The organism is Enterobacter quasiroggenkampii (genome assembly GCF_043972695.1).
GTDB classification, from domain to species: domain Bacteria; phylum Pseudomonadota; class Gammaproteobacteria; order Enterobacterales; family Enterobacteriaceae; genus Enterobacter; species Enterobacter quasiroggenkampii.
On the sequence record NZ_CP143745.1, the window covers coordinates 3,268,269 to 3,383,611 of the forward strand.

The 115,343-nt window shown below is 56.5% G+C and carries 97 protein-coding genes, 2 tRNA genes and 2 pseudogenes (2 of these 101 cut by a window edge); 26 read left to right on the forward strand and 75 right to left on the reverse strand.

Translation table 11 applies throughout. The features are described from left to right. A protein-coding gene (locus V1572_RS15720) for a DUF2971 domain-containing protein (protein WP_104440010.1) crosses the window boundary here: on the reverse strand, positions 1 to 249 show its start. The gene continues 570 nt to the left of window position 1, outside the view; 249 of the gene's 819 nt are visible here — the first part of the coding sequence; its start codon is at positions 247 to 249; its stop codon lies off the left edge, out of view. Between the two features lie 68 nt (positions 250 to 317). On the opposite strand from V1572_RS15720, the pseudogene V1572_RS15725 reads away from it, so the two are divergent. Then, positions 318 to 1,090 (forward strand): annotated as a pseudogene (locus V1572_RS15725) (tyrosine-type recombinase/integrase); the annotation flags it as partial. Between the two features lie 109 nt (positions 1,091 to 1,199). On the opposite strand, the gene leuE reads toward V1572_RS15725, so the two are convergent. Together leuE and V1572_RS15735 are read right to left on the reverse strand one after the other, a co-directional pair. Next, positions 1,200 to 1,835: a leucine efflux protein LeuE gene (gene leuE / locus V1572_RS15730; protein WP_069719050.1), complete on the reverse strand. Its 636-nt coding sequence runs from the start codon at positions 1,833 to 1,835 to the stop codon at positions 1,200 to 1,202. A gap of 111 nt (positions 1,836 to 1,946) precedes the next feature. Further along, on the reverse strand, positions 1,947 to 2,120 hold the full coding sequence (locus V1572_RS15735; protein WP_021240326.1) for a YciY family protein: 174 nt from the start codon (positions 2,118 to 2,120) through the stop codon (positions 1,947 to 1,949). Between the two features lie 144 nt (positions 2,121 to 2,264). Here V1572_RS15735 and cls point away from each other — a divergent pair, with 144 nt between their 5' ends. Together cls and V1572_RS15745 are read left to right on the forward strand one after the other, a co-directional pair. Beyond that, on the forward strand, positions 2,265 to 3,725 hold the full coding sequence (gene cls / locus V1572_RS15740; protein ID WP_395299362.1) for a cardiolipin synthase: 1,461 nt from the start codon (positions 2,265 to 2,267) through the stop codon (positions 3,723 to 3,725). A gap of 33 nt (positions 3,726 to 3,758) precedes the next feature. Next, positions 3,759 to 4,088 carry an HI1450 family dsDNA-mimic protein gene (locus tag V1572_RS15745; RefSeq protein WP_006810881.1) on the forward strand — a complete coding sequence of 110 codons (330 nt, stop codon included), beginning with the start codon at positions 3,759 to 3,761 and terminating at the stop codon, positions 4,086 to 4,088. A 31-nt stretch (positions 4,089 to 4,119) separates the two neighbouring features. Here the strand turns inward: V1572_RS15745 and V1572_RS15750 are convergent, their stop codons facing one another. The 7 genes from V1572_RS15750 to V1572_RS15780 all read right to left on the reverse strand — a co-directional run bounded on the left by V1572_RS15750 (position 4,120) and on the right by V1572_RS15780 (position 12,005). Further along, complete coding sequence (locus V1572_RS15750) at positions 4,120 to 4,989, reverse strand: ion transporter (protein WP_048223634.1); 870 nt, start codon at positions 4,987 to 4,989, stop codon at positions 4,120 to 4,122. Positions 4,990 to 5,003: 14 nt separating this feature from the next. Beyond that, positions 5,004 to 6,008: a murein tripeptide/oligopeptide ABC transporter ATP-binding protein OppF gene (oppF, locus tag V1572_RS15755; protein ID WP_008502789.1), complete on the reverse strand. Its 1,005-nt coding sequence runs from the start codon at positions 6,006 to 6,008 to the stop codon at positions 5,004 to 5,006. Then, positions 6,005 to 7,018 (reverse strand): ABC transporter ATP-binding protein, encoded by a 1,014-nt coding sequence (locus V1572_RS15760; protein WP_024907097.1) that lies wholly within the window; start codon positions 7,016 to 7,018, stop codon positions 6,005 to 6,007. Before V1572_RS15760 ends, oppF begins: the two co-directional genes overlap by 4 nt. A gap of 11 nt (positions 7,019 to 7,029) precedes the next feature. Continuing rightward, positions 7,030 to 7,938, reverse strand: coding sequence for an oligopeptide ABC transporter permease OppC (gene oppC / locus V1572_RS15765; RefSeq protein WP_008502787.1), 909 nt, complete (start codon positions 7,936 to 7,938; stop codon positions 7,030 to 7,032). A 12-nt stretch (positions 7,939 to 7,950) separates the two neighbouring features. Next, positions 7,951 to 8,871 carry an oligopeptide ABC transporter permease OppB gene (gene oppB / locus V1572_RS15770; protein WP_008502786.1) on the reverse strand — a complete coding sequence of 307 codons (921 nt, stop codon included), beginning with the start codon at positions 8,869 to 8,871 and terminating at the stop codon, positions 7,951 to 7,953. An 84-nt stretch (positions 8,872 to 8,955) separates the two neighbouring features. Continuing rightward, positions 8,956 to 10,587: an oligopeptide ABC transporter substrate-binding protein OppA gene (gene oppA / locus V1572_RS15775; protein WP_008502785.1), complete on the reverse strand. Its 1,632-nt coding sequence runs from the start codon at positions 10,585 to 10,587 to the stop codon at positions 8,956 to 8,958. 770 nt (positions 10,588 to 11,357) lie between these two features. Then, positions 11,358 to 12,005, reverse strand: coding sequence for a YchE family NAAT transporter (locus tag V1572_RS15780; protein WP_008502784.1), 648 nt, complete (start codon positions 12,003 to 12,005; stop codon positions 11,358 to 11,360). A gap of 478 nt (positions 12,006 to 12,483) precedes the next feature. Here V1572_RS15780 and adhE point away from each other — a divergent pair, with 478 nt between their 5' ends. After that, a complete protein-coding gene (gene adhE, locus V1572_RS15785; RefSeq protein WP_028013432.1) occupies positions 12,484 to 15,162 on the forward strand; it encodes a bifunctional acetaldehyde-CoA/alcohol dehydrogenase in 2,679 nt (892 codons plus the stop codon). 68 nt (positions 15,163 to 15,230) lie between these two features. Here adhE and tdk read toward each other — a convergent pair whose 3' ends face one another. Beyond that, on the reverse strand, positions 15,231 to 15,845 hold the full coding sequence (tdk, locus tag V1572_RS15790; RefSeq protein WP_021240332.1) for a thymidine kinase: 615 nt from the start codon (positions 15,843 to 15,845) through the stop codon (positions 15,231 to 15,233). A 550-nt stretch (positions 15,846 to 16,395) separates the two neighbouring features. Between tdk and hns the strand changes: the two genes are divergently transcribed. Then, on the forward strand, positions 16,396 to 16,809 hold the full coding sequence (hns, locus tag V1572_RS15795) for a histone-like nucleoid-structuring protein H-NS (RefSeq protein WP_008502781.1): 414 nt from the start codon (positions 16,396 to 16,398) through the stop codon (positions 16,807 to 16,809). Positions 16,810 to 17,011: 202 nt separating this feature from the next. Here hns and galU read toward each other — a convergent pair whose 3' ends face one another. From galU to rssA, 3 genes are all read right to left on the reverse strand, one after another. Continuing rightward, complete coding sequence (gene galU / locus V1572_RS15800; protein WP_395299363.1) at positions 17,012 to 17,920, reverse strand: UTP--glucose-1-phosphate uridylyltransferase GalU; 909 nt, start codon at positions 17,918 to 17,920, stop codon at positions 17,012 to 17,014. A gap of 200 nt (positions 17,921 to 18,120) precedes the next feature. After that, positions 18,121 to 19,134, reverse strand: coding sequence for a two-component system response regulator RssB (gene rssB / locus V1572_RS15805; protein ID WP_032647605.1), 1,014 nt, complete (start codon positions 19,132 to 19,134; stop codon positions 18,121 to 18,123). A gap of 91 nt (positions 19,135 to 19,225) precedes the next feature. Continuing rightward, on the reverse strand, positions 19,226 to 20,128 hold the full coding sequence (gene rssA / locus V1572_RS15810) for a patatin-like phospholipase RssA (RefSeq protein ID WP_348957364.1): 903 nt from the start codon (positions 20,126 to 20,128) through the stop codon (positions 19,226 to 19,228). 114 nt (positions 20,129 to 20,242) lie between these two features. Between rssA and V1572_RS15815 the strand changes: the two genes are divergently transcribed. The 4 genes from V1572_RS15815 (at position 20,243) to V1572_RS15830 (ending at position 21,952) form a co-directional block, all read left to right on the forward strand. Continuing rightward, positions 20,243 to 20,701, forward strand: coding sequence for a YchJ family protein (locus tag V1572_RS15815; RefSeq protein WP_045908969.1), 459 nt, complete (start codon positions 20,243 to 20,245; stop codon positions 20,699 to 20,701). Positions 20,702 to 20,747: 46 nt separating this feature from the next. Continuing rightward, entirely contained in the window at positions 20,748 to 21,590 is an 843-nt protein-coding gene (purU, locus tag V1572_RS15820; protein WP_023312104.1) for a formyltetrahydrofolate deformylase, read from the forward strand. A 157-nt stretch (positions 21,591 to 21,747) separates the two neighbouring features. After that, a tRNA-Tyr gene (locus V1572_RS15825) sits at positions 21,748 to 21,832 on the forward strand. A gap of 35 nt (positions 21,833 to 21,867) precedes the next feature. Next, positions 21,868 to 21,952 (forward strand) — tRNA-Tyr (locus tag V1572_RS15830). 77 nt (positions 21,953 to 22,029) lie between these two features. Here the strand turns inward: V1572_RS15830 and V1572_RS15835 are convergent. Further along, positions 22,030 to 22,473 carry an Lrp/AsnC family transcriptional regulator gene (locus V1572_RS15835; RefSeq protein ID WP_021240337.1) on the reverse strand — a complete coding sequence of 148 codons (444 nt, stop codon included), beginning with the start codon at positions 22,471 to 22,473 and terminating at the stop codon, positions 22,030 to 22,032. Positions 22,474 to 22,580: 107 nt separating this feature from the next. On the opposite strand from V1572_RS15835, the gene V1572_RS15840 reads away from it, so the two are divergent. Next, entirely contained in the window at positions 22,581 to 23,477 is an 897-nt protein-coding gene (locus tag V1572_RS15840) for a DMT family transporter (protein WP_395299996.1), read from the forward strand. On the opposite strand, the gene narI is transcribed toward V1572_RS15840, so the two are convergent. The 5 genes from narI to V1572_RS15865 form a co-directional block, all read right to left on the reverse strand. Further along, positions 23,474 to 24,151, reverse strand: coding sequence for a respiratory nitrate reductase subunit gamma (gene narI / locus V1572_RS15845; RefSeq protein WP_023312107.1), 678 nt, complete (start codon positions 24,149 to 24,151; stop codon positions 23,474 to 23,476). The genes V1572_RS15840 and narI overlap by 4 nt on opposite strands. Next, positions 24,151 to 24,861, reverse strand: coding sequence for a nitrate reductase molybdenum cofactor assembly chaperone (gene narJ, locus V1572_RS15850; protein ID WP_045908972.1), 711 nt, complete (start codon positions 24,859 to 24,861; stop codon positions 24,151 to 24,153). The genes narI and narJ overlap by 1 nt, the downstream gene beginning before the upstream one ends. Continuing rightward, entirely contained in the window at positions 24,858 to 26,393 is a 1,536-nt protein-coding gene (gene narH, locus V1572_RS15855) for a nitrate reductase subunit beta (protein WP_063621892.1), read from the reverse strand. The genes narJ and narH overlap by 4 nt, the downstream gene beginning before the upstream one ends. After that, complete coding sequence (locus tag V1572_RS15860; RefSeq protein WP_069719045.1) at positions 26,390 to 30,133, reverse strand: nitrate reductase subunit alpha; 3,744 nt, start codon at positions 30,131 to 30,133, stop codon at positions 26,390 to 26,392. The genes narH and V1572_RS15860 overlap by 4 nt, the downstream gene beginning before the upstream one ends. 380 nt (positions 30,134 to 30,513) lie before the next feature. Then, complete coding sequence (locus tag V1572_RS15865) at positions 30,514 to 31,911, reverse strand: NarK family nitrate/nitrite MFS transporter (RefSeq protein WP_014884177.1); 1,398 nt, start codon at positions 31,909 to 31,911, stop codon at positions 30,514 to 30,516. 309 nt (positions 31,912 to 32,220) lie between these two features. On the opposite strand from V1572_RS15865, the gene narX reads away from it, so the two are divergent. Both narX and narL read left to right on the forward strand, forming a co-directional pair. Further along, positions 32,221 to 34,017 (forward strand): nitrate/nitrite two-component system sensor histidine kinase NarX, encoded by a 1,797-nt coding sequence (narX, locus tag V1572_RS15870; RefSeq protein WP_048029745.1) that lies wholly within the window; start codon positions 32,221 to 32,223, stop codon positions 34,015 to 34,017. Then, complete coding sequence (gene narL, locus V1572_RS15875) at positions 34,010 to 34,660, forward strand: two-component system response regulator NarL (RefSeq protein WP_008499531.1); 651 nt, start codon at positions 34,010 to 34,012, stop codon at positions 34,658 to 34,660. The genes narX and narL overlap by 8 nt, the downstream gene beginning before the upstream one ends. Before the next feature lie 3 nt (positions 34,661 to 34,663). Here narL and V1572_RS15880 read toward each other — a convergent pair whose 3' ends face one another. From V1572_RS15880 to nasR, 7 genes are all read right to left on the reverse strand, one after another. Next, positions 34,664 to 36,070: a YchO/YchP family invasin gene (locus V1572_RS15880; protein WP_395299364.1), complete on the reverse strand. Its 1,407-nt coding sequence runs from the start codon at positions 36,068 to 36,070 to the stop codon at positions 34,664 to 34,666. Between the two features lie 47 nt (positions 36,071 to 36,117). After that, complete coding sequence (locus V1572_RS15885; protein ID WP_395299365.1) at positions 36,118 to 38,643, reverse strand: molybdopterin-dependent oxidoreductase; 2,526 nt, start codon at positions 38,641 to 38,643, stop codon at positions 36,118 to 36,120. Then, positions 38,640 to 42,626 carry a nitrite reductase large subunit NirB gene (gene nirB / locus V1572_RS15890; protein ID WP_248221602.1) on the reverse strand — a complete coding sequence of 1,329 codons (3,987 nt, stop codon included), beginning with the start codon at positions 42,624 to 42,626 and terminating at the stop codon, positions 38,640 to 38,642. Before nirB ends, V1572_RS15885 begins: the two co-directional genes overlap by 4 nt. A 13-nt stretch (positions 42,627 to 42,639) precedes the next feature. Then, entirely contained in the window at positions 42,640 to 43,428 is a 789-nt protein-coding gene (locus V1572_RS15895) for an ABC transporter ATP-binding protein (RefSeq protein WP_021240347.1), read from the reverse strand. 9 nt (positions 43,429 to 43,437) lie between these two features. Further along, complete coding sequence (gene ntrB / locus V1572_RS15900) at positions 43,438 to 44,316, reverse strand: nitrate ABC transporter permease (RefSeq protein WP_045908981.1); 879 nt, start codon at positions 44,314 to 44,316, stop codon at positions 43,438 to 43,440. A gap of 2 nt (positions 44,317 to 44,318) precedes the next feature. Beyond that, on the reverse strand, positions 44,319 to 45,566 hold the full coding sequence (locus V1572_RS15905; RefSeq protein WP_045908982.1) for a CmpA/NrtA family ABC transporter substrate-binding protein: 1,248 nt from the start codon (positions 45,564 to 45,566) through the stop codon (positions 44,319 to 44,321). A 228-nt stretch (positions 45,567 to 45,794) separates the two neighbouring features. After that, positions 45,795 to 46,979, reverse strand: a complete 1,185-nt coding sequence (nasR, locus tag V1572_RS15910; protein WP_045908983.1) for a nitrate regulatory protein NasR — start codon at positions 46,977 to 46,979, stop codon at positions 45,795 to 45,797. A gap of 72 nt (positions 46,980 to 47,051) precedes the next feature. On the opposite strand from nasR, the gene V1572_RS15915 reads away from it, so the two are divergent. The 3 genes from V1572_RS15915 to V1572_RS15925 all read left to right on the forward strand — a co-directional run bounded on the left by V1572_RS15915 (position 47,052) and on the right by V1572_RS15925 (position 49,747). Continuing rightward, entirely contained in the window at positions 47,052 to 47,405 is a 354-nt protein-coding gene (locus V1572_RS15915) for a DsrE/DsrF/TusD sulfur relay family protein (protein WP_008499522.1), read from the forward strand. Between the two features lie 106 nt (positions 47,406 to 47,511). After that, complete coding sequence (locus V1572_RS15920; RefSeq protein ID WP_008499521.1) at positions 47,512 to 49,296, forward strand: methyl-accepting chemotaxis protein; 1,785 nt, start codon at positions 47,512 to 47,514, stop codon at positions 49,294 to 49,296. A gap of 211 nt (positions 49,297 to 49,507) precedes the next feature. Further along, entirely contained in the window at positions 49,508 to 49,747 is a 240-nt protein-coding gene (locus V1572_RS15925) for a DUF1883 domain-containing protein (RefSeq protein WP_013096243.1), read from the forward strand. A 30-nt stretch (positions 49,748 to 49,777) separates the two neighbouring features. On the opposite strand, the gene V1572_RS15930 is transcribed toward V1572_RS15925, so the two are convergent. Further along, positions 49,778 to 50,473: a gamma-glutamylcyclotransferase gene (locus V1572_RS15930; RefSeq protein ID WP_048223647.1), complete on the reverse strand. Its 696-nt coding sequence runs from the start codon at positions 50,471 to 50,473 to the stop codon at positions 49,778 to 49,780. A gap of 177 nt (positions 50,474 to 50,650) precedes the next feature. Further along, positions 50,651 to 50,881 carry a putative cation transport regulator ChaB gene (gene chaB, locus V1572_RS15935; RefSeq protein WP_045908986.1) on the reverse strand — a complete coding sequence of 77 codons (231 nt, stop codon included), beginning with the start codon at positions 50,879 to 50,881 and terminating at the stop codon, positions 50,651 to 50,653. Positions 50,882 to 51,151: 270 nt separating this feature from the next. Between chaB and chaA the strand changes: the two genes are divergently transcribed. Continuing rightward, positions 51,152 to 52,252: a sodium-potassium/proton antiporter ChaA gene (gene chaA / locus V1572_RS15940; RefSeq protein WP_045908987.1), complete on the forward strand. Its 1,101-nt coding sequence runs from the start codon at positions 51,152 to 51,154 to the stop codon at positions 52,250 to 52,252. A 114-nt stretch (positions 52,253 to 52,366) separates the two neighbouring features. Here chaA and kdsA read toward each other — a convergent pair whose 3' ends face one another. The 6 genes and pseudogenes from kdsA to hemA all read right to left on the reverse strand — a co-directional run bounded on the left by kdsA (position 52,367) and on the right by hemA (position 57,411). Further along, positions 52,367 to 53,221, reverse strand: a complete 855-nt coding sequence (kdsA, locus tag V1572_RS15945) for a 3-deoxy-8-phosphooctulonate synthase (RefSeq protein ID WP_395299366.1) — start codon at positions 53,219 to 53,221, stop codon at positions 52,367 to 52,369. A 36-nt stretch (positions 53,222 to 53,257) separates the two neighbouring features. Beyond that, the gene (gene sirB1 / locus V1572_RS15950) at positions 53,258 to 54,067 is read right to left on the reverse strand and encodes an invasion regulator SirB1 (protein ID WP_024907069.1); all 810 of its coding nucleotides are present in this window, start codon (positions 54,065 to 54,067) and stop codon (positions 53,258 to 53,260) included. A 29-nt stretch (positions 54,068 to 54,096) separates the two neighbouring features. Next, positions 54,097 to 54,219: pseudogene (locus V1572_RS15955) on the reverse strand (siroheme synthase); the annotation flags it as partial. Then, complete coding sequence (gene prmC / locus V1572_RS15960; RefSeq protein ID WP_395299367.1) at positions 54,201 to 55,031, reverse strand: peptide chain release factor N(5)-glutamine methyltransferase; 831 nt, start codon at positions 55,029 to 55,031, stop codon at positions 54,201 to 54,203. The pseudogene V1572_RS15955 and the gene prmC, both read right to left, overlap by 19 nt. Continuing rightward, positions 55,031 to 56,113: a peptide chain release factor 1 gene (gene prfA, locus V1572_RS15965; protein ID WP_021240360.1), complete on the reverse strand. Its 1,083-nt coding sequence runs from the start codon at positions 56,111 to 56,113 to the stop codon at positions 55,031 to 55,033. The genes prmC and prfA overlap by 1 nt, the downstream gene beginning before the upstream one ends. 41 nt (positions 56,114 to 56,154) lie before the next feature. Then, the gene (gene hemA / locus V1572_RS15970; RefSeq protein WP_024907067.1) at positions 56,155 to 57,411 is read right to left on the reverse strand and encodes a glutamyl-tRNA reductase; all 1,257 of its coding nucleotides are present in this window, start codon (positions 57,409 to 57,411) and stop codon (positions 56,155 to 56,157) included. A 201-nt stretch (positions 57,412 to 57,612) separates the two neighbouring features. Between hemA and lolB the strand changes: the two genes are divergently transcribed. From lolB to dauA, 4 genes are all read left to right on the forward strand, one after another. Beyond that, entirely contained in the window at positions 57,613 to 58,224 is a 612-nt protein-coding gene (gene lolB / locus V1572_RS15975; protein ID WP_063621904.1) for a lipoprotein insertase outer membrane protein LolB, read from the forward strand. Beyond that, the gene (gene ispE / locus V1572_RS15980; protein ID WP_167211156.1) at positions 58,221 to 59,090 is read left to right on the forward strand and encodes a 4-(cytidine 5'-diphospho)-2-C-methyl-D-erythritol kinase; all 870 of its coding nucleotides are present in this window, start codon (positions 58,221 to 58,223) and stop codon (positions 59,088 to 59,090) included. Before lolB ends, ispE begins: the two co-directional genes overlap by 4 nt. 125 nt (positions 59,091 to 59,215) lie before the next feature. Further along, on the forward strand, positions 59,216 to 60,163 hold the full coding sequence (gene prs, locus V1572_RS15985) for a ribose-phosphate diphosphokinase (RefSeq protein ID WP_003856663.1): 948 nt from the start codon (positions 59,216 to 59,218) through the stop codon (positions 60,161 to 60,163). A 124-nt stretch (positions 60,164 to 60,287) separates the two neighbouring features. Further along, complete coding sequence (gene dauA / locus V1572_RS15990) at positions 60,288 to 61,967, forward strand: C4-dicarboxylic acid transporter DauA (RefSeq protein WP_063621908.1); 1,680 nt, start codon at positions 60,288 to 60,290, stop codon at positions 61,965 to 61,967. On the opposite strand, the gene V1572_RS15995 is transcribed toward dauA, so the two are convergent. Both V1572_RS15995 and ychH read right to left on the reverse strand, forming a co-directional pair. After that, on the reverse strand, positions 61,953 to 63,011 hold the full coding sequence (locus tag V1572_RS15995) for a MerR family transcriptional regulator (protein WP_395299368.1): 1,059 nt from the start codon (positions 63,009 to 63,011) through the stop codon (positions 61,953 to 61,955). The two genes, dauA and V1572_RS15995, sit on opposite strands and share 15 nt — an antisense overlap. 120 nt (positions 63,012 to 63,131) lie before the next feature. Continuing rightward, the gene (gene ychH, locus V1572_RS16000) at positions 63,132 to 63,407 is read right to left on the reverse strand and encodes a stress-induced protein YchH (RefSeq protein WP_024907062.1); all 276 of its coding nucleotides are present in this window, start codon (positions 63,405 to 63,407) and stop codon (positions 63,132 to 63,134) included. Positions 63,408 to 63,681: 274 nt separating this feature from the next. Here ychH and pth point away from each other — a divergent pair, with 274 nt between their 5' ends. Together pth and ychF are read left to right on the forward strand one after the other, a co-directional pair. Next, on the forward strand, positions 63,682 to 64,266 hold the full coding sequence (gene pth, locus V1572_RS16005) for an aminoacyl-tRNA hydrolase (RefSeq protein ID WP_023336005.1): 585 nt from the start codon (positions 63,682 to 63,684) through the stop codon (positions 64,264 to 64,266). A 126-nt stretch (positions 64,267 to 64,392) separates the two neighbouring features. Next, on the forward strand, positions 64,393 to 65,487 hold the full coding sequence (gene ychF, locus V1572_RS16010) for a redox-regulated ATPase YchF (RefSeq protein ID WP_003856650.1): 1,095 nt from the start codon (positions 64,393 to 64,395) through the stop codon (positions 65,485 to 65,487). A gap of 58 nt (positions 65,488 to 65,545) precedes the next feature. On the opposite strand, the gene V1572_RS16015 is transcribed toward ychF, so the two are convergent. The 36 genes from V1572_RS16015 to V1572_RS16190 all read right to left on the reverse strand — a co-directional run bounded on the left by V1572_RS16015 (position 65,546) and on the right by V1572_RS16190 (position 107,961). Continuing rightward, a complete protein-coding gene (locus V1572_RS16015) occupies positions 65,546 to 65,971 on the reverse strand; it encodes a hypothetical protein (RefSeq protein WP_395299369.1) in 426 nt (141 codons plus the stop codon). Positions 65,972 to 66,367: 396 nt separating this feature from the next. Further along, positions 66,368 to 66,811 carry a DUF6386 family protein gene (locus V1572_RS16020; RefSeq protein ID WP_048029736.1) on the reverse strand — a complete coding sequence of 148 codons (444 nt, stop codon included), beginning with the start codon at positions 66,809 to 66,811 and terminating at the stop codon, positions 66,368 to 66,370. Positions 66,812 to 66,853: 42 nt separating this feature from the next. Next, entirely contained in the window at positions 66,854 to 67,324 is a 471-nt protein-coding gene (locus V1572_RS16025) for an Imm26 family immunity protein (protein WP_048029735.1), read from the reverse strand. Next, positions 67,303 to 71,682, reverse strand: a complete 4,380-nt coding sequence (locus tag V1572_RS16030; RefSeq protein ID WP_395299370.1) for an RHS repeat-associated core domain-containing protein — start codon at positions 71,680 to 71,682, stop codon at positions 67,303 to 67,305. The genes V1572_RS16025 and V1572_RS16030 overlap by 22 nt, the downstream gene beginning before the upstream one ends. Positions 71,683 to 71,685: 3 nt before the next feature. Then, on the reverse strand, positions 71,686 to 72,126 hold the full coding sequence (locus V1572_RS16035; protein WP_021240367.1) for a DcrB-related protein: 441 nt from the start codon (positions 72,124 to 72,126) through the stop codon (positions 71,686 to 71,688). Between the two features lie 75 nt (positions 72,127 to 72,201). Beyond that, complete coding sequence (locus V1572_RS16040; protein WP_395299371.1) at positions 72,202 to 73,278, reverse strand: hypothetical protein; 1,077 nt, start codon at positions 73,276 to 73,278, stop codon at positions 72,202 to 72,204. A gap of 3 nt (positions 73,279 to 73,281) precedes the next feature. Beyond that, positions 73,282 to 73,836, reverse strand: a complete 555-nt coding sequence (locus tag V1572_RS16045; protein WP_262796388.1) for a hypothetical protein — start codon at positions 73,834 to 73,836, stop codon at positions 73,282 to 73,284. Positions 73,837 to 73,911: 75 nt separating this feature from the next. Continuing rightward, the gene (locus V1572_RS16050; protein ID WP_229046434.1) at positions 73,912 to 74,409 is read right to left on the reverse strand and encodes a hypothetical protein; all 498 of its coding nucleotides are present in this window, start codon (positions 74,407 to 74,409) and stop codon (positions 73,912 to 73,914) included. Continuing rightward, complete coding sequence (locus V1572_RS16055; protein ID WP_395299372.1) at positions 74,402 to 76,324, reverse strand: type VI secretion system Vgr family protein; 1,923 nt, start codon at positions 76,322 to 76,324, stop codon at positions 74,402 to 74,404. The genes V1572_RS16050 and V1572_RS16055 overlap by 8 nt, the downstream gene beginning before the upstream one ends. A 59-nt stretch (positions 76,325 to 76,383) precedes the next feature. After that, the gene (locus V1572_RS16060; RefSeq protein ID WP_232830958.1) at positions 76,384 to 76,821 is read right to left on the reverse strand and encodes a hypothetical protein; all 438 of its coding nucleotides are present in this window, start codon (positions 76,819 to 76,821) and stop codon (positions 76,384 to 76,386) included. A gap of 364 nt (positions 76,822 to 77,185) precedes the next feature. Next, positions 77,186 to 78,256, reverse strand: a complete 1,071-nt coding sequence (gene tri1, locus V1572_RS16065; protein WP_045909539.1) for an ADP-ribosylarginine hydrolase Tri1 — start codon at positions 78,254 to 78,256, stop codon at positions 77,186 to 77,188. Beyond that, complete coding sequence (locus V1572_RS16070; protein ID WP_023344378.1) at positions 78,253 to 79,587, reverse strand: PAAR domain-containing protein; 1,335 nt, start codon at positions 79,585 to 79,587, stop codon at positions 78,253 to 78,255. Before V1572_RS16070 ends, tri1 begins: the two co-directional genes overlap by 4 nt. A gap of 2 nt (positions 79,588 to 79,589) precedes the next feature. Next, a complete protein-coding gene (locus V1572_RS16075; protein WP_395299373.1) occupies positions 79,590 to 80,384 on the reverse strand; it encodes a DcrB-related protein in 795 nt (264 codons plus the stop codon). A gap of 11 nt (positions 80,385 to 80,395) precedes the next feature. Next, complete coding sequence (locus V1572_RS16080) at positions 80,396 to 82,324, reverse strand: type VI secretion system Vgr family protein (protein ID WP_395299374.1); 1,929 nt, start codon at positions 82,322 to 82,324, stop codon at positions 80,396 to 80,398. A 64-nt stretch (positions 82,325 to 82,388) separates the two neighbouring features. Continuing rightward, on the reverse strand, positions 82,389 to 82,799 hold the full coding sequence (locus V1572_RS16085; RefSeq protein ID WP_231597158.1) for a hypothetical protein: 411 nt from the start codon (positions 82,797 to 82,799) through the stop codon (positions 82,389 to 82,391). A 233-nt stretch (positions 82,800 to 83,032) separates the two neighbouring features. Then, positions 83,033 to 84,451, reverse strand: coding sequence for a serine/threonine protein kinase (locus V1572_RS16090; RefSeq protein WP_090392343.1), 1,419 nt, complete (start codon positions 84,449 to 84,451; stop codon positions 83,033 to 83,035). A gap of 24 nt (positions 84,452 to 84,475) precedes the next feature. After that, positions 84,476 to 87,091, reverse strand: coding sequence for a type VI secretion system ATPase TssH (tssH, locus tag V1572_RS16095; RefSeq protein ID WP_395299375.1), 2,616 nt, complete (start codon positions 87,089 to 87,091; stop codon positions 84,476 to 84,478). 38 nt (positions 87,092 to 87,129) lie between these two features. Then, entirely contained in the window at positions 87,130 to 88,173 is a 1,044-nt protein-coding gene (gene tssG / locus V1572_RS16100) for a type VI secretion system baseplate subunit TssG (RefSeq protein ID WP_069719027.1), read from the reverse strand. Beyond that, a complete protein-coding gene (gene tssF, locus V1572_RS16105) occupies positions 88,170 to 90,041 on the reverse strand; it encodes a type VI secretion system baseplate subunit TssF (RefSeq protein ID WP_395299376.1) in 1,872 nt (623 codons plus the stop codon). The genes tssG and tssF overlap by 4 nt, the downstream gene beginning before the upstream one ends. A 2-nt stretch (positions 90,042 to 90,043) precedes the next feature. After that, entirely contained in the window at positions 90,044 to 90,607 is a 564-nt protein-coding gene (gene tssE / locus V1572_RS16110) for a type VI secretion system baseplate subunit TssE (protein ID WP_024909842.1), read from the reverse strand. Next, entirely contained in the window at positions 90,600 to 91,412 is an 813-nt protein-coding gene (locus tag V1572_RS16115; protein ID WP_126533704.1) for a type VI secretion system accessory protein TagJ, read from the reverse strand. The genes tssE and V1572_RS16115 overlap by 8 nt, the downstream gene beginning before the upstream one ends. Before the next feature lie 9 nt (positions 91,413 to 91,421). Further along, on the reverse strand, positions 91,422 to 92,420 hold the full coding sequence (locus V1572_RS16120) for a hypothetical protein (RefSeq protein ID WP_048029471.1): 999 nt from the start codon (positions 92,418 to 92,420) through the stop codon (positions 91,422 to 91,424). A 16-nt stretch (positions 92,421 to 92,436) separates the two neighbouring features. Next, positions 92,437 to 93,234, reverse strand: coding sequence for a PP2C family protein-serine/threonine phosphatase (locus V1572_RS16125; protein WP_008502637.1), 798 nt, complete (start codon positions 93,232 to 93,234; stop codon positions 92,437 to 92,439). Then, a complete protein-coding gene (tagH, locus tag V1572_RS16130) occupies positions 93,231 to 94,994 on the reverse strand; it encodes a type VI secretion system-associated FHA domain protein TagH (RefSeq protein WP_395299377.1) in 1,764 nt (587 codons plus the stop codon). Before tagH ends, V1572_RS16125 begins: the two co-directional genes overlap by 4 nt. An 86-nt stretch (positions 94,995 to 95,080) precedes the next feature. Continuing rightward, positions 95,081 to 95,434 carry a T6SS amidase immunity protein Tai4 family protein gene (locus V1572_RS16135; protein WP_045908268.1) on the reverse strand — a complete coding sequence of 118 codons (354 nt, stop codon included), beginning with the start codon at positions 95,432 to 95,434 and terminating at the stop codon, positions 95,081 to 95,083. Continuing rightward, complete coding sequence (locus tag V1572_RS16140) at positions 95,431 to 95,922, reverse strand: type VI secretion system amidase effector protein Tae4 (protein WP_032645536.1); 492 nt, start codon at positions 95,920 to 95,922, stop codon at positions 95,431 to 95,433. The genes V1572_RS16135 and V1572_RS16140 overlap by 4 nt, the downstream gene beginning before the upstream one ends. Positions 95,923 to 95,980: 58 nt before the next feature. Beyond that, the gene (locus tag V1572_RS16145) at positions 95,981 to 96,463 is read right to left on the reverse strand and encodes an Hcp family type VI secretion system effector (protein WP_008502640.1); all 483 of its coding nucleotides are present in this window, start codon (positions 96,461 to 96,463) and stop codon (positions 95,981 to 95,983) included. 360 nt (positions 96,464 to 96,823) lie between these two features. After that, positions 96,824 to 98,323, reverse strand: a complete 1,500-nt coding sequence (gene tssC, locus V1572_RS16150; protein WP_021240385.1) for a type VI secretion system contractile sheath large subunit — start codon at positions 98,321 to 98,323, stop codon at positions 96,824 to 96,826. A 3-nt stretch (positions 98,324 to 98,326) separates the two neighbouring features. After that, positions 98,327 to 98,851: a type VI secretion system contractile sheath small subunit gene (tssB, locus tag V1572_RS16155; RefSeq protein ID WP_008502644.1), complete on the reverse strand. Its 525-nt coding sequence runs from the start codon at positions 98,849 to 98,851 to the stop codon at positions 98,327 to 98,329. Between the two features lie 75 nt (positions 98,852 to 98,926). After that, a complete protein-coding gene (gene tssA / locus V1572_RS16160; protein ID WP_395299378.1) occupies positions 98,927 to 99,943 on the reverse strand; it encodes a type VI secretion system protein TssA in 1,017 nt (338 codons plus the stop codon). 11 nt (positions 99,944 to 99,954) lie between these two features. Beyond that, on the reverse strand, positions 99,955 to 100,671 hold the full coding sequence (gene tagF / locus V1572_RS16165; protein WP_045908265.1) for a type VI secretion system-associated protein TagF: 717 nt from the start codon (positions 100,669 to 100,671) through the stop codon (positions 99,955 to 99,957). A gap of 16 nt (positions 100,672 to 100,687) precedes the next feature. Beyond that, positions 100,688 to 104,308: a type VI secretion system membrane subunit TssM gene (gene tssM / locus V1572_RS16170; RefSeq protein WP_063621960.1), complete on the reverse strand. Its 3,621-nt coding sequence runs from the start codon at positions 104,306 to 104,308 to the stop codon at positions 100,688 to 100,690. Positions 104,309 to 104,311: 3 nt separating this feature from the next. Beyond that, entirely contained in the window at positions 104,312 to 105,550 is a 1,239-nt protein-coding gene (locus V1572_RS16175; protein WP_045908263.1) for a DotU family type VI secretion system protein, read from the reverse strand. Positions 105,551 to 105,567: 17 nt separating this feature from the next. Next, positions 105,568 to 106,911 (reverse strand): type VI secretion system baseplate subunit TssK, encoded by a 1,344-nt coding sequence (gene tssK / locus V1572_RS16180; protein WP_029740099.1) that lies wholly within the window; start codon positions 106,909 to 106,911, stop codon positions 105,568 to 105,570. 28 nt (positions 106,912 to 106,939) lie between these two features. Then, on the reverse strand, positions 106,940 to 107,443 hold the full coding sequence (tssJ, locus tag V1572_RS16185) for a type VI secretion system lipoprotein TssJ (protein ID WP_023618341.1): 504 nt from the start codon (positions 107,441 to 107,443) through the stop codon (positions 106,940 to 106,942). Positions 107,444 to 107,466: 23 nt separating this feature from the next. Beyond that, positions 107,467 to 107,961 (reverse strand): hypothetical protein, encoded by a 495-nt coding sequence (locus V1572_RS16190; RefSeq protein ID WP_045908262.1) that lies wholly within the window; start codon positions 107,959 to 107,961, stop codon positions 107,467 to 107,469. A 1,004-nt stretch (positions 107,962 to 108,965) separates the two neighbouring features. On the opposite strand from V1572_RS16190, the gene V1572_RS16195 reads away from it, so the two are divergent. After that, positions 108,966 to 111,254 carry an FdhF/YdeP family oxidoreductase gene (locus V1572_RS16195; protein WP_223539145.1) on the forward strand — a complete coding sequence of 763 codons (2,289 nt, stop codon included), beginning with the start codon at positions 108,966 to 108,968 and terminating at the stop codon, positions 111,252 to 111,254. Between the two features lie 22 nt (positions 111,255 to 111,276). Then, the gene (locus V1572_RS16200; protein WP_111966433.1) at positions 111,277 to 112,173 is read left to right on the forward strand and encodes a LysR family transcriptional regulator; all 897 of its coding nucleotides are present in this window, start codon (positions 111,277 to 111,279) and stop codon (positions 112,171 to 112,173) included. On the opposite strand, the gene V1572_RS16205 is transcribed toward V1572_RS16200, so the two are convergent. Beyond that, positions 112,152 to 112,910, reverse strand: coding sequence for a phosphate/phosphite/phosphonate ABC transporter substrate-binding protein (locus V1572_RS16205; protein WP_395299379.1), 759 nt, complete (start codon positions 112,908 to 112,910; stop codon positions 112,152 to 112,154). The genes V1572_RS16200 and V1572_RS16205 overlap by 22 nt on opposite strands. Then, positions 112,903 to 113,874, reverse strand: a complete 972-nt coding sequence (locus tag V1572_RS16210) for a fatty acid desaturase (protein WP_048223689.1) — start codon at positions 113,872 to 113,874, stop codon at positions 112,903 to 112,905. Before V1572_RS16210 ends, V1572_RS16205 begins: the two co-directional genes overlap by 8 nt. A 149-nt stretch (positions 113,875 to 114,023) precedes the next feature. Between V1572_RS16210 and V1572_RS16215 the strand changes: the two genes are divergently transcribed. Together V1572_RS16215 and gap are read left to right on the forward strand one after the other, a co-directional pair. Continuing rightward, entirely contained in the window at positions 114,024 to 115,004 is a 981-nt protein-coding gene (locus V1572_RS16215; RefSeq protein WP_395299380.1) for a GlxA family transcriptional regulator, read from the forward strand. Positions 115,005 to 115,083: 79 nt separating this feature from the next. Then, a protein-coding gene (gene gap / locus V1572_RS16220) for a type I glyceraldehyde-3-phosphate dehydrogenase (protein WP_048223692.1) crosses the window boundary here: on the forward strand, positions 115,084 to 115,343 show its beginning. The gene runs 751 nt beyond the window's last position; the window shows 260 of its 1,011 coding nt (coding positions 1-260); the start codon lies at positions 115,084 to 115,086; its stop codon lies beyond the right edge, outside the window.

Consider the following 115,343-nt stretch of genomic DNA (forward strand, 5'->3'; position numbering starts at 1 on the left):
ATTTCTATCTAGTAGTTCTCGAAGCCATTCCCCCTCACCTGTAATTGTATCCAACCGATCTACCAGAGTTGAAAGGTCCGATTTATCAAACTGTCTAAGAGACTCTTTATCAAAATGATAAAACATATCAAATGGGTCATTAAGAATACTATTTTTGGAATGCCAAATAGCATTATTAACAAGCTCATTTATTGTATTGATATTATCCCCTCTAAACCTGAAGATATGCGTTTCACTTGAAAGAATCATTCTGGCCCCTTTGAGTCAATAAAAAAAGAAAGACTCTAACGCCTCACCCTCTTGTTGTTCAACCCCGACAATCGGATCTCAGGAAAATTGAGCGTTTCGAAACGATGACCGGAAACCCGTGCGCTTTCCAGATCACCAAGAGCCTGATAACGCAATATTGTGCTCAACGTCGGGGGGAAGGTATTAAGCCAACTACCATCAACCGCGACCTGATCACGCTAGGTGGGATGTTCACAACCCTGATTGAGTCAGAACTGTATAACGGTGAGCATCCATTCAGGGGATTCAAAAAACTGAAAGAGCAGACAGCCGAAACGGGCTATCTCACTCTTGAGGAAATTGACGCCTTACTTGCTGCGCTCTCAGGTGATAATCGTAAAATTGCGGTTTTGTGTTTGAGTACCGGAGCAAGATGGGGAGAAGCTGCGCGATTGAAGGCGGAGAATGTGATTCATAACCGGGTGTCTTTCGTTAAGACGAAAACCAACACACCGCGCACGGTCCCGATCTCTGATGACGTTGCGGCTTACGTAGTCGGCAAAACACGAGTCTTTCTGTTTCCTGAGGCCAGTTATGCTGAATTCAGGCGAACCCTCAAAGTGTTAAGCCCGATTTACCGGCCGGACAAGCAACACATGCGCTACGACACTCTTTCGCCACGCACTTTATGATTAACGGAGGCAACATCATCACACTGCAGAGGATCTTAGGTCATACAAAAATTGCTCAGACAATGGTCTATGCGCACTTCGCTCCTCAGTACCTGCAGGACGCGATTTCGCTTAACCCGTTGAAGGGTGCTAATGGTGGTCAGAGTGTCCACAATGTGTCCACACCCTAGCCGCTTTTTATGGCTTTTGGCTGCTAGTAGTAAAACGTGAAGCCTTGTCTGGCACGGCTTTCCAGTTACGCCAGACATTAAAAAGGCTCCCGCAGGAGCCTTTCATCAATCAATGCAGCGACGCCAACCTCGCCGCAAACCCGACAAACAGCAGCCCTATCAGCCCGTTCCCCAGCTTTGCCAGTTTCTTTTTCGTTTTGAGATAACGCGTGACAAACGCACCGGAGAAGATCAGGAAACTCATGTACATGAAGCTGATTAACTCAAGCGTCGTCGCGAGGATCAGGAAAGAGGTGCCAGTGCTCTGTGCGTTCACGTCAATGAACTGAACGAAGAACGATACGTAGAACAGAATCGCTTTTGGATTCGTCAGGCTCAATACCAGCGAACGTTTCATGATCATACTGGCAGGTTCGGGGCCGCTCTCATGCGCGTTTTTCTGACGGTTCACCACCGACCAGAGCATTTTGCCGCCCAGCCACAGCAGATAGAAGGCGCCGAGATAGCGCACGATATTAAACAGTACCGGCGTGGTCTGGATTAATGCCGCGACGCCCGCCCAGGCCAGAAACATCAGTACCGCATCGCCGATAAATACGCCCGACGCGGCAAGATACCCTTTTTTAACGCCGTGTCCAATTCCGGTTTTAAGCACAAACAGGGTATTCGGCCCCGGTACGAGCACGATAAAAAACGCGCCAACAACATACGTCCAGAAATTCAGTACGCCAAACTCCGCAAACACTTCTTCTCCCTCCTTTTGCTCAATACAGCAGGAATAGCGCTGCAAATACGCTACTCCTAAAAATCAGACTCTATAAAATCAGCGGGCACCATTACGGTGCCCTCATGGTACTCAGATATCCTGGACGGCGAACAGCAACGCGTTGCGATGCCGGGTCATTCCACATTTTCTGATGGCGTGAATACGCATATTGCGGCGGGATTGTGCTTCCAGCCAACGAGCCTTGCGACGACTCACCTGTCGCAACATGCGCCAGCGCCCTACTTCTGTTCTACTGCGCTTCATGTCTACAACTCTTTCTCTAACAGAGGCGACATTATAAACCCATGCTGGCAGCAAACCAGCGCTTTTACCTGGCGTTTTTATTTGCCAGATGAATCCTGATGCGTACACTCATAACAATACGCTTTCAAAAGGATTTTTTTACCTATGACAACCTTCTACACCGTGGTGAGTTGGCTGGTCATTTTAGGATACTGGCTGTTAATCGCGGGTGTGACGTTACGCATCCTGATGAAGCGCAGAGCCGTACCCTCTGCCATGGCCTGGCTTCTGATCATCTACATCCTGCCGCTGGTGGGAATTATTGCCTATCTCTCTTTCGGTGAGCTTCATCTCGGCAAACGCCGCGCCGAGCGTGCCCGCGCCATGTGGCCCTCAACCGCAAAGTGGCTAAACGATCTGAAGGCCTGTAAGCATATCTTTGCCGAGGAGGACAGCAGCGTCGCCTCGTCACTGTTTAAGCTGTGCGAGCGCCGTCAGGGGATTGGTGGTGTTAAAGGCAATCAACTGCAGCTGCTGACCTCGTCCGACGACGTCATGCAGGCATTAATCCGCGATATCCAGCTGGCGCGTCATAATATCGAGATGGTTTTTTATATCTGGCAGCCTGGCGGGATGGCTGACCAGGTCGCTGAATCGCTGATGGCCGCGGCGCGACGCGGCATTCACTGCCGTCTGATGCTTGACTCCGCAGGCAGCGTGGCATTTTTCCGCAGTCCCTGGGCGGGCATGATGCGTAATGCCGGTATCGAGGTGGTTGAGGCGCTGAAGGTCAATCTCCTGCGCGTGTTTCTGCGCCGGATGGATCTCCGTCAGCATCGCAAAATGATCATGATCGATAACTATATTGCCTACACCGGCAGCATGAACATGGTTGATCCGCGCTTCTTCAAGCAGGACTCGGGCGTGGGCCAGTGGGTGGATTTGATGGCGCGAATGGAGGGGCCGATTGCCACCTCGATGGGCATCGTTTACTCCTGCGACTGGGAGATAGAAACCGGCAAACGCATTCTGCCGCCACCGCCGGACGGCAATATTATGCCGTTTGAAGAGGCCAGCGGTCACACCATTCATACCATTGCTTCCGGGCCGGGCTTCCCGGAGGATTTGATCCATCAGGCGCTGCTGACGGCGACGTACTCGGCGCGTGAATACCTGATCATGACGACGCCCTACTTTGTCCCCAGCGATGACCTCCTCCACGCGATCTGTACCGCGGCGCAGCGCGGTGTCGATGTGAGCATTATTTTGCCGCGCAAAAATGACTCCCTTCTGGTGGGCTGGGCCAGCCGGGCATTCTTTAGCGAACTGCTGGCTGCAGGGGTGAAGATCTATCAGTTCGAAGGCGGATTGCTCCACACCAAAAGCGTGCTTGTCGACGGCGAGTTAAGCCTGGTGGGGACAGTGAACCTGGATATGCGCAGCCTGTGGCTCAACTTTGAAATCACGCTGGTTATTGATGATGCCGGCTTTGGCGGCGATCTCGCGGCGGTGCAGGATGATTATATCTCCCGCTCGCGGCTGCTGGATGCCAGACTGTGGGTAAAACGTCCGCTGTGGCAGAGAATTGCCGAACGACTGTTTTACTTCTTTAGTCCGTTGCTGTAAAACGTGCCCAACGATGTTAAACAGGTAGTCATCATGGAAATGGATCTGAACAATCGCCTGACCGAAGACGAAACGCTCGAGCAGGCCTATGACATTTTTCTCGAACTGGCGGTTGATAACCTCGATCCCGCAGACGTGATCCTCTTTAATCTGCAGTTCGAAGAGCGCGGCGGTGCCGAACTGTTCGACCCTTCAGAAGACTGGGCTGAGCATGTGGATTTCGATCTGAATCCTGACTTCTTTGCCGAAGTGGTCATCGGGCTGGCCGATGAAGACGGTGGCGAGATTAACGATATTTTCGCCCGCGTCCTGCTCTGTCGAGAGAAAGACCACAAGCTGTGCCATATTCTCTGGCGCGAATAATAAAAAAGGCTGCGATTGCAGCCTTTTTTATTTACTCCGGCAACGCACTTCCGCAGCGGTTACAAAACCGCGCGTTAAGGTCATGTTCACCCTGGTGACATGCCGGACATTTGCGCTGCTGCTTGCGGCTCTGAAATGCGCTGCTCATGTGCGTGGTAATAAGCCCGGTCGGAATAGCAATGACCGAATAGCCAATCAAAATCAGCACTGAGGCCACAATGCGGCCCAGCGGCGTATGGGGCGTTATATCACCGTACCCGACGGTCGTCACGGTCACTATCGCCCAATAAACGGACGCATTGAGCGTCGTGAAACCATATTTCGGCCCCTCTATCAGATACATCAGCGCGCCAAAAACGATCATGACGATGGCAATAAACGAGTAGAAGAGAATAAGCTGATGCCGCGCGCTGACGATAGCGCTCCAGAACACGCGCAGTGAGGGCATAAAGCGCAGTAATTTCAGAATACGTAATACGCGAATAACGCGCATCGCTCGCCAGGCAAAGACATAGCTCAGGCTGATTTCCGGCCACAGCCACATGACGTAGAGCGGCAGAATGGTGGCTAAATCAATAAATCCCCAGAAGCTGAAAACATATCGGGCCGGGTTGGGCCAGGCAATTACTCTGAGCAGATATTCAGCGGTAAAAACAAGTGTTATCGCCAGCTCAAGCCAGACAAAGACATGCCATTCGTCAAACGTCAGGTGGTATTGCGTCCCGGCGCCTGACTCAATAAAGATGACCACCACGCTGAGGAGCGCAAATAAACCGCAAAGACCTTCGAAGCGTCGCCCGGATACCGTTTCAGGATCGAATAAAACATGATAAAGCCGCCGACGGGCTGACGTGAATAAACGCGACACAGTGACCTCGCAAAATATAAGGGCTGACATCATGTCAGCCCTTGCGATTATAACGGGTCTACTTTCAGGCAGGAAACCGCATGTCGGAAACTGCCTTCCAGAACCGGTCGCGTTTTCGCACATTCCGGCCCGGCCATTGGGCAGCGCGTGCGGAAGACACAGCCCGACGGCGGGTTAATCGGTGAAGGCAATTCCCCTTCCAGAAGCTGGATGGTCTTATTCTTTTCCAGATCGGGATCGGGGATCGGCACTGCCGACATCAGCGCTTTGGTGTAAGGGTGCAGCGGATTGTGGTACACCTCGTCATAGGTGCCCAGCTCCACGGCGTGACCCAGATACATCACCAGCACGCGGTCAGAGATGTGTTTCACCACGGCCAGGTCATGCGCGATGAAGATCAGCGACAGCCCCATTTCGCGCTGCAGCTTCTGCAGCAGGTTAACCACCTGCGCCTGAATGGAGACGTCGAGCGCGGAAACCGGCTCATCACAGATAATCAGCTTCGGTTCGAGGATCAGGGCGCGCGCAATACCAATACGCTGACACTGACCGCCGGAGAACTCGTGCGGATAGCGGTTGATGAGGTTAGGCAACAGCCCGACTTTTAGCATCATCGCCTTAACGCGATCGCGTACTTCCTGACGCGACATCTTCGGATGATAGGTCCGCAGCGGCTCGGCAATAATCTCACCGATGGTCATACGCGGGTTTAACGACGCCAGCGGATCCTGGAAAATCATCTGGATATCGCTGCGCACGTCGCGCCACTCGTCGGGTTTCATGCCCAGCAGATCTTTACCCAGCCAGGCCACTTTGCCGTCGGTGGCTTTCACCAGACCGATAATGGCGCGCGCAAAGGTCGATTTACCGCAGCCGGACTCGCCCACCACGCCCAGGGTCTCCCCTTCATACAGGCGCAGCGTGACGCCGTCCACCGCTTTCAGGGTCTTCGACGGCTGCCAGAACCACTGTTTGCCGTCTTTGATGTCGAAATGCACCTTAAGGTCAGCAATCTCGAGCAACACATTGCGTTTTTCATCTAATGCGTTCATACCAGCTCCTCCTGCGGCTTAAAGCAGGCGCGCAGGCGGCCTGGTGCAAACTCTTCCAGCGGCGGTGCGCTGTTGCAGATTTCCATCGCGTGCGGGCAGCGCGGCTGGAACGGACAGCCTTTCGGCAGGCGCAGCAGGTTTGGCGGGTTGCCCGGAATGGTGAGCAGGGATTCCCCTTCCGCATCGAGACGCGGTACCGCGTTCAGCAGGCCAATCGAGTAAGGATGAGCAGGCTGATAGAATACGTCACGCGCTTTGCCGTATTCCATGGTACGGCCGGCATACATCACCAGCACTTTGTCACAGATGCCCGCCACCACGCCCAGATCGTGGGTGATCATGATAATCGCCGTGTTGAACTCACGCTTCAGCTCGTTCAGCAGGGTCATGATTTGTGCCTGAACGGTAACGTCCAGCGCGGTGGTCGGTTCGTCGGCAATCAGCAATTTTGGCCGGCACAGCAGCGCCATCGCAATCATCACGCGCTGACGCATACCGCCAGAGAACTCGTGCGGGAACATTCGCATGCGCTTGCGCGCTTCCGGCATTTTCACCGCATCGAGCATTTTGACCGACTCTTCAAAGGCTTCGGCTTTGCCCAGACCTTTGTGCAGCATCAAGACTTCCATCAGCTGCTCACCGACGCGCATGTACGGGTTCAGCGAGGTCATCGGATCCTGGAAAATCATCGAGATCTGCTCGGCACGCAGCTTGTTCAGCTCGTGCTCCGGCAGATTGAGGATTTCGCGACCGTTGAATTTAGCGGAACCGCCAATCACACCGTTAGCGGCAAGCAGGCCCATTAGCGCAAAGGCGGTCTGGGATTTCCCGGATCCGGATTCACCCACGATGCCGAGCGTTTCGCCCGCGCGCAGGTTGAAGTTGAGATCGTTCACGGCGGTCACATCCCCGTCCGGGGTCTTAAAGGTGACGCGAAGATCTTTTACGTCCAGCAGAAGGTCGCTCCGCTGCTGCGCCTGTGGCGCGGTTGCCGTTTCAATCATTGTCATGACGGCGCTCCTTAACGGTCTTTCGGGTCGAGGGCATCACGCAGGCCATCGCCGATAAAGTTAAAACAAAACAGGGTAACGACCAGGAAACCCGCCGGGTATAACAGCAGCCACGGTGACACTTCCATTGAGTTTGCACCGTCACTCAGCAGCGCGCCCCAGCTGCTCAGCGGCTCTTGCGTACCCAGACCGAGGAAGCTCAGGAAGGATTCAAACAGGATCATGCTTGGCACCAGCAGTGAGGCATAGACCACCACCACGCCCAGCACGTTAGGAACGATATGGCGAACCACGATATTCCCGGTAGAGACACCGCCGACCTGCGCGGCTTCGATAAACTCTTTGCGTTTGAGGCTCAGCGTCTGGCCGCGAACAATACGCGCCATATCCAGCCAGGAAACCATCCCGATGGCCACGAAGATCAACAGGATATTCTGACCGAAGAAGGTCACCAGCAGGATGACGAAGAACATAAACGGGAAGGAGTTCAGGATTTCCAGCAGACGCATCATCACCGAGTCCACTTTACCGCCAAGGTAGCCGGACAGTGAGCCGTAGAGCGTCCCCACGATCACCGCCACCAGCGCGGCAGCAATCCCGACCATCAGCGAGATACGTCCCCCGATAGCAACACGCACCAGCAGATCGCGTCCGGAAGAGTCCGTGCCGAAATAGTGGCCAGACTCCATATCCGGCGCGCTGGACATCATGCCCCAGTCGGTGTCGAAATAGGTAAATTGCGACAGCATCGGCGCCAGGGTCACAAACAGCGCGATGATCACCAGAACCACCAGACTCGCCACCGCCGCGCGGTTGTGCATAAAGCGACGGCGCGCGTCCTGCCAGAGGCTACGACCTTCTACTTCCAGTTTTTCACTGAAGTTTTCCAGCGCCTCGCTGTTTTTCTTACTCAACATCATGGCGTGCTCCAGTTAGTAACGGATTTTCGGGTCGATGACGGCGTACAGAACATCGACGATTGCGTTAAAGAGAATGGTCAGCGCACCGACGAGAATGGTCAGGCTCAGCACCAGCGAATAGTCGCGGTTGAGCGCGCCGTTAACAAACAGCTGACCAATGCCCGGCAGGCCGTAGATTGTTTCGATAACCATCGAGCCAGTGATGATCCCGACGAATGCCGGTCCCATGTAGGAGAGCACGGGCAACAGCGCCGGTTTAAGCGCGTGGCGGAAGATAATCCGACGCATCGGCAGCCCTTTCGCGCGCGCGGTACGAATGAAGTTCGAGTGCAGCACTTCGATCATTGAACCACGGGTGATACGCGCGATACTGGCGATGTACGCCAGAGATAATGCCACCATCGGCAAAATCATGAACTTGAGTGCCCCGCCGTTCCAGCCGCCGCCAGGCAGCCACTTCAGCGTAATGGCAAATATCATCACCAGTAATGGCGCGACAACGAAGCTGGGTATGACTACCCCGGTCATCGCCACCCCCATTACGGCATAATCCCATTTGGTATTTTGTCTGAGCGCGGCGATGACGCCAGCGGTGACCCCGAAAACGATCGCCAGAATGAATGCCGCAGCACCCAATTTCGCCGACACCGGGAAGCTGGACGCCACCAGGTCGTTAACGGAATAGTCTTTATATTTAAATGACGGTCCAAAATCACCGTGCGCCAGCTGCTTCAGGTAGTTGAAGTACTGGGTAGAGATAGGATCGTTTAAGTGGTATTTCGCTTCGATATTCGCCATGACTTCTGGCGGCAGCGTACGCTCACCGGTAAATGGACTTCCCGGCGCAAGGCGCATCATGAAGAAGGAAATCGTGATGAGAATAAATAGCGTTGGAATCGCTTCCAGACAGCGACGTAGGATAAATTTCAACATTGCCCGTACCTTCTGGCGTGTGCCTATATAATGTGACGTTGGTTAGACACCGTGGGGCGAGCATGCCCGCCCCACTCATTGCCATTAATGCTTGATAATATACAAGTTTTTAACGTAGATATTATCCATCGGGTCTTTACCGGTATATCCACCTACCCACGGTTTCACCAGACGGGCGTTAACGTAGTAGTAAACCGGAACGATCGCGGAATCTTTATCCAGCTGCTGCTCAGCTTTAGAGTACAGTTCAGTACGCTGTGCTTCGTCAGTGGTTTTCAGCGTGTCGGCGATCAGCTTGTCAAACGCCGGGCTCTTATAGTGCGCGGTGTTGTTTGAGCTGTCACTCAGCATGGTGTTCAGGAAGGAGGTCGGTTCGTTATAGTCCGCACACCAGCCAGCACGCGCCACGTCAAAGGTGCCCTGATGACGGCTGTCGAGGAAGGTCTTCCACTCCTGATTCTCCAGCTTCACGTTCGCGCCCAGGTTCTTTTTCCAGATCGAGGCAACGGCGATAGCCAGTTTTTTGTGCAGATCGGAGGTGTTGTACAGCAGGCTAAAGGTCAGCGGCTTATCCGCGGTATAGCCCGCTTCGGCCAGCAGTTTCTTCGCTTCTGCGTTACGCTGTTCCTGGGTCTGTTTGAACCAGTCTGGCTCGGTCAGTTTTGCGCCATCGGTGTATGGAGGGGTATAGCTGTATGCCGGCAGATCGCCCTGGTTTTTCACTTTGTTCACGATGATATCGCGATCCAGTGCCAGCTTCAGCGCCGTACGAACGCGTACGTCGGTGAACGGTGCTTTCTGGTTGTTGATTTCATAGTAGTAGGTGCACAGGTACGGGTCGACGTGAACTTCTTTAGGGATCTCTTTCTTCAGTTTCTGGAACAGTTCAATCGGCATGTTGTTATAGGTCATGTCGATTTCGCCGCTGCGGTAGCGGTTAACGTCAGTCACTTCGGACGAAATTGGCAGGTAGGTAACCTGATTAATCACGGTTTTCGCGTTATCCCAGTATTGCGGGTTACGCTCAAGCACCATACGCTCGTTGACCACCCAGTCTTTCAGCTTGTAGGCACCGTTGGTCACGATATTGGCAGGCTGGGTCCATTTTTCACCAAATTTTTCCACCGCGGATTTTGGTACCGGGGAGACGGACGGGTGAACCAGCAGCTTATAGAAGTACGGAACAGGTTCGCTCAACGTGACTTCGAAGGTATTGGCATCGATCGCCTTAACGCCCAGATCGGTGATCGGTTTTTTGCCCGCGATGATGTCATCAATATTGGCAATATGGCCATATTGCAGGTAGCTCGCATACGGAGAGGCGGTCGTTGGATTCGCCAGACGCTGCCAGCTATAAACGAAATCTTCAGCCGTGACCGGCGTACCGTCGGACCATTTCGCATCTTTACGCAGATGGAAGGTCCAGACTTTGAAATCTTTGTTTTCCCATTTTTCTGCCACACCCGGTGCCGGGTGGCCGTCTACGTCCGTTACCAGCAGACCTTCGAACAGGTCGCGGTTGACGTTAGACTCAGGAACACCTTCAATTTTGTGCGGGTCGAGAGACTGAACTTCCGCACCGTTGTTACGCACCAGCGTTTGCTTCTCCGCCAGCTGAACACCTGCAGGAACGTCCGCAGCCATTGCAGCGTTTCCCGCGATTAGCGCAGTTAAAATCCCCGCCGCTACCAGATTTTTTTTTGTGATGATGGACATTGTGTTGGTACTCCACTCATTATAATGACTGGCCTTCGCCAGCTGTGTAATCCCCTGTTGGGGCCTGTACAGCGCAGGAGTTTTTTTTGCTGCTGTCAGGTTCTTCTTTTACTGCTTGCTATCACCGACTTTTTTATTACTGACCGCTCGTATGGCCGTCTTGCGTCGATTCTTTACAGGCCTCCCCTGTTTGAGGCCTGCGCTGGATATCTGAGAAGAGAACTATATGAAAATAATTCTCATCTGATTGTTTTATGCTGCAAAATATTAGGCCGGAAAGTATCAAATGGCGTAAACGTGCGCCAATACATTTTGCAAATTTGTTAAGCAATTCTCTTTTACGGTGAGTACCGTATCGTTGAGGGCAGCCCTGCCAGACATCGAATATCAGTAAAAGAACATGACATTCAACAGGATAGAGAAAATTTTCTCTACAAGCGCGTCGCTGCGCTATCATCGAGTGACTTTGTACAAAAATTTAACAACTGGTTATTATTTAGCACATTCGTCTAGGGGAATGTTGAAATTACTAATATCATTTCGGTTATCTCTCAGCAAGCCCAAGAGTATCATGTGAGTAAAATAACAGAGCGATCGAAGATTTTCTGTGCAGGCGGGTTGAGGCGGAATTAATAACCTATTGAAATACAAGCAATGAACATTATTAGTAGAATTTATTATGATATGTGAGCATTTCAACTTTAGTTATATGATTTGCTGATAATCACGTAAAAAAACGGAGCCGTCGCTCCGTCCTTTCATATGAAGTATTAATGCAATAAACCGGGGAAAATGCTTTTAATACCCGTGACGATGAATTCGATCCCTAACGCCATCAGCAACAGACCCATGATACGCGTAATGACGTTGATGCCCGTTTGACCCAGCAAGCGCACCAGCCAGGGTGCCATGCGGAACACACCCCAACAGCAGAGCGCAAAAATGGCAATAGCCACTGAAAAGCCAATCAGGTGCATCAGGCTATGGTAACGCGTCCCCCAAACGATGGTTGAACTGATGGCACCCGGACCGGCCATCAGCGGTAAGGCCAGCGGCACTACGCCAATGCTTTCGCGGATAGCGGTTTCTGACTTCTCTTGTTTATTCTGCTTATCCTCGCCCAGCTTACCGCTGATCATGGACATGGCGATGGTTACCACCAGGATCCCGCCGGCAATACGGAATGAATCAATGGAAATCCCGAACAGCTGAAGAATCGTGTCGCCGAGAAAAAGAGAGGTCAACAATATGATCGCTACCGACAGGTTAGCGGTGAGGTTGGTTTTGTTCCTGGCCGCCGCTGTCTGGTAACTCGTCATACTAATGAAGACAGGAATGATCCCCACCGGGTTGACCAGGGCAAACAGACCAATAAAAAATTTAAAATACGTTGGAAAATCAAAGAGCGTTTGGATCACGTTTTGCTCCGCTTATACACATGCCCTGGACTGACAATTTGTCGTGAGAAATCGCGCTGAAGATACCCTTTTTATCAGCATACTTCACTTGAAATCTGTACCAAAACGTTATCATTTCAGGATGTTAAACATATGTATAATCAATGATAGCGCCGCTTCCAATACTTACGTAATTATTTAACACTGGAAAAATCAGCACGAAATAACCCTGCTGAAAGGTATCAGCTTGGGGGAAAATTGACACAGATCATGATTTTCGTACTCAGAAGTGAGTAATCTTGGTTACACCCCCAGGGAGGTCACCTGACAAAAAGGGATGATGCTAAGGTAAGGCTCTTTTAGTAAATTAGTGTGCTGACGCAGAAAGTAACTCTTTGTTTTACTTTGTGTTACGCAAGTCGTATCGGCTCTGTCTATACTGTGTGACGTATCGAGCGCTGGTTTACTAAAAGAGTTTAAACATTATCAGGAGAGCATTATGGCTGTTACTAATATCGCTGAACTGAACGCCCTCGTCGAGCGCGTTAAAAAAGCCCAGCGTGAATATGCCAATTTCACCCAAGAACAGGTTGATAAAATCTTCCGCGCGGCCGCACTGGCTGCTGCAGATGCTCGAATCCCTCTCGCTAAAATGGCCGTTGCCGAATCCGGCATGGGTATCGTGGAAGATAAAGTGATTAAAAACCACTTCGCTTCCGAGTATATCTACAACGCCTATAAAGATGAGAAAACCTGTGGCGTGCTGTCCGAAGACGACACCTTCGGTACCATCACCATCGCTGAACCTATCGGCATCATCTGCGGTATTGTTCCGACCACTAACCCAACGTCTACTGCAATCTTCAAATCACTGATTAGCCTGAAGACCCGTAACGCAATCATCTTCTCTCCACACCCACGTGCGAAAGACGCGACTAACAAAGCTGCAGATATCGTCCTGCAAGCGGCTATCGCTGCGGGTGCACCAAAAGACCTGATCGGCTGGATCGACCAACCTTCTGTTGAGCTCTCCAACGCGCTGATGCATCACCCGGACATTAACCTGATTCTGGCGACCGGTGGTCCAGGCATGGTTAAAGCCGCATACAGCTCCGGTAAACCTGCTATCGGCGTGGGCGCGGGTAACACCCCTGTTGTTATCGATGAAACCGCTGATATCAAACGTGCTGTCGCGTCTGTGCTGATGTCTAAAACCTTCGATAACGGCGTGATCTGTGCATCTGAACAGTCTGTTGTGGTCGTGGATTCCGTATATGACGCGGTTCGCGAACGTTTCGCCAGCCACGGCGGCTACCTGCTGCAGGGCAAAGAGCTGAAAGCAGTTCAGGACATCATCCTGAAAAATGGCGCGCTGAACGCCGCTATCGTGGGTCAGCCAGCCTACAAAATTGCTGAACTCGCAGGCTTTACCGTTCCGGCAACAACCAAAATCCTGATCGGTGAAGTAAAAGTCGTTGACGAAAGCGAGCCGTTTGCTCACGAAAAACTGTCTCCTACGCTTGCCATGTACCGTGCGAAAGATTTCGAAGACGCGGTTGAGAAAGCAGAGAAGCTGGTTGCCATGGGCGGTATCGGTCACACCTCTTGTCTGTACACTGACCAGGACAACCAGCCAGAGCGTGTTGCTCACTTCGGTCAGATGATGAAAACTGCACGTATCCTGATCAACACCCCTGCTTCTCAGGGTGGTATCGGTGACCTGTACAACTTTAAACTCGCACCTTCCCTGACTCTGGGTTGTGGTTCCTGGGGTGGTAACTCCATCTCTGAAAACGTTGGTCCAAAACACCTGATCAACAAGAAAACCGTTGCTAAGCGAGCTGAAAACATGTTGTGGCACAAACTTCCGAAATCTATCTACTTCCGCCGTGGTTCTCTGCCAATCGCGCTGGATGAAGTGATTACTGATGGCCACAAACGTGCGCTCATCGTGACTGACCGTTTCCTGTTTAACAACGGCTACGCTGACCAGATCACCTCCGTGCTGAAAGCGGCTGGCGTCGAAACTGAAGTATTCTTCGAAGTTGAAGCTGACCCAACTCTGAGCGTTGTACGTAAAGGTGCTGAACTGGCTAACTCCTTCAAACCAGATGTGATTATCGCACTGGGTGGTGGTTCCCCAATGGACGCCGCGAAAATCATGTGGGTTATGTACGAGCATCCAGAAACGCACTTCGAAGAACTGGCACTGCGCTTTATGGACATCCGTAAACGTATCTACAAGTTCCCGAAAATGGGCGTAAAAGCGAAAATGATCGCGGTCACCACTACTTCCGGTACCGGTTCTGAAGTTACGCCATTCGCGGTAGTAACCGACGATGCAACAGGTCAGAAATACCCACTGGCTGACTATGCGCTGACGCCAGACATGGCTATCGTTGATGCGAACCTGGTCATGGAGATGCCGAAGTCACTGTGTGCGTTCGGTGGTCTGGATGCGGTGACTCACGCCCTGGAAGCTTACGTTTCTGTGCTGGCGTCTGAGTTCTCAGACGGTCAGGCCCTGCAGGCTCTGAAACTGCTGAAAGAAAACCTGCCAGCGTCTTACAACGAAGGCTCTAAAAACCCTGTAGCACGTGAACGTGTCCACAGTGCAGCAACCATCGCCGGTATCGCGTTTGCCAACGCCTTCCTGGGTGTTTGCCACTCAATGGCGCACAAACTGGGCTCACAGTTCCACATTCCTCACGGTCTTGCGAACGCCCTGTTGATCAGCAACGTTATCCGTTATAACGCTAACGACAACCCAACCAAGCAGACAGCTTTCAGCCAGTACGACCGTCCACAAGCCCGTCGTCGCTATGCTGAAATCGCTGACCACCTTGGTCTGAGCGCACCGGGCGACCGCACTGCTGCGAAGATTGAGAAACTGCTGGCATGGCTGGAAAGCCTGAAGGCTGAACTGGGTATTCCTAAATCAATCCGTGAAGCGGGCGTACAGGAAGCTGACTTCCTCGCTCACGTAGACAAGCTGTCTGAAGATGCATTCGATGACCAGTGTACCGGTGCTAACCCGCGCTACCCACTGATCTCCGAGCTGAAACAGATTCTGCTGGATACCTACTACGGTCGTGAGTTCAAAGAAGGTGACGTTGCCGCTGTGAAAACAGAAGCCCCAGTCATCAAAGCTGACAAGAAAGCGAAGAAAAGCGCTTAATTGACAGCAGCAGATGAAAAACCCGCCTTAATGGCGGGTTTTTTTATGTCTGAATAATAAGACTGACGTTATTTTCTGTTGTCGTGCTGAATCGCCGTCAGCGAGCCTACAGACAACGCTTCTTTATAATGCTTACGGCAGACCGAAACATAGCGTTCATTGCCGCCTATCACCACCTGCTCGCCATCTGCATAAGGTTTCCCGGACTGGTCGAGACGAAGCACCATACTCGCTTTACGACCGCAGAAGCAGATCGTTTTCAGTTCGACAAGTTTATCCGACCAGGCGAGCAAATACTGGCTCCCTTCAAAAAGCTCCCCGCGGAAATCCGTACGCAGGCCGTAACAGAGCACGGGGATATCAAGCTCATCGACCACCTCTGACAGGGCATGGACCTGTTCACGCGTCAGAAACTGGCTCTCATCGACCAGTACGCAGTGAATGGGCTGTGCCGCATGTTCTGCACGAATGTCTTCAAACAGATCGGTTTTCGGGTTAAACAGCCTGGCAGGCGACGAGAGCCCTATTCTGGAGCTCACCTTCCCTGCGCCAAAGCGATCGTCAATTTCAGCCGTATAAACAACGGTACGCATCCCGCGTTCCTGGTAATTGTACGAGGATTGCAGCAGCGCGGTGGATTTCCCGGCATTCATTGCCGAATAGTAGAAATAAAGTTGTGCCATTGGCCGTAAAACCCTAATCAATGTGTAATATTCCCGATGAGTCATTGTACCATATTTTGTCCGGTCATCAGCGATGCAGCGCACAGAGGATGCGGTTCAGTGCCGCGTTCAGCACCTTCTGTTTATGAAAATAACCCGTTAAAACATGAAGTAAACCCATTCAGCCACGCCAATATGTTATAAGTTAAGCCAAACATAACACTTCTTTTTATAGTGGAATCCCGACCCTTTAAAATTCACTATTTATTAACTATTTCAGGCTTAACACCAAGGGTGAGAACTAATACAAAAGGCTGATATTTCTCCGCCGCAACTATAATTCCTGCGGGAAATGTCACAAAAAAAAGACGCAATCGACCGGGTTAAGCAGGTTCCGGTGATAACAACCGAGACAGCGGAGTGGTGGAATTTAAGTTAGCGTAATTAATAATAGCGGCATTATTTAGTATTTTTTGAATTCCTTACATTCCTGGCTATTGCACATCTGAATTTATGGCTCTATTATTAGGTCAACAAACCACCCCCCCATTATAAGTTTGAGATTACTACAATGAGCGAAGCACTTAAAATTCTGAACAACATCCGTACTCTTCGTGCGCAGGCAAGAGAATGCACCCTCGAAACGCTTGAAGAAATGCTGGAAAAATTAGAAGTTGTAGTTAATGAACGTCGCGAAGAAGAAAGCGCTGCTGCGGCTGAAATCGAAGAACGTACTCGTAAACTGCAGCAATATCGTGAAATGCTGATTGCTGATGGTATCGATCCAAATGAATTGCTGAACAGCATGGCTGCCGCTAAAACCGGTACTAAAGCTAAGCGTGCTGCCCGTCCTGCTAAATATAGCTACGTTGATGAGAACGGCGAAACTAAAACCTGGACTGGCCAGGGTCGTACTCCTGCTGTTATCAAGAAAGCGATGGATGAGCAGGGTAAACAGCTGGACGACTTCCTGATCAAGGATTAATCGAGCCTCATTCAGAAAAATCCCGCATATTGCGGGATTTTTTTTAACCTAAATTTGTCACAAACATCCTCTTACACTCTGTCATAAAGCATTATTTAGCAATTTCATCGACTGTACTTTCAGACAGGTTTTCGGAAGTGTTATGGGCATAAAAAAACCGGTGGGCAACGCCTCACCGGTTTCGAACATTTACAACCGTGGCTTATTTCTTAATACCTACGCTCTCTTTGAGCCAGGTTTTAAATTCTTCGCCAAGGGTATTGTGACGGAGACCATATTCAACAAACGCCTGCATATAACCGAGCTTATTACCGCAGTCATGGCTCTTACCTTTCATATGGTAGGCCTCAACGGTCTCTTTCTCGATCAGCATATCGATGGCATCCGTCAGCTGGATCTCATCACCCGCTCCTGGAGGCGTTTTAGCCAGCAGAGGCCAGATTTCAGCACTCAGGACATAGCGACCTACAACAGCAAGGTTTGAAGGCGCGACATCGGCTTTAGGCTTCTCTACGACGCCCACCATTGGCACACTCTCACCCGGCTCCAGGTTAACGCCTTTGCAGTCAACCACACCGTATGCCGTTACGTCTTCAACAGGCTCAACCATAATCTGGCTGCTGCCGGTTTCGTCGAAACGTTTGATCATTTCAGCCAGGTTATCCTGAGAAAGATCGGATTCGTATTCATCCAGAATAACGTCAGGCAGAATTACCGCTACAGGCTCATCCCCCACGACAGGGTGCGCGCACATAACAGCGTGGCCCAGACCTTTAGCCAGCCCCTGACGAACCTGCATAATGGTGACGTGTGGAGGGCAAATAGACTGAACTTCTTCTAACAGCTGACGCTTAACACGTTTTTCCAGCATGGCTTCAAGTTCAAAGCTTGTATCGAAATGGTTTTCGATAGAGTTTTTAGATGAATGCGTAACCAGCACAATTTCAGTGATGCCGGCTGCGATACATTCATTCACGACATACTGGATTAATGGCTTATCAACCAGAGGCAGCATCTCTTTAGGAATCGCCTTAGTTGCTGGTAACATCCTGGTCCCCAATCCCGCTACCGGGATAACGGCCTTTCTGACTTTCGAATTTAGGGCAGCCATTCAAATTCTCCTGAGATGTTCAAGTTTTGAACTTTTATGCAATAAATAACGCGTTGAGTATATCAGTCTCGCCCCGCAGTCCGGGTCTGAAAAGAACGCGTTGCCGATCAATTAGGATAAATACGCATGAAACCGGGCAGCGATAGTAGCACTCCCCGTAAAACACAGGTAAAGCAATCTTAAAATGACGATCCAATTGCTTATTCCGTGGACAACATTAAGCGTAACCGTCCTCCGGCGCCCCAAATTTGGCACTGCCACGAGGAACAGCGGTGGCTAATTTGATTAAGATACGCCGTTCCCAACGTCCCAAGCGGTACACCGTTACTCACCTGAATATGGTGTTCACCGGTATTCAGTGATGCATTGAGACCGGCTGAAACGAGGATCAGATTTTTTAAACCGCTATGGTAATAGCCAACCAATAGCGGGAACTGTCCAGGCAGATTGGCCTGACGAAAAAGCTGGTTTACCTGTTTGAGTAAACTGCCTAACTCAGGCAACCGTTGTCCCTGATGGGATAACTGTTCCTGCAACAAACCATTAAATAGCGCACGAAGAAGTAACGCCGCTAATACACCGTTATCCCCCGCCCGGGTGACATCCAGAGAATAAAATGCAAGATCGGAATCTGACAGTGGCGCAATATCCAGCACCAGTCCTGGCTGGTCAGCGGCCACCAGCTGCCGATAATTTACGCGACAGTGTGAAATAGTTTGCTGGACGGGCGGCTGGAGTTCTTGCAACAGTTTCGCCGCGGCAGGCGGATTACTCACCAGAGCGTCCCAGTCCTGGAAAAGACGCTCCTCTTCCTCTACCCGGGAATTAAACATATTCGGATAAAGGCACGCCAGGACCGTTTCTCGCAGCCGATGCAAATCCTTAACCGGCTTAAGCAGAATATCCTGTACCCCAAGACGTAATGCTTTTGCGATGTCCGCCATGTTCTCGGTGGCAGAGATCACCAGAATCGGCGTCTGATTGCCTTCGTTACGCAGATGTTCAACCAGCTTCAGTCCATTCATGCGCGGCATCGCAATGTCGCAAATCATCAAATCGGGCGTAATGCTGATCATTTTTTCCAGGGCGTCGATGCCATCTTCAGCCAGCGACGTCATTGCGCCCAGCGAGGATAACCACGAATCCAGTAGCGATCGGAAAACGGGCTCGTCTTCAACAATCAAAATGTGTTTTCCGGCCAATGGCTGCGTCATGGTTCCTCCCCTGGCTGACAGTAACTAAATAGTGGCATGCGATCGGCACTATCGCCTGTCAGATTTTGCTGAAGTAGTCAAAAAAAGGTGCTTAACGTGCGGTCTGCACAAAAGGCAACAATTCGTCCATTTTCTTTTCGACGGCTAACGAGCCCGCTGCGATGGCGGCCTCAGCCCGATGGAAATCAAGGGTAGAGATTTGCGGACAGTACGGCTGAATAAGAATATCCGGAGGATCGCCTGCCATACGGTTACGTTTAAGGCGGTTCTCGAGAACCTGAATTGACGTGGTCATGATTTCTATCGCCGTCGGCGCGGCAACCGAACGACGCGCGGTCAGACGCCCGATTCTTCCGCGCAGGCGTTCATGCCAGGCCAGTTTCTCGCCCTCAGCATCTTCGCTCTGGAGATTGACCGGCATGAGATCCTGTTGCATCAGGTGGGCATCGTGCTGCAAGTCGACGGCAATCACAATGTCCGCCCCCATCGCACGCGTCAGAGAGATGGGAACCGGGTTAACGACGCCACCATCGACAAGCCAGTAACCGTTGTGTGGGACAGGCGCCATGAGTCCCGGCATACTGCAGGAGGCACGCACGGCAAGATGGATATCGCCTTCGGTGAGCCAGAGCTCGCGTCCTGTGCTGAGGTTTGTCGCGACGGCGCCGAAAGGCATCTGACAATCAGTGAAGTCTTCGAGAGGCATGACCTGGCGGAACTGGTTAAAGACGCGTTCGCCGCGCAGCAGTCCACCACGCTGCCAGGAGAGGTCCATCAGACGCAGCACGTCCCAGTAGCTGAAGGAGCGCACCCATGTCTCGAGCTCCGGAAGCTTCCCGCACGCGTAAGCGGAGCCGACAAGCGATCCGATTGAACACCCTGCAACAATATCGACGGTAATGCCCATCTGATTTAAGGCATTAATCACGCCGATGTGCGACCATCCCCGGGCGGCACCTGAACCCAGCGCCAGCCCAATTTTAACCTTTCTCATTAGTCCTGTTTTACTTCCCCTGGATTCCTGACATAGCGTCAACGCAACGCCTCAGTTAACATAGTGCTACCCGAAGCGTTTTACGCCTTTATATTTTGTTCCAGGAAGAGAATCGTGTCTCAACTCTGCCCTTGTGGTAGCGCTCTGGAGTATAGCCTATGTTGCCAGCGATATCTTTCTGGCGATCAGGTTGCACCAGACCCGTCACACCTTATGCGTTCACGGTACACTGCTTTTGTGATCAAAGACGCAGACTATCTGATTAAAACCTGGCATCCATCCTGCCGTGCAGCCGATTTCAAACAGGACATCGAAGCCGGGTTTGCGAACACGCAGTGGCTCGGCCTCACCGTCTATGAATCCTCTCCAGGCAGTCATGTGGATGAAGGTTACGTCAGCTTTGTTGCCCGTTTTACCGAGAATAATAAACCGGGTGCCATTATCGAGCGTTCCCGGTTCTTAAAGGAAAGCGGGCAATGGTATTATATTGACGGAACGCGCCCACAGTTTGGTCGTAACGATCCCTGCCCGTGTGGTTCAGGTAAAAAATTTAAAAAGTGTTGCGGGCAGTAATGCCTGACAACCCAGACTTCGCAAATACAAACAGGATTTCCCGGCGATGCAATCATTACAACGTAAAGTTCTGCGCACCATCTGTCCCGATCAAAAAGGGCTGATCGCACGAATTACCAACATTTGCTACAAACATGAACTGAATATCGTGCAGAACAACGAGTTCGTTGACCACCGTACCGGCCGCTTCTTCATGCGTACCGAACTGGAAGGTATTTTCAACGACACCACGCTGCTGGCCGATCTGGACAGCGCGCTTCCGGAAGGCTCCGTGCGCGAATTGACCCCTGCGGGCCGACGCCGCATCGTGATCCTGGTGACCAAAGAAGCACATTGCCTGGGTGACCTGCTGATGAAGGCCAACTACGGCGGTCTGGACGTTGAAATTGCTGCCGTGATTGGCAACCACGAGACGCTGCGTACGCTGGTCGAGCGCTTTGATATTCCGTTCGAGCTGGTCAGCCATGAAGGCCATACCCGCGAAGAGCACGACGATCTGATGGCGCAGGCCATTGAAGCGCATAACCCGGACTACGTGGTGCTGGCGAAATACATGCGCGTGTTAACGCCATCTTTCGTGGCGCGTTTCCCGAACAAGATCATCAACATCCACCACTCGTTCCTGCCGGCCTTTATTGGCGCGCGTCCATACCACCAGGCCTACGAGCGCGGCGTGAAGATCATCGGCGCGACAGCCCATTACGTGAATGACAACCTGGACGAAGGTCCCATCATCATGCAGGACGTGATTCATGTGGATCACACCTACACCGCTGAGGACATGATGCGCGCAGGTCGTGACGTTGAGAAGAATGTGTTAAGCCGCGCGCTGTATCAGGTGCTGGCTCAGCGAGTCTTCGTTTACGGTAACAGAACCATCATTCTTTAATCTTTCGGAAAATGAATTGATTAGCTTTGCGCCTTTACGGATAAAAAGCAGGCAAACAACTTCGTTTCCCTAAAGGAATGCTTTACAGGGGCGTCTCATTTGATATGATGCGCCCCGCTTCCAGCAGGAAGCAGGCCAGTAAAAAGCATTACCCCGTGGTGGGGTTCCCGAGCGGCCAAAGGGAGCAGACTGTAAATCTGCCGTCATCGACTTCGAAGGTTCGAATCCTTCCCCCACCACCATCTCTCAGCACGACCTCAAAATTTGAATTACCCCTGGTGGGGTTCCCGAGCGGCCAAAGGGAGCAGACTGTAAATCTGCCGTCATCGACTTCGAAGGTTCGAATCCTTCCCCCACCACCATCATTCCCCCAACATAAAAAAACCAAGTCCGCCTTTGTAGGCCGGGTAAGGCGCAGCCGCCACCCGGCGAAAAATGGCTACATCGGCGGCAAACGACGCCTGACCGGCGAACTCTTCACAATCGACGTATTACACTGAGCATGCTCTGCCAGACCGTCCAGCAGCGCATCCAGCTGCTCTATCGATCGCACCACCAGCCTAATCACAAAGCAATCTTCCCCGGTCACTTTGTCGCTCTCAATACACTCCGGCATCGCCTGAATGTACTTATCCACTTTATGCAACAGACCCGGTAAGGGGCGAACCCGTACCAGCGCCTGCAGCGTATACCCCAGCGCCGCCAGATTCACCCGTGCACCATAACCCTGGATCACACCGCGCTCTTCCAGCCTCTTCAGGCGTTCTGCCGTGCTGGGGGACGTCAGACCGATGCGGCCGCTGAGCACCTTCAACGACATGCGCGCATCCTCAACCAAACAGGCTAAAATTTGTCGGTCGATATCATCGATAAGGCATTCCATTCTTTTCACCTAATTTTAAAAAGTCATTTACCTTTTCAACCTTATATCACCCCTGTAAAACCCGACAGCGATTTTCGACAATAGCGTCATTAATCAGGAGGTGGATGATGCGTGATTTACATAAAGGCGTCTGGCAAATGAGCCTGGCGATGTTAATTTCCGGCTCTATCGGCGCGTTTGTTTTGCTCTCCGGTCTGCCGGTGACGGAAGTGGTGTTCTGGCGCTGTCTTATCGGGGCTATGGCGCTTTTTATTTTTATCCGGGTCAGTCAAAAGCCCTTTAGTCCCCTCACCCGCACCACGCTGCTGCTGGCTATTCTCGGCGGCGTGGCGCTCGTGGTGAACTGGCTGCTGCTCTTCGCAGCCTATGAGCGGATCTCGATTGGCCTTTCGACCGTGGTCTATAACACCCAGCCGTTTATGCTGGTCTTGATGGGGATGTTTTTAGGGGAACGCGTCAGCCTGGTGAAATGGGGCTGGCTGTTTCTCGCCTTTGGCGGCGTGGTGATACTGCTCTCCAGCGAGCTGACCGGCGCGCATGGCGGTGAATGGCTCGCCGGAATCGGTCTGGCCATGTCCGCGGCATTCTTCTACGCGCTAACGGCCATGATTGCCCGCAAGCTGAAGTCCATTGCACCGCAGCATATCGCCTTTATCCAGGTGCTGACGGGCGTCGTGATGCTTTTGCCGTTTGCAAGCCTGCCGTCATTATCCGGTGATTTCCCCTGGCCGATCCTGCTCACGCTCGGCATTGTCCATACCGGCATTATGTACCAGCTGCTCTACAGCGCGATTCAGAAGCTGCCGACGCCCATTACCGGCTCCCTGTCGTTTATCTATCCGGTGGTAGCAATTGTGGTTGATAATCTGCTGTTCGGACATGCGCTGAGCCTGACGCAGCTGGCGGGTGGCGCGCTTATCCTGTTTGCCGCCGCGGGTAACAACCTGGGCTGGGGCGAAAAAAAACCCCGCGAGTGCGGGGTTGGTATCAAAACGGCAAATTAGCGACGGGCGCGTACTATCTGGTATTTGCGCGTCAGGTACTCCACCGGCGCGCTCCAGATATGCACCAGGCGGGAGAACGGGAACAGCACAAACAGCGTCATCCCCAGCACCAGGTGAACACGGAAGATAAACGCTACGCCGTCCAGGTGCGCAGACGCTCCGCCGTGGAAGGTCACCACGGACTGCGCCCAGCCCACCAGCTTCATCATTTCACTGCCGTCCATATGCTGCGCCGAGAACGGAATGGTCAACAGACCCAGCGCGCACTGCACCATCAGCAGGGAGAGGATCAGGATGTCCGCAGCGGTCGTGGTAGCACGCACGCGTGGGCTGAACAGACGACGTTTCAGCAGCAGCAGGCCACCGACTAAGGTCATCACCCCGCAGGCACCGCCGGCGATCATCGCCATCTTCTGCTTCACCTCAATCGGTAGCCACGCTTCATACATCCAGTGCGGCGTCAGCATCCCGAGGAAGTGACCGGCAAAAATGCCCAGAATACCGATGTGGAACAGGTTAGAGCCCACATGCATCCCTTTGCGATCCAGCATCTGGCTGGAGGCGGCACGCCAGGTGTACTGGCCGTAGTCATAACGCAGCCAGCTTCCCACCAGGAACACGGTGCCCGCGATATACGGGTAAATGTCAAAGAAGAACATATTCAGGAAGTGCATTAGTGCCGTCCTCCGTTAGAGATATTCAAATATTGCGGGGCCACGGCACCGGCAAAACGACGCTGATGCGCTGAGATTTCTGATTCCCCGCAGTTCTGGTCAGCGAAGAATTTCACCTGCTCTTCTTCCCATACCGCATCCAGCGCCTGTGGCGTATCGTCACGGGCTTCATCGGCGATTTTCTCCGCCACTTTTTCACTGTCGACCGCGGCGTTGGCCAGCTTCACCAGCAGATCGAACAGCACCGCATAGCGGCTCTCACGCTGCTGAAGACGCGCGCCGAGCAGCGCCAGGATCGGCGCGATGTCCTGCAGACCACCCAACGCCTCCTCTTTCGGCAACTGCGCCAGATACTCCAGATAGAGCGGCAGATGGTCCGGCAGCTCGCGGCTGTCGAGCTGCAGGCCGTGCTGTTCGTACTGGGCCATCAGATCCACCATCGCCTGACCGCGGTCACGGGATTCACCGTGGACGTGTTCAAACAACAGCAGGGACGTTGCACGTCCACGGTCAAACAGCTGGCTGTAGTCCGCCTGCGCGTCCAGAAGGTCGCGCGCTAACAGGTCGCGGAGGAAAACGCCAAGCTTCTGGGCATCCTCTTTATCCAGGTTTTCTGAAGACGCGAGTGCATCAAAGAGTTCCTGCTGATGCTGCGCTAGCGCCGCATCCGGGTACTCAAGCAGTCGAGAAACAATGACAAGTTCAATCATGAGTGCGGCTCCGTTTTACTGGTCACATCCATGGCGTCGATGCGGCGGCTGTTGAACAGGTTGAATTTGCTGTCTGACCCGTGGCAACCATCGCCAAAGCTAAAGCCACAGCCATTTTTCTCCGGGAAGGCTTCGCGGGCCAGCTCACGGTGGCTGCTCGGCACCACGAAGCGGTCTTCGTAGTTGGCAATCGCCAGATAGCGGTACATCTCCTGCGCCTGCGCTTCGGTCAGACCAACCTCTTCCAGCGCGCGGGTATCGGTCACGCCGTCCACGGTTTCGGCACGCTTGAAGTGGCGCATCGCCAGCATACGTTTCAGCGCCAGCAGGACCGGTTGGGTATCCCCTGCGGTCAGCAGGTTTGCCAAGTACTGCACCGGAATGCGCAGGCTCTCTACGTCCGGCAGAATGCCGTTGCTGCCCAGCTCGCCCGCGTCAGCGGCAGACTGAATCGGCGACAGCGGTGGCACGTACCAGACCATCGGCAGCGTGCGGTATTCCGGATGCAGCGGCAGGGCCAGCTTCCAGTCCATCGCCATCTTGTACACCGGCGACTGCTGCGCGGCGTCAATCACGCTCTGCGGAATGCCGTCCTTCAGCGCCTGCTCAATGACCTTCGGATCGTTCGGATCGAGGAACACGTCCAGCTGACGCTGATACAGATCTTTCTCGTTCTCGGTGCTCGCTGCGTTTTCAATCGCGTCCGCGTCGTACAGCAGCACGCCGAGGTAGCGAATACGGCCTACGCAGCTTTCGGAACAGACGGTCGGCATACCGGCTTCAATACGCGGGTAGCAGAAGATGCACTTCTCAGACTTGCCGCTCTTCCAGTTGAAGTAGATCTTTTTGTACGGGCAGCCGGTGATGCACATACGCCAGCCGCGGCACTTGTCCTGGTCGATCAGCACGATGCCATCTTCTTCACGCTTGTAGATGGCGCCGCTCGGGCAGGTCGCCACGCACGCCGGGTTAAGGCAGTGCTCACACAGGCGCGGCAGATACATCATGAAGGTGTTTTCGAACTGGCCGTACATCGCCTTTTGCATGTTCTCGAAGTTCTGGTCTTTGGCGCGTTTCTCGAACTCGCCGCCCAGAATTTCTTCCCAGTTTGGACCGCTGGTAATTTTGTCCATGCGCTGACCGGTGATCAGCGAGCGAGGACGGGCGATCGGCTGGTGTTTGCCTTCCGGCGCGTTGTGCAGGTTCTGGTAGTCGTAATCAAACGGCTCGTAGTAATCATCGATGCCCGGCAGATGCGGGTTAGCGAAGATTTTTCCCAGCAACATCGCACGGTTACCCATGCGCGGCTGCAGCTTGCCGTTGATTTTGCGGATCCAGCCGCCCTTCCACTTCTCCTGGTTTTCCCAGTCGGTCGGGAAGCCGGTGCCCGGCTTGCTTTCCACGTTGTTGAACCAGGCGTATTCCATACCTTCACGGCTGGTCCAGACGTTTTTACAGGTGACCGAGCAGGTATGGCAGCCGATGCATTTATCCAGATTCAGCACCATGCCGACTTGTGAACGAATTTTCATTTTACGCTCTCCTGTACCTGGTCATTACCTTCGCCGTCTAACCAGTTAATATTCTTCATCTTACGTACCACCACGAACTCATCGCGGTTCGATCCTACGGTGCCGTAGTAGTTAAAGCCGTAGGCCAGCTGCGCATAGCCACCGATCATGTGGGTCGGCTTCGGCGTAATGCGGGTCACGGAGTTGTGGATCCCGCCGCGCTGCTCGGTGATCTCTGACCCCGGCAGGTTAACGATACGTTCCTGCGCGTGGTACATCATGGTCATCCCGGCCGGTACGCGCTGGCTCACCACCGCACGCGCCGTCAGGGCACCGTTGCTGTTGAACACTTCGATCCAGTCGTTATCTTCAATACCCAGATCTTTGGCATCCGTTTCGCTCATCCAGACAATCGGACCGCCGCGCGACAGGGTCAGCATCAGCAGGTTGTCGCTGTAGGTGGAGTGGATCCCCCACTTCTGGTGCGGCGTCAGGAAGTTCAGCGCCTTCTCCGGGTTACCGTTCGATTTCGCGCCCATCACCGCTTTCACGGAGCGGGTGTCGATTGGCGGACGGTACACCAGCAGGCTTTCACCGAAGTCGCGCATCCACTGGTGATCCTGATACAACGACTGGCGGCCGGACAGGGTGCGCCATGGGATCAGCTCGTGAACGTTGGTGTAGCCGGCGTTATAGGACACATGCTCGTCTTCCAGGCCTGACCAGGTCGGGCTGGAGATAATCTTGCGCGGCTGGGCCTGAATATCGCGGAAGCGGATTTTCTCTTCCTCTTTATTCGTCGCCAGGTGCGTATGGTCACGACCGGTGAACTCGCTCAGCGCTGCCCAGGCCTTCACCGCCACGTGGCCGTTGGTTTCCGGTGCCAGGGTCAGGATCATCTCTGCCGCATCAATTGCCGTGTTGAGCATTGGCTGGCCTTTCGCTGGACCGTCCGCTTTGGTGTAGTTGAGCTTGCGCAGCAGGTCCATTTCGCTCTGGGTGTTCCAGGCGATCCCTTTCCCGCCGTTACCGATTTTCTCCATCAGCGGGCCGATAGAGGTAAAGCGCTCGTACGTTGCCGGGTAGTCACGCTCAACCGGAATGATGTGCGGTGCGGTCACGCCCGGGATCAGATCGCATTCGCCTTTTTTCCAGTCCTTCACGTCCAGCGGCTGCGCCAGTTCGGCGGCAGAGTCGTGCTGGATGGGCAGCGTCACCACGTCGGTCTCTTTGCCGAGGTGCCCCACGCAGACTTCGGAGAATGTCTTCGCGATGTCTTTGTAGATCTCCCAGTCGCTTTTCGATTCCCACGCCGGGTCAACGGCCGCAGACAGCGGATGAATAAACGGATGCATATCCGAGGTATTCATGTCGTCTTTTTCATACCAGGTGGCGGTAGGCAGCACGATGTCGGAGTACAGGCAGGTACTGGACAGACGGAAGTCGAGAGTGACCACCAGATCCAGCTTGCCGTCGAGACCGTTGTCTTTCCACTCCACCTCTTCCGGCTTCACGCCGCCCTGCTTGCCGAGATCTTTCCCCTGGATACCGTTTTCGGTACCAAGCAGGTATTTCAGCATGTACTCGTGGCCTTTACCGGACGAGCCCAGCAGGTTGGAGCGCCAGATGAACAGGTTACGCGGGTGGTTTTTACCGTTCTCCGGCTGTTCCGCCGCGAAGCGGATTGAGCCATCCTTCAGCGATTTCACGGTGTAATCCACCGGTGACATGCCCGCCTGCTTTGCCGCTTCCGCGATGCGCAGCGGGTTAGTGCCCAGCTGCGGCGCAGACGGCAACCAGCCCATGCGCTCGGCGCGCACGTTGAAGTCAATCAGGTGGCCGCTGTAGCGGGATTTATCCGCCATCGGCGACAGCAGCTCCTGCGCGGTGACCGTCTCGTAGCGCCACTGGCTGGAGTGGTTATAGAAGTAGGAGGTGCTGTTCATGTGGCGTGCCGGACGCTGCCAGTCGAGGGCAAACGCCAGCGGCTGCCAACCGGTCTGTGGACGCAGTTTTTCCTGGCCCACATAGTGTGCCCAGCCGCCGCCGCTCTGACCAACGCAGCCGCAGAAGATCAGCATGTTGATCAGGCCACGGTAGTTCATATCGAGGTGATACCAGTGGTTCAGACCCGCACCGACGATGATCATTGAACGACCATGGGTTTTGTCGGCATTTTCCGCGAACTCGCGGGCGATACGCACGATCTGCGCGCGTGGAACGCCGGTGATCTGCTCTGCCCATGCCGGGGTGTAGGCTTTCACATCGTCATAGCCGGTGGCGCAGTTTTCATCGCCCAGACCACGTTCCAGGCCGTAGTTCGCCATGGTCAGGTCATAGACGGTGGTGACCAGCGCGGTAGACCCGTCGGCCAGCTGCAGGCGTTTTACCGGCAGCTTGTGCATCAGTACGTTTTTCAGTTCAACCTTGTTGAAGTGCTCGGAACCTTCACCGCCGAAGTACGGGAAGCCCACCTCGGCGATCTCGTCCTGGCTTCCCAGCATGCTCAGGCGCAGCTCCGTCTCTTCACCGGTCGTGCCGTTACGCTGCTCAAGGTTCCACTTGCCCTTCTCGCCCCAGCGGAAGCCGATAGAGCCGTTTGGCGCCACCAGCTCGCCGTTGCTGTTATAGGCAACGGTTTTCCACTCTGGGTTATTTTCCTGGCCCAGCGCGTCCACCAGATCGGCGGCGCGCAGCGTACGGCCTGCGGCATAGTACCCGTCACGCTCTTCCAGCATGACCAGCATCGGCATGTCGGTGTAGCGACGGACGTAGTCGGTGAAGTACTGGCTTGGTTTATCCAGGTGGAACTCGCGCAGCATGACGTGGCCCATCGCCATCGCCATCGCCGCATCGGTACCCTGCTTCGGTGCCAGCCACAGATCGCACAGCTTGGCGATTTCGGCGTAGTCCGGGGTCACCGCCACGGTTTTGGTGCCTTTGTAACGGACTTCGGTAAAGAAGTGTGCGTCCGGCGTACGGGTCTGCGGCACGTTAGAGCCCCAGGCGATGATGTAGCTGGAGTTGTACCAGTCCGCAGACTCCGGCACGTCGGTCTGCTCGCCCCAGGTCTGCGGAGACGCCGGTGGCAGGTCGCAGTACCAGTCGTAGAAGCTCAGGCAGGTACCGCCGATTAAGGAGAGATAGCGCGCGCCGGAAGCGTAAGAGACCATCGACATCGCCGGGATCGGCGAGAAGCCCGCCACGCGGTCAGGACCGTAGGTTTTCACGGTGTAGACGTTGGAGGCGGCAATCAACTCGTTCACCTCTTTCCAGGAGGAACGCACAAAGCCGCCGCGGCCGCGAGCCTGCTTGAAGCTTTTCGCTTTATCCGCGTCTTCAATGATAGAGGCCCAGGCATCCACTGGATCGCTGTGTTGCACTTTCGCTTCACGCCACATTTTCATCAGGCGCTTGCGCATCAGGGGGTATTTCAGACGGTTCGCGCTGTAGAGATACCAGGAGTAGCTGGCGCCACGCGGGCAGCCGCGCGGTTCGTGGTTCGGCATATCCGGGCGGGTGCGAGGATAGTCGGTCTGCTGCATTTCCCAGGTCACAAGACCGTTTTTAACGAAAATCTTCCAGCTACATGAGCCAGTGCAGTTCACGCCGTGGGTCGAACGGACGACTTTGTCATGCTGCCAGCGCTGGCGGTAACCGTCTTCCCAGTCCCGGTTGGTATCCAGAACCTGGCCGTGCCCATCGGCAAACGTTTCGCCCTTCTGCTTGAAGTAGCGAAACCGGTCCAAAAATTTGCTCATCGGGTATCTCCTGTATGGAGCCTGTGGCTCTCTAAATCGACATTGCTGATTTGCAGCGAAGGTAACGCCCTGAAAGAGGGGGAGAATTGATAACGATCAAGACGACGAGGGACTTTCAGGCGAGGGGTTACACCTAATACCACCAAAGCGGTATCATTTAAAATTTCATATCCATATGAAATATATCGTTATTTTTAATTTATCGTACAAACCGCCAGGCAAAATTTAACCTCGCAGGTATTAAGGGGTAGAGCGCCCTGTAAAGCGATGGCGATCACAATGCTGCCTGCGGATTTCCTCGGCATGGTAACCAGTATGTTGTAACTATTTTGACGCCAAAAAAAACGCGGCCCGAAGGCCGCGTAAACGGATAATCATACTTACTTATTTTTCTTGGTATTACGGCCATATACCAGCCACGTAATCACGACGCAGGCGATATAGAAGACGAGGAAGACTTTCATGGCACCGGCCGGAGAGCCGGTCAGGTCCAGAGAGATACCGAACGCTTTCGGGATAAAGAAGCCGCCAATCGCGCCGATGGCGGAGATAAAGCCCAGCGCCGCAGCCGTATCCGTCGCCGCTTCGCGCATGGCCTGTTCTTCGCTTCCGCCCTGCGCTTTTACGCGGTCCATGGTCAGCTTACGGAAGATCACGGAGATCATCTGGAAGGTGGACGCGCTCCCCAGCCCGGCCGTCAGGAACAGCACCATAAACACGCCGAAGAAGGCGATGAAGTTACCGCCCTGTCCGTCGGCCGGCAGCGTGAGGAACAGCAACGCACAGAAGACCGCCATCACGACGAAGTTAACCAGCGTCACGCGGGTACCGCCCAGACGGTCAGACACCATGCCGCCCAGCGAGCGAGCAAGGGCGCCAATAAATGGGCCGAAGAAGGCGAATTGCAGGATCTGGACGTCCGGGAACTGCGTTTTCGACAGCATCGCGAAGCCCGCCGAGAAGCCGATAAACGAACCGAAGGTCGCCAGATACAGCAGCGCCATCACCCAGAGGTGTCCACGCTTCAGCACCGGCAGCTGTTCGCTCAGCGACGCCTTCGACGCGGACAGGTCATTCATAAAGAACCAGGCTGCGAGGGTGAAGACCACGAGGAACGGCACCCAGATCCAGGCTGCGTTTTGCAGATAGAGGGAAGAACCGTCCGCCTGCTCAACGCCACCGCCGCCAAAGGCTGCAAAAATCGAGACCGAGATCGCCAGGGGAGCGATCAGCTGCATCACGCTCACGCCCATATTGCCCAGACCGCCGTTAATCCCCAGCGCGCCGCCCTGCTTCGCTTTCGGGAAGAAGAAGCTGATGTTGGCCATGCTGGAGGCGAAGTTCGCCCCGGCAAAGCCGCACAGCAGGGAGATAATCACGAACACGCTGAACGGCGTGGAGGTATCCTGCACCGCGAAGCCCAGCCACACGCAGGGGACGATCATGATGCCCGTACTGAATGCCGTCCAGCGACGGCCGCCAAAGACCGGCACCATAAACGCGTAAGGGACGCGCAGCAACGCGCCTGACAGCGACGGCAGCGCGGTCAGCATAAACAGCTGATCGGTCGTGAACGTAAAGCCGACTTTAGGCAGGTTTACTGCCACCGCGCTAAACAACATCCATACGCAAAACGCTAATAACAAACACGGCACGGAAATCCACAGATTTCGGCTTGCTACACGATGGCCGCGCTGTTGCCAGAACGCCGGATCCTCTGGACGCCAGTCAGTAATAACGGCACCATTTTCCCTTTCGGGAGCGGATGAGTGACTCATAGACACCTCTGATTCTCGAATGATGCTGCAAACATTAGGGTTTTAGGGCGGCGGTAAGTTGATATAAATCAAAGGAAAAGTGGGAGGATTTGCGGCACAAAAAAAGGTGTTATCCTTAGTGAGTAGGCTAATTCGGTAAAAAAGACGTGGTTTTTCACGGCACTGACGATTCCCTGCAACGCCCACCTCTTGCCCCCTACTCCGTTGGCAATTTAGGGGTAATCCTTTATTGGTATGGGTATACTCCAGGGTATGCACCAGAATAGCGCCATTCCTGCAAGCAGGCCACGTCAGGAGCACGCCACCTCTATGTTAAAAAGATGTTTATCTCCGCTGACGCTCGTGAATCAGCTCGCTCTGATCGTTTTGCTGTCCACCGCCATCGGCGTGACCGGCATGGCGATCTCCGGCTGGCTGGTACAAGGGGTACAGGGTAATGCGCATGCCATCAACGAGGCAGGCTCACTACGCATGCAGAGTTATCGCCTGCTGGCGGCGGTTCCCCTGACGCAGGACGATCGGCCTTTAATCGATGAAATGGAGCGCACGGCGTTCAGCCCCGAGCTGGAAAACGCCGCCATTCGCGCCGGCCAGCAGTCCCAGTTGAAAGCCCTTCAGGGGTACTGGCACACCCAGCTGCAGCCCGGCCTGAAACAGGCGCGCAGTACAGAAGCTGTTGCCCAGGACGTGGCGGGGTTTGTCTCCCGCATTGACGCGCTGGTCTCCGCTTTTGACCAGACGACCGAATTACGCATCGACCGGGTGGTGATGGTACACCGGGCCATGGCCCTGTTTATGGGGCTGCTGCTGATCTTCACCATCGTGTGGCTCCGCGCGCGGCTGTTAAATCCCTGGAAACAGCTGCTGGCAATGGCCCGCGCGGTGACCGCACGCGATTTTACCCAGCGCACGCACATCAGCGGGCGCAACGAGATGGCCATGCTCGGCCAGGCTCTCAATACCATGTCGGCAGAGCTCTCCGAGAGCTACGCGGTGCTGGAACAGCGCGTTCAGGAAAAAACGGCCGGGCTGGAGCAGAAAAACGAGATCCTCTCCTTCCTCTGGCAGGCCAACCGTCGGCTGCACATGCAGGTGCCGTTGTGTGAACGTCTTTCGCCGGTGCTGAACGGCCTGCAAAATCTGACCCTGCTGCGCGACCTGGAGCTGCGGGTCTACGATGTGGAAGACGAAGAGAACCACCAGGAATTTACCTGTCAATCCGATATGTCCTGCGATGACAAAGGCTGCCATCTTTGCCCTCGCGGCCTGCCGCCGCTGACCTCCGGCGGCACGACCCTGAAGTGGCGCCTGACGGACAGCCACACCCAGTACGGCATTCTGCTGGCCACCCTACCAACCGGACGCCACCTGAGCCACGACCAGCAGCAGCTGGTGGATACGCTGGTTGAACAGCTGACGGCCACGCTGGCGCTCGACAGGCATCAGGAAAAACAGCAGCAGCTTATCGTCATGGAAGAGCGCGCGACCATCGCCCGCGAGCTGCACGATTCCATCGCCCAGTCGCTCTCTTGTATGAAAATGCAGGTGAGCTGCCTGCAGATGCAGGATGCGGAGATGCCCGAAAGCAACAAACAGCTGCTCAGCCAGATCCGCAACGAGCTGAACACCTCCTGGGTGCAGCTGCGCGAGCTGCTGACCACCTTCCGCCTGCAGTTGACCGAGCCGGGCCTGCGCCCGGCGCTGGAATCCAGCTGTCACGAATTTAGCGCCCGACTGGGGTTCCCGGTGAAGCTGGATTATCAGCTGCCGCCGCGGTTTGTCCCCTCCCATCAGGCCATCCATCTACTGCAGATCGCCCGCGAAGCGCTGAGCAACGTGCTTAAACACGCTGAAGCAACGGCGGTCACGGTCACCGTCAGCCAGCATGATAATCAGGTGAAACTGACGGTTCACGATAACGGCCGCGGCGTGCCGGAAAATGCCGAACGCACTAACCACTATGGTTTAATCATTATGCGAGACCGCGCTCAAAGCCTGCGCGGTGATTGCCAGGTTCGCCGGAGAGAAACGGGCGGCACGGAAGTTGTCGTCACCTTTATTCCCGAGAAACCGCTCACAACTGCTCAAGGAGAAACCCATGACTAATCAGGAACCGGCATCCATCCTGTTGATCGACGACCATCCGATGCTGCGTACTGGCGTGAAACAGCTGGTCAGCATGGCACCCGATATCACCGTGGTGGGCGAAGCCAGCAACGGTGAACAGGGCATTGAGCTTGCCGAATCCCTCGATCCCGATCTGATCCTGCTCGATCTGAATATGCCGGGCATGAACGGTCTGGAGACCCTCGACAAGCTGCGGGAAAAATCGCTTTCCGGCCGCATCGTCGTCTTTAGCGTGTCGAACCATGAAGAGGACGTGGTCACGGCGCTGAAGCGCGGTGCGGATGGCTATCTGCTGAAAGACATGGAGCCGGAAGATCTGCTTAAGGCGCTGCAGCAGGCGGCGGCGGGCGAGATGGTGCTCAGCGAAGCCTTAACGCCAGTGCTGGCCGCCAGCCTGCGCGCTAACCGCGCCACCTCTGACCGTGACGTCAGCCAGCTCACGCCGCGCGAGCGCGACATTCTCAAACTGATTGCCCAAGGGCTGCCGAACAAAATGATCGCCCGCCGTCTGGATATCACCGAAAGCACGGTCAAAGTGCACGTGAAGCATATGCTGAAGAAAATGAAGTTAAAATCTCGCGTTGAAGCCGCCGTGTGGGTGCATCAGGAACGCATCTTCTAAGGACTACTCCTCCGGCAGCAGATTCCAGCGCGGATCGTCGTCAGGCAGTGCGACCAGCGGCTGCACCACTGCCAGCGTGATCTCATTGGACGAGACGCGCTGGCCTTTCTCATCTTCTACCACCGCCGACAGGTGCCAGCGGTTTGTCGCCCCTTCCCGATCATCCCAGGCAGGGATAATCACGCTCCAGCCGTCGCTGCTGTTGCTTTTCGCCGGCGACGTCAGGCTCAGTGCCTGCGTATCGCCCTGCCAGTGGATCTGACGGATGCCGTGCGTGCTGCGAACCTGCAGCTTCAGCATCACGGTCTCACCCCCTTTCAGATCCCACGGCGGCGTGGCCAGCCAGACGGATAGCGTTTTACGCTGGCGGAACTCCATCACCGGCAGGCTGGTGCGCTCAGGTGAGTCGTAGCGGCTGCCGCGCAGGGATCGCGTGGCGGCGACCTCATCGGCGGATAGCTGCTTTGCCAGCGGCACGCCAAAGCGATAGTTGAGCTTCAGTCCGAGGTTATTCTGGCTCTCGCCGCTTTCGCCCTGCTTGTGCCCGGCGGTCAACGTCACCAGCGGAACGGGGGTATAGTTAAGCCCCAGATTGACCGCAACCGGGTTGTGGTACCCGGTGCCGCTGTTGAACAGGTCGACGTTATCGCCAAAGTACTGCTCAAAGCTGACGCTGGTGTTCAGGTGATGAAACCACGGCAGCCAGGCTTTAGCGGTCACGTCATATCCGCGCGCCATGCGCTGCTCCTGAACGTCAGATCGCGCGCGCCATCCGGCAAAGGGCTGATAATAGTTCGCTGACAGGCGCAGATTTTTCCCCCACGCTTCCGCCCCCAGCCCGGCACGCTGCAGGTTTTCATCCAGAAGATTATCGTAAAAGGTGTTGTAGCCCAGCAGCCACTTCCCGGCGACCCAGCGCTGACCGATTCCGGCATTGCTGACCAGGCCATCCGTCTGCTGCGTCAGGCCAAGCTGGCTCCAGCTCAGGTAGCGGTTAGTATCATTCCACGGGATAAACCAGCTCCCGCTGCTGCCGTTAAATTTGCCGTCGTTATCCACCAGCAGGTTCACGCTGGCGTTTCCCCAGGGCGACAGCCAGGACTCAATCTGCTGGTTCACTTCCCCGCTTACCGCGTCGCGCACCTGACCAAAGGCAAACTGACGCGCCTGCTCGCCGGTTGTCAGCCCGTTGTCGGTCATGCTGGCTTCACCGAAGGCTTTCACCATTTCGGCCAGATGTTTTTCCCCTTCGCCGGTGGGCGCCGCCATGCCGAGGTCGGGCAGACTGTCCCCGTTATTATCAAAGGGGTGCTGCGCCTGATGCATAAAGGAATTCGGCGCACCGTGAACGGCTCCGGCCGTAAGAAGGGGGAGTAAAAACAGCAAACGAATGCGGGACGATACAGCCATCAACGTCGTCAATAAGAACCTGTGTTTATGAATAAACTCTTATTATGTTAACGCGATAAGCCCTGAAATGCAGTCCTGGCGGACATTTCAGGATTATCCTGAAACAGCCCTTTCAGCTCCGGCACGCAGGAACCACAGTTCGTACCACAGCGCAGCTTAGCCCCCAGCGCGGTGACGGAATCACACCCTCCGGCAATCGCCTCCCGTATCGCCTCTTCCCCGACGCTGAAACAGCTACAGATAATGCGTCCCGGATCCGTCGCCCTCCCGACGCTCTGCCCGTTCAACAGGGCGTGGCGTTCTGCGGGCAGCACGGGTGGTGAATGAAAAGCGGCTTCAATCACCGTATGCGCCAGCGCCGGTAACGCGGTACCTTCCCAGAAACCCAGCATAAGCTGGCCTTCATACCAGGCCAGCACACTGCTGCGTTCACCGGCCTGAGCAACCTGCAGTTGCCAGCCCCGGCCGCTGGCGTATTCCATTACCCACGACAGCAGCGGTTTATCGCACGCCACCGTCAGGCGTGAAGCTTTACGCCACCAGTAAACCGGAGAGGGCATTTCCAGTCCTTCGCGGGCATAGAGTTCTCCCTGCCAGGCGGGCTGCCAGGGCTGGATTCTGACGGCGGTTTGTTTACTCTCCGGCTGCCCCGAAACCGGATCGCAGCGCCCTTCCACCAGTGCATTCACCTTTCCCTGGCGGGCAAACTCAGCGTTCCAGTGCATCGGGGCAAAAGCGTTCCCTTCACGCTGAGCGTCGCTGATGCGCACTCTTGCAACCATGACGCCGCGCGGCGAACTGATGCGCGCCAGCTGGCCGCCGCACAGGGAAAACCGAACGGCGTCTGCGGGGCAAACCTCAACAAAGGGTTCGGCGATATGCTGCATGAGTCTGGCCACATATCCTGTTCGCGTCATGGTATGCCACTGATCGCGGATGCGCCCGGAGTTGAGAATCAGCGGGTACAACGCGCTGACCGTCGCACCGTGCGACTGTGGGTCAACGGGAACAATGTTTCGGCACGGAAAATCCCCCCCAGGCCACTGCCAGGGCTCAAGCCGCTCCCACTCCTCACGGGTTAACGTAGCCAGGTCGTGAAGGTTTAAGGCCCGCGCGCCGTCATTTTCAAAGGCCGTCAGCGCCGCATGCTCGCAAAAAATCTCGTGGGGATGCTGCCAGGCAAAGGCGTCGCCGTGCCCCAGCCGTTTCGCCACCTGCGCGACGATCCACCAGTCCGGCTTTGCCTCACCGGGCGCGGGCAGAAACGCGCGCTGGCGCGAAATGCGTCGCTCGGAATTGGTTACCGTACCGTCCTTCTCTCCCCAGGCCAGCGCCGGAAAGCGAATATGGGCAAACCGGCTGGTGTCGGTATCGTTCATCACCTCAGAGACAATGACCAGCGGGCAGCGCCCCAGCGCCTGACACACCGCGTGGCTGTCCGGCAGCGAGACGGCAGGATTGGTGCCCATGATCCACACCGCCTTCACCTCGCCGCGGGCAATGGCGTCAAACAGCTCCACCGCCATCAAGCCCGGCGTCTGCGCAAGCCGTTCCGTTCCCCAGAAACGCGCCACCCGCGAGAGATCGTCCGGCTCAAAGTTCATGTGCGCCGCCAGCTGATTTGCCAGCCCGCCCACCTCTCTTCCGCCCATCGCGTTTGGCTGTCCGGTCAGCGAAAACGGGCCGCAGCCCGGACGGTTAAATTTCCCGCTGGCAAGGTGCACGTTAATGATGGCGCTGCATTTGTCGCTGCCGCTGGAGGACTGGTTGATTCCCATGGTGTAGAGCGTGATGGCCCTGGGCGCCGTCATAAACCAGTCGTAAAACGTACCAATATCCTGCGGCGAGAGGCCGCAAAACGCCGCCACGCGGGATATCGGCCACGCGTCCGTTCCCTGAATCACATTGAGCAGACCGACGAACAGCCCGGCGTCGCTGCCGGGAGTGAGCGCCAGATGCAGGTCAGCAATATCACAGGAGGCGGTTCTGCGCGGATCGATGACCACCGCTTTCATCTCCGGATTGTTGTGCTTTGCCTGTACCAGGCGCTGATACAGCACCGGATGCGTCCAGGCCGCGTTTGAGCCCACCAGCACCACCAGATCGCTGTTTTCCACATCCTCGTAGCTGCACGGCACGACATCTTCACCAAAGGCGCGCTTGTAGCCCACGACCGCCGATGACATGCAGAGCCGGGAGTTGGTATCAATGTTCGCCGCGCCGATAAACCCTTTCATCAGCTTATTGGCGGCGTAATAATCCTCGGTAAGCAATTGCCCGGACGCGTAAAACGCCACCGCCTGCGGCCCCCATTTGTCGATAATGTCCTGGAGGCGCTCGCCTGCCGCTCCCAGCGCCTGCGCCCAGGCCACCTCAGCACCGTCAACAACGGGGCGCAGCAATCGCCCCTGTGACCCCATTGTTTCCCCCAGGGCCGATCCTTTCACGCACAAGCGGCCAAAGTTCGCAGGATGGGTTTCATCCCCCCGAACGCTGACCGTTTCACCGTCCACGCGGGCGACCACGCCGCAGCCGACCCCGCAGTAGGGACACGTTGTCCGGGTTTCCGTCATGAGGCCTCCGCACGCATTACCAGGGCATCATTACCGACCCACACCTTGCCGTTCTCAATTTTGACCGGCCAGGCGCGCACCGCGGGTTCGCCGTTCTCCACCTGACAGCCGTCGCGCAGGCGAATACGCTGCTTGTAGAGCGGAGAGATCACCACCGGCTCCCCCGCCGCATCGCCAAGAATGCCTCGGGAAAGCACGTTCGCGCTGCTGCCAGGCTCCCGGTCGTCAAGGGCATAGACGGTTTTGCCAAATCGGAACAACGCAATCGGCTTACGCCCAAGCCGCGCGCCAATGCCCGCCTGCTCGGGGATATCGTCGATGCCACAGATTTCCTGCCAGCGTTTACCTTGATCCGCTGTGATGTCGTTCACCGTCGTGCGGAACAGCGCCAGACGGTTCGGATCGTTAAGCGTGGTTTGCCATTCGCACTGGTAGGTCTCCACCACCCGGGCCATCTCCTGCTCCAGCTCGTGGGCGATGCCCAGGCTATCGTTGAGGATCACCTCCCGAAGGTAGTCGAGACCGCCTTCCAGGTTGTCCATCCAGGTGCTGGTGCGCTGCAGGCGATCCGCCGTGCGGATGTAGAACATCAGGAATCGATCGACGGTGCGGATCAGCGTGTCATCATCGAGATCGCTGGCGAAGAGATCCGCATGGCGAGGCTTCATGCCGCCGTTGCCGCACAGGTAGAGGTTCCACCCCTTATCGGTGGCAATCACCCCCACGTCTTTACTCTGCGCCTCGGCGCATTCGCGGGTACACCCTGAGACCGCCATTTTGATTTTGTGCGGGGCGCGCAGGCCTTTGTAACGGTGCTCGAGCCTGACCGCGAGGCCGGTGGAGTCCTGCACGCCGTAGCGACACCAGGTCGACCCGACGCAGGATTTCACCGTTCGCAGGGATTTGCCGTAGGCGTGCCCGGTTTCGAATCCGGCTTCCACCAGCGCCTGCCAGATCTCCGGCAGCTGTTCCAGCGTGGCGCCAAACAGGTCGATACGCTGGCCGCCGGTGATTTTGCTGTACAGGCTGTAGCGTTTCGCAATCTGGCCGATGGCGATCAGCCCGTCGGCGGTCACTTCCCCCGCAGGCATGCGCGGCACGATGGAGTAAGTACCGTCCTTCTGGATATTGGCGAAGTAGCGGTCGTTGGTATCCTGCAGCGGCAGGTGTGACGGTTTCAGCAGATACTCGTTCCAGCAGGAGGCGAGCACTGACCCCACCAGTGGCTTACAAATTTCGCACCCGTGTCCCTGACCGTAGCGGCTAATGAGCTGGTCAAAGGTGCGGATATGGTTGACGCGCACGAGGTGGTAAATCTCCTGACGCGAGTACGGGAAGTGTTCGCAGATGTCCTTTTTCACCTCCACGCCCTGCGCCGCCAGCTGGAACTCCATCACCTGCTTCACCAGTGCGCTACATCCTCCGCAGCCGGTCGCCGCTTTGGTGCACTGCTTAATCGCGCCGATATCCGTTGCGCCCGCACTTACCGCCTGACAGATATCGCCTTTGCTGACGTTATGACACGAACAGATTTGTGCGCTTTCCGGCAGCGCTGCCACGCCGAGCGCTTTTGGCGCACTGCCTGACGACGCGGGTAATATCAGCGTTTCCGGCTCTTTTGGCAGGGCTATCCCGTTGAGCATCATCTGTACCAGCGTGGCGTATTCGCTGGCATCACCCACCAGCACGCCGCCGAGCAGCGTTTTGCCGTCGTGGCTGACCACGATTTTCTTGTAGATTTGCTGCGGGCCGTGCGTCCACTGGTAGCTCAGCGCCCCCGGCGTGCGGCCGTGAGCATCGCCGAACGAGGCCACGTCCACGCCCAGCAGCTTGAGTTTGGTGCTCATATCCGCGCCGGCGAAGGTTTTCTCCTCTCCCGCCAGCGCGGCGGCGGCCACCCGCGCCATCTGGTAGCCGGGCGCAACCAGCCCGAAGATTTTCCCTTCCCACAGGGCGCATTCACCAATGGCCAGCACGTCCGGATCGGAGGTCTGACAGCGGTCGTCAATGCCGATCCCGCCGCGTTCGCCGATAGCCAGCCCGCTGCTGCGCGCCAGCGCGTCCTGCGGACGAATGCCGGCAGAAAACACCACCATGTCTGTTTCAAGCTGTTCGCCATCGGCAAAGCGCAGCACCAGCCCGCCGTCCGCGGCGGCGATCTCCGTCGTTGCTTTACTGGTATGCACACCGACGCCAAGCGCCTCGATTTTCTTGCGCAGCATCGCCGCGCCGTCGTTGTCGAGCTGGACCGCCATCAGATTGGGCGCAAACTCCACCACGTGAGTTTCCAGCCCGAGCTGCTTCAGGGCATTCGCCGCCTCCAGCCCCAGCAGCCCGCCGCCAATCACGACACCGCGGCGTGAGCCCGCCGCATGCGCCGCAATCTTGTCCAAATCGTCAAGGGTGCGGTAGACAAAACAGCCCGGCAAATCGTGGCCCGGCACGGGCGGCACGAACGGGTATGAGCCGGTCGCCAGCACCAGCTTGTCCCAGTGGGTTTCGTGCCCGCTGGCGCTACGCACCACGCGCGCGTCGCGATCGATAGCGACAATCTGCTGCGACAGGCGCAGCTCAATGCCGTTGTCGGCAAAGAAATCCCCCTCCACCAGCGAAAGCGACGCCGCACTGCGGCCGCCAAAATATTCCGACAGATGCACGCGGTCGTAGGCGGCATAGCGCTCCTCGCCAAAGACAACGATCTGATACTGCTGATGCAGATTGCGGTTAACGCAGTCTTCGAGAAAATGATGGCCGACCATACCGTGCCCAACCACCACCAGAGTAGGTTTTGTCATAGCGTTCTGTCCTGCAACCTGCGGTTGCGTAGTGAAACGATCGAACAGCCAGTCCGCGTGCGCGGGCGCAGCCGTTGCCAGTAAATCGGTAAATGTTGCCGCGCTGCGGCAGTCCCCCATCAGCAGCACGCCAGCCAGCGCCCCCTGATGGATCAGTAAGCGACGATAGTGACGGGTCAGCGCATCCCATGCGCTCCAGACCACATCGCCCTCCTGCTCTGCCGCGCGACCGAGGCTGAACAGCTCCACGCCGGTCACCTTGAGGTGCATGCCGTTGTCGGTCAGGGCAAATGGCGCGGTGACGTCTCCGGCCAGCCGTGCGGCGAGGATATCCGCCTGCGCCAGACAGGGGGCGACCAGGCCAAACGTCTGGCCGTCAATTTCGCAGCATTCGCCAATGGCGTAGACGTCCGGCACGGAGGTTTGCATTTGGTGATCCACCACGATGCCGCGCGCGCAGCGAATGCCGCTGGCCTGCGCCAGTACGACGTTAGGCTGCACGCCCGTCGCCAGCACCACGCGCGCGGCGGTGACGCTGCGTCCGTTCAGCAGCGTCACGCTATTCCCGTCAATCGCCGCGATGCCAGAGGCGAGCTCACAGCGCACGCCCCGCGCCGCCAGCGCCTCTTCCAGCAGCACGCCCGCCTGCTCATCCAGTTGCTGCTCCATCAGCCACGGACCGCGATGAACAAGGATGACGTTGTCCCCTGAGCGCGCCAGCGCTGCCGCCGTCTCAACCCCGAGCACGCCGCCGCCCAGCACTACCACCGGACCGGCGATCGCCCCTATGGCCCGGATATCCTCAAGGGTACGGAACGTGAAGACATGCGGCGCATCGCAGCCGGGAATTGGCGGAACAAAGGGCGTTGATCCGGTGGCAAACACCAGCGCATCCCAGCCCAGCGTGCGGGCGGTGGTTTGCACTTCCCGCGTGTCCACATTCACGGCGAGCGCCTTTTCGCCCCGCAGCACCGTCACGCCCCGTTCCTGGTACCAGTCGTCATTCTGAAGACTGATGCCCGCCGCCGTTTTTTCACCGCCCAGCACCGGCGAAAGCTGGATGCGGTTATAGGCATGCTCCGGCTCGTCACCGATGACGGTAATTGCGAAACGATCGGCAGCACGCCCGGTGAGCGAGGCAATCAGCCGCGTGGCCGCCATGCCATTTCCGATAATGACCAGTCGCATCAAAGCCCCCTCGCTACGCCGCTTTCGGCTGCTTTTCATAGAGGAAATGCAGGATCTGCTGGCGCATGTGGTGATAGCGGCTGTCGTCAGCCAGCTGCACCCGGTTACGCGGGCGCGGCAGGTCAACGTGCAGGATCTCCCCGACGGTCGCCGCCGGGCCGTTGGTCATCATCAGCACGCGATCGGAGAGCAGCACCGCCTCGTCCACGTCGTGGGTAATCAGCACGATTGTGGTGTTCAGCGCCTGCTGGATCTGCATCACCGAGTCCTGCAGATGGGCGCGCGTCAGCGCATCCAGCGCGCCGAAGGGTTCATCCATCAGCAGGACTTTCGGCTTCATCGCCAGCGCGCGGGCAATCCCGACGCGCTGCTTCATGCCGCCGGAGATCTCCCCCGGGCGCTTGTGCAAGGCGTGCCCCATCTGTACGCGGTCGAGGTTGTGCTCAATCCACTCCCGGCGCTCCGCCTTGCTCATGCTGTGGCGAAACACGTGATCTACCGCCAGGGCCACGTTGTCGAAGCAGGTGAGCCACGGTAGCAGCGAATGGTTCTGGAATACCACCGCGCGCTCCGGACCCGGCCCGGCAATTTCGCGGTTGTCGCAAATCAGCCCGCCTTCCGTCGGCAGCGTGATCCCAGCGATAAGATTAAGCAGCGTCGATTTACCGCAGCCGGAGTGCCCAATCAGGCTGACGGTTTCGCCCTCATGGATATCAAAGGAGACGTTCTGCAGCGCCAGAAATTCGCCGCTGGCGGTGGAAAAACGCTGGCTCACGGCCTGGACCTGGATTAATGGTTTCATGTTCGCTCCTTATTTTTCCTGCCAGCTAAAGCGACGGGCGATCAGCATCAGCCCCTGCTCGAGCAGCAGCCCGACCACGCCAATGATGACGATGGCGATGAGAATGTTTTCGACGTTGAGATTGTTCCACTCGTTCCAGATCCAGAAACCGATCCCTAAACCGCCGGTCAGCATCTCGGCGGCGACAATCACCAGCCAGGCGATGCCAATAGAGAGGCGCACCCCGGTCAGCACCGCGGGCAGCACCGCCGGGAAGAGAATGCGGCGCATGATGGTCCACTCTGAAAGCTGCAGCACCCGGGCGACGTTAAGGTAGTCCTGCGGAATACACCGCACGCCTTCGGCGGTGTTGATCACCATCGGCCAGATGGAGCAGATAAAAATGGTCCAGCTCGACGCGGGCTCCGCTTTCTGGAACAGCAGCAGGCCGATGGGCAGCCAGGCCAGCGGGCTAACCGGGCGTAACAGCGCGATCAGCGGGCCGAACATGCGCGAAAAAAAGGTGAAGCGGCCAATCAGGAAACCAAGCGGGATCCCGGCGAACGCGGCCAGGCCAAACCCCACCGCCACGCGCTGTAATGAGGCGAGCACGTTCCAGCCGATGCCCATGTCGTTTGGCCCGTCGCGATAAAACGGATCGGCAAACAGGGTAATAGCGGAATCGAGCGTGCTGAGCGGCGTCGGGAAACCTTTGCTGTTAATCGCCGCCAGCTGCCAGAGCACCACCAGCAGTCCCAGCCCCAGAAAAGCCGGAATGATGCGCTGAAGGATCGCGTTAATACGACGCACAAACGTCGGCGTACGGCGGCGAACCTGCACCGGAGGCAGGAGAATCACCTCTCCACTCTCCGGCGTCTCGTGTGATTTTGTCTTTTGCAGATGCTGCATAATCAGGCCCCTTTACGGTGAATGGCGAAACGGCTGGCGTATCCTTCCGGGTCGGTACCGTTCCAGACGGTGCCGTCCATCAATGTGCTGCTGCGTAGTGGTGAAGTCGGTGTGGTAATGCCCCCCACCGCCGTGGCTGCATCCTGCCAGACCGCCGTCTGGTTAATGCGCTGTGCGATGCCCGTATAGTCCGGGGCGGCTTTGAGCAAGCCCCAGCGGCGGAACTGGGTTAAGAACCACATGCCGTCGGAGTGATACGGGTAGCTGACGGCCCCCTCGTTGAAGAAGCGGATCGGGTGCGCGTCCTGCCAGCGCTGGCCCAGGCCGTTGTCGTACTCGCCGAGCATGCGTCCGGTGAGATACTGCTCTTTGCAGTTGAGCCACGCCCGGCGGGAGAGGATCTGCGCGGTTTCGCGTTTGTTTTCCGGGGAGGCCTCAATCCAGCGCGCCGCCTCCAGCACTGCGCTCACCAGCGCCCGGGCGGTGTGCGGATTTTTCTCCACCCAGTCGCGACGCGTCCCGAGGATTTTTTCCGGATGGTCGGCCCAGATAGACTGCGACGTGGCGGCGGTAAAACCGATGCGGTCGTTGATGGCACGCGCGTTCCACGGCTCGCCGACGCAAAAGCCGACCATGTTGCCAATGCGCATGTTCATCACCATCTGCGGCGGCGGCACCACCACCGTACGCACGTCGTCAAAGGGGTGAATGCCCGCGCTGGCCAGCCAGTAGTAGAGCCACATGGCGTGCGTCCCGGTCGGGAAGGTGTGCGCGAAGGTATAGGTGCCAGGCGCCTGCTGCCCAATCAGCTTTTTCAGCCCGTCAAGGTCACGAACGCCCTTCTCTGCCAAATCGCTGGAGAGCGTAATCGCCTGGCCGTTCTGGTTGAGGGTCATCAGGTTAGCCATCTGCTGTGGCTTGCCAGCGATGCCTAGCTCCAGTCCGTACAGCAGGCCGTAAAGAATGTGCGCGGCATCGAGTTCGCCCGCCACCAGCTTGTCGCGCACCGCCGCCCAACTCGCCTCTTTGGTGGGCAGGATGGTAATACCGTATTTTTTATCAAACCCTTTCAGCGCAGCGATAACCACCGGGGCACAGTCGGTCAGCGGGATAAACCCGATGCGCACTGTTTCCTGCTCCGGTTTATCCGAGCCTGCCGCCCATGCGGCCTGCATGACACCCGGCAACAGAATTGCACCACTCGCCAGCATGCTGGCCTGCAAAAAACGCCGTCTCGACAAATCCGCCATGACCACTCCTGAAAAAAAACCAAAAAAAAGCGCCCACGGTGCCGAAGCACCAGTGGACGCCTTTATCCCGAAGACGGATGCACCGCCGTTGGCGCATCGTCAAAAATGGTTAATCTGATAATGCAAAGTGAATGCCAGGTTTTAACACACTGTTTCTTGCGGTGCTTACCGTTCTTCCCTCGCCTTTACGCACCGCAAACAGGCATAAAATGCCCACTGACCGTGCAGCTACTCCTTTGGTGTTACCTGCCATACATTCTTCACCATGAGCAGCGCGCGGGCGATATCCACCATCCTTTGGTTCTTGTCCATCGCCATTTTGCGCAGCGCCGTCCAGGCCTGTTCCTCACTCATATTCTGGTGGGTCATCAGCACGCTCTTCGCTTTATCAATGATTTTGCGCTCTTCAAGCGTATCGCGCAGCGACGCAAGCTGACGTGAGAGCTGCTCTATCTCGCGCGCCTGCTGGCGAACCAGGGTAAGCAACGGTTTTTCCGGATAGCGGATCGGCGGATCATCCTGTTCATCGCCGGGGAGCGCGTACTCATCGTCACGGTGAATGCATTCGTCCACCGCGACCATCAGATCGGCGATGATCGTCTCCTCCAGCGTGCGCAGATGCTCAAGGCGCGCGGTTTGCAGAGCAAACCAGGCCAGTGCGGTAAGGCCGTTATCGGCGGCAGGCTGGCGGGTACAGGCCACGCGCCGGAGTTGCTCCGTTTCACGATCGGGCTGACAGTGCATTGAAAAGGTGGTCTGAACGTCAGTGGAGCTGTGTGAGAGAAAGATCTCAAAGCAGGCCTGCTGCCCGTCAATGCGGTCAACCAGCCTCTGACGAGTCACATCATCGAAAAAACCCTGCGTGAAGCCAATCGCCCCCAGCGCCCGCTCCTGTCCTGCCAGCTCTTTTCCCTGCATCAGGCTATAAAGCGCGACAAAACGTCCTGCGATTTGCGGATCGTCAATGCTGTCATTAAGCTGCGGCACGATACTGAGCAGATGGCGAAGCATGCGGGAGTAGTGTTCCATCGCCTGGGGTGCCGTTACAGTCTGCTGAATCACACCGTCACGCAGCGCGGGAAGTGTATCCAGGCTCAGGAGCGCGCCGCCGATGCGTTCACAGACGGCACTTCCTGGGATCGGCGACTGTGTTTCAAGAATGCCGTAAAGGGCAGCGAGGTTTTCATCCACCAGCGCCCGGCTGGCTTTGCATTCGGGGGCGTACAGCTTGCCCTGTGAGCAGAGCCAGACGTTGGACGCCCCGCGCTCGCACTGTAACATGTGCACCAGTTGGCTAATGCCGTGCACAAGCACACCCAGCTGTGCCAGCTTGCTGAACTGCTCCTGGCGCATCATCTTTGCGCGCGTGAGCCATTCGGCAGCGCCTGGCGAAATGCCTGCCATTAATATCATGCTTACTCTCCCGGACAGCGAAACTCCGGGAAATTAAGCAATATTCGTGCCTTTATAAGAACAGGAGTCAACATGCAGAAGATTGTGATCGTCGCCAACGGTGCGGCCTACGGGAGTGAATCGCTTTTTAACAGCCTGCGCCTGGCCATTGCGCTGCGCGAAAAAGAGAGTGACCTCGCGTTACGCCTCTTTTTAATGTCGGACGCGGTCACCGCCGGGCTGAAGGGACAAAAACCGGCCGAGGGCTATAACATTCAGCAGATGCTGGAGATCCTGACCGCGCAAAACGTGCCGGTGAAGCTGTGCAAAACCTGCACCGACGGGCGCGGTATCACCGGGCTGCCGCTGATTGATGGCGTAGAAATTGGTACGCTGGTTGAGCTGGCCGAGTGGACGCTGTCCGCGGATAAAGTATTAACTTTTTAATAATAAACCCGTAAAAATATTATTTTCTTATGGACGCGGTTTCAGCATCAAGTTTACCTGCGGGGTTGCCGATAGGCATGGAAACAACACAGCAGGTATTTCACTTATGTTCAGATCGATTCGTGCACGCATCATCGCGGCGACGGCAGGCTGTCTGGTCGTCGCCCTTCTCCTCAATACCGTTATTAACTTCCAGGTCACACGCCAGGATAACCAGCAGTCACAGCGCGATATCCTGACCAGCACCAGCGCCAGCCATAACATGGCGATTGCCGACTGGGTCAAAAGCAAGATGACGGTGATTGCCTCTGCCCAGACCGTTGCGCTGAGTGACGATCCGGTTCCGGTGTTTAAACAGCTTGCGCAGGCGGGTGGATTCACCAACGTTTATGTCGGCTACGCCAGCAAAACGGCGAAATTCTCTGAGCCCGCGGGTGTCCCGGCGGATTATGACCCGACCATTCGCCCCTGGTATCAGCAGGTGGTCAGCACGGACGGCCCGGTCGTCACCGCGCCTTACGTTGATGCGGGTACCGGTAAACTGGTGGTGACTTTCGCCGTGCCGGTGAAAGAGAATGGCGCCCTGAAAGCGGTGGTGGCGGGCGATGTGGCCATGGACAGCGTGGTGGCGAACGTGCGCGGGATCCATCCAACTCCGTCCAGCAGCGGCTTGCTTCTGAACAGTGACGGCAGCGTGATAGCGGCTAACGATCCGGCGCTGACGCTTAAACCGTTTGCTGAGACCATCAAAGGCATCGATTTTGCTGCGCTGAAAAGCGGTAACCTTGTCGACGGTACGCTTAACGACGTCGAAAAAACCTTCGTGGCGACAGCCGTGCCGGGCACAAACTGGCTGCTGGTCGTCGCCCTCGACAACGGTGACGCCACCTCCGGTATGCGTTCCCTGCTTAAGGCATCGGCGATTTCGCTGGTGATCCTGGCGCTGCTGAGCGCGGCCATTGTTCACCTCCTGATTGCCCGTCTGCTGAAGCGCCTGTCTGACATTCGCGACGCGATGCACAACATTGCCAACGGGACTAACGATCTGTCGCAGCGTCTGCCGGACAGCGGCGAGGACGAGGTGGCGCAGATTGCCCAGGCCTTTAATGCCTTCAGCGATAAGCTGTCGGTGGTGATGGTGCAGCTCCGCGATGCCAGCGAGTCGGTGAAAAACGCCGCCCAGGAGATTGCGGCGGGTAACCAGGATCTCTCCGGACGTACCGAGCAGGCGGCATCCAGCCTGCGCGAGACGGCCAGCGCCGTGGAGCAGATCACCGCCTCCGTGACTCAGTCGAACGAGTCGGCGGCAGAAGCGAACGACCAGGCGAGCAAGGCCTCTGCGGCCGCTGCGCGCGGCGGCGAAGTGGTATCCCAGGCGATCAGTACCATGCAGTCCATCGAAGTCGCGTCGGCTAAAATTGGCGACATCACCAGCGTGATTGACGGTATCGCGTTCCAGACCAACATTCTGGCGCTGAACGCCTCCGTCGAGGCGGCCCGTGCCGGGGAGCAGGGGCGCGGGTTTGCCGTGGTAGCAGGCGAAGTGCGTAACCTGGCGAGCCGTAGCGCCCAGGCGGCGAAAGAGATCAAATCGCTGATCGATTCCACCACCGACAGCGTGGCCACCGGCTCCCGCTACGTGCATCTGGCCGGGGAAAGCATGGACGAGATCCGCTCCAGCATCGGTAGCGTCTCCGGCATCATGCGCGAAATCTCCATCGCCACCAGCGAGCAGATGAAGGGTATTCACGAGATCAACCACGCGGTGACCCATCTCGACCGCATGGTCCAGCAGAACGCCGAGCTGGTGGTGCAATCCGCCGCCGCTGCGGGCGCCCTGCAGAGCCAGGCGGGCGACCTTGCTGAAACCGCCGGCCATTTCCGCATTTAATTTTCTCGCGGCGCGCGTTTAGCGGGTAAAACGCGCGCCAGCGGAAATTTTGAGGAATTTTGTCATTTTTGTTTAATCGTTATGCCATTTTTTGATCAAAATCAGCATCCCACACCCTCCCCTTTGGTGTTATGCCATGAGTGAATTGTGAACAACATCACGCTCGGATATGGCAGCAGGGAGAGCGTTGTTTAGGACTACGGGGTAAAAAATGGCACTGGTAAAAACAAGTTTGAAGCTGTTTGGCGGGGATACGGTTGTGGTGCGTTGCTCAGAGCGCTGTCGTATTCATCTCATGAGTGCGAAAGCACAAAAACAATCCCAGGCGGATATTCTGACCGTGCAGGACGATAAGGCCTGGCTTACCGTGCCATATACCGGCACGTGGGATGTGCTGATCGACAGCCACAGCCAGTCACTGGAGCATTCTGTCAGTTACGTAGCAGCATAACGTCAAACGCCCGGCAATCCGGGCGTATTTTCAGGCAAAACCCGGTCGCAGCGTGCCGTTGAGCGGGTTCCCTTCCAGCAGCGCCTTCACCTTCGCCACCAGCTCATTCAGACACTCGTCCTGCATGCCGAGGCGGGTCAACTCCTGATCGAGGGAGAAGAGATACTGCGCGTTAGTTCCCAGCGGTCCGCTGGCGGCAGCAATCAACGGGGCGATGACCTGCGTGCGGGTGTCCGCTTCATACAGCGGATGGCGCGGGTCCATGATAAACACCAGCGCATTGACGGTGCGTCCGTCGTCCAGCTCCAGCTTACACCAGCTCGGCATATAGCAGCCGGTGATCATCTCACGCTTCCAGAGCAGCGTAAGCTCCTCTTCCAGGGTGGCATCCGGGAGGCGATACGCCACGCCCGTGGTGCGCCCGCCCTCTTTCAGTGCAAGCATACGTCCTGGCTGGCACGCGCTGCCGCGTCCGGCCGTCAGACGCAGGCAAAATGCGCGGTGCCAGCCAGGCAGCGTTCCCGTTGCCGATTCGACAAATTCCAGAGCCGGGTTCCACATCAGTGAACCGTAGCCAAAAATCCATACCGGGCCATCATCCGGGCGGCAAGCAAGCGTGGCAGCAAGTGACGCCGCACGTTGTTCCGCTGACCAGAGAAGCGATTCCTCAATAGCACCAAATGCCGTCTTACAATCTGCCTTCATTAAGAAATCACGCGTTAACACTTTCCACCTCCGCCACTGCATGCTTCCTTGCGACATCTGTAATTCGCCTTCCCGGCATTATGTGCTGGTCATTTTGCCAGCAGTTAAATAACGATAAGCAATTAGCGGACCAGTTGCAATACAACGGCAGTTCAACCGCCTGAAAAGTCAAAATGAAGGCAGCGAATTATTTCACGGCTATTTCTTTTTGTGCCATTTATCGTCGTCTCCTTTTTCATATTCATGTTTTACGGCGGCCCAGGCGACTTTGTGTGCCGTCTCTTCACGACTGGCATCATCCCGGCGATCCTCCTTATCTTTGTACTGATCCCAGGCACTGTTAAACGCCTCTTTGTAGATATCCTGCGCGTGAGCGGGCAGCACGTTTTGCACGTTATCGGGTAATTCGCGTTTCGTTTTATATGGCATCACTCACCTCTCTTTTGCTTAAAGAGATAAGTGTGGACGACGATATGCCAGCGTGCCACCCGGTCTTAATTTATGGATTCACATTATCTTTAATTAATTGTTATTTAATAAATATTATGTAAAAACCGTCAATTACAGGAGTCAGGCATTAAATTTATGACAAAGGGTAAAATTAAGTAAAAAATTAAGGGTGTTTAACAGAGATCTGTTAATTTAATGCCCTCAAAAATCTATCTATAATTACAAGCACCTGCATTGATGGAGAAGCACATGACAGCAACACACGAGGCGGTAAAGACCCGCCACAAGGAGACGTCTCTCATTTTCCCGGTTCTGGCACTGGCTGTGCTGCTCTTCTGGGGAAGCAGTCAGTCACTGCCAGTGGTGGTTGGTATCAATATTCTTGCCCTGGTCGGTATTTTAACCAGCGCCTTTAGCGTCGTTCGCCATGCGGACGTACTGGCCCACCGTCTGGGCGAGCCCTACGGATCGTTAATTCTCAGCCTTTCCGTCGTTATTCTCGAAGTCAGCCTGATTTCCGCGCTCATGGCGACCGGCGATGCCGCGCCGACGCTGATGCGCGACACCCTTTACTCGATCATCATGATTGTGACGGGCGGCCTGGTGGGCTTCTCTCTGCTGCTGGGCGGGCGTAAATTCGCGACCCAGTATATGAACCTGTTCGGCATTAAACAGTATCTGATTGCCCTCTTCCCGCTGGCGATTATCGTGCTGGTCTTCCCGATGGCGCTGCCGGGTGCAAACTTCTCCACCGGTCAGGCGCTGCTGGTCGCGCTGATTTCCGCAGCCATGTACGGCGTGTTCCTGTTGATTCAGACCAAAACGCACCAGAGCCTGTTTGTGTATGAGCATGAAGACGACAGCGACGACGATGACCCGCACCACGGTAAGCCGTCGGCCCACAGCAGCGCGTGGCATACGGTTTGGCTGATCGTGCATCTGATTGCGGTGATTGCCGTCACCAAGATGAACGCCAACCCGCTGGAAACGCTGTTAACCGAGCTGAACGCGCCGGTAGCCTTTACCGGCTTCCTGGTGGCGCTGCTGATCCTGTCTCCTGAAGGGCTGGGCGCGCTGAAAGCCGTCTTAAACAATCAGGTACAGCGCGCAATGAACCTGTTCTTCGGCTCCGTGCTGGCGACCATTTCACTCACCGTGCCGGTGGTGACGCTGATTGCCTTTATGACCGGTAACGAGTTGCAGTTTGCGCTGGGCGCGCCGGAGATGATTGTGATGGTAGCCTCGTTGCTGCTGTGCCAGATTTCGTTCTCAACCGGGCGCACCAACGTGCTTAACGGGGCAGCGCATATGGCGCTGTTTGCGGCTTACTTGATGACAATTTTTGCGTAGCCTTTTTGCCCAGCGGCGCTTCGCTTGCAGGGCCTACGGGTTTTGTAGGCCGGGTAAGCAAAGCGCCACCCGGCAATATGCCCCATAAAAAAACCCGCCGAAGCGGGTTTTTTATTATTTGCTGGTATCCAGCTCGTCGAAGCTCTTCACCAGATCGTCAATCGCTTTAATCTGTTTCAGGAACGGCTCCAGCTTATCCAGCGGCAGCGCGGATGGGCCGTCGCATTTTGCGTTATCCGGATCCGGGTGCGATTCAATGAACAGACCCGCCAGACCGGTTGCCATACCGGCACGCGCCAGTTCGGTCACCTGAGCACGACGGCCACCGGACGCGGCGCCAAACGGGTCGCGGCACTGCAGCGCGTGGGTCACGTCGAAAATCACCGGAGACTGTCCGGAGACATTTTTCATCACGCTGAAGCCCAGCATGTCCACCACCAGGTTGTCGTAACCGAAGTTAGCGCCACGGTCGCACAGGATCACCTGATCGTTACCGCCTTCGATAAACTTATCGACGATGTTGCCCATCTGACCCGGGCTCACGAACTGTGGTTTTTTCACGTTGATCACGGCACCGGTTTTCGCCATCGCGGCAACCAGGTCGGTCTGGCGAGCCAGGAATGCCGGGAGCTGAATCACGTCAACCACGTCTGCCACCGGCTGCGCCTGAGAGGCTTCATGCACGTCAGTGATCACTTTCACGCCAAAGGTCTGCTTCAGCTCCTGGAAAATCTTCATCCCCTCTTCCAGGCCCGGGCCACGGTAAGAGTTGATGGAGGAGCGGTTGGCTTTGTCAAAAGAGGCTTTAAACACGTACGGGATGCCCAGCTTCTGGGTCACGGTCACGTAGTGCTCGCAGATACGCATGGCGAGGTCGCGGGATTCCAGCACGTTCATGCCGCCAAACAGCACGAAAGGCAGGTCGTTTGCTACCTTGATATCACCAATGCTAACCACTTTTTGTTTCATAGGATCGCCTTATTCAGGTGTGAATCGGAATTAAGATTAATGCAGTGTAATTTGCTTGTGCGAGATCGCGTTGATCTGCGCACGAATCATTTCGCTAATGGGGTCTTCCGGACACTGCTCAACGAAATAGCTCAGATCGTTTAGCGCCACGTGCTCACAGTCGAGCTGGGCATAGATCAGCCCGCGGTCGCGAATTTCGTACGGGTCTTCCGGATTAAACTGCAGCAGCACTTCGCTGGCGCGCAGGGCCAGCTCCATCTGACGCTCTTCCATTAACGCTGACTTCAGCGTATCGAGCAGCTTGCGGATCACTTCTGCGTTATCCGCCTCGTCGAGATCTTCGTTGAAGAGCTCAGCCACCGGGCTGATGTTGCCTTTCAGCCACACGTCCAGCGTATGTTCATCCAGCGTGTCGCCGTTGAAGGGATTAATGAGCCACATCTCGCCGTCCAGCCACTCCGCACGCAGGATCATCTGCGTCGGGAAAATGACCGGCACCAGCGGAATATCCAGGCGGTGTGCGACCCACAGTAAAATAGAGCCCAGCGCAACGGCGCTGCCCTGACGATTTTTTAAGACCTGGTCCAGCCATAATGCGTCAGACAGGCGATACACGCCCCGCGTGTCGCAGAAACCCCATTCGCCGTAGAAAAGCTCAAGCAGCTTCTCTAATTGCCAGTCTTGCGGGCGCGCCTGATTAATCTCTTCACGCGCCAGGCTGACCAGATTCTCCAGCTCATCGTAGACAAACTGCGACGTAAAATCGTCGCGAATCATCTCAGAAATCAGGATCATGCCATCGCAAAGCGGCACTTTATTAAATTCGAAATCGGCTAAGGACCTCATGACTTACCCCAGTAACGACCGAGCGCACAGCGACGCCCGGACGAGATAAAACTCAAAACGATGTAGATGATAACGCCAAACCGCCTTTCAGTCAGCCTTACGCCTTTATCAGTAAATGGCAGATAGCCTGCACTCATAGCCACTGCCCCAGCGTCAGGCGTTCGTTGCCGCCATAGTCCCGGCAGGTTTTGACGTCGGCGTAGCCCGCCTGGGTAAACAATGCCCGCACGCTTTCTCCCTGCGTCCAGCCATGCTCCACGAGAAGCCAGCCGCCGGAAAGTAAATGTTGTCGTGACATTGTCACGATGTGATCGAGGTCGGCTAAACCTTCCCTGGCGGCGACCAGCGCCGTCAGGGGTTCGAAGCGCACATCACCCTGCGCAAGGTGCGGATCATGCTCGTCAATATAGGGTGGGTTACTGACAATGATGCCGAACGTCTGGTTCTCCAGCGCGCTAAACCAGCTGCTTTGCAGCACCGTTACGTTGGTCAGGCCAAGACGTTCCACGTTGCGCTGCGCCAACGCCACCGCGTCGGGCATCACATCTACCGCCGTCACAGCGCAGTCGGGTCTTTCACTGGCGAGCGCCAGCGCGATGGCCCCGGTGCCTGTGCCGAGATCGAGAATGCGGCAGGCCGCCGCCGGTAAACGCGCCAGCGCCTGCTCGACCAGACATTCGGTGTCGGGACGCGGGATCAGCGTCGCCGCCGAGACGTAAAGCGGTAACGACCAGAACTCGCGCTCACCGACAAGGTGCGCCACCGGCTCGCCGTGCTTACGGCGGGCAAGCAGCGTGGCGAGCCGTGCTTCCTGCTCAGCGGTCAGTTCGGTTTCACCGAAGGCCAGCAGGTACGTGCGGGCTTTGCCCGTCACATGCTCAAGTAAAATTTCGGCATCGCGTTTCGGGCTTTCGCTTTCGGAAAGCTCACCGGCAGCCTCACGTAACCAGCGCTGAAAATCCATTATTCCTGCTCGGACAGTGCCGCCAGCTGGTCGGCCTGGTATTCCTGCACGATAGGCTCAATCAGCATATCCAGCTTGCCTTCCATCACTTCATCCAGACGATACAGCGTCAGGTTGATGCGGTGGTCGGTCACGCGCCCCTGCGGGAAGTTGTAGGTACGGTTACGGTCGCTGCGATCGCCGCTCCCCAGCAGGTTACGACGCGTTGACGCTTCCGCCTGCTGGCGTTTCGCCATTTCGGCCGCGTGGATGCGCGCACCCAGCACGGACAGCGCTTTGGCCTTGTTTTTATGCTGGGAACGTTCGTCCTGACACTCCACCACGATACCGGTTGGAAGGTGGGTAATACGGATGGCGGAGTCGGTGGTGTTAACGTGCTGACCACCCGCCCCGGAGGAGCGGAAGGTATCAATACGCAGGTCCGCCGGGTTGATGTCCGGCAGCTCCGCTTCCGGCAGCTCCGGCATCACCGCCACCGTACAGGCGGAGGTGTGGATACGGCCCTGAGATTCGGTGGCCGGAACGCGCTGCACGCGGTGACCGCCGGATTCAAACTTGAGACGACCGTATACGCCGTCGCCGCTGATCTTGGCGATAACCTCTTTGTAGCCACCGTGTTCGCCTTCGTTGGCGCTCATGATCTCCACGCGCCAGCGACGTGACTCGGCGTAGCGGCTGTACATGCGGAACAGATCCCCGGCAAACAGTGCCGCTTCGTCACCGCCGGTCCCGGCGCGGACTTCCACGAACGCGTTACGCTCGTCGTCCGGATCTTTTGGCAGCAGAAGCACCTGAAGCTGCTGCTCCATCTCCTCAGAACGCGCTTTCGCATCCTGCAACTCTTCCTGCGCCATCTCGCGCATTTCAGGATCGTCGAGCATCATCTGCGCGGTTTCGATATCTTCCTGAACCTGTCGCCAGTCGGTAAAGCATTTAGAAACATCACTTAACTGCGCGTATTCACGTGAGAGCGCGCGAAAACGCTCCTGGTCCGCAATGGTCCCGGCATCGCCGAGCAGCGCCTGGACTTCTTCATGGCGCTCGTGCAGAGCTTCCAGTTTAGCGACGATAGAAGGCTTCATAGGCGTAAGTGCACCTTGTCTTAGAAAATGGGTATAGGGCGCTATTCCAGCCCGAGGCTGTTGCGCAGAATAGTCAGGCGTTCATCATCCCCGTCACGGGCAGCCTGCTGAAGAGATTTGGTTGGCGCATGGATCAGGCGGTTGGTCAGTTTCCACGCCAGATCCTGCATAATTGCATGTGCGTCGCCGCCCTGCTCCAGGGCCGCTAACGCTTTGGCAGTCAGGTCGTCACGCACCTGCTCCGCCTGTCCGCGATACTCGCGGATGGTCTCGCTGACGCTTTGCGCGCGCAGCCAGGCCATAAACTCACTGGTTTCCTGCTCAACAATGGTTTCCGCCTGCACCGCCGCCGCTTTACGCTGGGCGAGGTTGTGCGAAATGATGCTTTGCAGGTCATCCACGCTGTAGAGGTAGGCGTTAGGCAGTTTGCCCACTTCCGGCTCAACATCGCGCGGGACGGCAATATCCACCAGCAGCATCGGCTGATTACGACGGGACTTCAGCGCACGCTCCACCATCCCTTTGCCGATAATCGGCAGCGGACTGGCGGTCGAGCTGATAATAATGTCCGCCTCTTTCAGACGTTCATCGATGTCGCTCAGGGCAACCACCTCTGCGCCCACTTCATCCGCCAGCACCTGCGCGCGTTCGCGGGTGCGGTTAGCGATAATCATCTTTTTCACTTTATGCTCGCGCAGATGGCGCGCCACAAGTTCGATGGTTTCGCCCGCGCCCACCAGCATCACGGTGACGGTGGAGAGGGATTCAAAGATTTGGCGCGCAAGGGTGCAGGCCGCGAAAGCAACGGAAACCGCACTGGCACCAATGTCGGTTTCGGTTCGCACACGCTTCGCCACGGAGAATGACTTCTGGAACATGCGCTCCAGCTCGCTGGCCTTCAGATGCCCTTTTTGCGAATCCGCAAAGGCTTTTTTCACCTGACCCAGAATTTGCGGTTCGCCGAGCACCAGCGAATCCAGCCCGCTGGCCACGCGCATCAGATGGCTGACGGCATCGTTGTCCTGATGCCAGTACAGGCTGTTGCGCAGCTCGTCTTCATTGAGATTGTGGTAGTCGCATAACCAGCGGATCAGCGCTTCGTGCAGGTTATCCTGCTCTTCCACGCTTAAATAGAGCTCGGTACGGTTGCACGTCGAGAGCACCACGCCACCCTGCACCATAGGCTGTGCAAGCAGGCTGTCCAGCGCCAGGTCGAGCGTATCTGGCGAAAACGTTACGCGTTCTCGCAGCGAAACCGGGGCCGTTTTGTGGTTGATGCCGAGTGCTAATAGGGTCATGTTGAGCGGGAGTAGTACCAGCGTTAATAAGGTTAGCAGAACGCATCATACAGGATGCGCGAGATCAATAAAAGAGACAGCCCCCTTTCGGAGTAATAGGTTACACAACGCTTTGAGATAATTTGAACGTAGACGGTAGCCCCCTTCGACGCTAGCATTAACAGTTATAACTGCAACGTATCTCAAGGATTTGTCCTCATTATGACCCGACTGATTCGCCTGCTGCCCCTGGCGGCACTGGTTCTGACCGCCTGTACCGTCACTCAACCAAAAGGCCCGGGCAAAAGCCCTGACTCGCCACAGTGGCGTCAGCACCAGCAGGACGTCCGTAATTTGAACCAGTACCAGACCCGCGGCGCGTTTGCTTATCTCTCAGATGAGCAAAAAGTGTATGCACGCTTCTTCTGGCAACAAACGGGTCAGGACAACTATCGCCTGCTGCTGCTGAACCCGCTGGGCAGCACCGAGCTGGAGCTTATCGCGAAACCGGGCGAAGCGCAGATCACCGATAACAAAGGCCAGCACTACACCGCAACCGATGCCGAAGAGATGATTGGCAAGCTGACCGGAATGCCTATCCCGCTCAACAGCCTGCGCCAGTGGATCCTCGGCCTGCCGGGTGACGCCACCGACTATACCCTGGACGATCAATATCGTCTGAGCCAGGTGAACTACACCCAGAACGGCAAAACCTGGAAAGTGGTGTACAGCGACTATGACAGCAAGAGTAAACCGTCGCTGCCATCGAATATGGAACTGACCCAGGGCAGCCAGCGCATCAAGCTGAAAATGGACAACTGGATCGTTAAATGATGACCCACTGGCCCTCTCCGGCAAAACTGAATCTGTTTTTATACATTACCGGCCAGCGCGCTGACGGCTATCACACCCTGCAGACGCTGTTTCAGTTTATTGACTATGGCGACACGATCTCCATTGAACTGCGCCAGGACGGGCAGATTTGCCTCCTGACGCCAGTCGACGGCGTGGCGCATGAGGACAACCTGATTGTGCGCGCCGCGCGTCTGCTGATGAACGCCGCAGCGGAATCAGGTCGTCTGCCTGCGGGAAGCGGTGCGGATATTCGTATCGAGAAACGTCTGCCGATGGGCGGCGGTCTGGGCGGCGGCTCATCTAACGCCGCCACGGTGCTGGTTGCCCTGAACCACCTCTGGGGCTGCGGGCTGTCGCAGGACGAACTTGCCGCCCTGGGCTTGACGCTGGGCGCGGATGTTCCGGTGTTTGTTCGCGGTCATGCGGCCTTTGCCGAGGGCGTGGGGGAAATCCTCTCCCCGGTCAACCCGCCGGAAAAATGGTATCTGGTTGCTCACCCCGGCGTGAGCATTCCGACCCCGGTCATCTTTAAAGATCCTGACCTGAAAAGAAATACCCCGATTCGGTCAATAGAAACGTTATTAAATTGTGAATTCAGCAACGATTGCGAGGATATCGCAAGAAAACGTTTTCGCGAGGTTGATGCGGTGCTTTCCTGGCTGTTAGAATACGCGCCGTCGCGCCTGACTGGTACAGGGGCCTGTGTCTTTGCTGAATTTGACACCGAATCCGCCGCTCGTCAGGTGCTTGAGCAAGCGCCGGTTTGGCTGCATGGTTTTGTAGCGCGTGGGATGAACATTTCCCCCCTACAGCAGGCCATTCTGGCGCAGACTGAGTTTCGGTGACAACGTCACCCTGTTCCAGACGTTGCATCGCGCTCTTTAATACACCGCCTGGATAGCCTTTGCCTGGCCCGCACAGTTTACGGCGAACGCTATCCACCACTGGACGCATGCCTGAGGTTCTTCTCGTGCCTGATATGAAGCTTTTTGCTGGTAACGCCACCCCGGAACTAGCACAACGTATTGCCAACCGCCTGTACACTTCCCTCGGCGACGCCGCCGTAGGTCGCTTTAGCGACGGCGAAGTCAGCGTACAAATCAACGAAAATGTACGCGGTGGTGATATTTTCATCATCCAGTCCACCTGTGCTCCAACGAACGACAACCTGATGGAACTGGTTGTTATGGTCGACGCCCTGCGTCGCGCTTCCGCAGGCCGTATCACTGCTGTAATCCCTTACTTCGGCTATGCCCGCCAGGACCGTCGCGTCCGTTCCGCGCGTGTGCCAATTACCGCGAAAGTTGTCGCTGACTTCCTGTCCAGCGTTGGCGTTGACCGCGTACTGACCGTTGACCTGCACGCAGAGCAGATCCAGGGCTTCTTCGACGTCCCGGTTGATAACGTATTCGGCAGCCCAATCCTGCTGGAAGACATGCTGCAGCTGAACCTGGATAACCCAATCGTGGTTTCTCCGGACATCGGCGGCGTGGTACGTGCCCGTGCTATCGCTAAGCTGCTGAACGATACCGACATGGCGATCATCGACAAACGTCGTCCGCGCGCTAACGTTTCTCAGGTGATGCACATCATCGGTGACGTGGCTGGCCGCGACTGCGTGCTGGTTGACGACATGATCGATACCGGCGGTACGCTGTGTAAAGCGGCTGAAGCGCTGAAAGAGCGTGGTGCCAAGCGCGTATTCGCGTACGCGACCCACCCGATCTTCTCCGGCAATGCCGTAAACAACCTGCGCAACTCCGTGATTGACGAAGTTGTGGTATGCGATACCATCCCACTGAGCGACGAGATCAAGGCACTGCCAAACGTGCGTACCCTGACCCTGTCCGGGATGCTGGCAGAAGCGATTCGTCGTATCAGCAACGAAGAATCCATCTCTGCAATGTTCGAACACTGATCGAGCACGGCCAAAAAACCCGCTGCGGCGGGTTTTTTTGTCTCTGGGTTTTATTTGTATGATTAATGCCTCCTTCACCTGCCATTCATATGACAGATGATGCGCATACGGATGATAGATAATTGTGAAAAACGTAGCCTCCTCACATGTTCTGCCCTTTCGCGCCCTCATCGACGCCTGCTGGAAAGAGAAGTACACCTCCTCACGCTTTGTGCGTGACCTGATTGCCGGGATCACCGTCGGCATTATTGCCATCCCGCTGGCGATGGCGCTGGCGATTGGCAGCGGCGTTGCGCCGCAGTACGGCCTGTACACCTCAGCCGTGGCCGGGATCGTCATCGCTCTGACCGGTGGCTCGCGCTTCAGCGTCTCCGGCCCGACTGCCGCCTTTGTGGTGATCCTCTACCCCGTTTCACAGCAGTTTGGTCTGGCAGGCCTGCTGGTCGCCACCCTGATGTCCGGGGTCTTTTTAATTCTGTTTGGCCTGGCCCGTTTTGGGCGGCTGATTGAGTACATCCCCCTTTCCGTGACGCTGGGGTTCACCTCGGGGATTGGGATCACCATCGGAACCATGCAGATCAAGGATTTCCTCGGCCTGCAAATGGCTCACGTCCCTGAACACTATCTGCAAAAAGTGGGCGCGCTGTTTATGGCGCTGCCGACGGCCAACCTCGGCGACGCCGCCATCGGGATGGTGACGCTGGGCACGCTGATCGTCTGGCCTCGTCTGGGCATTCGACTGCCGGGCCATCTGCCCGCGCTGCTGTTGGGCTGCGCGGTGATGGCTATCGTGAATATGTTCGGTGGTCATGTCGCGACTATCGGCTCACAGTTCCACTATGTTCTGGCGGACGGTTCACAGGGCAGCGGCATTCCGCAACTGTTGCCGCAGCTGGTGCTGCCGTGGGATATGCCCGGCTCCAGCTTTACCTTAAGCTGGGATTCCCTGCGCGCCCTGCTTCCCGCCGCGTTCTCGATGGCGATGCTGGGGGCGATTGAATCCCTGCTCTGCGCCGTCGTTCTGGACGGGATGACCGGCACCAAGCACAAAGCTAACAGCGAACTGGTCGGTCAGGGATTGGGGAACCTCGTTGCGCCGTTCTTTGGCGGTATTACCGCAACGGCAGCCATCGCCCGTTCCGCGGCCAACGTGCGCGCGGGGGCAACGTCACCCGTTTCGGCAGTTATCCATTCCGTACTGGTGATCCTCGCACTGCTGATCCTCGCCCCGCTGCTCTCCTGGCTACCGCTTTCCGCCATGGCCGCCCTGCTACTGATGGTGGCCTGGAACATGAGTGAGGCGCACAAGGTGGTGAACCTGCTGCGTCGTGCGCCGAAAGACGACATCATTGTGATGCTGATCTGTATGTCGCTGACCGTGCTGTTCGATATGGTCATCGCCATCAGCGTCGGGATCGTGCTGGCGTCCCTGCTGTTTATGCGCCGTATCGCGCAGATGACGCGCCTCTCCCCGGTCAACGTAGAGGTGCCTGACGATGTGCTGGTTCTGCGCGTGATTGGCCCGCTGTTCTTCGCCGCGGCGGAAGGTTTGTTCAGCGATCTGGAGTCCCGCATCGCGGGCAAGCGGATTGTGGTGCTGAAATGGGATGCCGTACCGGTGCTGGATGCGGGCGGACTGGACGCCTTCCAGCGCTTTGTGAAACGTCTGCCGGAAGGCTGCGAGCTGCGGGTGAGTAACCTCGAATTCCAGCCCCTGCGCACCATGGCGCGGGCGGGCGTGCAGCCGATCCCTGGCCGCCTTGCCTTTTATCCTAACCGTGAAGCCGCGTTAGCGGATCTGTGAGCCGCCTGATGCAGAGGAACGTCTCTGCATCATCACCCCAATCGCCTGCTGAAGCCACCCAAGCACGGCAGGCGTCATCCATGTTCCCTTCATCAGATGCGGCTCCTGCTGCATGGCCGTGCGAAACTTTTGCTGGGTCTCCGGGCTGGTGCCTGCATACGACTGGAATAACGCCAGCCAGTTTTCAGCCAGCTTTTGCGCCTCCTCCGAGGCAGGATCGATATTCTCCCGCTGCGCCTGATGCAGTTTTGCCACCAGCGGCGGCCACTCCATCATGCGGTCAAAGTAGTGCTTCCGGGTAAAGGCCATCTCCTCGGCGCAAAGATATTTTTCCCAGATAATCAGCTTCGACTCGGCGAACGCTCGCGTAATGTAATCGGTCATTTCCGGCGTGATGCCGGTCTGCACTTGCATCTGTGGCTCCACGCTGTGCATCTCGTTCAGCCGGGTGAGAAACTCCGGCTTGCCCGCCGTGTCCTGCTCCAGGCGTTCCATCCAGCGCGTCGCCAGGGCCATCGCCCGCGGGTCCGTGACGGGTATGTGCTGTTTCAACAGCGTGTTTGCCTCCGCAACCAGCCCTGACCAGATGGCCGCCAGCGCATCCTTCTGCACCGCAAACGGCAGCTGCTGTAACTCTTCTTTGCTAAACCAGCGATCGTACATATTCATTAACTCCAGAGTCTGTAGCCAGGATTCCAGATCCGGCGTCGCATCGTTGAGCAGCCCGGTGCGCAGTTCGACCAGTCGGTCGCGCAGCGTATGTATGCTGCGCAGCTGTTTATCCAGCAGCGTGATTTGCGCATCGAGTAACTCAGTTAAGGACAGCGACTCCTGTTCCAGGAAATCCCTGATTTCAGCAAGTTCCAGCCCCGCCTTTGCCAGCGCCTGGATCATATGCAGACGCTGAACATCCGCCAGGTTGTAGAGCCGGTAACCTGCTGCGCTTCTGGCAGAAGGCAGCAACAACCCTGTTTGCTCATAGTGATGCAATGTGCGTACGGTGATCCCGGCCCGTTTCGCCAGCTCACCCACCTGAATCAACATAACTGCTCCTTTTACTTTGCCAGTGCCGCTACTCTGGAGCCTTACGTTACGTGAGGGTCAACCCTTGATGCAAAAAAAACGACTCCCTGAGGAGCCGTTTCGGTATTCTTTAACGTAGCGTCAGCTGTGCTTATGCTGATCGCGACGACAGCGTTTGTCGTAGTGACGCACCCACCAGTATTTGTCACACACTTCCTCATGGCCGCTCACGCGTGCTCCCGCCAGCCACAACACTGCACCAATGAAGATGCTCAATATCGCACCATGCGCAAAGTATTGCGGGAGATCAAGCTGCGGCAGTTGGTTTAAAATTGAATAACCCACGCCGGCTACCATCACGAACAGCCCCAACCCCATCAGCACGTTACCGAGTAACGAAGCGTTTTTGCGTTTCATGTGTCACCTCCGGAACTTTGGGTTGTCAGGGGAAAAGCCCCTAATCCTTGTGTGTAAAGTATAGACAACGCCCCTTTTATGAGTTGCGTGAATGATCACAATTACAGATAACTCCCAAACAAAAGTTTACAAATAACACGTTGAACAGCTTGAAATTCTAATTGTTCAGATAAGTAATTATTCGTATTTCGCTGCGACGATCGCAGAATTTTGTCAAGCGGCGCGCCAGACAGTAAACTACGCGCCAGATCTGGAACCCATTAGGAATTGAATCGTGACGATTAAACTGATTGTCGGCCTCGCCAACCCGGGCGCAGAATATGCGGCTACCCGCCACAATGCCGGGGCATGGTACGTCGATCTGCTGGCCGAGCGGTTACGTGCTCCCCTGCGTGAAGAACCTAAATTCTTCGGGTATACCTCACGTATCAACCTTGCTGGCGCGGACGTTCGCTTACTGGTGCCTACCACCTTTATGAATCTGAGCGGTAAAGCCGTGGCGGCGATGGCAACGTTTTATCGCATTAATCCGGATGAAATTCTGGTCGCCCACGATGAGCTGGATCTTCCCCCTGGCGTGGCAAAATTCAAGCTGGGCGGCGGGCACGGCGGCCACAACGGCCTAAAAGACATCATCAGCAAGCTGGGCAATAACCCGAATTTCCACCGTTTGCGCGTGGGAATCGGCCATCCGGGCGATAAAAACAAAGTTGTCGGTTTCGTGCTCGGTAAGCCACCGGTTTCTGAGCAGAAACTGATTGACGAGGCGGTAGACGAGGCGGCACGCTGCACGGAAATCTGGCTGAAAGACGGCTTAACCAAAGCGACAAACCGCTTACACGCTTTCAAAGCGCAATAATCCGCCCGATACGGCTTTTTTACCGCGCGTCATGCGGGTTACGTGTATAATAGGCGTAGTTATTTACTTTTCATCAATCGGTTATCGTTAACGGATTGATTATCAAGATATTAAGGTGATTTAGAAATGGGATTCAAATGCGGTATCGTCGGTCTGCCAAACGTGGGCAAATCCACCCTGTTTAACGCGCTTACCAAAGCGGGTATCGAAGCGGCGAACTTCCCGTTCTGTACCATCGAACCTAACACCGGCGTTGTGCCAATGCCTGATCCGCGTCTGGACCAGCTCGCGGAAATCGTGAAGCCGCAGCGCATTCTGCCAACCACCATGGAATTCGTGGACATCGCGGGCCTGGTAAAAGGCGCATCCAAAGGCGAAGGTCTGGGTAACCAGTTCCTGACCAACATTCGTGAAACCGAAGCGATCGGCCACGTTGTGCGCTGCTTCGAGAACGACAACATCATCCACGTTAACAACAAAGTGGATCCGGCTGACGACATCGACGTTATCAACACCGAGCTGGCGCTCTCTGACCTCGACACCTGCGAACGCGCGATTCACCGCGTGCAGAAGAAAGCCAAAGGTGGCGACAAGGACGCGAAAGCGGAACTGGCTGCGCTGGAAAAATGCCTGCCACAGCTTGAAAACGCCGGCATGCTGCGCGCGCTGAAAAACCTGACTGACGAAGACAAAGCGGCGATCAAATACCTGAGCTTCCTGACCCTGAAGCCAACCATGTACATCGCCAACGTTAACGAAGACGGTTTCGAGAACAACCCGTACCTGGACAAAGTGCGTGAAATCGCCGCGGCGGAAGGTTCTGTGGTTGTGGCGGTTTGCGCGGCCGTTGAATCCGACATCGCCGAGCTGGACGACGCCGACCGTGAAGAGTTCATGGCCGAGCTGGGTCTGGAAGAGCCGGGTCTGAACCGCGTGATCCGCGCGGGCTATGAGCTGCTGAACCTGCAAACCTACTTCACCGCTGGCGTGAAGGAAGTGCGTGCGTGGACCATCCCTGTGGGTGCGACTGCGCCTCAGGCTGCTGGTAAGATCCATACCGACTTCGAGAAAGGCTTTATTCGTGCGCAGACTATCGCGTTTGAAGACTTCATCACCTACAAGGGTGAGCAAGGCGCGAAAGAAGCAGGCAAGATGCGAGCAGAAGGGAAAGATTACATCGTTAAAGATGGCGATGTGATGAACTTCTTGTTTAACGTCTGATTTGTTTTGAATGAAAAAAATCCACGCTTTGGCGTGGATTTTTTTTAAGTTAACGAACTTAAGCCCTCTTGCGCAGATAGAACTCAAGGTATTTTTTAGGTCTATCCTGAAATGCTCGTTCTTTGCCGTAATTATAAGCATCGTTAAAATATTTATACGCTTCATCGAATTGATTAAGCTCGTAACAGACCATACCCAGGTCGATTAATGGTGCAGTGTCTATATCCGATCCACGTGTCCGTAATGTCGTCTCTCCCCATTTCTTTGCCTCAACGTAATCCGCGAGATCAAAATATGCGCTGTAAATGCATGCAGAGATCCAGTTAGCAAGTTCCGATTCGGACTTTGGCTCAGGAAGAGCTTGCCAGGCCTTTTGGTATTGTTCTAAAGCCTCGGCGTATTTTTGGTTGTCGTGAAACTCGTTTCCTTGTTCAACAAAGGAGTTAATTTCGGATTCAATTTTTGGGTCTTTAAGGTCATTCATGGAACAATGCTCCTTCATTGGAAATATTAGGATTTTTACTGTGGGCCAATAAAATCGGCGGAATCATTATATCTATCAGGTAGCAGAGTTCCCTGAGACCGGTTGTGGCCATAATATTCAAGCGACAGTAAAGACGTCCCTACGATGCAGTCTGCTGAGACAGTTATACTCGCTGCGGGTGCTCAGCCTCCATGGGGGCTTTCTCAGAGTGGAGTTGTTCGTCGCAAGTATGCTGACAGCTTAATGAGGCCAAGGGTGAGCAAGGTGCGAAAAAAAACAACCCAGATGCGTGCAGAAGGAAAAAAGAATATTGTCAAAAAAAGCTACGTACTAACCTAATTGTTTAATATTTGCTTTTTTGGATGAAAAAATCTAAGCCAAGGTGCATATTTTCATTCAGAGATAAATCCCCTCTTCTAAAGAGTTTTTAGTAAACGTTGCTTTAGTAAAGGAAATTAGAATATCTGAACCTTGCTTTTTATATTTAACTTCATAACTGCCAGGTTTTAAACTAATAAACTCACCTGATATAGCATCTGAGTCATCAGGCTCAAGATCTCCACCCGTGACATCCTCTCCCGCCCCAATAAAAACCTTTCCAGAAGGTACCTTTAGAAATAGCACCCCGGTATACTCATCAACATCATGTTTAATATGGACCTTATAGGCGCCATCATCTCCAAGATTGAGAAATAATACATTCCCTTTATTTATTTCTTCAAGTTCATCTTCTGGAAGACTCCACCAATCTACATCATCATTAATTCTATGCTTTAATGACATCAAATCATAAATAACTAATGCGGCAGTATCTGTTTGTATGCTTATGATTTTTCTCATTGCGTAAGCAAAAGGCCGGAAATATCTCCCCGGCCTAGTCCATTAGTTAACAAAGCTTTCTATAGATTTTATAACGCTTTTATAGAATTGAATCGACTCTTCACCGATTGGTATATTCTCAGTCGGTGAGTCAATTGCCACTCCATGCTGATCATATATTTTATTTCTGACAGGATTTTTAAAATAATGTTGTGGTAAAATATCCACTTCGCTCGTTTCGATAGTTTTAAACGTTACGAAATAACCGTTTTTCCAACATGAATTATCAGTAATAATTGGCGGTAATAGCAAATTATCTTTCGCCAATACAGCATCTTCTTGAAGTGAAGATGTAAAATAGTCATATATATATATAACTATAGCATTTTTGAATGGACCGATATCTATTTTACCCAGGGAGACCATACCATAGCCTAATCGACCATCATTTAACTGAAAGTAAAAAACATCGCCTTCTTTAGGCCACTTTTTTTGTTTTTCATTTCCTGACACTACTGTAAGTCTGTCGGCCATTTTACATTAATCCCATTGTTTTTAAGCCAATTTTCACCCCACAAAACAGCATCCGAGTATAACTTTCTTGTCGGACTTATGCTATTGATAGAATTCTCAAAATGGGGATTATTGTGAATAACTGCTTGTTCTATGCTCCGTGCATGACCGCGATTTAGCGGTTCTTCAGTGATTCTAACTAATTTGTCGAATCTTTCACCATGCTGTACAGCACGGATATCTACATCCTTACTGATACCTACATAGACAGGTTTACCATCTCTATATCCTAAATACACATGGGTATTATTCCCACCTTTTGCCTTTCTTTTAATCCAGTCAGCAAATGACATGTTCCTCACTGACCGTTTAGGGCTCCCATTTTTGCAAGCGGTTAAACCTATGGGATCCACCCACCCCAGCGCATTCGGCGCATACTGGTAAAGGTTTATCCCCCCCGCCAGCCCTATCGGGTCCTGCTGCGTAAACCTTCCGCAGTCCGGGTCATAATAACGGAACAAATTGTAGTGCAGCCCTGTCTCACGGTCCAGGTATTGCCCCTGCATGCGCAGGTTCTGAGAATATCCTGATACCTGCGTCTCGCTTTCCCGCAGCAGCTTGCCCCAGGCGCTGTTTACCCCTTCCCAGCGCACCTGCCCTTCGATATCTGTCATCCGCTCCGGCGTGCCGTTGGGCTGGCAGTGGAACCAGAAGATCTCCGGAGCATCAACGCCGTCAATACGCGCCAGCGGGTCGTAGCTGTCCTGATCGCTGTAGACGTAGGTCAACGGCACATCCCCGTGCACTTCCTGCAGCAGCCGGAACCCTTCCCAGACAAACCGCGTGGTGACCGGCTTGCCGGTTGACTGTCCGCCCAGCATCTGGCGGCGCGTTTTGCTGATGCGGCGACCGAGCGGATCGTAGCGGAAGCTGACCTGCGTCTGCGGTTTGTTGCGGTCCCGCGGCAGGCTGATGACTTCCGTCAGGCGATGTTCGCCGTCGTAGCGGTAGTGCCAGCGCGTCTGGCCGTTATCCTTCTCCACGGTGCGGCCGTGGATGTCATAACGCCAGCGAATGCCGTTCAGCTGCGTCAGGCGGTTGTGCGTGACCTTCTCAGCAGAACCTTCCAGCGGGTTACCGGCTGCATCCCAGCGCCACTGCTCCTGGCCAGGCAGCGTGCCGTCCTGAACGAGCAGGCGCCCGGCGCTGTCGTACTGCCAGCGGTACCAGCTGAACGGGTTATCGTCCCGCTCTTCTCGCATCAGGTTATTGCGGTAGTCGTAATCCCAGCGGCGGGACCAGCGGCGCGGCGACGGGCGCTGGGCATTGCCGGTAAAGACGTCCCGGCGGTGCAGTCGGCCGAGGCGGTCGTACTCGCTGCGGGTGGTCAACAGCCCCTGGGTGCGGCTGGTCTCACGGTGGAGTTCGTCGCGAGTAAAATCGGAGACCGACAGCTTGTCGAGAGCAATGCTGAGCAGATGCCCGCTACCGTAGTAGAACTGCTTCAGCTCGCGGCCATCGGGCAGCGTGACGGAGGTGCGGTTGCCCAGCGCGTCATACTCCCACGCCAGCTCACCGTGCTCGCCCGCTTCGCGCGTCACGCGACCGAGCGCGTCATACTCAAAGGCAAGCTCCTGCTCTGCCTCGGTGGTCCACACGTCGGCTGAAAGCGCAGGATGCAGACCAATCCGGCTTAATAGCCCGGACGGCGTGTAATGGTAGCGGGTCTGCCCTTCCGGCGTGGTGCGGGCGACCAGCTGGCCGCTCGCGCTCCAGGCGAAGGCGTGGGTGATAGCCTCCGGATGATCGGCGGCAAAGGTGCGCGCAATCGTGCGCCCGCAGGCATCATAGCGATACTGCGAGGCTACGCCATCGAGCCCCACCTCTTCCAGCAGCAGCGAGTCTGGCCCCCAGCGGAACTGATACGCTTCGCCGTTCTCGTTTTCCAGGGCAATCAGACGCCCGCGGCTGTCCCAGCGGCGGCGCACTTCTTCACCCTGCGTATTACGGGTGGCGGTTAAGCGCCCCGCCTCATCGTATCTGAACTCGCTTTCTTTCCCGTCAGCACCCCCATGCTTCACCGGCAGGCCACGTTCGTTCCATTTGAGCGATTCCGTCCAGCCTTCAGGGCGATCGAGCTGCACCGGACGCCCTGCGCCGTCGTAGCGGTAGCGCGTCTCTTCACCGTCGGCGCCAGTCTCAGCCACCAGCCAGCCCAGCGGATGATAGCGATAGCGGGTAATACGCCCGGAACAGTCCGTCGAACGGACAATCTGCCCGGCCTCATTGTACTCCTGGTAGCGGCTGTTGCCTGCGGCATCGACCTCTTCCACGACCTGGCCAAACTCGTCCCGGCGCAGCTGCGTCGTCTGCCCCATCGGGTCCACCACGCGCTTGAGCCCGTGGTGTTCGTCGTACCAGAACCGGGTGGCGCTGCCGTCGGCTTCGATAATGGCCGCGGGAAGCGCGCGGTGCTCCAGCCAGGTGGTGGTGCGGGTATTGCCGTCGGCATCGGTCTCCTGCACCCGGTTGCCCATCTCGTCGTAGACGAAGGTGACGGCGTTGCCGAGCGGATCGATGCGACGCGTCAGAAGCTCGTTATCATCCCACTCGTAGCGCCAGTTTTCACCGCGCTCGTCAACGTAGCGGACAATCAGATTCTGCGCGTTCCAGTAGTGGCGGCGCGTCTGACCATCGTAGTGTTCGACGGTCGTCAGCCCGGCGGCTAAATCATAGCTAAAGCGGCAGCCGTCGCCGGTGCTGGTGCGGTTTTCCACCACGCGCCAGTGGTCGAATTTTTGCCAGCGGTATTCGCTCTCCAGCCCGCCCGGCATCCGGTGCCAGACCATCAGGCCGTGGTCGTTGTAACGGTATTCACGCGTCACCACGCCGGAGGCGTCCGTCGCGCTCGCCAGCTGGCCGCGCGCATCGTAGCACCACTGCATCAGCGGCCAGGTTTGGTTGCCGTCGAAATGGCTGGCTGCGGTCACGCGCAGCGGGAAGCGCTCATCTTCATAGCGCAGGGTGACGTCTATCGCCCGCGGCTCGTCGTGAAGACCAACCAGCCTGCCGTGCTCGTCCCACGCCGTCAGCAGCGCATTGCCGTATTCGTCGCTGAGCGAGGCCAGACGCAGGATAGAAGGATTCATGCGGGTCGGTTTATACAGACGCCACACCGCGCCGTCATCGTCGGCAATCGCCACGTCGCCGTTCTCATTGCGGCGGATAATGATGCCTTCGCTGATGCTGTAAAACGCGCGGTCGATCGGCGGCAGTTCAAAGCTCAGCTCGCGCCCGGTTTCATCGAACCAGGTCGCATTGTTATCTTCCAGCGTGAGATAGCTGTCAAAGGTCGTTGCCCAGCCCAGGCCGAACAGCCCTTCGCGGGTGGTCAGGCTGTTGTAGCTGCGCTGCCAGCGAAGCGGGAAGCGCCCCGGCAGCGAGAAGTCGAGCTCATCGTCGTCGTTCAGCACCTTCACGCCAGTGGCAGCATGGACCGGGTGCGAGGAGCCAAACACGGCGTTGACCGCCATATCCGCCAGCATCCCGCCGCCGGCTGCGGCCAGCGCGCAGGGCATGTTTTTCAGGATCTTGCCCGGACGCCCGCGCAGCAGGGAGAGCGCAATCATCCCCAGCGCCAGACCCGGCGTTTTACCGCTTTTGATATCGCGGACCGTGAGCGTGTCCCCGCCGATGATCACGTTCGGGGAGACGTCGTCGGAAACGGTGCCTTCGCAGGTGGTGCGATCTTTCGCACGCACCGCGGGCTGCCCGTTGATAAAGACGCTTTTAGAGCCTTCCGCCAGATACTGCGGCCCGGAGTGCTTTTCACACGCCACCTTGTCCTCTTCCAGCGGCGAGGTCCCCGCGGCGGCAGAGGCCACGCTCGGCTGCCACATTTCGCTGCCGAACTGTCCGGCGGCGGAAAGCAACATGCCCGCGTAATCGGCAAAGCTGCCCGGTGACTGCGGCTCAGGGGACGGTGTATCGGCGGGCGTCAACGTCCCTGCCGCGCGGGCGGCGGGGATTGCGTTGGTCAGTACGTTGTTCGAACCGGTGGTAATTTTACCCGCAGGCGACGGCGGGAAAAGCGCATTGCCTAACCCTTCCGCAGCGTTGCTGATATCGTCGGTGATCCCCGCCACGTTCGCCAGCACGCCACCGATAATCCCGCTTAACAGACAGCTGGATCCAATCGCCGCCACGCCCGCTGCGGCCGCCCCGGCCCCCAGCAATGGCGCCGCTACGGTTGCTGCTGCGCCCACCGCCGCGCCGATCACCGCGTAGGCGGCACCTTCCGCTACGATGCTGGTGATGTCAGCAAAAATGCTGGAGTGAATAATCTCGTCGCCCTTACGGGCCGCGTTGTTATCGCTCATGCCTTACACATTCCGGTTGTCGTTTAGCGTCAGACTCTGCTTAAGCGCGCTCCAGCGCACCTCGTCCTCTTCGGTAAAAGCTCTTAATGCCGAGAGGGTAAAAATCATCAATACCGGTTTGCCCGGCGTCTGCACGGCCAGCTGTTTTTGCCACAGGCGTTGCCCGTTACGGTCAAACGTGGTCTCAACTTCCAGCCCGTTAATTTTTCCGTCAGGCCCGGCGTTTACGTTCCTAAATTCGCTCTGGGCAATCTCACCCATCTGAGGACGCAGCACATCCCACTGGCGGTGAAACTCTTGTTCGTAGTCGCTGCCATCGGGAATCACGCCGCGGCTGACCACCACGGACAGCCCGCTTTCGTCATCGCGAATGATGTTCATGCTGTTATCCTGCCAGGCAGCAGGAAAAAGGGAAAATGAACCTTCCTGGAGGGTGTATTTCATAAGTGAACTCGGGATGATTAATATTGAGAGAAACATGAAGGCCAATCCATGTTGGCCCTTTGGCTGGCTGTTTTATTATTTACGCCATTGACCTGATTGTTCGACTAAAACATGGCTGCCTTTGCTGACAAGCAATTTCACGGGTGCATACGTCACGGTATAAGCGATCTCGCCATTCTTGTACGTTGAGCCGATTATTTTACCAGTGGGGTCGTGTAACGTTTTTCCCTTTAAGGAGATCGTACTGTTATCGCTTTTGCGCACACCGAGATAAACCATCTGGTCACATTCACCCTCGAAACGCCCGCACTTGTTTATCAGAGAAATAGTGAACTTGTCGGTGTCCAGTTTTCTGGTTTCAGCGTGATGAACCGAAGCGGCTTTACGTAACGTATAACGCAGCGGAGTATAATCATTTCCTTTTTGTGGAGGTGTTACCAGACGCCATTCCATTTCACTCCCCTTTATTTCCAGAACAGCCCGTCCGCCTGCGCCGCCAAACGATGAGTTGAACTCTACGTTCGCACGGTTTTCCGCGATCGTACCGCTAAGATTTCGCTCATCTTCTTCCGGGCAGTCGATGCGATTCCCTCTCTGGGAGATATAGCAATAAGACCCGGTGATACGGTTGCCTGATTCAGCTAACTGCAGGGTTAACGTCGAGTCGTTGCCAACCCCGCCTGTCCAAACCCCGTCAAACGCAGGTCTCGATTGGCTGTTCGTTGCAAACTGCATCGTATGGAATCTGGCGGCCCATTGCTGGATATCAGCATTAATACCCGGGCTATTATCAGAGGATTGGTAATGGATTACGTCCGACTCCGGAACCACCCAGGCCGCAAAGATTTTGCCATCAGGATTGATGACCAGCGCTGACGCGTTCTCCAGATAAAGTTCTTTTAGCCAGCCTTCAACAAACAATCCTCCACCTGTGGTGGTATGCGGTTCGCCGAAGACGTCAAAGTTATCAATAAAGGTTTGGTAATGATTTCCCAACAGCGTCCTGAGATTGTCTGTCACTTCACTGTCGTTAAGGATGCGACTTACCGTATCGAGCTTATTGTATTGCGATAATTCAAGTGCCGATGACGTTTCAACGACGCCTGTCAATAAAGCCGTGAACAATACGATTGCCAGATATTTTTTGGTCATAAATTATTCTTGAGAATCATTGTTGTAATTCATCGTTATTTTTATAACGTTCCCGCCTTTTATCTCAAAAGAAAGCACTTTTTTATCCAATTCGTAGGTAATCCACTGCTCCCCCGCATCATTGTCGACCTGACCGGTACCGTATGCGCTGTTCAGTTCCTTTCTCGTTGAACCCACATGGACACCACGCGGCGTTGCGAAGTCTTCGGCAGTCAGCGTAATCTGCGACACGATATAATCATCAACGCTTCGTTCAGCTTTATCCCACCAGAGATTGGAACTGAATATTTCTAACCCAGCCCTTTGATGCTGGTAGAATTTATAGTTCGTTCCGTCAAAAGGAACCTCACCGACAAAGTTGCCTTCCAACGGCACATCAATTTTACCGGCACTATCAGGAGACCATCGGTCGCCCAATGCGACAGGCTGGTCTTTGATCTGCACAGAAAAATCCCGTTTTGTCAGAACGGAAGGCATTACCTGAGCCAAAACCACATTGCTGCCGAGACAGGTAAACATCAGGATGGAACAAAGAAATATCGGCGTGTGTTTTTTCACGTTAATCGTCATTTATTGAATGTGTATTGCAATTATCACCCTGAAGAAACCGCCAGGACATGAGTACAGTATTTCTTAGTCTGCGCTAATGACGACTGAACCCAGACAGTGAGGATTTTTCACGGTGAAACTGAAGCTCACCTTTTGTCCATTCATATCTTTTCGGGCTGTATGGCTGGTCACTTCGTTCTCCGAGCGGCCTCGTGGATAATCAGTTAACGTCAGCTGCGGATAATGCTTTTTAACGGTATCCAGCGTTATGCATTGACCTGAGGAGGGTGAAAAATTCAGTAAAGGCGCCATGCCGTCGTTATCTTTGCTTAAACGTAACTCAATTGCGGTTATGTTCGTTCCATCAGCGAGTTTGATATCGTCGGCATTGTAGAAATTGATATATTCATTTTGCCTGGTCATCTTAAACGGTAACGGCGCGTTACTGAGGGTTGTAACGGATAACGTCTTAAGCGATGCACTCATCCCGGATATAAACATCCAGAGATCCTTTTTCTGCGCGTCTCCTCCAGCCATTCCCGTCGTTAGTAACGCGATAAGCACCGCACCTGCTTTACTCATCTTTGGCCGTAAATTTCGCCTGCACCGCCGCATCAATATCCCCCTTATGCCCCGATCCCGGTGCCGTCGTGCCCGGCTTGGTTCCCGAGGTATTCAGATGCAGCTTACCGCCCGTGGTGATATACCCATCCCCTTCCACGAAGAAGTTAAACTCTTTGCCGATGAGGTTAATCTTGCCGTTAGCATTCAGCTCAATGGCACTCTCACCGGAGACCAGCCGCAGCTTCGTCCCGGAAGCAATGACGTACTGCTCCACCGCCGCATCCAGCTTGCCTTTCCCCGTCAGGATCTCTGTGCCGCCCTTCACCGCCTGAGTCTGATTCGCTTCCACGCGATGCAGTTCATTTTTCTTCACGTAATGGCTGCGCGCTCCGCCGACGCTGTGCGTTTCATCATTTTTAACGCTGGTGTCCATGTTGCGCTCGGCCTGGATCCATACCTGTTCTGCGCCCGCTTTATCCTCAAACCGCAGGGCATTGGCATTGTCCACGGAACCGTCTTTCGTGCGGCTCATAAAGCCCATCTGCGTCGCCGCTGCCGGCAGCGCCCACGGCGGCATGCTCGCGTCGTTGTACACCCGACCGGTAATGATCGGACGGTCCGGGTCGCCGTTGATAAAGTCCACCACCACCTCATCGCCGACGCGCGGGATCTGCACCCCGCCGTAGCCCTGGCCCGCCCACGCGCTCGACACGCGCACCCAGCAGGAGCTGGTGTCATCGCCCTTCGCCAGCCGGTCCCAGTGGAACTTCACCTTCACCCGACCGTATTTGTCCGTCCAGATACTTTCCCCGCTCGGCCCCACCACTTTCGCCGTCTGCGGGCCGTAGGTGCGCGGCCACGCCGTGGTCTGCGCCGGACGGTACACCACCGCCGACGGGATGACCGTGAAATCGGTGCGGTGTATGGTTTCTCCCTCGCCGCTGGCATAGCGGTTCTCTTCGAGGTGGTAACCCGCCGCCGTGACCAGATACTCACCGTTGTCGCTGAAGAACGGCGCGTTGGTTAAGGTGAAGGTGTGGCCTGGCGCAATCCCCGCCGCCGTCGCGGTGGCCTGAATCTGCTGATGCTCCACCTGCCAGCGCTCCTGACGGATACGGGCATAGAACTCCCCGTGCCCCTTGTCCACAAAGCGACCCGGCCAGTCGTACACGTCGATGCTGCCCGGCTTCGGCGACGCCGGGTTCTGCTGGGCCTGAAACAGCCACGCGTTCGGCTTGCGGAAGTCATAGTCGTCGAGGCTGTAAATCCCCGGCGTCACGCTGTCCTCCAGCGCCCACTGGCTGATGCCCTCTTCGTCCGTACTGCCGCCCGACGGCGTCTGGTGGTAAGGAATGACCTCATAGCCGCTGAACGGCTGGTACTGCGTGGCGGCGTCGGTGAGCACCAGGGTGTGCTTGTCCGCCTCATGGCGAAAGTGATACGCAATCCCCTCCAGCTCCATCAGGCGGCTGATGAAGTCCAGGCTCGACTCCTGATACTGCACGCAGTAGTCCCACACCCGGTAGCTGCCGGTGAGTTTGTCCTCAACGTTGACCTGATGCTCACCGAGCAGGGTTTTCACAATCTGCGGCACCGTCTGGCCCTGGAAGATACGCAGGTTACGGTCGCGCTTCATCGGCCACAGGTCCGGCTCCACCGTCAGCTGGTAGACCGCATAGCGGGTGCCCGTCAGCTCAACGGCGCTGACCGCCACGCGGGTAATCTTGCCGTTAATATAGCGGGACGTCAGCAGATTCTGCGTCGGGATGGTCACCGTGACCGGCTGGCCCAGCAGCTTACTGCGGTCAATGCGCGCGTCCGTGCCGAGCACGGTCAGCGTCAGCGCGAACGACTCGGACATCGCCTCGCGGCCCGTCAGTTTCCAGAACAGAAGCCCCTCCACCGGGAGCTGAACGGTAATTCGGTTGAGCATAATCTTTATTCCACTATGGACTAATCTCGGTGTTCATTGAGATATTTTTTAAATCGTGCTTATTTAAGCCATAAACCTGAAAACATAAGGACGCTCCCCAGGGAAACTACGCTTTTAGCAACGATAAGTAGGCAAGGCGCAACGACGCGTGTTATAGACGATATTGCTTCATAATTTTCAGCATTGTATTTTTTGTGCCCTCCTGTAATCCCGGAAAAGATCGTGCAGAGCAGCACAACGGTAACTTTTAGTCCCCATACGCACAGGAAAGACATGGAAAAGATAATCGAATAGTGTTTCGCCGTTGCGACGGAGAATAATGACATTGACTGAGCGAGCCATTTCAACGTAAAACCAATAACAACCGTAACCACTAGCACCAGAACGAACATCAACCCAGCAAGGAACCATTGTTTTTTACTGAATAAGTCTTTTCCATTCCAGATAAGCGCTAGTGTCCAAATCATAAAGAGAATAAAGAAAAGCCATTGAATCATAACGTACCACATTTATACATATTGTTCTCCAGGCATTGTCGTGTCGTCATCTCACTTCGCATCACACTCCTTTTCCAAACCAAATACCATAAAACAACAAGATACAGCTTAACGCGGCGATAGATTTTGCTACCAGGCGTAATATTGGCCCGAACCGCTGATTGACTATATCAGTGACGCCATTAATTCAACCCAACTCAATATAATTTTCTTTATCCACAAACCATGGTCACCACATCTTCTCTTCTCGAAGAATCTGTATTGTCCAATTTTTGAGACGCCGGGACGCTTTTAACTAACAAACCATTAGGGACAGACAAAGAAAGAGGCACGGTACAATACCCGTGCCATATGACTAATATAATTATAAGAAATTATCCTCTGGAGCTCTATCGAACAGTTCACCTGCCATTTTGGCGATACGTTCGTGCTGTACGAGTTTGTTTTTCCACTCCTGCGGAATACCGGAATAACCATATAATGCCCCCGCGATTTGTCCCGCCGTCGCTGCAACGCTGTCAGCATCATCGGCAAGGTTAGCTGCCAGTAAAATGGCATCACGGAAATTATTCGTATTCCATACCGACCACATCGCGGCCTCAAGCGTATCAATAACGTAACCACTTGAACGAATCTGGTCGCGAGTTTTTTGCTTATACTCACCCGCGTTTATGATCATTACACGCGCGCACAGTGGGAAAACATGAGGCGAAAAAGCTTCTTCTTTTTGATAACCGTTGATTAAATAGTGCAATACCAATCCGAGAAATTGGCATGCGTTAATTGATTCTACCGCGCCATGCGTTGCTCGACTCTGAGCCTGTGATTCGAAGTAAATCGCACGCAGCGATTTTCGACGAAAGATAGACACCGGTGCTTGACGAATAACCCCAGCATTACCAGCAGTGTGTTTCTCTGTATTACCATACCAGGAAGGTCCGACACGCATATACTGTTCAAGCGCGAACCGCGTCGTATTCCCGATATCGAAGCACCGACCATTACTGCTATTATCTCCGTCAAGATACCATTTCAGGAGATATTTTCTAAGCACATCGGTGTGCATTCTGTTTTCTGAAAGATAAGTCTCTGCCAGACATAATGCCATGGACGTATCATCTGTCCATTCACCAGGTTTTAATTGAAAAGGCCCGCCACCAATCATATCTGCTACATGTTCACTGTCTCTTTTCTTAAACTCAAGAGTGGTGCCGACGGCGTCCCCAACAGCCAATCCCACAAACGCCCCAAGCGCTTTATCACGTGAAACATCTTCAGTCGTAATTAAAGGTAAAGTTGCATCCCAGGCTTGTGAAGAACTCAAATTATCAATACTGTTGCTCCTTATTGCCTTACGGACATTAACTGGCATGTATGTATGATAGCGATCAGCATAATGATTGATTACTGAGTCTTCGGAATGAAGGTCGATCATGGTATTTCCTTTAATTCTATATTCGTTATCCCAAGTTCATCTGACCTGCTGATAACCTCAAACGATGTATTCGGCTTAAACAGCACTTCAGTCTCTGTTGCATTGAACTCTGAAAGGAAGTCAATTTTCCTACCGGAAAAACCTTCAATACGCATTTGGATAGGACCGCTGAAGCCTCGATTAACATCAGTACTAAGAAAGGCGGGATCGATAACTGTTTTTCCCGGAGTATATCCTTCCAATATGTGCGAAGGTAGGCTGTTCATCCCGCGGTATGTCTCGCCACTAAAAGTAGGAAGCTGGTCTAAGCCATCATTTATATGTTGAGTAAATGCTTCCATTTCTTTAGTCATTGGTTTCATACCTCGTAACGCTGGGTTTACCATTTGGTAGCCTGGATCGGTAGTATAACCATACAATGCACCTACTTGCTCATCACTGAGTAAAGCAGACAGAGCAGGATCTCGATTATCCGCCAATTCTCTGCCACGAGTAATCCATTTTTCGGCTCGTTGTTTCCCCACGGCTTCGCTTAAGCTCATCCTTGGCGAAGCTGAAGCTGTAACAGGTTCCGCACTAACGCGCGGCATTGATTTACCAGCCCGCCACGCATCAAACCGTGCCCCGCCTTTAATGCCAGCCCCGCCGCCGATAACGGAGCCGATCAGCATCCCCCATTTCTGACCGTCGCTACCTTCGCCACACAGCATTCCACCCGCGTAGCCACCAATAGTCCCACCGCCCATCGCACCGAGGGTACTCAGAAGTGCGATTGCCGGACTGGCCAGCACCGCCATGGCTCCGGCACCAACGGCGAGCATCGTCCAGTTCACCCATTCCGGGATTTCAGGACTTATTTCATCGGTCTGAACTTTGCTTCCACCGATAATAACATTACGCGATCCCTGACTAATCTCAGCGCTGCATGTCAATTTATCGCCTGTGCGAGAGGCGGGAAAGTTGTTGATGTAAACTTTTATCGAACCTTCCGCAACCCGTTGCAGGCTACCGCTGTGCTCATCACACTCTCCGGCTGACAGGTGAGCGCGGATCGCCTTTCGGCTGTTGATAAAAACATTGGGTGAACCTTCTTTTAGCGTACCGGTAGTATGGCGTGGAGCCCATGACATACTGCCGAGGAGCTCACCCAACCCACCCGCAGCGCATGCCCCAGCCGCAACGGCAGAAACAGCAACCAGCGCGGTCCCTCCGGTGACGACAACGGCAGCTGCGCCCAGAATGGCCCCGCCCACCAATCCTGCAATCATCCAGCCTTTTGAGGCTGTATGTGCAATCTCATCATCTACGCGAGCAGCCTGACATTCGGACATGGCTATTCGGCTCGCTGTGCCATCAGATACTTACGGATCCGGTCGGCTGTATCAAGCGGGTCAGAACCAGACACCTGGCGGCATACGGAAAGCTGTGAAAGTAGGTGATGTGATTTGTCTGCGAAAGTCGTCCACAGCGCGTAACGAAGGGGTTGGCTCCCCGGAACGGGTGCAATACTGAGTGGTTTGCCACGCTTTTCAAAAAGCAAATACTGCCCCTCTTTCGCCCGCTGAAGCGAAAGGTGTCCATACAGTTCCTGAATGTTTTCAAAGACACTGAGTACCTTACTCTCACTATCAAGCGCAAAAAATGGCCCCTGGCTGTCGGCAGCGAGCATTTCTTGGGTTTCAGTCTGAGCGGGTTTGTGGAACTTAATACTGCGGATAATTTCCTGATATTGATTATGATAATAATCGCTAAACTCGCCCGGGCAAGTACCGATATAACACACCATCTTTTGGCCGCCAGGATTGTCACCGAGCAAAATAACGGTCTGTCTCTGGAAAATGATCGCATTATCATTTTTGAATTGATAAAAAAGCTCAACCGCCGGGAGACCATCAACAGAGGTCATCTGCGAGGATTCGAGACGAAAGTCGGGCACCGTAATTTCCAGTTCACGTACCAGCCGTGTTGCCGCATCATGGACTTTATCTTCGTTTTTAGCACTCGCACGAGAAACAACAAAAGTAAACTCGCTGGCTCCGTTATCACTCAGGGTAAATAAATTCATGGTTCTGTCTTTAAATACATCGGGTAAGGCAAGGGATGCTTCCTGAAGAATATATTCAGCCATTCGGGTTACTCTTATTTATTGCCATTAATAACAAAAAAACTATCCACTTCCTGCTGGATTTCACCCTGAAGGGATGCGCCAGGCGGATCGATGACATTTTGTCCATCATCAGGGTTCAAATGTAATTCGCCGGAAAGCGTATTAATTTGCGCGTTCTGTTTCGCAGTAAAGTTAAAGTTATTACCAATGATATGGACGCTGCCGTCTTTTGATAGCTCGATGGCGCTTTCACCACATTCCAGTCTCAGCGTATTTCCTGCGGAAAGTATAAAATTATTAACGACTTTATCGTTTCGACTGTTCCCCGTCAGGCATACCACATCGCCTTTAATCCCTGATTTCTGATTTTTCGCTACCCGTAAGGTTTCATCTTCGCCAACGAACTGGGTTCGATTTTTTTCAGTAGAATGTGTTTCGTCGTTTTTGACGTTAATATCCAGATTGCGCTCGGCCTGGATCCATACCTGTTCTGCGCCCGCTTTATCCTCAAACCGCAGGGCATTGGCATTGTCCACGGAACCGTCTTTCGTGCGGCTCATAAAGCCCATCTGCGTCGCCGCAGCCGGCAGCGCCCACGGCGGCATGCTCGCGTCGTTGTACACCCGACCGGTAATGATCGGACGGTCCGGGTCGCCGTTGATAAAGTCCACCACCACCTCATCGCCGACGCGCGGGATCTGCACCCCGCCGTAGCCCTGGCCCGCCCACGCGCTCGACACGCGCACCCAGCAGGAGCTGGTGTCATCGCCCTTCGCCAGACGGTCCCAGTGGAACTTCACCTTCACCCGGCCGTATTTGTCCGTCCAGATACTCTCGCCCTTCGGCCCCACCACTTTCGCCGTCTGCGGGCCGTAGGTGCGCGGCCACGCCGTGGACTGCGCCGGACGGTACACCACCGCCGACGGGATGACCGTAAAATCGGTGCGGTGAATGGTCTCCCCCTCGCCGCTGGCATAGCGGTTCTCTTCGAGGTGGTAACCCGCAGCAGTCACCAGATACTCGCCGTTGTCGCTGAAGAACGGCGCGTTGGTTAAGGTGAAGGTGTGCCCGGGCGCAATCCCCGCCGCCGTCGCGGTGGCCTGAATCTGCTGATGCTCCACCTGCCAGCGTTCCTGACGGATGCGGGCATAGAACTCCCCGTGCCCTTTGTCCACAAAGCGACCCGGCCAGTCGTACACGTCGATGCTGCCCGGCTTCGGCGATGCCGGGTTCTGCTGGGCCTGGAACAGCCACGCGTTCGGCTTGCGGAAGTCATAGTCGTCGAGGCTGTAAATCCCCGGCGTCACACTGTCCTCCAGCGCCCACTGGCTGATGCCCTCTTCATCCGTACTGCCGCCTGACGGCGTCTGGTGGTAAGGAATGACCTCATAGCCGCTGAACGGCTGGTACTGCGTGGCGGCGTCGGTGAGCACCAGGGTGTGCTTGTCCGCCTCATGGCGGAAGTGATACGCAATCCCCTCCAGCTCCATCAGGCGGCTAATAAAGTCCAGGCTCGACTCCTGATACTGCACGCAGTAGTCCCACACCCGGTAGCTGCCGGTGAGTTTGTCCTCAACGTTGACCTGATGCTCACCCAGCAGGGTTTTCACAATCTGCGGCACCGTCTGGCCCTGGAAGATACGCAGGTTACGGTCGCGCTTCATCGGCCACAGGTCCGGCTCCACCGTCAGCTGGTACACCGCATAACGGGTGCCCGTCAGCTCAACGGCGCTGACCGCCACGCGGGTAATCTTGCCGTTAATATAGCGGGACGTCAGCAGATTCTGCGTCGGGATAGCCACCGTGACCGGCTGGCCCAGCAGCTTACTGCGGTCAATGCGTGCGTCCGTGCCGAGCACGGTCAGCGTCAGCGCGAACGATTCGGACATCGCCTCGCGGCCCGTCAGTTTCCAGAACAGAAGCCCCTCCACCGGGAGCTGAACGGTAATTCGGTTGAGCATAATCTTTATTCCATCTAGCTTATGCGATGCAGAAAAGGGGTTCGCATCTGTGATAAAGCGTCATTCAAGAAAGGGGCTTTTCCCTCTTGATCATCCAAAAAACAAGAGAGTAGATTTTCAGTGACTCTGATGTGACAAATAAACCCACATTCAACCAGATGTTTGAAATATCAAACATACTTAATAAAAGAGGGAACAATGAGACCGAACATCTGAATGAAATCAAGCGAAATAATTCCTGAGCAAGGGCAAATTTAACCGCTCCAATCTTTCGCTTGAAGAATAACCAGGCCGAAGTAAACAAAGAGAGTAATAAAAGTAAGTCAAGCACAAAAAAAAGCATGACCAAAATGCTGAAACCATCACCTGCATAATAATGCAACGAATCACCAAACGCTTTTGCATCAGAAATGAATGGAATTCTGTCGTGGCGAACTGAATTCACGCAATAAAGTAACATTGCGAGAAGATCCATGCTTCCCCAGAAATACCATAGATTGCTATTTAAATGAGCGAGGTTGTTTTGTGTACGCCCGATATTATTATTTACAAAAATGGGGAGGCACATGTTGGCTTCAACTCAACTCTCCAGATTAGGGTTAAATTCAAAACGCATAAACAGGAGAGACAACCTTCTCACATTCCTTTGGATGTGAAGCCTCTGGCTTCGAAGATTGTACACTTCCATAGTATCTCCTGTTTATATTCCTACGGATTCACCAGCCAGGTGCCCGGCTTGGCAATATCCAGCGTCTGGCCACGCGTTCTTCCGTTGCCCTGCAGTTCAATCTTCGCCTCACCGGCCGGCAGCTTGAGCGATGCATAGCCGTTGGTTCCCGGGCGCAGCGCTTTTGGCTCGCCGTTTACTTTCAGCGTTTCGCCGTCGAGGATGCGGATATAGACCAACGCAACAGGGCTCGCGGCAGGCGGTGGGGTCTGCTGTGCTGTCGCCGGTTCGCTCACCTTCGCCGTTTCTGGCTTCACGTCTGGGGCGTTCGCGGCAGTTTCGGTTGGACGCGTCTCTGCCGGTGCCTGCGCAGCCTGCTCTGGCGCATCGTTACCGCCGCTGAAAATCATCGCCCCGGCGACAATACCCACCAGCACGCCCGCGGCAACCATGCCCGGGATCTTGTAGCGGCGCCAGTCGAGCAGCGAAGCCGGTTTCTCGTCTTCAACCGGAACCAGCATCGTGCCGGGCTTTTTCGCCGTCAGCACGTCGTTGATCCCGGCGACCGGCATCTCAATCAGCGCGGCGAACTCGTCGATGGACTGCGGACGATCCTCCATGTGCAGCGCCAGCGCGCGGTCAATGGCCTGCAGCAGCGGGATGGAATAGCCCTGCGGCATGATTTCTACCAGCGGTTTGCAGGTATCCTGAATAGAGCGCACCACGCTGACCGGCGGCGGAGAACCCACAATCAGGGTACGCAGCACGGCGCCGAGGGCGTAAATATCCGTCCACGGGCCCTGCTCGCTTTCGTTGTCGTCGGTGTACTGCTCAATCGGCGCAAAACCCGGGCGCAGCATGGTTTCCGTTTCGTCGGAGAGGTTACCGATGGTGCGGCGCGCGGAGCCGAAATCGAGCAGCACCGGCAGGCCGTTATCCTGGATCTGGATGTTATCCAGAGAGATGTCGCGGTGCAGGTAGCCTTCGTCGTGGATGGTCTTGATCGCACCGAAGAGCATCGGCAGCGTGCGGCGGATCCAGGCTTCGTTGATCAGCTCCGGCTTTTCTTCACGCAGGCGTGACAGCGTGGTGCCGCTGTAAAACAGCGTCCCCATGTAGGCCGTGTCGTTTTGCACCCAGAAGCGCAGGACGTGCAGCAGGTTCGGGTGGTTAAAGCGCGCCAGCAGACGCGCTTCCTGAATGAAGCTGTTCAGGCCCGCGGAGAACGCTTTGCCAAAGCGCTCGCTGCGCAGCACCAGGGTCATGTCGTCGCCGCGTACGGCGAGCGAGGAAGGCATAAATTCTTTGATAGCGATAGTGCGTTCGAGCTGGTGATCCCACGCGCGATAGACAATGCCAAAACCGCCGCCGCCGATCACCTCTTTGATTTCAAACTCGTTGAAGCGGTACCCGACCGGGAGCGCGTTTGGGACAGTCCGATTGTTATCATTATCCGTCATCTTTTACAGTTCTCTTGATGATTATTACGCGGCAAACTGACAGTGAAACTCGCCCTGCTCGCAGGTGACATGCAGACGTCGGTACTGTTCGTCGCTGCGGCTGGCGGTAAGTAAGATCTGGCTCATCTGGGGCAGCAGGGTGTTAGTCAGAATAGCATCCACCATGCGTCCACCCGACTCCACCTCGGTACAGCGCTGAACAATTTGCTCCACCACGCTGTCGTCAAACTCAGAAATAATGCTGTGATTCTCTTCCAGACGACGCTGAATGCGCCTGAGCTGCAGGCGAACAATCTGCCCCAGCATCTCGTCGCTGAGCGGGTAATACGGCACCACCAGCAGACGGCCCAGCAGCGCCGGTGGGAAGACCTCCAGCAGCGGCTGACGCAGGGCACCGCTTAACGCGTCCGGCTCCGGCACCAACTCCGGATCGGCGCACATAGCGCTAATCAGCTCGGTGCCGACGTTAGACGTCAGAATAATAATGGTGTTGCGGAAATCAATGTGGCGCCCCTCGCCGTCCTCCATCCAGCCTTTATCAAAGACCTGGAAGAAGATCTCGTGGACGTCCGGGTGCGCTTTCTCAATTTCGTCCAGCAGCACGACGCTGTATGGACGGCGGCGGACGGCCTCGGTTAATACCCCGCCTTCACCATACCCTACGTACCCTGGAGGCGCACCTTTTAAGGTGGAGACGGTGTGCGCTTCCTGGAACTCGCTCATGTTGATGGTGATGACGTTCTGCTCGCCGCCGTACAGAGATTCGGCGAGCGCCAGCGCGGTTTCGGTTTTACCAACGCCGGACGGGCCGCACAGCATAAAGACGCCCACCGGCTTGTTCGGGTCGTCCAGCTTCGCCCGCGAGGTTTTCACGCGGCGGGCAATCAGATCCAGACCGTGACGCTGGCCGATAACGCGCTGGTTCAGCGTGTCGGCAAGGTTCAGAACCGCGTCGATCTCGTTTTTCACCATCCGGCCCAGCGGGATCCCGGTCCAGTCAGAGACCACCGCGGCAACCACGTTTTCATCCACCGCGGCAAACAGCAGCGGCTCGTCACCCTGTAAGGCGTTCAGCGCCAGCTGCTGTTCCGCCAGCTGGCCGCGCAGCTCAGCGGTATCTTCCTCGCCCGCCGCGAACAGCGCGGCGCGCAGGCGGATAATCTCCTGCACCAGGCTGCGTTCTTCTTCCCAGCGCCCGGACAGGGCTGCGCGTTTTGTCTCATACGCGTCGCGTTCGGCGCGTAATGCCGTGACGCGATCGGCATCACCGGCCCCCACGCGCGCTTCGCGTTCGGCAATCTCAATTTCCACGTCCAGCGCGGCAAGATGGCGCAGGCAGTCTTCCAGCTGCGCAGGCGGTGCGCTCTGGCTGACCGCGACGCGGGCGCAGGCGGTATCGAGCAGCGCAACGGCTTTGTCCGGCAACTGACGCGCCGGAATGTAGCGATGCGACAGCTTTACCGCCGCGCTGACCGCTTCGTCGAGCAGCAACACCTGGTGATGCGTCTCCAACGGCGACACGGTGCTGCGCAGCATCAGAATGGCTTTCGCTTCGTCCGGCTCGTGTACCTGCACCGTCTGGAAACGACGGGTCAGCGCCGGATCTTTCTCAATGTACTTTTTGTATTCTGCCCAAGTGGTGGCCCCGATGGTGCGCAGCTGGCCGCGCGCCAGAGCTGGCTTCAGCAGGTTCGCCGCATCGCCGGTCCCCTGCTGGCCGCCTGCGCCAATCAGGGTGTGGATCTCATCGATAAACAGAATGATCGGCGTGGCGCTGGACTGGACTTCATTAATGAGCGCCTGCAGACGGGCTTCAAACTCGCCTTTCATGCCTGCACCGGCCTGCAGCATGCCGATATCCAGCAGCCACAGCTGAATGTTCTGCAGCGGCTCCGGCACGTCGCCGTCGGCGATACGCAGCGCCAGACCTTCCACCACCGCCGTTTTGCCGACCCCGGCTTCCCCGGTCAGCAGCGGGTTGTTCTGACGACGGCGCATCAGGATATCGACCATCTGGCGGATCTCCTCGTCGCGCCCGACAACCGGGTCAATCTTCCCGTCGCGGGCACGGGCGGTCAGGTCCTGACCGTACTGGGCCAGCGTCCCCTGCGCAGCCGGTACCGCACCCGCCGGTGCATCGACGGCGGCAGCGGCCTGCTGCGTCTCTTTACTGTTGGCGCAAATAGCGTCGAACTGCTCAATCAGCACCTCGACGTTAAGGCGGGTAAACTGCGACGAAATGCTTTTCAGCACGTTGGCCAGATTCCAGGTTTTCAGCATGCCGATCAGCAAATGGCCGCCGCGAATGCGGCTGACGCCAAACTTCAGCGAGCCGAAGACCCAGGCGCGCTCCACGGCGCTGTCGATATGCTCGGAGAGATCGGAAACGGAACTCGCCCCGCGCGGGAGCACATCCAGCGCGGCAACGATATCGCGCGTCAGCTGCTGTTCATCAAGGGCAAAGTGGCGGATGACCTGCTGCAGATCGCCATCCTGCTGCTGCATCAGCTGATGCAGCCAGTGCACCAGCTCAACATAGGGGTTGCCGCGCAGCTTGCAGAACGCAGTGGCGCTTTCCAGAGAGGTAAATAACAGCGTATCCAGTTTGCCGAAAAGCACGGCACGGCTAATTTCTGACATGTTAGTTTCCATTAACAATGATTCGGTATACGGAAGGATTACCGCTCTGCGCGATACACCAGATCGCCGCGCGGGACAGGCTGCGGCTGAAGGCCCAGCCAGGTGTTATAGCCTAATCGCGCATGACTGCCGAGCGTGGCGCCCTGCACCGCGTCTGCCCGCAGGATCACCCGCGTTTCCCACTCAAACTCCACTCCAGCGTACTGACGCACCCAGTCGCGCAGCTCGGTGACCCACGCTTCACCCGGCAGAAAGCGGTTGTACTCCTCCGCGCTCAGCGGGCCAATCTCGATGCGAAACTTATGCTGCACGTCGCGGACGGCGACGCCGAGAAAGGCGGATTCACCCATGCGCGGCATGCGGCGTCCTGCTCCCAGTTGCGCCTGCTCGCGCGTGGAGAGCGGCATCCACTGCGGCACGTTGCTGACCAGTTTGACCGGCGCCTTAAAATAGCTGCGCAGGATCTTCTCCAGCCCCTCCGGATCCCGCCCGTGACGGGTCAGGTGCCCGGCGTGGGTAAAGCGCGCGTGTGAGCTCAGGCTGCCGTTGTCCATCTGACCCGGCTGGCCCATACCAATCAGCGACGCCAGATAGCCCTCAAAGCGCTTGTTATCGGCGCGGTCCAGCGAGACGGTCGGCTGCGCATCCGCCCAGGCGCGGTAAAACAGCAGCGCCAGACGATGGTGGAACAGATCGGCAAACGCGCTCAGGCTGGTGTCCTGATGATGATAAATACGCTCGCGGGCGTACTCGGTCATGTGGACCGGCAGCGGACCGTTCGGGCCAAACAGGCCGAAGCTGAGGATAGACACCTCATGCAGCCCGCTCTCTTCCCGCTGACGCACCCTGGCCAGCGTCGACGGGGCAAAACTCATCGACGGCTGCTGGCCGATGCGCAGCGGTTCAAATTTTGGCAGCGGCGCGCGGCCCAGCGGGTAGCGCTCGCCGCCCTGGGCATCAATGCGCCTTAACAGCTGAAACAGATCGTAGCGCCAGGGCGTCTCACGGACGCCGTGCCAGAACGCATCCGGCAGCTTCGTCAGGCGATGCACGCGCAGCGGTGCAGTGGCGGCGTCACTCATATCAGCGCCCTTTTACCCATGCGCGGCGCCCAGTAGCCAATCTCGCCGCGCTGCTGACTTTTAAGGGAGAACTCCGTAAAGCTGTTGATGGAGACCAGGCGGGCAAAAAGACGCTCCATCACGCTGCCGAAGAGCCACGGACTGGCCCCCGAAAAGGCTCGCTCATCCACCGTCAGGGTAATGCCGATCCCGCGGGCGAACACCACCGGGCCGGGTTCAGGCACGCGGCGGTGAACCGGCTCCAGCACGCAGTGACGAACGGCTTCCACCTGACGCGCCACGGGCGTTTCGGCCAGGTTAGCGTACAGTCCTAACAGCTGGCGCAGCGCGGCAGCCCCCTCCTCATTGTCACTGTCCATCAGGCTGAGGTAGTTCATCTGCAGCTGGCTGATAAGCCGCCAGGTGCTGAACCCTTCCGCCAGCGCCGGACGCGGTGGCGTCGGCCCTTTACGCAGCGTGAGGGATTTCACCGGCATGGAGTCCGCCATAATGAACTGCCCGAGCTCCTGCTGCAGCATCAGCGGCAGGTCGCGGCTGGTGCAGAGCACCTCGGCAGAGATATAGCGCAGGTTTTCCTGCCAGGGGGCGTGCTGTTCATCCACCAGCGAGACAAAGACCTCCGAGCCGATATAGCCGGTACGGGTGCCGTAGCGCAGGGCATGCTCGGACAGCACGCGCTGTTCACGGCGCAGGGAAAAATAGGCTCCGTAGTTGCCCGCATCACCGCTCCAGGTACTCCAGAACGGGCGAAACGTCTGGTCATCGCGCTGACCATCCGCGCTGCCATAGATTTTTTTGACCGCGTAAATCTCATAATCCAGCGGACGGATGTTATCGACCACCAGATGGTATTCATGTTGGCCTTCATTCAGCTTCTGACGCGCCGCGACCTTTGGGAACAGGTTGATGACCGGGGTGCAGTGCAGCGCCAGGTGGCTGGCATCGACCACGCGCTCCAGTTGTTCATCCGACTTATCCAGCAGGATGAAGATGTCGAAGGCTTTTTCACCTTCACAGCGCTGGATCAGCGTGCTCAGGCCGCTGAGGCTAATGAAGCGGAAACGGGCCGGAAACGCGAAATACTCCTGCAGCAGGCGATAGCCGTCGAAGTTACGCAGATCGTCCGGAAGCAGCGCCTGGTCAGGCTCAAAGCCCTCCTGACGCAGCGCGTCCGACGCCAGCAGCTGTCGCTGCGGCTGCGGGCTGACCGTCTGACAGACGATCCCGGCGTGGTGCTCCATCACCAGCTCCAGCAGCTTCAGCGCCTCGATATCCGGACCGGCGAGGAAAAATTCCAGACGGTCGAAATCCAGGTGCCCGAGATTTTGCGGGCCGTCGCAGGCGATGCGGATCCGCAGGGCGCTGCCGATCCCCCGCTGGCTCAGACCCAGCTGTGCGAGCGGCAAATCGGCGGGGACACCGCCCAACTCGACCTTGTCGATTTTCAGCGGCAGCAGGTTGACTTCGTGCGCCGTGGTATAGCTGCAGGTCACGCCGGTTTTTTTCAGCGCCAGGCTGTCCATCATGGTACCGCGCGGCACAATGAAGCCCTTGCTCAGGTCGCCCCGGCTGCTGTCGGGCTGAATCTCCGCAATCGCCATCGACGGCGTGGGCGCAAGATAGTTCGGCGCAATCATCTCCAGCAGACGCTGGGAGAAGCGCGGAAACTCCGCGTCCATTTTCATCTGCACGCGGGAGGTCAGGAAGGCGAACCCTTCCATCAGGCGTTCAGTATACGGGTCCGCCACGTCGATGCCGCGCATGCCCAGCCGTCCGGCGACTTTTGGATAGCGTTCGGCAAACTCGGCTCCCATTTCGCGCAGGTAGGCCAGCTCACGGTTGTAGTATTCGAGCAGTTTACTTTCCATGATTACCCCGCATCTTTCAGTTCAAAATGGCCGTTTTCCAGATCGACATCGGTACGAAACAGAAACTCCAGCGGGTACGGCACACACCATAAACGCCCTTTTATCTCGATGGAGAGCACGTTGTGCAGATCCAGCGAGGAGGTATCCGACACGCAGCGGACCTGCAGCCCCTGAGGCAAAATGCGTGGTTCAAAATTGATGATGGCCTCGGTGAGCTTGCGCTGAATGTCGTGCCATTCGATGTCCGACATTCTTTTCCCGGCCAGCGGCGCGACGCCGAAGTTAACCACCGAGCGGCTCACGTGCGGTAACGCGCTCAAATCACCAGAGGCATCGTGGTTGATGGTATTAAACAGCCACTGCAGATCCCGCAGCACATTGCGACGCAGGGCGGCGTGGGTGATCAGATTGCTGTTGGCCGACTCGCGTTTTTTTTCCGGGTCGTTATCAGTGAGGCGATCGAGCAGCGAAGGCTGCATTTTGTCGCGCGCCCCCACCTTTTCCTGCTTGCTGCGGGCTTGCCAGCCGCTGCGCAGCAGATCGCCTTCGCCAGCGGGATTACTCATCGGCTCCATCCGTCGCGAACGTCACGAGGCTCAAGGACAGCAGCGGGCTTTCGCTTTGCTCGCTCAGCCAGGCCTTCTGGCCCTGGCCTTCATACAGCGTGCCGTCAGTATCGAGCGGGTGCCAGTCGGTGGTGCGGCCCAGTTTGACCGCATCAGAGGCATCGGCTGCAAACGGGTAACGCGCCGGGATCTGACACACCTGTTCCGTTCCGTCGGTCAGGCGCACCAGCGCGTGACGCCAGACCAGATCGGTGACGCTGGCAGGCGCCTGGAAACGGATCTCCGCGATAGCGTTAAACGGCAGCCAGAAATAGCGGCCGTTGACGATGGTTTCGCATACCGGGCCGAGACGGGCATCGCCGTCCATCAGCCACTCAAAGGCCTGCGTCTCCTCGTTTTCAAGGGTGACACTACCAGGGTTTGCCTGCGCCTGTTCAAGGGCTTCCAGACGCAGCGCCTGCGCGCGCTCGCGCTCCTCGCTCAGCGCCGCGGCAAGGGTGGTCAGCCACGGCCACTGGGTTTCAGGCATCGCCGGACGCGCCTGTCCCGCCATCACCTGCGCGCGTTGCAGCTCGCCCTGAATGGACTGCTCCAGCAGCGTGACGGTGGGCTTCGCCTGCGGCTTCAACGCCAGCCAGCTTTTCAGCTGGGTCAGGGCACGCGCCCAGTTGCCGCTCAGGGTTAAAAACTGCACGAACGCGGCGCGGAGGTCGGCATCTGCCGGACGGGCTTTGATTTCTGCTTCCAGACGCGCGAGCGCGTCGTTAAGCGACTCACCCGCCAGGTGTTGATAGAGCGTATTCATTGCCATTCCTTAATTTGCCGCGCGCCATGCGCCGACGGCCGGATCGCGCAGCTGAGGACGCAGGGTGTCAATCAGAACGATATTCAGCGGGGTGCCGGGTGCCACCCAGGCGCTCCAGGTTTTTTTCACCGCCGCGATACGCGCCTGCAGTTTTGCATCATCGCTGGCGGTTTCACGGGAAATCTCCACCGCGACCGTGCCGTTGCTCTTCCAGCTGTTCAGGGCGTTGTCGTAAGGCAGGATCATCCAGCTCTGGTCGCTGTTTGGAGTGCTGAATACCATGCGCTCTTTGTTGACGGAGGTGATCAGCGCGTTTTCCGGGTCGGCGCTTTGATTCAGCCCGGTGACCGGGAAGCCATGAATGTATGTTACCGCCATCTCTTTCTGCCCGCCGTTGCGGGACTGCGACACAACGGTGTGTCCGCTCAGCCAGCTGCCGTTCCCGCAGCGGGTGGTGTCAGAATCGGGAATAAAGAGCGCCGGTGCAGAAGCGCCCCCTTCCCAGAAGGTGCGCAGGTGGCAGCCGTCCTGAAGCGTAAACTCCTGCCACGGCGTACGGTCGGCGGCAACGGTGCGGGAAGCCACGTTCTGATCGGGCGGCAGTAACGCGCCGCTGGCTGGGGTGGCGGTGACGGTCGCGGCAGACGCGGCCTGCTCCTGTTTCACCACCAGCGCCCAGTCCTGCGCTTTGCCAGCCGTGCCCTGCGCCAGCGTGGTACCCGCCGGATCGTTGAGCGTCCAGCTGAGTTTATTCACTTTGCTGCACTGGTGTTCCAGCAGTGAGCCAAGACGCGGCACAAAGTTCTCCAGCACGGAGACGTCTTTCTTGCCGTTCGCCACAATACGCAGCGCCACCTCAGGCTTACACCAGCTCTGCGGCGTGTTGTCTTTGATGTTGTCGATCCAGATATCCAGCTTCTGCGCAGGAGACTGCACGATGCGGAAATTTTCAGCCTGCGCGGTGGAGGTCGCCGCCAGAAGTGCCAAACCCGATAGCCAAAGTTTCATATCGTTCCTTGTGTGTCTAATCAGTTCCGCAGGGAAGAAATTGTGCTGCGTCAGAGAGGGTGTGCAGCAAAGTGGTGTCCTGAGGGTTGCCCATCCATACCGCCAGGGCAGTATAGTTATCCTGAGCATTCCCCTCCTGCTCGCCATTCTTTTGAATGATTTGGTTCATTAAGGTCAGCCACTCCTGCGGCGTATTCACCATGTGCAGCGACTGCTTCATTTGCTCTTCGCTGACGCCGTGCCAGAATCCGTCGGTGCAGAGTAAGAATGCATCGCCGTCTTCAACCTGTACCACGTCGCTGTAGCTCGCTTCCGGCCCGCCGTTTTCAATCCCGAGCGCCAGATAGAGCAGATTACTGTTCAGGTTGTCGGTCTGGTGCCCGGCATCTTTCATCTGCTGCACCAGGCTGTGGTCAGTGGTCACATGCCACAGCCATCCGCGGCGGAACAGGTACAGGCGGCTGTCTCCGGCATGCGCCCAGTAGGCGAGCCCGTAATCACGGTCAATGAACAGGCTGACCAGCGTCGTGCCCATCCGGCGATAGTCCTGAACGGCCTGCTGTTCGCTGAGAATGGTGCGATTCGCCGTCTGCACGTAGTCGCGGATGTGCTGCGCATTAAGATGTTTGTCGCCATCGAAGCGGGAGATAATGCTATTGCGGGCCAGCGCTGCGGCCACCTCGCCGCCCGGCAGCCCCGCGATGCCGTCGCAGACGACAAAGCAGGCTGAACGTTCCCCTATGGTTTCTCCCGTCTGATCCTGGTTGCTGGCGCGCGTCCCCTGGCGGGAGAGAGAAGCCGTTGCGATATTCATTTGTCTTCCGATCCGCTCTGTGAGTCTTTGTACTGATTGACCTCCATGTCATAGGCATGAAGGAAGGCCTCGCCGAACAGGGTGTGGAAGTCGTCCTCAATCTCGCCCGCCGTCTCGCCATAGCTGCGAACAAAGTAGTCCCACAGGGCGGCTTTGCGGCTGCCCGGCAGCGCAAGACGCGAGGTCATACCGTTCTGCTTCGCCTGCTCTTCCAGCTGCTCCGGGTTAAAGGACTGCAGCATCGCGGCAATGATGGCGCGGATGCCGGAGATCATACCCAGCTGGTGCGCCTGCAGGTCGATCAGCGCATCGCGCACGGATTTGGTTGGTGGCATAAAGCCCGGCATCGGGGTGCCGAACATTTGGATTAATACGGTTTTGCCGGTCGGCAACAGCTTGAACGGGTTGTTGGCATCGTCCAGCACCATGGTCATGTCGGCTTTTACGCCGCGCTTGAGGATAGAGCGCGAGGAGAGCAGCGCCACGGTCCCCTGAGAGAACATACCGAGGATCTGCCCCAGCTGACGCATATTTTCACGGTCAAACTGCGGAACGGGCTGCATTTCACTGAGCCCCATCCCTTCCAGCAGCGCCTCCAGCAGCTCGCCCTGCAGCACTTCCCCCTTCTCACCGCTGTTTGCCGTGGCGGCTGGCGAGGCGGCGTTATTGACCGGGTCGATGCGCAGGCGGCCTTTCGGGGCCTGCGCGCTGCTGCGCGCAACGGCCTGCGGCGTAGGCATGGTGAAGCCTGCGTAATCCGGTCGCGCGGGTTCTTCTTCAGCACGCGGTTCTTCCTGCGGCTCAGGGGCGAACAGCGGGGAATCGGCCAGGACGTCCTCTTCCTGCTCAGGTTCCGGCACGGGGGCAGGCTTCTCGCTGATAATGTCATCCGGATGGGTTAACGGCGCACCGCCCATCAGCCCGAGCGGGTCGTCATTGCGCGCGGCTGGCGCGCTGGCTTTACCGCCAAACAGGGCCAGCGGATCGAGCTCATCCGTTGCCTCTTCTTCTGGCTTAACGGGGCTCGTCTCGCCCGGCGGCACCAGGGTTGACGGGGTGACGTCGTCAAAAATACTCTCTTTTTTGAACAACGCTTCATCGCTGAACAGCGTATCCGGATCAACATGCTTACGCTCGAGCGTCGGATCGCTGTCGTTGAACATCGCCAGCGGATCTTCAGCGTTGCGCTCCGGAGCCGCAGGCTGGGAGAACGGATCGTGCGATGCAGCAGACTGCGGCTTTGTGCGGTTACTGGAGATGCTGTCGGAGATGGAGAACTCCTGCATCAGGCTATCCCAGATCTCCGTTGGCACGGCGGTCGGTTCGGCTTTCCCACGCGGTGCGGCGCTCGCCGGTTTCGGCTGCTGCGCAGGCGCAGGGGCGACCGTCGGACGCGCCTGCTGGTGCAGGCTGGCCGCCATGCGGCTTACGGGCTGCGTATCGTGGATCAGTTCGGTCACTTCGATACGGTAGTCATCAATACCGAGAATATCGCCATCCTGCAGCTCAACCTGACGTCCCCGCTCCAGCGGAATGTCATTTAATACCACGCGGGTGACGCTGCCACGGTTAGTGACGCGGCATTCGCCCTGAGCGTCAACGTGAACAATGGCCTGCAGACGAGAGATGGTGCGGTCATTGTCCGGCAACACCAGATTGTTATCCGTACCGCGCCCAATGGTGCCGCCCGGGGCGTAAAAATCACAGCTGCTTTGCGGCGGCTGATGACCGGGTTTCGTAGAAATAATCGTGAATCGCATGGCGTATTCCTGCTGGTATGATTAGCGCTCAAACGCTGCCGCTCTCGGAGCGAGAACGGCGGCGTTTGGGGGCGATTCCATTGGTTCTATTTTGCGGTTTTGAGCGGACGAATCGCGTCGCTGTTGGCGATTAAGCTGCACTTTAAAACCTGATATTGACCCGGTTCGGTTCCGCCTACTTTCTCTTTCAGTAGAGAAACAATCACCTTGTCAGCTTTCTCAAAATTCTCAGCAGGGAGATTGCTTGCTTCCAGCCATGCGGCCGCACTGGCCTCTGCATCATCTTTAAGACTTTTACTGTCCGCAATCTTACTGATGCATCGATTTTGCACCCAGTTTTCAAAGATTTGTTGCTGAGAAAAAGCGCTAACATCAGGCAGGGTTTGGGCATAAACAGCAGGGGCATTTATAGCCAGGATCAGCAGTAACAAACGTTTCATTTCAGGCTCCAGAATGTTGCGTTGGTCGGAATAAATGAACCATTACCCGGTGAGCCCAGAAAATGGCAATCATCAGAGCAAATATTTCCATTCCAGAGTGTGACATGCCCGGTAGCGTCGCTCCAGCCGTGCCCGGTGAAGATGATAATGCCCTGTTTGCCTGCAAATTGCGCAGGAGTGGGAGAAGAGACAGACATATCGGCATTGCCCAGTACCGTGGGTAGAAATGCAATCATATCTTTAACGCGGAACATATAGCGCTTTTTGTCGTTTCCGGTCACTGTCGCATATTTACTGTTAGAAGGAATCGGAATGCCACAGTAATTTAAAACGTAGCTCATACGAATTGGGCAGGCATTTTTAAAAATGCCGGCGTCAATATTATGCTGAACTTTTCCACCCAACAATTTGCCAACCTGTTCTACGCTTACGTTCACTTCTCTGAATCTGTTCCAGGCGGCACCAAAAGCAGGACGCATTTGAGACATCTTGTTTCTCCTTGATAAGAAGCTCCGGATAAAGTGAGCCCTTTCGGGCCCACTATTATTACGCTTCTTTGTTCTCTTTGATGTTCCAGCCAGCGCTGCTTTCAGCACCTTTACCACCCGACGTGGTCTGCTCCCAGTACTGCTGTTTCACTTTCGCAGCCTGGAATGCGTAGGTCACACCAACGGTATCGCCGTTGTCTGCACCGGTGTACTGAACAGAGGTCACCAGCACATCTTCCAGCGTAATGCGGGAGTATTCCACCTGCTGGCCGCCCGCTTTACAGACGGACAGCTCAACTTTGGTCAGGTGTTTACCGCTGGCGCAGTGTTTCAGGATAGCGGTGGTGGATTTGTCGATCAGCGCGTTAACGTGCAGGTCGTTAAAGTTAACTTTACCGGCACCGCCGCCACCGCCAACGCTCATATTACCTGGCTGGGAAGCGCCCCAGGAGAAGGAGGTAATATCAGTCCAGCCGGTGTGGTTAGAATCTTTAGATTCGCCCGTAACACCCTCGACCTTCAGAAACATATCAATAGCCATAATATCTACTCTTCGTGGATGAACAATATTGCTTTCGAAAAAGCACTTATATGGCAAACAGGAAAGCATGGGGCTGAATAAAACCGTCCATATTTTACCTCTGCCTCATATCAAATGACCCGCGTCATTTGACAGTCTTACATTCCCCCGCAATAACGGAATGAATGTGAAGTCATTATTACCGTGCGTTATTCTGGAACTTGTTAAGGACGGCATTAACAACTTAGCCGTCTTTCTTGCCGGGTGGCGCTGTGCTTACCCGGCCTACATTGAGCAACAGTATCAATAAGTTGCACGTTTCATCGTAGGCCCGTGCAAGCATGGCGCCGCCGGGCGAAACTCACAAAACGCACGTTGCTCTTACGCGTCTTTCGTCTTCAGCGACGGCAGCTTAGAAACCAGACGCAGGGAAACGGTCAGACCTTCCAGCTGGTAGTGCGGGCGCAGGAAGAACTTCGCGGCGTAGTAGCCTGGGTTGTCCTCAATCTCCTGCACCTGCACTTCCGCAGCGGCCAGCGGTTTACGGGACTTGGTTTCCTGGGAGGAGTTCGCCGGGTCACCGTCGACGTAGTTCATGACCCAGTCGTTCAGCCAGCGTTCCATCTCTTCGCGTTCGCGGAAGGAGCCGATTTTGTCGCGCACGATGCACTTCAGGTAGTGAGCAAAACGGCAGCAGGCGAACAGGTACGGCAGGCGTGATGCCAGGCGCGCGTTAGCGGTCGCATCCGGGTCGTGGTACTCCGCCGGTTTCTGCAGGGACTGCGCGCCGATGAAGGCGGCAAAGTCGGAGTTTTTGCGGTGAACCAGCGGCATAAAGCCGTTTTTCGCCAGCTCGGCTTCACGACGATCGCTGATGGCAATCTCGGTCGGGCACTTCATGTCCACACCGCCGTCATCGCTCGGGAAGGTGTGGCACGGCAGGTTTTCCACCGCCCCGCCGGACTCCACGCCGCGAATCGAGGTGCACCAGCCGTACTCTTTGAAGGAGCGGTTGATGTTGGCGGCCATCGCGTACGCGGCGTTCGCCCACGAGTAGCTGTTGTGGTTCGCGCCGTCGGTCTGCTCTTCAAAGTCAAAGCTGTCGACCGGGTTGGTGCGAATACCGTACGGCAAGCGCGACAGGAAGCGCGGCATCACCAGGCCAAGATAGCGGGCATCTTCCGATTCACGCAGCGAACGCCAGGCGGCGTATTCGGTATTCTGGAAGATTTTGGTCAGGTCGCGCGGGTTGGCCAGCTCCTGCCAGGACTCCATCTGCATCACGCCCGGTGCGGTACCGGTAATGAACGGACAGTGCGCCGCAGAACCGATGCGCGCCATTTCCCCCAGCAACTCAACATCCTGCGGGCTGTGGTCGAAGTAGTAGTCGCCGACGATGCAGCCAAACGGCTCGCCGCCGAACTGACCGTACTCCTGCTCGTAGATTTTTTTGAAGATCGGACTCTGGTCCCAGCCCACGCCCTTGTAGCGTTTCAGGGTGCGGCCCAGCTCCTGCTTGGAGATGCTCATAAAGCGGATCTTCAGCATCTCGTCGGTTTCAGTGTTGTTCACCAGGTAGCTCAGACCGCGCCAGGCGCTCTCCAGCTTCTGAAACTCTTCGTGGTGAATGATCTGGTTCACCTGCTGCGACAGTTGCTCATCGATACCGGCAATCAGGTTCTGAATGGTGCGGTAGGTATCGTTCGAGAAGGTGACGGTATTTTCCAGCGCCTGCTGCGCCAGGGTTTTGACCGCGCTTTCTACCGCGGAGCGGGCCTGGTCGGTTTTCGGGCGGAACTCTTTGTTCAGCAGCGCGCTGAATTCATCCTGGCTGAACGCCTGACCCGCCTGCTGCTCGTGTTGTTGAGTCTGGTTGCTCATCGATTATTCCTCGCTACCTTTCGCACTTTCGTCATTTTTCGGCAACTGGCTCAGGGATTTGAGCAGCGTCGGATCCTGCAGAATTTTTGCGATCAGCTCTTCCGCACCGTTTTTACCGTCCATATAGGTCAGCAGGTTGGAGAGCTGGGTACGCGCTTCCAGCAGCTTGTTCAGCGGCTCAACCTTGCGGGCCACCGCGTCCGGCAGGAAGTCGTCCATGCTGTCGAAGGTCAGATCCACGTTGAGCTTACCTTCGCCCGTAAGGGTGTTATCCACCTGGAACGCCACACGCGGCTTCAGCGCCTTCATGCGTTCGTCAAAGTTGTCGATGTCAATTTCGAGGAATTTACGCTCGTCGACGGCCGGCAGGTTTTCCACCGGTTTGCCGACCAGATCGGCCATAACGCCCATCACAAACGGCAGCTGAATTTTACGTTCTGCACCGTAGATCTCTACGTCATACTCGATCTGCACGCGGGGGGCACGGTTACGTGCGATGAATTTCTGCCCACTGTTACTCATTGCCATGATGTTCTCCATCAAAGATGCGCGGTGAAGGTGAAACGCCAGGCTCCATGCCTGACGTCATAATGCCTGGACGCGCTATTCGCGGCGCCCAAAGATGTTTTCCAGTTGGTTAACGCCGTCTGGCGCCAGGTCGCGAATAATGTCCATAAAGTTAAGTTCTGACAGCCGCTGCACCCGTTCAATCATCAGCGGCGCGGGGTGGCTCGGTTCGTACTGTGCAAAATACTGCTTCGCTTTTTCCAGCATCAGCTGGGCATCGGCGCGGCTGGTGACCTGCACGCTGCGCCAGTCGGTGACCGGCTGAACGGGCTGCGTTGCCGTCGGCTGCTGCTCAGTCTGGGGTTCAGCCTGCGCCTCACGGTTCGGCAGCAGCTTGCTGATGTCGGTCACCTGACAGGCGCTGGCCACCAGCCCCACGGTTTTCAGCAGCTGCTCCATCTCGGGCACGCCGCTTTCACCGAGATGCCCGGTGAGCAGCTCGCGAATCGCCAGCAGACGTTCGTTGATGACGATAACCGCTGCGGTTCCCGGCTGGTCGCCGCGGGCCAGCTCGTCAATCAGCCGTGGACGGCCGCCGGGATAGTCGGGACACTCCGTCTTACTGCCGTCCAGCAGGGCCTGGGCATCCCTAAGCGAAATTTCATCGCCGTTTGAACGCAGCAGCGAGGCGTTACGCACGGCGACGGTGAGGTCAGACTTATCGCTCAGTCCTGCCAGGGCGTTAATGCGGTAGAACGGATCGGTTTCGCCATACTCTTCCAGCAGCGGATAGAGCGGCTCCCAGTAACGGGCGATCGCCTCCTGCACCAGCAGTAATCCGTCCGCGTAGCCCGCCAGCCCGCGACGGCGGGTCCAGGCATGGGTTAACGCCAGCAGGACGCGAAGATCTTTGGTGCGGGTCAGCAGGCTGGTGGCGTATTTTTCGACCGTGTTCCAGTCAGCAGGCTCCGCCGGGATAATGGTGTCGCCAAACTGCTGTTCCGCTTTCCCAAGGCTTGCCTGGTTCATCGCCTGGAAGTCAGCGTCGTACTCCAGGTTTTCGCCGCAGGGCTTGTCGGCGCTTATCGGCGCGATAAATTCTTCGATATTCATGTGATCCCTGCTTATTCAAACATAGGCGGATAGAGACCGTGACGGCCCGGACGGGCCCCACCTGCCGGATCGAACAGCAGGGTGAAAAGCTGCCCGGTGAAGTTACCGCTGTGAACGTGGGTGTACAGCGGGTAACCGTCGCAACGGTTGGTCCACCAGTAGCTGGTCTGACGCAGTGGATCAAAACACTCTGCCGCCTGCGGCCAGCCCAGCGTGCTCTGACCGTCCTCGTCATAGCCAATCACATCCAGGATGTCGGAGCGCTTTTGCGGCTCGACCGGCTGCGGCGCCGGAATGGTCATCAACATCTCATCCAGCTGCGAGGCGGAAAAACTGTTGCGCACCGCGTGCAGCCCCAGGCGCCCAATCTGCTGATACCAGCTTTCGGCCTGGCTCAGCAGGCTGGTCGACCATTCGGACGGCGCGAAGCTCAGCTGAAGGCAAACCGGATATTGTCGGCCAACGCTGTCGCGGCCGGGCAGCAGACAGCCCATCTGGATCATCTGGCTGCCCAGCATGGGCGGTACCACAAAATTCCAGACTGGCGCTTTCTGAAACGGGCGCTCGCCGCTGCGCTGCTCTTCCTGCTGCCAGGCCAGCAGACCGACCTGGAACCAGTGCGACCACTGGCGCTGTAAGGTGTCAGGAAAGCGACGCTGCAAAAAATCTCCGGCGCTGGGTAACTTGCCATACCAGCTGTAGCGGTTCATCGCAGGGGTATTCGTCATACGGCTGTCCTTGCGGTTATGGGCATGAGAAACGAGGAAGCTGGAACGGGTTACGAATGCTGTTCGGCGCAAACTCCAGCGTGACCTGATGTCCGTCGACGTTGAAGGTGGCCTGACGGCTCAGGCTACCCGTGCCCGGGCTGGTGCTCGCTTTATCGAAAAAGCGGTTCAGCGCCCAGGCGCCGTTGGTGACCAGCGTCGCCGTACTGCCGTTCGCCAGCCCCAGCTGCATACGGACCTGGTTGGTGCCACCCGGCCCCGGCCAGTTCATGATCTGCACGGCCTGCGGGCCGTGGCTGTAGCGCAGCAGCTGACCGTCAACGTCCAGGGTCAGGTTCAGAATGGTGTTATCCATTCGCACGGTGCGAACCGTCACCTTGAAAGACGGCGTGGTTGCGCCGTTAGCAAAGAAGGCGTCGCGAATCGACTGGGCCTGCTGGAACGGTCTCAGCAGCCCTTCACTTCCCGGCAGCGTTTTCCCGTCAATGCCCGGCATAAAGCGCCAGTTGGCCTGCGTGGTATCCACCTTGTTGGTCAGATTGTCGCGGAAGAAGGCGTCCATCAGCCCGGTTCCCGGCGCAAACATGCGCGCGAGATCGTCCGGCGTCACCTCGGTGCTGGCGCTGCGCACCAGCGGGTAGCGACCGGCAATTGCCTGACGGCAGAAACCACCCACTTCAACGTTAATGCGCTTACGTACGTTTTCCAGGTCACGGCGCTGGGTGTCACTGCTGGCGCCTACCGCCATGTTGCTGAACATGGTTTGCAGCCCGCCCGGCAGACGACCGGCGCTGGCCTGCAGACGGCTGATCGCCTCCCCGCCCGGCGCAGGCATGCCGCTGTTGGCCGCATCCTGAACGGCGGTCAGGTAGCGATAGAGTTCATCCACCTGCTTGAGAAAATCATCAAACACGATGGTCTTCCCGCCCTTCTCCAGCGGCTGCGCCAGCTCAATCATCGGCGCATAGTGGTCGGTCACCAGCTGTTCCGGTGCCTGCGTGACCACCGCGGCCTGCGTCGGTGCAGCGTCGTTGTTGCTGAACAGGGCTTCCAGCGTACGGGTGGCGCGGTTGCTTTGATCCTGCGCTTTACCCGCATCTTCCGGCGCTGGCGCATTGCGTGACAGCGTCAGGACCTGGCTCAGGTTCTGCACCAGACGGCGCAGCGGCGAGTTGGCGCCGGAGAGCAGGCGCGCGGTGTTGATGCGCTGGGAAAGGTCGGCGCTGTTATTGAGCTGGATATCGGCGAGGAAGCGATCCCAGTTGGCGATAAAGTCGCGCATATAGAGCTGGCGCACGGCGTTATCGATCTGCTGCTTATCTTCCTGCGCGGTGGCGGCCCCCAGCACCCAGGCGTCGTCCTCGTGCAGCGCCGTAGTGACGCTGTCAATCTGGCCGTTAAAGCTTTTCCAGTAGCCGTCCGGCGTATAGAGACCCGGTACGCCCTCGCTCACCGGCTTGCCGCTTTTGCGCGAAAACACCAGCTCGCTCTGCGGTCCGCCGAGGTCGGAAAGGGAGACCGGCTTCAGGTTGTCATCATGTTCCAGCAGGCGCTTGAGGCGGCCATAGACGCGCGTGGAAAGCGGCTGCTGGTTGATCATCGCTCTTTCGCGTGCGACCAGGGATTCGTCCTGCGCGTACGGCGAGGCCTGAATCTTCGGCTCCAGCAGCTGCGTCAGATGCCATTCAAGCTGCTGCAGCTGCGCCTTCGTGACGTTCTGCGGCAGGTTACGCTGCAGGTTGAGCATCACCCATGAATGCAGGAATTTGCCGTCATAGTGTTTCGGCTGATACAGCATCTGATAGGCTTTCAGCGCTTCATAGCTGTATTCCACATCGCTGCCGTTGTCGTTGCGCAGCCAGGTGGTGATGTGCATGGCGACGGCAGGCAGCAGCATCTGATCCAGCGCTTTCTGGTACAGGGACTGGGAGGCGTCGCTAACGTCATCCCCGCGATAAAGCCCCATGCGGCGGGAGATCGGCGGATCGTTGACATCAAAGGCGTCGCTTTTCGGCAGATCCACCAGGCTATTCAGCAGCGGCAGCAGTTCGAACAGGTCACGCTGAGTCTGGTTCTGTAAGGCTTTGCTCTGCTGGTCAAGTAGGGGCACCTTCGCATCCACCTCTTCCAGGTAGGCCTTGTTTTTGGCATAGCTGGTGAGCCACAGCCCGCCCAGGATCGCGAGCAGAGCCAGCAGCGCCGCATAGCCTGACCAGATCACCGCCCGGTTGCGCAGCTCCCACCAGCGGTTTTCCCCGGCGATCCCGGCTTCCTGGAAGATAACGTTTTGCAGCAGGTTCTTGATGAAGAAACTCTGGCCTTTTGCGCCCGGGATTGGCGCTTCTTTGCTGACCGAATCCCAGTTATCGCTCTCTGCCCCTTCCGGCAGCGACAGGGCGCGGTTCAGTTCGCCCATCACGCGGTCGAACGGCATGCCTTCCTGCGTCCCGCTGGCGAAGTAGATCCCGCGCGGAGAGAACTCGGTTTCGAAGTTCGAGCGGGCGAAGACCGTGCTCAGGTAGTCCGCCAGCAGCGGACGCAGCGCGGCGAACTCCTGCGGGAAGAGATACGCTTCTGCGCGGGTTTTCGCGTCATGCTCTTTGAGCATGGTTTCCGGCAGCCCGGCGTCGAGGCGCTGCTGCAGCAGAGAAAACTCCTGCTGGAAGTTGCCCATCAGGTCGTAATCGGCGTGTTTAGTTTGTTCCCACGGCAGCGTGAAGCCCCAGATCTGATCGCGCTGCGCTTTATCGTAGTCGGCAAACCAGGCGCGGAAGCCTTTAAGCAGGTCGGCCTTGGTCACCATCACGTAGACCGGGAAGCGGATACCCAGCTGTTCATGCAGCTCGGACAGACGCTGACGCAGGTTTACCGCCTGCTGGCGGGACGCCTCGGCTGACTGGGTGAGCAGGTCAGAAATGCTGATGGTAACAATAACGCCGTTGATCGGCTGGCGGCGGCGATACTTACGCAGTAACCCCATAAACTGCAGCCATTCCCCGGCGTCCTGCACCTGCTCGCTCTCCTGGGTGGTATAGCGACCCGCGGTGTCCAGCAGCACGGCCTCGTTGGTGAACCACCAGTCGCAGTTACGCGTGCCGCCAATACCCCGCAGGGCGGTCTTACCGAAACGGTCGGCCAGCGGGAACTGCAGCCCGGAGTTGACCAGCGCCGTGGTTTTACCGGATCCCGGCGCGCCGATAATGACGTACCACGGCAGCTGATAGAGGTACTGCGTGCTGAAGCGCTGCGTCCACTGGGCGCCCTGTCCCGCCTTGCTGAAGTGCGCTTTTTTCAGCATCTGCGCAGCTTCATCAAAACGGCTGGCGAGGATCTGCTCCTCGCTGTTCAGTCGCTTCTGCGGATCTGCCGCTTCCGGGCTGGCGGTATTCTCTTTGAGCTTGTCCATCAGCTTGCGGTTCAGCCAGGCGTTGTACAGGCGCGGCAGAATATGGCCCTGCGCCCAGAGCAGGTAGACCACCGCGATGCTGATGATGCGGTTCTGTTCCGATTCAAGCGGTCGGGTATCCACGATGGACAGTAGCGGTCCAATCATCCAGATCACCGCCGCCAGCGCCGTGACGCCGAGGAAGCTCCACAGAATGCGGTTAGTCAGTATGGAAAGAAGAGTCGTCAGCATTCCTTAGTTTCCTTGCGGCAATCCGTTCAGCTCGGCCTGGGTATTTTCAGGCGACACCAGCAGAGTAATTTCCACACGGCGGTTACGGGCGCGGTTTTCAGGCGTCGTGTTCGGCGCCACAGGGTTAATCTCGCCCCGCCCTTCCGCTTTCACGCGGCCAGGCTGAGAGAGGCTTCCCTGCAGCATTTTCTGTACCGAGCGAGCGCGTTCCAGGGAGAGTTCATAGTTAGAGGCAAAGCGCGCGCTGCGGATCGGCACGTTGTCGCTGTAGCCCACCACCAGAATTTTGCCGCTCACGTTATTCATCGCCTGCGCGATGCGGTGGATGACCGGTTCATAGCGATCACGCACGACGGTCGAGGCAGAGGCAAACAGCCCGTCGCCTTTCAGGATAACCACGCTGCGATCCGCTTCGTCTTTCACCGCAACGAGGCCAGCCTCGATTTCCGGTTTCAGGAAGCCGCGCAGGTTCAGCACCGCCGGAAGCTGACGCGCCGGCTGCTGAATAGTGGTTTCCGGCAGCTGGGACTGGTAAATCTTCGCCAGCACCGGGTTGGTGCTGTCGCCAAGACGCCAGTTAAGCACGATATAAAACAGGCAGGCGATAAAACCGGCCAGCGCCACGCAGGCCCAAAGGGGGACCATGGGCCGCCAGAGCTTGCGCAGCACCGGACGATCTTCCGGATGAGGAGAAAGCGGCGGCGGATAGCTGCCGCGTACGCCGCGGATCATCTGCCACAGCCGCTGCTTGATGGTCTCAAGCTGGGTGCGGCCATTGTCCAGCACCCGATAGCGCCCTTCGAAACCGAGCAGCAGACAGTAGTTGATCATCTCCAGCAGTAGAATGTGCTCGCGCGGGTTTTGCGACAGGCGCGCCAGAAGCTGGAAGAACTTCTCGCCGCCCCAGGTTTCGTTATGGAACGTCACCAGCAGGCCATTGCTTGACCAGACCCCGCTGCTGCCCCAGGGGGTGAGCGCGGCAGCCTCATCGAGCGCCGTACACAGGCAGTAGCGTGCCCCGACGATCACTTCGTAGGGCAGACCCGCCTGCTGACAGCGGACTTCGAAACGGCGAATTTCATCGATCAGGCGCTGGCGTAGCGCCACCTGATCGTCATGCGATACCGAATGACGGATCTGCGGAATCGCATTGAGCAGCGGATTGGCGGCCGCCACCAGCTGATTGTTGCTACTGGCCCCGGTGAACGCGGCATCGCTGCCGGTATCCTGTCGTTCCTGCATATTAAGCGCTCGCTTTATTATTCTGTCGGGCTACGGATGGCCCAAAACTCCATATCCAGCCCCGGGAACTCCCCTGCAAGGTGCAGGGCGAATGCGCCGGACTTATCCATCTCGTGCCACAGCTCGCTGCCCTTCTCGAGCTCGAAGTAGCTGTAGCCGGCATGCCACGGGATCTGCGGCGGTGCGACCGGCATGGCGCGCAGCATAATGCCCGGCAGCTGAAGCTGAACCAGATCGCGGATTTTCGACACCGGTGCGACCTTCATCTGCGCCGGGAAATGGGTTTGCAGGTGTTCGCCCGGCACATTGGCTTTGACCGCCAGCACGAAGCCGAACTCACGCACCATGCTGGTTTCAGGCACCGTGGCGATGTTGAGGCCGTGAGAGCGTTCGTTAAGCGGCAATTGAATCGCGTGGTCTTCCATCACCAGCGACAGCCCCTGACGCAGCATCAGCATCAGCTTGCTGAAGCAGTTTGCCAGATCGTCATGATCGTAAATCGGCAGCACGCTTTCAGCGGTTCGCTGCGATGTCCAGGTGGCAAGTTCGGTCGCGAACGGCAGCCAGCTACGCCAGAGCGTTTCCGGGTGCAGCAGCGGAAGGGTTTTTAAATGAGACACCTCGCCAAGGTGACGGTTAACCAGCGACAGCAGCGTGAACTCAATCAGTTCGGAGGTATTAAAGCGGCCGGGCTGGCGCAAACGGCCGCCAATTTGCTGGCTGCGCTGCACCAGCAAGCCGTGCAGATCGTTGATCATGCTGTAGATCTGCGGGCTGTTATTGGCATTCAGCATCGGCGGGATGTAGCTGTTGTCGAGCCGCACGTGGTTGTCGTTACGCTTCTCGGTCACAAACGCCACGCCGATGGCGGTCCACTCTGCCGTGAGGTCTTTTTCGAGCATCAGGGTCAGACGCAGGCGGCCAAACTGGACGGTGGCATCCCCCACCGACATGGCGTTATCGTCTTCCACCTCTTGCTCAAACGCGATAAAGCGCGCCAGCGAGGCTGGCTCTTCGCTGAAAATCACCTCTTCTCTCTCACCCCGACGAACCGGCAGTGCGAGCACCACTTTTTCGTTGGTGAGATTGTCAGGAATTTTCAACGGTACAGGACCGTTGCGCCCGTTACGGACCTGGAAAAAGGTGCCGTCCGGCAGCAGCCCACTGCAGTAGCTCAGGGCTATGCATCCCTGACGAAGCATCGCTTCATCCAGTTCTACGTCGAGAAAGCCCCAGAGATACGATCGCTGCAGCGCGCCCCATTCACGAACATGGTTGAGCAGATAGCTTTCAGTCCGCTGAAAATGGTGTGGACGCAGGAACATGCCTTCGGTCCAGACGACCTTTTCTGCTTTCGTCATGATGATGTGTTTCCTGTTTTGAAGCGCGTTACTGGCTGATGACCCGAATGCCGTTCACGTCGAGAAAAACGTTGGCCTGAAGTTCATCTGCGGACCATTTCCAGAACTGGTAGATATGATTTTCGCCAGGCACGGGCAGAGGGAGTGAAACGCGCCATTTTTTGCCATCCAGCACCTGATACTCCGCCATCACGCCGATATAGCGAGCCTCCGGCGAGCTTTGCCCGCTGAGGGTTTTCGACAGCTGTCCCGGCATCAGGAAGAACACATCGCTGTTCAGCAGATTCGCGCCAAGCGTAGCTGACGCGTTGTTCTGCAGGGAGTAGAAGTCGCTGGACATGAAATCCGCATCGGATTTCAGCAACAGTACCCGGACCTTAAGCGGCGCAGATTCATTGATTTGTGGATGAGCCTGAAACTGCAGATTGTAGCGGGAGGGGTCGCTGTGTGAAGACGACGTACAACCACTGACCAGCGCGAAAATCATCGCGTAAAAGGGTAACCACAGCTTATGAAAATTTTTATTATTCATAAAAATGCGCTCATGAAAGCCGTTTAGTTCAGGATCCAGGTACCGTTAGCGCTGTCTTTGCAGGCTTTGCTGTTACCGTCGACATCAACACAGGTCGCTTTTTTACGCACCTTTGGACGAATAGCCTGTTTACGCACGGTGGCTTCGTACTGGTCGGCCTTGATAACAGCGCGCATCGGAACGTAACCAATCAGCTGTTCGTTACCTTCATCGGCAAGCGCCATCCAGTAGTGTTCAACCTGCCCCAGCACCACGTACGTTTTTCCGGTCTCGAGAGTGCGGATAACTTTACCGCCAAAGTCAGGACGGCTCATCAGGGAGGCCGGATACATGGCACGATACGGCTCGTTAACCGGGTTGAACTCCGTCGGCGCCGTCACGGCGTGACGGTGGGTTAAGGTGACGCCGTTGACCTGGCTGGTCTCGATCGTATCGTCGTTGATCACAGGTTTCTGCGGTGCTTTACAGCCCGCCACCGCCATTACAAACAGAAGTGAAAACAGTACGCGCATTTTCATATGCTTTTCCGTAGCGATATTTCGATGATGGAGATAAGGGGATGAAGTTTGACTTAAGTGCTATTGTTAAAATAGCCAGGATATTTTCGGGGCGTTACTACTTTAAGGGCATAGCTACCGCACGAGCCTTTCAGAATAAGGCCCAGTGTCTTCCTGACATATTTTGACAAACGGTAAACAAGTTTACATGAGCTTCGTATCAATTCAATATTTACCGCCGCGTAACTGTTGGTAAATGAAGCAGTCGGAAAATTATAGGATTAATCCTATGATAAAAAACGATAGGGACTACCCTTTCTTATTCCCCCACCACAAAGCGACATAACTTTATGTTTTATATATTAAAAAACACAAAGGAGAACCACTTTCATTAACGCAATCACGCTATTATCGCCACTACCATAATTAGTAGAATTCGCGTTTTTTTGATGTCAAAGGAATATATCTCTGATGAATTATTTGTTGCACTAACAGGGTATCTTTAATATTGAAGACGCTTCATCGCCTGGGTGAGAATATTTCACTTATGCAGTAAGATGTTAATTTCATGCCGCAAAAAAAGCGTATATTTTCGGCCGTAATAATTCCACTGTCAGGTATACCTTATATCTATTATTCATTAAGCGTGAGTAAACCTTCCTGCCATTCTCTCAATTGAAAAATGCCTCCAGCAGCCCACCAGCCGCGAATCGCGGCGATATCTCCAGCGCATCAGCTTCATTCGAAGTTTTACTGGCGCTACATACTTTCCTGCTCACTGCCATCTATCTCGCCTACCGGACGATAGATAAGATTTATTATTAAAATGATAAAAATTCGTTATAATTTCTTTAAATATTTAAACACCAGACCAGATAAATTACTGTAATAAAAAGAGTTTGCGTTAAGGCACTTTTCCGTTCCGTATGTGCGTTGCCATTCGGTCGTCATTGCTTTCACCTATTGCTCTCGTCAGTGATTTTTTGAGCTCAGGCGTTGTGTGATCGAACAAACCAGGAGTGGGTATGAACAAGAAAAGACGCTCGGTGCCAGGCATCAGACACTATGACGGCCCTGCTGGCGGCTGGGGCGCATTGAAAGCAACGGCCATTGCGGTACGCACCCAAATGGATACCCTTGACGCCCCCGCGACGCTGCTGCGCACCAACCAACCTGACGGCTTCGACTGCCCGGGCTGCGCGTGGCCTGATAAAGAACACAAATCGACGTTCCAGTTCTGCGAGAACGGCGCCAAAGCGGTGACCTGGGAAGCGACCAGCAAACGCGTCACCCCCGCGTTTCTGGCTGAAAACAGCGTCTCCTCGCTGCTGGCAAAATCGGACTTTGAGCTGGAAGGCTACGGTCGACTCACGCACCCCCTGCGCTATGATCGGGCGAGTGACACCTTCCGCCCCGTCGACTGGGACGCGGCGTTTCAACGCATCGGCGAAGTATTGCGCGGGCTCGAGCCGGACCAGGTCGAGTTCTATACCTCCGGACGCGCCTCTAACGAAGCAGCTTATCTGTTCCAGCTGTTTGCTCGCGAATACGGCACCAACAACTTCCCCGACTGCTCGAATATGTGTCACGAGGCCACCAGCGTCGGTTTGCCCCGTTCGATCGGGATTGGGAAAGGGACCGTCTCGCTGGATGACTTTGATAAGACTGAACTGGTGATCTCCATCGGCCATAACCCCGGCACTAACCATCCGCGCATGATGGGGACCCTCCACGAGCTGGCCCGCCGCAACGTGCCGATTATCGTCTTTAACCCGCTGCGCGAGCGCGCCCTGGAACGTTTTGCGGATCCGCAGAGCGTGATTGAAATGGCGACCTACAGCTCCACGGATATCGCCTCGACCTATTTCCAGGTGAAGGCCGGAGGCGATGCCGCCGCGCTGAAAGGGATTGCCAAACACCTGCTGGAAATGGAGGCCGAACGCGGGGACGTGCTCGATCGCACGTTTATTGCCGAACACACCCAGGGCTTTGAGGACTTTGCCGACGATATCGCGCAAACCCGCTGGAACGACATTGAGCGCGAGTCGGGTCTGAGCCAGGCGGCACTCAAACAGGTGGCTGAGGCCTATGCGAAATCGAATGCCACCATCATTACCTACGGGATGGGCATTACCCAGCACAATAAAGGGACGGCCAACGTCCGCCTGATCGCTGACGTGCTGCTGATGCGCGGGAATATCGGCAAGCCCGGCGCGGGAATATGCCCGCTGCGCGGTCACTCAAACGTGCAGGGGAACCGTACCGTCGGGATTAGCGAGAAACCCACGCCGGCCTTCCTGAACAGTCTGAAGGATGTATTCGGCTTTGAGCCACCGTCTCACCACGGCCATGACGCGGTGCAGGCCACGCAGGCGATGATCGACGGCCGCGCAAAAGCGCTCATTTGCCTCGGCGGTAATTTTGCGGTGGCGATGCCCGATCATGAACGCGGCTTTCCGGCCATGGGCTCCCTCGATTTGAGCGTTCACGTCGGGACCAAGCTGAACCGTACCCATCTGCTGGTGGGCAAAGAGACCTTTATTTTCCCGTGTCTTGGCCGTACCGAGCTGGATATTCAGGCCACCGGCCGCCAGTCCATTACCGTCGAAGACTCGATGTCGATGGTCCATGCCTCATCCGGCAAGTTAAAACCCGCCTCGCCGTTGCTTCGGTCAGAACCCGCTATCGTCGCGGGCATGGCGAAAGCCACCCTGCCGGATACCCGCGTAGACTGGCTGACGCTGGTTGAGGATTACGACCGCATCCGCGACCTGATCGAGCAGACCATTCCGGGCTTTGAGAACTACAACGCGCGGATCCGCGTTCCCGGCGGCTTCCGTATGCCGCTGCCGCCAACGCAACGTCTCTGGCCAACGGCGACGGGAAAAGCGATGTTCTCGGTCTTCGACGGCGTACACGAGAACGCCAGCGGTGAAGGTGAGCACGTTCTGCGCCTGATCACGCTGCGCAGCCACGACCAGTACAACACCACCATTTACGCCCTGGATGACCGCTACCGTGGCGTGTTTGGCCGTCGCGACGTGCTGTTTATGAACGAAGACGATATGGCGCAGTCAGGGCTGGAACACGGCGACCGCGTGGATATCGAAACCGCCCTGCCCGGCAACGGACAGCGTCTGGAAGACATTACCGTGGTGGCGTACAACATCGCGCCGGGGACCGTCGGGGCCTATTATCCGGAAGCCAACGTGCTGGTACCGCTTGATTATCTGGATAAGGACAGCGGTACGCCGTCGTATAAATCCGTTCCGGTTCGCATCACCCTGCGCTCAAAAGAGATCCGCATGCTGTAAGGCTGTTCGCGCAGAGAAAAAGATGGATATTAAACAGTTAAAATATTTAATCGCGCTCGACGAGACCCGCCATTTTGGCAAGGCGGCCTCGCAGTGCAACATCACCCAGCCGACCCTCTCCATGCGCATCCGCAGCCTGGAAGAGGAGCTGGGGCTGGTGCTGATTGTGCGCGGGCAGCGCTTTGAAGGGTTTACGCCGGAGGGTGAACGCATCCTCGCATGGGCCCGCGCGCTGCTGGCCGCGCATGACGGGCTACAGGCGGAAGCCGCGCTGTGCAAAGGCCAGGTGGTGGGAGAACTCCGTCTGGGGATGGTGCCGCTGGCGAGTGTGGATCCGATGATCTTTATTCGCCTGCTGACGCAAAAATACCCGGAGCTGACCTATAGCCTCTATTCCATGTCCTCCGCGCAGATTGCCGACGGCGTCAGCCGCAATCAGCTTGAGCTGGGGATTTGCTATCTCAACAGCATCGACACCAGCCAGTTCGATATTATCCAGCTTCCCAAAACGAAGATGGGCCTGCTGCACGACGTCCGCCATTTCCAGCTCGGCCAGGACAGATTGACCTGGCGTGACCTGACGGATTTTCCGCTGGGGTTCCTGACCAAAGGGATGCATTACCGGGCGCATATGGAGGCCAGCTTTCAGTCTGCTGGCATTGAACCGAGGTCCGTTTTCGAGAGCGACTCCACGTTCCAGATCATTCAGGCGGTGCAAAGCGGCGTATGCTGCGCCGTGATGCCGCTGAACAACGGACTGGAAGATCTGAACAGCCATTTCAGGATTGTCCCCATCGCCGATGCGAACATTGAGGCCCCTGTCGGCCTGATTATGCGCAGGCAAAAACCGGTCTCCTCGCTGGCGCTGCGCTGCTTTACCGACGCGCAGGAGATTTATCACGCCAGCAATGAGGCGTAGGCCTGACGCGTCACGACGCTAAACCCCTCAATCAGTACCGCGTCGCAAACGGCCCGGTGTTCCGGCAAACTCACCAGCGCGTGGAGCGCATCGCGAAGGGCGTTCAGGGTGTCAGGCGAAGTGTGGGGCGAGGTAATGAGCGGCAGCCCTGGCGTCAGCGGGGTACGGTCAATGACCGCCAGCCCCGTCAGACTTTCCGGTTCGTGACGCTGCAGCAGTGCCCAGGTGACACAGTCGATGGCCGCGATATCCCCTGCTCCGCGTTTGACATCCTTCAGCGACTGGCGATGGCTGCCGCTAAAGGACGTTTGCGCGAAAAACGGACCGTCCGCCGCCAGAGGCGCTACTTTTTTTCGCAGCGCATTGTAGCCGGACTGCGAGTCCGCAGAGTTACAGACCGCTCGTCGGCCGCGAAAATCCGCCAGCGTGAGATGCCGATCCGCCTCGCGCACCACCAGAAAGCTGCGGTACTGGATCCCTTCGCAGCCCGGGGCCGCGTAGTGAAAACAGCCGACAACCTGCACGTCCGGAAGCTGCGTGACCAGCGGGTAACCGCAGGTCTGGCTGAGGATAAGCCCGGGCTGTTGCCAGTGCGTGAGCAGATCGGACTCCGGCCCGTCGGGGAGATCATCGACGGGCACACCGCGTGCGGCCAGCAGCCCCTTTACCGCCAGCCAGAGCGCGCGCGTGTCGGCGCGATCCACCGCATACATGGGAAACGCCAGCAGGTTACTCATACCCTTCTCCCTGTTGCTTTCCGGGGTGGACGGTGACGTCGACGGGACTGAACCAGAACCGGCGCAGCCATTCACCGTAGCCCCTGACCAGAAAACCGCGGTTTCGCTCCCGGTACGCCTCCCGGTTTTGCTGGTAGATCGCCTTCAGTCCGTACCACGGCACGCCCGGTAGATCATGATGTACTGAATGATAGTTGAGATTCAAAAACAGTATCCGCCAGAACAGCCCGGCCTCGTTAATGACGGAGCGCGCCAACGGATCGTCCGCCGCACGGTGTTCGAAAAACGATCGTACCTTGGTCAGCGCCAGCGCCGGATAACTGACCGCCAGCACAAACCAGACGGGTGAAAAACCAACGTCCGTCATCCAGGCGAAGAGTGCCGCCAGCAGCGTGATGTGAACCAGCCACATCGTCATCGCCCGCAGGTGAAGATGACGAAACGCCGTCACGGCGCTGCCCAGCGTCTGGACGATATCCAGCAGCGGCGCCAGCAGAAGCCGCCCGGCAAAGGTATTTCGGGCCCGGATCAGGCGCTTCTGCCAGGGAGAAAAGCGCGCCCAGCTCGCCTCGGTAAAATAGTACGACTCCGGGTCATCCACCGGATGGGTCAGGCTATCGTACCGATGGTGGGCCAGATGGGAATCCCGGTACAGGCCGTACGGGTACCAGACCGCCAGCGGGAGCGTGCCGAACAGCTGGTTAAGCCAGGCAAAACGGGTGGGATGCCCGTGGATCAGCTCATGCTGCAGGGACATATACCAGGCGGTAAACCCGATGAGCAGCAGCGTGGCGGGCAGCAGGCCGAGCGTTTGCCAGAACGCCAGCGTGGCAAACCAGCCCGCATAAATCGTGAACATTACCAGCCAGGTGGGCAGTTCGCTTCGCCACAAGAAACCCGACGCGAGGCGGTGGATTTGATTGCGTTGTTGTGGATGTAAATAGAGGGAGCTTCGTTTACCCATTCCTTCAGACGCCGTTTCGCCAGAGACAGAGCCCTGAAGATCGGGGATAACGCCTGAAATAACAAAGAACTTAAATCGCTTTGCTTTGCCAGAAACACAGAGCGCACGCGTCGCTTGACTTATTCTGTATTAAAGGTACTTTTCAGGACATGAAGAAGATCCTGATTATCGTTCCCGACGGCGGCATGCTGTTTGAAGCCGCCGGTATCGCCGACATTCTGATGCAGGCCAACCGGCTGCATCCGGAAGGGCTTGCGCAGCCCCGCTACCGGATTATCATCGCCACCACGCAGCCTCACCAGGTGATCCACGGCCAGTCCGGTCTGAACCTGCTGGCGGACTATCGGCTTCCGGAGCTGGATCCGCGCGAACCGCTGGACACCATTATCATCACCGGACGCGGTATGAACGAGCAGGAGAGCATAGCCGTAGTCGACTGGCTGCACCTCGCTGCGCCGCACGCCCGGCGGATCGCCTCTATCTGCGGCGGCGCGATGCTGCTGGCCCAGACCGGCTTGCTGGACGGTCGTCGCGCCACCACCCACTGGCGGCTGCTGGAGACCATGCAAGCCCAGTACCCGTCAATCCGGGTTGAAGGCGGCCCACTCTACATTCAGGACGGCCCCATCTGGACCTCCGGCGGCGTGAGTTCCGGGTTCGACCTGACCCTGGCGCTGGTGGAGGACGACTACGGATTTACCCTCGCCCGCGACGTGGCGCAGGATATGGTGATGTATCTGCGACGTCCCGGCGGACAGCTGCAGTTCAGCCGCTACAGCCTGCAGCAGCCCGGCACAGCAGGACCGATAGGCGAGGTGCAAAGCTGGATCCTGCAGAACCTCACCGCCGATCTGTGCGTGGAGAACCTGGCCGAGAAAGCGGCGATGAGCCCGCGTAACTTCACCCGCGTGTTTACCCGCGAGGCCGGGGTCTCGCCTGCCCGCTACGTGACCGAAGCGCGTCTGGCCGCCGCCCGCCAGCTGCTTGAACAGACCCGCGATCCCCTTGAGCGCGTTGCTGAGCAAAGCGGCTTTGGTACCAGCATTAACTTGCGCCGCATCTTTGAGAAACAGCTTCACCTCACGCCCGGCGAATACCGCCAGCGCTTTCACTGCCGCAAGATGGCGTAATCTGATCCTTTTTTGTCGTTTACGCCAACCGGCCCGACGCCTACAGTGACTCCAGACAACAGAAGATAAGGAGTGCACCATGGTTAAGGTCGGTATTAACGGTTTCGGCCGTATCGGACGTAATGTCCTGCGCGCGGCGCTGGGCAACCCGGCGCTTCAGATTGTGGCCATCAACGATCTGACAGACAGTAAAACCCTCGCCCATCTGCTGAAACATGATTCCCTTCTGGGCAAGCTGCCCGCGCCCGTTGAAGCGGCTGACGGCGCGCTGCAGGTAGACGGCCAGCGGATCGCCGTATTTAGCGAACGCGATCCGGCGAATATCCCGTGGCGTGATGC

Coding starts and splice junctions, on each gene's coding strand:
- V1572_RS15735 (WP_021240326.1), bottom strand. CDS start 2,120: ATGAAGCGCAGTAGAACAGAAGTAGGGCGCTGGCGCATGTTGCGACAG.
- cls (WP_395299362.1), top strand. CDS start 2,265: ATGACAACCTTCTACACCGTGGTGAGTTGGCTGGTCATTTTAGGATAC.
- V1572_RS15745 (WP_006810881.1), top strand. CDS start 3,759: ATGGAAATGGATCTGAACAATCGCCTGACCGAAGACGAAACGCTCGAG.
- V1572_RS15750 (WP_048223634.1), bottom strand. CDS start 4,989: ATGATGTCAGCCCTTATATTTTGCGAGGTCACTGTGTCGCGTTTATTC.
- oppF (WP_008502789.1), bottom strand. CDS start 6,008: ATGAACGCATTAGATGAAAAACGCAATGTGTTGCTCGAGATTGCTGAC.
- V1572_RS15760 (WP_024907097.1), bottom strand. CDS start 7,018: ATGACAATGATTGAAACGGCAACCGCGCCACAGGCGCAGCAGCGGAGC.
- oppC (WP_008502787.1), bottom strand. CDS start 7,938: ATGATGTTGAGTAAGAAAAACAGCGAGGCGCTGGAAAACTTCAGTGAA.
- oppB (WP_008502786.1), bottom strand. CDS start 8,871: ATGTTGAAATTTATCCTACGTCGCTGTCTGGAAGCGATTCCAACGCTA.
- oppA (WP_008502785.1), bottom strand. CDS start 10,587: ATGTCCATCATCACAAAAAAAAATCTGGTAGCGGCGGGGATTTTAACT.
- adhE (WP_028013432.1), top strand. CDS start 12,484: ATGGCTGTTACTAATATCGCTGAACTGAACGCCCTCGTCGAGCGCGTT.
- tdk (WP_021240332.1), bottom strand. CDS start 15,845: ATGGCACAACTTTATTTCTACTATTCGGCAATGAATGCCGGGAAATCC.
- hns (WP_008502781.1), top strand. CDS start 16,396: ATGAGCGAAGCACTTAAAATTCTGAACAACATCCGTACTCTTCGTGCG.
- galU (WP_395299363.1), bottom strand. CDS start 17,920: ATGGCTGCCCTAAATTCGAAAGTCAGAAAGGCCGTTATCCCGGTAGCG.
- rssB (WP_032647605.1), bottom strand. CDS start 19,134: ATGACGCAGCCATTGGCCGGAAAACACATTTTGATTGTTGAAGACGAG.
- rssA (WP_348957364.1), bottom strand. CDS start 20,128: ATGAGAAAGGTTAAAATTGGGCTGGCGCTGGGTTCAGGTGCCGCCCGG.
- purU (WP_023312104.1), top strand. CDS start 20,748: ATGCAATCATTACAACGTAAAGTTCTGCGCACCATCTGTCCCGATCAA.
- V1572_RS15835 (WP_021240337.1), bottom strand. CDS start 22,473: ATGGAATGCCTTATCGATGATATCGACCGACAAATTTTAGCCTGTTTG.
- V1572_RS15840 (WP_395299996.1), top strand. CDS start 22,581: ATGCGTGATTTACATAAAGGCGTCTGGCAAATGAGCCTGGCGATGTTA.
- narI (WP_023312107.1), bottom strand. CDS start 24,151: ATGCACTTCCTGAATATGTTCTTCTTTGACATTTACCCGTATATCGCG.
- narJ (WP_045908972.1), bottom strand. CDS start 24,861: ATGATTGAACTTGTCATTGTTTCTCGACTGCTTGAGTACCCGGATGCG.
- narH (WP_063621892.1), bottom strand. CDS start 26,393: ATGAAAATTCGTTCACAAGTCGGCATGGTGCTGAATCTGGATAAATGC.
- V1572_RS15860 (WP_069719045.1), bottom strand. CDS start 30,133: ATGAGCAAATTTTTGGACCGGTTTCGCTACTTCAAGCAGAAGGGCGAA.
- V1572_RS15865 (WP_014884177.1), bottom strand. CDS start 31,911: ATGAGTCACTCATCCGCTCCCGAAAGGGAAAATGGTGCCGTTATTACT.
- narX (WP_048029745.1), top strand. CDS start 32,221: ATGTTAAAAAGATGTTTATCTCCGCTGACGCTCGTGAATCAGCTCGCT.
- narL (WP_008499531.1), top strand. CDS start 34,010: ATGACTAATCAGGAACCGGCATCCATCCTGTTGATCGACGACCATCCG.
- V1572_RS15880 (WP_395299364.1), bottom strand. CDS start 36,070: ATGGCTGTATCGTCCCGCATTCGTTTGCTGTTTTTACTCCCCCTTCTT.
- V1572_RS15885 (WP_395299365.1), bottom strand. CDS start 38,643: ATGACGGAAACCCGGACAACGTGTCCCTACTGCGGGGTCGGCTGCGGC.
- nirB (WP_248221602.1), bottom strand. CDS start 42,626: ATGCGACTGGTCATTATCGGAAATGGCATGGCGGCCACGCGGCTGATT.
- V1572_RS15895 (WP_021240347.1), bottom strand. CDS start 43,428: ATGAAACCATTAATCCAGGTCCAGGCCGTGAGCCAGCGTTTTTCCACC.
- ntrB (WP_045908981.1), bottom strand. CDS start 44,316: ATGCAGCATCTGCAAAAGACAAAATCACACGAGACGCCGGAGAGTGGA.
- V1572_RS15905 (WP_045908982.1), bottom strand. CDS start 45,566: ATGGCGGATTTGTCGAGACGGCGTTTTTTGCAGGCCAGCATGCTGGCG.
- nasR (WP_045908983.1), bottom strand. CDS start 46,979: ATGATATTAATGGCAGGCATTTCGCCAGGCGCTGCCGAATGGCTCACG.
- V1572_RS15915 (WP_008499522.1), top strand. CDS start 47,052: ATGCAGAAGATTGTGATCGTCGCCAACGGTGCGGCCTACGGGAGTGAA.
- V1572_RS15920 (WP_008499521.1), top strand. CDS start 47,512: ATGTTCAGATCGATTCGTGCACGCATCATCGCGGCGACGGCAGGCTGT.
- V1572_RS15925 (WP_013096243.1), top strand. CDS start 49,508: ATGGCACTGGTAAAAACAAGTTTGAAGCTGTTTGGCGGGGATACGGTT.
- chaB (WP_045908986.1), bottom strand. CDS start 50,881: ATGCCATATAAAACGAAACGCGAATTACCCGATAACGTGCAAAACGTG.
- chaA (WP_045908987.1), top strand. CDS start 51,152: ATGACAGCAACACACGAGGCGGTAAAGACCCGCCACAAGGAGACGTCT.
- kdsA (WP_395299366.1), bottom strand. CDS start 53,221: ATGAAACAAAAAGTGGTTAGCATTGGTGATATCAAGGTAGCAAACGAC.
- sirB1 (WP_024907069.1), bottom strand. CDS start 54,067: ATGAGGTCCTTAGCCGATTTCGAATTTAATAAAGTGCCGCTTTGCGAT.
- prmC (WP_395299367.1), bottom strand. CDS start 55,031: ATGGATTTTCAGCGCTGGTTACGTGAGGCTGCCGGTGAGCTTTCCGAA.
- prfA (WP_021240360.1), bottom strand. CDS start 56,113: ATGAAGCCTTCTATCGTCGCTAAACTGGAAGCTCTGCACGAGCGCCAT.
- hemA (WP_024907067.1), bottom strand. CDS start 57,411: ATGACCCTATTAGCACTCGGCATCAACCACAAAACGGCCCCGGTTTCG.
- lolB (WP_063621904.1), top strand. CDS start 57,613: ATGACCCGACTGATTCGCCTGCTGCCCCTGGCGGCACTGGTTCTGACC.
- ispE (WP_167211156.1), top strand. CDS start 58,221: ATGATGACCCACTGGCCCTCTCCGGCAAAACTGAATCTGTTTTTATAC.
- V1572_RS15995 (WP_395299368.1), bottom strand. CDS start 63,011: ATGTTGATTCAGGTGGGTGAGCTGGCGAAACGGGCCGGGATCACCGTA.
- ychH (WP_024907062.1), bottom strand. CDS start 63,407: ATGAAACGCAAAAACGCTTCGTTACTCGGTAACGTGCTGATGGGGTTG.
- ychF (WP_003856650.1), top strand. CDS start 64,393: ATGGGATTCAAATGCGGTATCGTCGGTCTGCCAAACGTGGGCAAATCC.
- V1572_RS16015 (WP_395299369.1), bottom strand. CDS start 65,971: ATGAATGACCTTAAAGACCCAAAAATTGAATCCGAAATTAACTCCTTT.
- V1572_RS16020 (WP_048029736.1), bottom strand. CDS start 66,811: ATGAGAAAAATCATAAGCATACAAACAGATACTGCCGCATTAGTTATT.
- V1572_RS16025 (WP_048029735.1), bottom strand. CDS start 67,324: ATGGCCGACAGACTTACAGTAGTGTCAGGAAATGAAAAACAAAAAAAG.
- V1572_RS16030 (WP_395299370.1), bottom strand. CDS start 71,682: ATGAGCGATAACAACGCGGCCCGTAAGGGCGACGAGATTATTCACTCC.
- V1572_RS16035 (WP_021240367.1), bottom strand. CDS start 72,126: ATGAAATACACCCTCCAGGAAGGTTCATTTTCCCTTTTTCCTGCTGCC.
- V1572_RS16040 (WP_395299371.1), bottom strand. CDS start 73,278: ATGACCAAAAAATATCTGGCAATCGTATTGTTCACGGCTTTATTGACA.
- V1572_RS16050 (WP_229046434.1), bottom strand. CDS start 74,409: ATGAGTAAAGCAGGTGCGGTGCTTATCGCGTTACTAACGACGGGAATG.
- V1572_RS16055 (WP_395299372.1), bottom strand. CDS start 76,324: ATGCTCAACCGAATTACCGTTCAGCTCCCGGTGGAGGGGCTTCTGTTC.
- V1572_RS16060 (WP_232830958.1), bottom strand. CDS start 76,821: ATGATTCAATGGCTTTTCTTTATTCTCTTTATGATTTGGACACTAGCG.
- tri1 (WP_045909539.1), bottom strand. CDS start 78,256: ATGATCGACCTTCATTCCGAAGACTCAGTAATCAATCATTATGCTGAT.
- V1572_RS16070 (WP_023344378.1), bottom strand. CDS start 79,587: ATGTCCGAATGTCAGGCTGCTCGCGTAGATGATGAGATTGCACATACA.
- V1572_RS16075 (WP_395299373.1), bottom strand. CDS start 80,384: ATGGCTGAATATATTCTTCAGGAAGCATCCCTTGCCTTACCCGATGTA.
- V1572_RS16080 (WP_395299374.1), bottom strand. CDS start 82,324: ATGCTCAACCGAATTACCGTTCAGCTCCCGGTGGAGGGGCTTCTGTTC.
- V1572_RS16085 (WP_231597158.1), bottom strand. CDS start 82,799: ATGGATCTTCTCGCAATGTTACTTTATTGCGTGAATTCAGTTCGCCAC.
- V1572_RS16090 (WP_090392343.1), bottom strand. CDS start 84,451: ATGACGGATAATGATAACAATCGGACTGTCCCAAACGCGCTCCCGGTC.
- tssH (WP_395299375.1), bottom strand. CDS start 87,091: ATGTCAGAAATTAGCCGTGCCGTGCTTTTCGGCAAACTGGATACGCTG.
- tssG (WP_069719027.1), bottom strand. CDS start 88,173: ATGAGTGACGCCGCCACTGCACCGCTGCGCGTGCATCGCCTGACGAAG.
- tssF (WP_395299376.1), bottom strand. CDS start 90,041: ATGGAAAGTAAACTGCTCGAATACTACAACCGTGAGCTGGCCTACCTG.
- tssE (WP_024909842.1), bottom strand. CDS start 90,607: ATGAGTAATCCCGCTGGCGAAGGCGATCTGCTGCGCAGCGGCTGGCAA.
- V1572_RS16115 (WP_126533704.1), bottom strand. CDS start 91,412: ATGAATACGCTCTATCAACACCTGGCGGGTGAGTCGCTTAACGACGCG.
- V1572_RS16120 (WP_048029471.1), bottom strand. CDS start 92,420: ATGAAACTTTGGCTATCGGGTTTGGCACTTCTGGCGGCGACCTCCACC.
- V1572_RS16125 (WP_008502637.1), bottom strand. CDS start 93,234: ATGAATATCGCAACGGCTTCTCTCTCCCGCCAGGGGACGCGCGCCAGC.
- tagH (WP_395299377.1), bottom strand. CDS start 94,994: ATGCGATTCACGATTATTTCTACGAAACCCGGTCATCAGCCGCCGCAA.
- V1572_RS16135 (WP_045908268.1), bottom strand. CDS start 95,434: ATGAAACGTTTGTTACTGCTGATCCTGGCTATAAATGCCCCTGCTGTT.
- V1572_RS16140 (WP_032645536.1), bottom strand. CDS start 95,922: ATGTCTCAAATGCGTCCTGCTTTTGGTGCCGCCTGGAACAGATTCAGA.
- V1572_RS16145 (WP_008502640.1), bottom strand. CDS start 96,463: ATGGCTATTGATATGTTTCTGAAGGTCGAGGGTGTTACGGGCGAATCT.
- tssC (WP_021240385.1), bottom strand. CDS start 98,323: ATGAGCAACCAGACTCAACAACACGAGCAGCAGGCGGGTCAGGCGTTC.
- tssB (WP_008502644.1), bottom strand. CDS start 98,851: ATGGCAATGAGTAACAGTGGGCAGAAATTCATCGCACGTAACCGTGCC.
- tssA (WP_395299378.1), bottom strand. CDS start 99,943: ATGAATATCGAAGAATTTATCGCGCCGATAAGCGCCGACAAGCCCTGC.
- tagF (WP_045908265.1), bottom strand. CDS start 100,671: ATGACGAATACCCCTGCGATGAACCGCTACAGCTGGTATGGCAAGTTA.
- tssM (WP_063621960.1), bottom strand. CDS start 104,308: ATGCTGACGACTCTTCTTTCCATACTGACTAACCGCATTCTGTGGAGC.
- V1572_RS16175 (WP_045908263.1), bottom strand. CDS start 105,550: ATGCAGGAACGACAGGATACCGGCAGCGATGCCGCGTTCACCGGGGCC.
- tssK (WP_029740099.1), bottom strand. CDS start 106,911: ATGACGAAAGCAGAAAAGGTCGTCTGGACCGAAGGCATGTTCCTGCGT.
- tssJ (WP_023618341.1), bottom strand. CDS start 107,443: ATGAATAATAAAAATTTTCATAAGCTGTGGTTACCCTTTTACGCGATG.
- V1572_RS16190 (WP_045908262.1), bottom strand. CDS start 107,961: ATGAAAATGCGCGTACTGTTTTCACTTCTGTTTGTAATGGCGGTGGCG.
- V1572_RS16195 (WP_223539145.1), top strand. CDS start 108,966: ATGAACAAGAAAAGACGCTCGGTGCCAGGCATCAGACACTATGACGGC.
- V1572_RS16200 (WP_111966433.1), top strand. CDS start 111,277: ATGGATATTAAACAGTTAAAATATTTAATCGCGCTCGACGAGACCCGC.
- V1572_RS16205 (WP_395299379.1), bottom strand. CDS start 112,910: ATGAGTAACCTGCTGGCGTTTCCCATGTATGCGGTGGATCGCGCCGAC.
- V1572_RS16210 (WP_048223689.1), bottom strand. CDS start 113,874: ATGGGTAAACGAAGCTCCCTCTATTTACATCCACAACAACGCAATCAA.
- V1572_RS16215 (WP_395299380.1), top strand. CDS start 114,024: ATGAAGAAGATCCTGATTATCGTTCCCGACGGCGGCATGCTGTTTGAA.